The organism is Enterococcus crotali, assembly GCF_000633635.1.
In the GTDB taxonomy this organism is placed as follows: domain Bacteria; phylum Bacillota; class Bacilli; order Lactobacillales; family Enterococcaceae; genus Enterococcus_L; species Enterococcus_L crotali.
Genome location: NZ_AYPQ01000006.1, coordinates 230,687 through 312,043, shown reverse-complemented (window position 1 = coordinate 312,043; position 81,357 = coordinate 230,687). Strand labels below are relative to the sequence as shown.

75 protein-coding genes, 7 pseudogenes and 1 riboswitch (1 of these 83 running past the window's edge) are annotated in these 81,357 nt (G+C 36.5%); of the genes and pseudogenes, 67 read left to right on the top strand and 15 right to left on the bottom strand.

From position 1 onward, the window contains the following. The 13 genes and pseudogenes from V192_RS0114925 to V192_RS20355 all read left to right on the top strand — a co-directional run. Window positions 1-698 (top strand): ISL3 family transposase (locus V192_RS0114925; RefSeq protein ID WP_025873144.1); only part of this gene is annotated, 698 nt, incomplete at its 5' end. Between the two features lie 354 nt (window positions 699-1,052). Then, window positions 1,053-1,493 (top strand): fatty acid biosynthesis transcriptional regulator FabT, encoded by a 441-nt coding sequence (gene fabT / locus V192_RS0114920; protein WP_025873143.1) that lies wholly within the window; start codon window positions 1,053-1,055, stop codon window positions 1,491-1,493. A 15-nt stretch (window positions 1,494-1,508) separates the two neighbouring features. Further along, window positions 1,509-2,467 (top strand): annotated as a pseudogene (locus tag V192_RS20365) (beta-ketoacyl-ACP synthase III). 50 nt (window positions 2,468-2,517) lie between these two features. Further along, on the top strand, window positions 2,518-2,745 hold the full coding sequence (locus V192_RS0114910; protein WP_025873142.1) for an acyl carrier protein: 228 nt from the start codon (window positions 2,518-2,520) through the stop codon (window positions 2,743-2,745). A gap of 183 nt (window positions 2,746-2,928) precedes the next feature. Continuing rightward, entirely contained in the window at window positions 2,929-3,885 is a 957-nt protein-coding gene (gene fabK / locus V192_RS0114905) for an enoyl-[acyl-carrier-protein] reductase FabK (RefSeq protein WP_025873141.1), read from the top strand. Between the two features lie 185 nt (window positions 3,886-4,070). Further along, window positions 4,071-5,000 (top strand): ACP S-malonyltransferase, encoded by a 930-nt coding sequence (gene fabD, locus V192_RS0114900; protein WP_025873140.1) that lies wholly within the window; start codon window positions 4,071-4,073, stop codon window positions 4,998-5,000. Between the two features lie 3 nt (window positions 5,001-5,003). Then, the gene (gene fabG / locus V192_RS0114895) at window positions 5,004-5,741 is read left to right on the top strand and encodes a 3-oxoacyl-[acyl-carrier-protein] reductase (protein ID WP_025873139.1); all 738 of its coding nucleotides are present in this window, start codon (window positions 5,004-5,006) and stop codon (window positions 5,739-5,741) included. 26 nt (window positions 5,742-5,767) lie between these two features. Further along, window positions 5,768-7,003 (top strand): beta-ketoacyl-ACP synthase II, encoded by a 1,236-nt coding sequence (fabF, locus tag V192_RS0114890; RefSeq protein WP_025873138.1) that lies wholly within the window; start codon window positions 5,768-5,770, stop codon window positions 7,001-7,003. A 1-nt stretch (window position 7,004) separates the two neighbouring features. Next, entirely contained in the window at window positions 7,005-7,502 is a 498-nt protein-coding gene (gene accB / locus V192_RS0114885) for an acetyl-CoA carboxylase biotin carboxyl carrier protein (protein WP_025873137.1), read from the top strand. 2 nt (window positions 7,503-7,504) lie between these two features. Continuing rightward, the gene (fabZ, locus tag V192_RS0114880; protein ID WP_025873136.1) at window positions 7,505-7,924 is read left to right on the top strand and encodes a 3-hydroxyacyl-ACP dehydratase FabZ; all 420 of its coding nucleotides are present in this window, start codon (window positions 7,505-7,507) and stop codon (window positions 7,922-7,924) included. Between the two features lie 7 nt (window positions 7,925-7,931). Next, window positions 7,932-9,302, top strand: a complete 1,371-nt coding sequence (locus V192_RS0114875) for an acetyl-CoA carboxylase biotin carboxylase subunit (protein WP_025873135.1) — start codon at window positions 7,932-7,934, stop codon at window positions 9,300-9,302. A gap of 14 nt (window positions 9,303-9,316) precedes the next feature. After that, window positions 9,317-10,182: pseudogene (gene accD / locus V192_RS20360) on the top strand (acetyl-CoA carboxylase, carboxyltransferase subunit beta). 2 nt (window positions 10,183-10,184) lie between these two features. Next, a pseudogene (locus V192_RS20355) lies at window positions 10,185-10,969 on the top strand (acetyl-CoA carboxylase carboxyl transferase subunit alpha). Window positions 10,970-11,008: 39 nt separating this feature from the next. Here V192_RS20355 and V192_RS0114860 read toward each other — a convergent pair. Continuing rightward, window positions 11,009-11,407: a VOC family protein gene (locus V192_RS0114860; RefSeq protein WP_025873134.1), complete on the bottom strand. Its 399-nt coding sequence runs from the start codon at window positions 11,405-11,407 to the stop codon at window positions 11,009-11,011. Window positions 11,408-11,634: 227 nt separating this feature from the next. Here V192_RS0114860 and V192_RS20350 point away from each other — a divergent pair. The 12 genes and pseudogenes from V192_RS20350 (at window position 11,635) to V192_RS0114800 (ending at window position 22,868) form a co-directional block, all read left to right on the top strand. Further along, a pseudogene (locus V192_RS20350) lies at window positions 11,635-12,161 on the top strand (YqeG family HAD IIIA-type phosphatase). After that, window positions 12,158-13,273, top strand: coding sequence for a ribosome biogenesis GTPase YqeH (gene yqeH, locus V192_RS0114850; protein ID WP_025873133.1), 1,116 nt, complete (start codon window positions 12,158-12,160; stop codon window positions 13,271-13,273). The pseudogene V192_RS20350 and the gene yqeH overlap by 4 nt, the downstream one beginning before the upstream one ends. Window positions 13,274-13,304: 31 nt before the next feature. Beyond that, window positions 13,305-13,616 carry a ribosome assembly RNA-binding protein YhbY gene (gene yhbY, locus V192_RS0114845; RefSeq protein ID WP_025873132.1) on the top strand — a complete coding sequence of 104 codons (312 nt, stop codon included), beginning with the start codon at window positions 13,305-13,307 and terminating at the stop codon, window positions 13,614-13,616. An 18-nt stretch (window positions 13,617-13,634) separates the two neighbouring features. Continuing rightward, on the top strand, window positions 13,635-14,279 hold the full coding sequence (locus V192_RS0114840) for a nicotinate-nucleotide adenylyltransferase (RefSeq protein ID WP_025873131.1): 645 nt from the start codon (window positions 13,635-13,637) through the stop codon (window positions 14,277-14,279). Next, entirely contained in the window at window positions 14,269-14,862 is a 594-nt protein-coding gene (yqeK, locus tag V192_RS0114835; protein ID WP_025873130.1) for a bis(5'-nucleosyl)-tetraphosphatase (symmetrical) YqeK, read from the top strand. Before V192_RS0114840 ends, yqeK begins: the two co-directional genes overlap by 11 nt. 75 nt (window positions 14,863-14,937) lie before the next feature. Continuing rightward, the gene (gene rsfS / locus V192_RS0114830; protein ID WP_025873129.1) at window positions 14,938-15,276 is read left to right on the top strand and encodes a ribosome silencing factor; all 339 of its coding nucleotides are present in this window, start codon (window positions 14,938-14,940) and stop codon (window positions 15,274-15,276) included. A 1-nt stretch (window position 15,277) separates the two neighbouring features. Beyond that, entirely contained in the window at window positions 15,278-16,015 is a 738-nt protein-coding gene (locus V192_RS0114825; protein WP_025873128.1) for a class I SAM-dependent DNA methyltransferase, read from the top strand. A 112-nt stretch (window positions 16,016-16,127) separates the two neighbouring features. Further along, a complete protein-coding gene (locus V192_RS0114820; RefSeq protein ID WP_029948285.1) occupies window positions 16,128-17,297 on the top strand; it encodes a nucleotidyltransferase in 1,170 nt (389 codons plus the stop codon). A 95-nt stretch (window positions 17,298-17,392) separates the two neighbouring features. Further along, a complete protein-coding gene (locus V192_RS0114815) occupies window positions 17,393-18,112 on the top strand; it encodes a YebC/PmpR family DNA-binding transcriptional regulator (RefSeq protein ID WP_025873126.1) in 720 nt (239 codons plus the stop codon). A gap of 533 nt (window positions 18,113-18,645) precedes the next feature. Continuing rightward, a complete protein-coding gene (locus V192_RS0114810; protein ID WP_025873125.1) occupies window positions 18,646-20,847 on the top strand; it encodes a hypothetical protein in 2,202 nt (733 codons plus the stop codon). Between the two features lie 67 nt (window positions 20,848-20,914). After that, the gene (locus V192_RS0114805) at window positions 20,915-21,652 is read left to right on the top strand and encodes a WxL domain-containing protein (RefSeq protein WP_025873124.1); all 738 of its coding nucleotides are present in this window, start codon (window positions 20,915-20,917) and stop codon (window positions 21,650-21,652) included. 133 nt (window positions 21,653-21,785) lie between these two features. Further along, a complete protein-coding gene (locus tag V192_RS0114800; protein ID WP_025873123.1) occupies window positions 21,786-22,868 on the top strand; it encodes a WxLIP family cell surface protein in 1,083 nt (360 codons plus the stop codon). 217 nt (window positions 22,869-23,085) lie between these two features. Here V192_RS0114800 and V192_RS0114795 read toward each other — a convergent pair whose 3' ends face one another. After that, a complete protein-coding gene (locus V192_RS0114795; RefSeq protein ID WP_025873122.1) occupies window positions 23,086-23,667 on the bottom strand; it encodes a YdcF family protein in 582 nt (193 codons plus the stop codon). Window positions 23,668-23,827: 160 nt separating this feature from the next. Between V192_RS0114795 and V192_RS0114790 the strand changes: the two genes are divergently transcribed. The 7 genes from V192_RS0114790 to rpmG all read left to right on the top strand — a co-directional run bounded on the left by V192_RS0114790 (window position 23,828) and on the right by rpmG (window position 32,348). Continuing rightward, window positions 23,828-24,685: an aminoglycoside 6-adenylyltransferase gene (locus tag V192_RS0114790; protein ID WP_025873121.1), complete on the top strand. Its 858-nt coding sequence runs from the start codon at window positions 23,828-23,830 to the stop codon at window positions 24,683-24,685. Between the two features lie 427 nt (window positions 24,686-25,112). Then, window positions 25,113-26,570: a L,D-transpeptidase family protein gene (locus V192_RS0114785; protein WP_025873120.1), complete on the top strand. Its 1,458-nt coding sequence runs from the start codon at window positions 25,113-25,115 to the stop codon at window positions 26,568-26,570. A 91-nt stretch (window positions 26,571-26,661) separates the two neighbouring features. Further along, a complete protein-coding gene (locus tag V192_RS0114780) occupies window positions 26,662-27,255 on the top strand; it encodes a class I SAM-dependent methyltransferase (RefSeq protein ID WP_025873119.1) in 594 nt (197 codons plus the stop codon). A gap of 58 nt (window positions 27,256-27,313) precedes the next feature. Continuing rightward, the gene (locus V192_RS0114775) at window positions 27,314-27,493 is read left to right on the top strand and encodes a 2-hydroxymuconate tautomerase (RefSeq protein WP_025873118.1); all 180 of its coding nucleotides are present in this window, start codon (window positions 27,314-27,316) and stop codon (window positions 27,491-27,493) included. A 363-nt stretch (window positions 27,494-27,856) separates the two neighbouring features. Next, window positions 27,857-29,797 carry a threonine--tRNA ligase gene (gene thrS, locus V192_RS0114770; RefSeq protein WP_025873117.1) on the top strand — a complete coding sequence of 647 codons (1,941 nt, stop codon included), beginning with the start codon at window positions 27,857-27,859 and terminating at the stop codon, window positions 29,795-29,797. Window positions 29,798-29,948: 151 nt separating this feature from the next. Next, window positions 29,949-32,072: a penicillin-binding transpeptidase domain-containing protein gene (locus V192_RS0114765; RefSeq protein ID WP_025873116.1), complete on the top strand. Its 2,124-nt coding sequence runs from the start codon at window positions 29,949-29,951 to the stop codon at window positions 32,070-32,072. A gap of 126 nt (window positions 32,073-32,198) precedes the next feature. Next, a complete protein-coding gene (rpmG, locus tag V192_RS0114760; RefSeq protein ID WP_002296119.1) occupies window positions 32,199-32,348 on the top strand; it encodes a 50S ribosomal protein L33 in 150 nt (49 codons plus the stop codon). Window positions 32,349-32,445: 97 nt separating this feature from the next. On the opposite strand, the gene V192_RS20345 is transcribed toward rpmG, so the two are convergent. The 4 genes and pseudogenes from V192_RS20345 to V192_RS20335 all read right to left on the bottom strand — a co-directional run bounded on the left by V192_RS20345 (window position 32,446) and on the right by V192_RS20335 (window position 35,751). Next, window positions 32,446-33,516, bottom strand: a complete 1,071-nt coding sequence (locus V192_RS20345) for a site-specific integrase (RefSeq protein ID WP_239644701.1) — start codon at window positions 33,514-33,516, stop codon at window positions 32,446-32,448. Window positions 33,517-33,685: 169 nt separating this feature from the next. After that, on the bottom strand, window positions 33,686-34,852 hold the full coding sequence (locus V192_RS21325) for a DUF4950 domain-containing protein (RefSeq protein ID WP_025873024.1): 1,167 nt from the start codon (window positions 34,850-34,852) through the stop codon (window positions 33,686-33,688). A 15-nt stretch (window positions 34,853-34,867) separates the two neighbouring features. Then, window positions 34,868-35,411: pseudogene (locus V192_RS20340) on the bottom strand (ImmA/IrrE family metallo-endopeptidase). Next, window positions 35,408-35,751: pseudogene (locus tag V192_RS20335) on the bottom strand (helix-turn-helix domain-containing protein). Before V192_RS20335 ends, V192_RS20340 begins: the two co-directional pseudogenes overlap by 4 nt. Window positions 35,752-36,051: 300 nt before the next feature. Between V192_RS20335 and V192_RS0114735 the strand changes: the two are divergent. The 9 genes from V192_RS0114735 to V192_RS0114695 all read left to right on the top strand — a co-directional run bounded on the left by V192_RS0114735 (window position 36,052) and on the right by V192_RS0114695 (window position 44,301). Further along, window positions 36,052-36,237 (top strand): helix-turn-helix domain-containing protein, encoded by a 186-nt coding sequence (locus V192_RS0114735; RefSeq protein ID WP_025873022.1) that lies wholly within the window; start codon window positions 36,052-36,054, stop codon window positions 36,235-36,237. 9 nt (window positions 36,238-36,246) lie between these two features. Continuing rightward, complete coding sequence (locus V192_RS0114730) at window positions 36,247-36,432, top strand: hypothetical protein (protein ID WP_025873020.1); 186 nt, start codon at window positions 36,247-36,249, stop codon at window positions 36,430-36,432. A gap of 473 nt (window positions 36,433-36,905) precedes the next feature. Then, window positions 36,906-37,823: a hypothetical protein gene (locus V192_RS0114725; protein WP_025873018.1), complete on the top strand. Its 918-nt coding sequence runs from the start codon at window positions 36,906-36,908 to the stop codon at window positions 37,821-37,823. Between the two features lie 111 nt (window positions 37,824-37,934). After that, window positions 37,935-38,705: an alpha/beta fold hydrolase gene (locus tag V192_RS0114720; RefSeq protein WP_025873016.1), complete on the top strand. Its 771-nt coding sequence runs from the start codon at window positions 37,935-37,937 to the stop codon at window positions 38,703-38,705. A gap of 226 nt (window positions 38,706-38,931) precedes the next feature. Beyond that, complete coding sequence (locus tag V192_RS0114715) at window positions 38,932-39,774, top strand: AraC family transcriptional regulator (RefSeq protein WP_025873014.1); 843 nt, start codon at window positions 38,932-38,934, stop codon at window positions 39,772-39,774. A 150-nt stretch (window positions 39,775-39,924) separates the two neighbouring features. Continuing rightward, on the top strand, window positions 39,925-41,235 hold the full coding sequence (melA, locus tag V192_RS0114710) for an alpha-glucosidase/alpha-galactosidase (protein WP_025873011.1): 1,311 nt from the start codon (window positions 39,925-39,927) through the stop codon (window positions 41,233-41,235). 24 nt (window positions 41,236-41,259) lie between these two features. Beyond that, the gene (locus V192_RS0114705) at window positions 41,260-42,522 is read left to right on the top strand and encodes an ABC transporter substrate-binding protein (RefSeq protein WP_025873010.1); all 1,263 of its coding nucleotides are present in this window, start codon (window positions 41,260-41,262) and stop codon (window positions 42,520-42,522) included. Window positions 42,523-42,558: 36 nt separating this feature from the next. Then, complete coding sequence (locus V192_RS0114700; protein ID WP_025873008.1) at window positions 42,559-43,458, top strand: carbohydrate ABC transporter permease; 900 nt, start codon at window positions 42,559-42,561, stop codon at window positions 43,456-43,458. A 15-nt stretch (window positions 43,459-43,473) separates the two neighbouring features. Next, window positions 43,474-44,301 carry a carbohydrate ABC transporter permease gene (locus V192_RS0114695; protein WP_025873006.1) on the top strand — a complete coding sequence of 276 codons (828 nt, stop codon included), beginning with the start codon at window positions 43,474-43,476 and terminating at the stop codon, window positions 44,299-44,301. Between the two features lie 153 nt (window positions 44,302-44,454). On the opposite strand, the gene V192_RS0114690 is transcribed toward V192_RS0114695, so the two are convergent. Next, on the bottom strand, window positions 44,455-45,135 hold the full coding sequence (locus tag V192_RS0114690; RefSeq protein WP_025873004.1) for a hypothetical protein: 681 nt from the start codon (window positions 45,133-45,135) through the stop codon (window positions 44,455-44,457). Between the two features lie 447 nt (window positions 45,136-45,582). On the opposite strand from V192_RS0114690, the gene V192_RS0114685 reads away from it, so the two are divergent. Next, window positions 45,583-46,008 carry a hypothetical protein gene (locus V192_RS0114685; protein ID WP_025873002.1) on the top strand — a complete coding sequence of 142 codons (426 nt, stop codon included), beginning with the start codon at window positions 45,583-45,585 and terminating at the stop codon, window positions 46,006-46,008. 55 nt (window positions 46,009-46,063) lie between these two features. Here V192_RS0114685 and V192_RS0114680 read toward each other — a convergent pair whose 3' ends face one another. Further along, window positions 46,064-46,603 (bottom strand): DUF924 family protein, encoded by a 540-nt coding sequence (locus tag V192_RS0114680; RefSeq protein ID WP_025873000.1) that lies wholly within the window; start codon window positions 46,601-46,603, stop codon window positions 46,064-46,066. A gap of 527 nt (window positions 46,604-47,130) precedes the next feature. On the opposite strand from V192_RS0114680, the gene V192_RS0114675 reads away from it, so the two are divergent. The 3 genes from V192_RS0114675 (at window position 47,131) to V192_RS0114665 (ending at window position 51,132) form a co-directional block, all read left to right on the top strand. Next, window positions 47,131-49,329 (top strand): adhesive domain-containing protein, encoded by a 2,199-nt coding sequence (locus tag V192_RS0114675; RefSeq protein ID WP_025872998.1) that lies wholly within the window; start codon window positions 47,131-47,133, stop codon window positions 49,327-49,329. A 33-nt stretch (window positions 49,330-49,362) separates the two neighbouring features. After that, a complete protein-coding gene (locus tag V192_RS0114670; RefSeq protein WP_025872995.1) occupies window positions 49,363-49,965 on the top strand; it encodes a WxL domain-containing protein in 603 nt (200 codons plus the stop codon). 123 nt (window positions 49,966-50,088) lie between these two features. Beyond that, on the top strand, window positions 50,089-51,132 hold the full coding sequence (locus tag V192_RS0114665; RefSeq protein WP_025872994.1) for a WxLIP family cell surface protein: 1,044 nt from the start codon (window positions 50,089-50,091) through the stop codon (window positions 51,130-51,132). A 264-nt stretch (window positions 51,133-51,396) separates the two neighbouring features. On the opposite strand, the gene V192_RS0114660 is transcribed toward V192_RS0114665, so the two are convergent. After that, window positions 51,397-52,248: a YusW family protein gene (locus V192_RS0114660; RefSeq protein WP_025872992.1), complete on the bottom strand. Its 852-nt coding sequence runs from the start codon at window positions 52,246-52,248 to the stop codon at window positions 51,397-51,399. Between the two features lie 225 nt (window positions 52,249-52,473). Between V192_RS0114660 and V192_RS0114655 the strand changes: the two genes are divergently transcribed. Next, a complete protein-coding gene (locus tag V192_RS0114655; RefSeq protein WP_025872991.1) occupies window positions 52,474-52,974 on the top strand; it encodes a DUF4809 family protein in 501 nt (166 codons plus the stop codon). Window positions 52,975-53,071: 97 nt separating this feature from the next. On the opposite strand, the gene V192_RS0114650 is transcribed toward V192_RS0114655, so the two are convergent. Further along, a complete protein-coding gene (locus V192_RS0114650; RefSeq protein WP_025872989.1) occupies window positions 53,072-53,581 on the bottom strand; it encodes a DUF4303 domain-containing protein in 510 nt (169 codons plus the stop codon). A gap of 255 nt (window positions 53,582-53,836) precedes the next feature. Then, window positions 53,837-54,005: riboswitch (M-box (ykoK) riboswitch) on the top strand. Window positions 54,006-54,175: 170 nt separating this feature from the next. Between V192_RS0114650 and V192_RS0114645 the strand changes: the two genes are divergently transcribed. The 7 genes from V192_RS0114645 (at window position 54,176) to V192_RS0114610 (ending at window position 64,655) form a co-directional block, all read left to right on the top strand. Next, window positions 54,176-55,090 carry an LCP family protein gene (locus V192_RS0114645; RefSeq protein WP_025872987.1) on the top strand — a complete coding sequence of 305 codons (915 nt, stop codon included), beginning with the start codon at window positions 54,176-54,178 and terminating at the stop codon, window positions 55,088-55,090. A 205-nt stretch (window positions 55,091-55,295) separates the two neighbouring features. After that, complete coding sequence (locus tag V192_RS0114640) at window positions 55,296-56,630, top strand: FAD-dependent oxidoreductase (protein ID WP_025872985.1); 1,335 nt, start codon at window positions 55,296-55,298, stop codon at window positions 56,628-56,630. Continuing rightward, window positions 56,620-58,092: an AcpB/EbpR/MafR family transcriptional regulator gene (locus tag V192_RS0114635; protein WP_025872982.1), complete on the top strand. Its 1,473-nt coding sequence runs from the start codon at window positions 56,620-56,622 to the stop codon at window positions 58,090-58,092. The genes V192_RS0114640 and V192_RS0114635 overlap by 11 nt, the downstream gene beginning before the upstream one ends. Before the next feature lie 195 nt (window positions 58,093-58,287). After that, the gene (gene glpK, locus V192_RS0114625; protein ID WP_025872980.1) at window positions 58,288-59,796 is read left to right on the top strand and encodes a glycerol kinase GlpK; all 1,509 of its coding nucleotides are present in this window, start codon (window positions 58,288-58,290) and stop codon (window positions 59,794-59,796) included. 17 nt (window positions 59,797-59,813) lie between these two features. Then, window positions 59,814-61,649, top strand: coding sequence for a type 1 glycerol-3-phosphate oxidase (gene glpO, locus V192_RS0114620; protein ID WP_025872978.1), 1,836 nt, complete (start codon window positions 59,814-59,816; stop codon window positions 61,647-61,649). Window position 61,650: 1 nt separating this feature from the next. After that, on the top strand, window positions 61,651-62,370 hold the full coding sequence (locus V192_RS0114615) for an MIP/aquaporin family protein (protein ID WP_025872976.1): 720 nt from the start codon (window positions 61,651-61,653) through the stop codon (window positions 62,368-62,370). Between the two features lie 557 nt (window positions 62,371-62,927). Next, window positions 62,928-64,655, top strand: coding sequence for a Na/Pi cotransporter family protein (locus V192_RS0114610; protein WP_025872974.1), 1,728 nt, complete (start codon window positions 62,928-62,930; stop codon window positions 64,653-64,655). A 36-nt stretch (window positions 64,656-64,691) separates the two neighbouring features. Here V192_RS0114610 and V192_RS0114605 read toward each other — a convergent pair whose 3' ends face one another. Beyond that, window positions 64,692-65,240 (bottom strand): AAA family ATPase, encoded by a 549-nt coding sequence (locus V192_RS0114605; protein ID WP_025872972.1) that lies wholly within the window; start codon window positions 65,238-65,240, stop codon window positions 64,692-64,694. Between the two features lie 115 nt (window positions 65,241-65,355). Here V192_RS0114605 and V192_RS0114600 point away from each other — a divergent pair, with 115 nt between their 5' ends. From V192_RS0114600 to V192_RS0114560, 9 genes and pseudogenes are all read left to right on the top strand, one after another. Next, window positions 65,356-66,288: an alpha/beta fold hydrolase gene (locus V192_RS0114600; protein WP_025872970.1), complete on the top strand. Its 933-nt coding sequence runs from the start codon at window positions 65,356-65,358 to the stop codon at window positions 66,286-66,288. 119 nt (window positions 66,289-66,407) lie between these two features. Continuing rightward, a complete protein-coding gene (locus V192_RS0114595; protein WP_025872968.1) occupies window positions 66,408-66,947 on the top strand; it encodes a 5-formyltetrahydrofolate cyclo-ligase in 540 nt (179 codons plus the stop codon). A 9-nt stretch (window positions 66,948-66,956) separates the two neighbouring features. Continuing rightward, on the top strand, window positions 66,957-67,667 hold the full coding sequence (locus V192_RS0114590; RefSeq protein ID WP_025872966.1) for a rhomboid family intramembrane serine protease: 711 nt from the start codon (window positions 66,957-66,959) through the stop codon (window positions 67,665-67,667). Window positions 67,668-67,683: 16 nt separating this feature from the next. Beyond that, the gene (locus V192_RS0114585) at window positions 67,684-67,902 is read left to right on the top strand and encodes a YqgQ family protein (protein ID WP_010760500.1); all 219 of its coding nucleotides are present in this window, start codon (window positions 67,684-67,686) and stop codon (window positions 67,900-67,902) included. Beyond that, the gene (locus V192_RS0114580) at window positions 67,903-68,874 is read left to right on the top strand and encodes an ROK family glucokinase (RefSeq protein ID WP_025872965.1); all 972 of its coding nucleotides are present in this window, start codon (window positions 67,903-67,905) and stop codon (window positions 68,872-68,874) included. It begins immediately after the preceding gene. A 15-nt stretch (window positions 68,875-68,889) separates the two neighbouring features. Next, a complete protein-coding gene (locus V192_RS0114575) occupies window positions 68,890-69,288 on the top strand; it encodes a rhodanese-like domain-containing protein (protein ID WP_025872964.1) in 399 nt (132 codons plus the stop codon). Between the two features lie 137 nt (window positions 69,289-69,425). Next, window positions 69,426-69,791 (top strand): DUF488 domain-containing protein, encoded by a 366-nt coding sequence (locus V192_RS0114570; RefSeq protein ID WP_025872963.1) that lies wholly within the window; start codon window positions 69,426-69,428, stop codon window positions 69,789-69,791. A 22-nt stretch (window positions 69,792-69,813) separates the two neighbouring features. Continuing rightward, a pseudogene (locus tag V192_RS20330) lies at window positions 69,814-71,648 on the top strand (FAD/NAD(P)-binding protein). A gap of 190 nt (window positions 71,649-71,838) precedes the next feature. Continuing rightward, window positions 71,839-72,483: a CPBP family intramembrane glutamic endopeptidase gene (locus V192_RS0114560; protein WP_025872961.1), complete on the top strand. Its 645-nt coding sequence runs from the start codon at window positions 71,839-71,841 to the stop codon at window positions 72,481-72,483. 93 nt (window positions 72,484-72,576) lie between these two features. Here V192_RS0114560 and V192_RS0114555 read toward each other — a convergent pair whose 3' ends face one another. The 3 genes from V192_RS0114555 to V192_RS21320 form a co-directional block, all read right to left on the bottom strand. Continuing rightward, window positions 72,577-73,449: a helix-turn-helix domain-containing protein gene (locus V192_RS0114555; RefSeq protein ID WP_275574551.1), complete on the bottom strand. Its 873-nt coding sequence runs from the start codon at window positions 73,447-73,449 to the stop codon at window positions 72,577-72,579. 229 nt (window positions 73,450-73,678) lie between these two features. Then, a complete protein-coding gene (locus V192_RS0114550; protein WP_025872957.1) occupies window positions 73,679-74,488 on the bottom strand; it encodes a hypothetical protein in 810 nt (269 codons plus the stop codon). Between the two features lie 241 nt (window positions 74,489-74,729). Continuing rightward, window positions 74,730-74,897: a DUF3042 family protein gene (locus V192_RS21320; protein WP_082266043.1), complete on the bottom strand. Its 168-nt coding sequence runs from the start codon at window positions 74,895-74,897 to the stop codon at window positions 74,730-74,732. A 225-nt stretch (window positions 74,898-75,122) separates the two neighbouring features. Here V192_RS21320 and V192_RS0114540 point away from each other — a divergent pair, with 225 nt between their 5' ends. The 4 genes from V192_RS0114540 (at window position 75,123) to V192_RS0114525 (ending at window position 79,956) form a co-directional block, all read left to right on the top strand. Further along, a complete protein-coding gene (locus V192_RS0114540) occupies window positions 75,123-76,283 on the top strand; it encodes a galactokinase (RefSeq protein WP_025872955.1) in 1,161 nt (386 codons plus the stop codon). A gap of 59 nt (window positions 76,284-76,342) precedes the next feature. Continuing rightward, window positions 76,343-77,335, top strand: coding sequence for a UDP-glucose 4-epimerase GalE (gene galE / locus V192_RS0114535; RefSeq protein WP_025872953.1), 993 nt, complete (start codon window positions 76,343-76,345; stop codon window positions 77,333-77,335). A 134-nt stretch (window positions 77,336-77,469) separates the two neighbouring features. After that, entirely contained in the window at window positions 77,470-78,951 is a 1,482-nt protein-coding gene (gene galT / locus V192_RS0114530; protein WP_025872952.1) for a UDP-glucose--hexose-1-phosphate uridylyltransferase, read from the top strand. 18 nt (window positions 78,952-78,969) lie between these two features. Next, window positions 78,970-79,956 carry a LacI family DNA-binding transcriptional regulator gene (locus V192_RS0114525; RefSeq protein ID WP_025872950.1) on the top strand — a complete coding sequence of 329 codons (987 nt, stop codon included), beginning with the start codon at window positions 78,970-78,972 and terminating at the stop codon, window positions 79,954-79,956. A 32-nt stretch (window positions 79,957-79,988) separates the two neighbouring features. Here the strand turns inward: V192_RS0114525 and V192_RS0114520 are convergent, their stop codons facing one another. Further along, window positions 79,989-81,008: an immunoglobulin-like domain-containing protein gene (locus V192_RS0114520; protein ID WP_025872949.1), complete on the bottom strand. Its 1,020-nt coding sequence runs from the start codon at window positions 81,006-81,008 to the stop codon at window positions 79,989-79,991. A gap of 241 nt (window positions 81,009-81,249) precedes the next feature. Between V192_RS0114520 and V192_RS0114515 the strand changes: the two genes are divergently transcribed. After that, window positions 81,250-81,357, top strand: the beginning of a protein-coding gene (locus V192_RS0114515) for an AcpB/EbpR/MafR family transcriptional regulator (RefSeq protein ID WP_025872947.1). 1,386 nt of this gene lie beyond the right edge of the window; only the first 108 of its 1,494 coding nucleotides appear in the window; the start codon lies at window positions 81,250-81,252; its stop codon lies beyond the right edge, outside the window.

Here is an 81,357-nt window from a genome sequence, read left to right as displayed (position 1 = left end):
CTAGAAAATTGAACCACTTGGTTTATTCCTTTCAGAAATGTCCAAATCGAGACAACGTAAAATTTCTAGTAACCGATATGAATGCCGCTTATTTCCAATTGATTCCACGTGTCTTCCCTCAAGCGAAGCTTGTCATTGACCGATTTCATGTTGTTCAACACCTTAATCGAGCCTTTAATACCTTTCGCATCAAAGAAGTTGCCCGATTAAGGCAAGAAAATAAGCACAATTTAGCGAATAAATTGAAAAGTAATTGGCGATTTTTATTGAAAGATCGAGCCAACATTAATCATTCCATGTACAAAACATGGCGCAGCTTTAGAGCACCTAAATTTCCTTATCTGACAGAAGCCATGATGATTGATCGACTCCTTGATTTTTCTCCAGCACTGCGTTTTACGTATCAAGTATTTCATGAATTAACAGAAGCTTTCCGAAGGAAAGATCATGAACAATTCTTTGAACAATTACAGACACTTCCAGATCAGTTGGAGGAAACATTTCGGACCACAATCAGCCATTTACTTTCTTATAAAGAGGGAATACGCAATGCCATGATCTATCCCTATTCAAATGGGAAGCTGGAAGCCATGAATACACATATAAAGACATTGAAACGTGTCTCTTATGGTTTTAAATCCTTTCAAAATATGAAAACACGAATTTTTCTTATGAATGATTTGATAAAAATGACATAACAAAGAAGTTGGTTATCGAAAGCCTTTCTCTTTCAATAACCAACCTCCTTATTTCTACTCATCAGTCCGATTTGACAAAGAGCCTAAAGACGGAATCGTGCCTTTTTTTCTTATAAATTGAAAGTAGTTTGAAAATCAAACTAAAATAAATTCAAACAGAATAAGTTAATATTTTTTAAACTCTGTTTGAATCCTTAATTAGTCACTATTTATTCAAGTTAAATAACTTAATAACCTCATTTTTGCTTAAGAAAAATTAAAAATTAATTATTTTACTTGCAATCTTTTTTCATATGCGATATAGTTTGAACATCAAATGATTTGATAATCAAAGTATATGGATGGTGCACACAAATGGAACCTAATTTAGAAACAGTCAACGATTATCTGGTCAGTGTCTTTAACGATATTTTGACAATTGAAGAATCTGAATTGAAAAAATCACAATTCAATGACTTATCCATTACTGAAATGCACACAATCGAAGCAATTGGAATGTATAAGAAAAAGACTTCTTCTGAGGTTGCCAAAGAATTGTCGATCACTGTAGGAACTCTGACCGTAGCGATCAATAATCTTGTAAAAAAAGGGTATGTTGAACGTATACGAAGTGAAGATGATCGTCGGGTAGTCAAGTTAGGTTTGACCAAAAAAGGAAAATTACTTTTTCGTGTTCATCAGCATTTCCATAGAGAGATGGTCAAGAGAATTTTAAACGGAATGGATAAAGCTGAAGAAAAAGCTTTATTGAAAGCATTGAAGAATCTTCATGATTTCTTAAGGGAATATAAATAAAAAGTGAGGACCAAGATGAACCAATATGCAAAAATAACTTGTACAGGCCGTTATGTTCCTGAAAATGCAGTATCAAATCATCAACTTTCCACGATGATGGACACATCAGATGAATGGATCTCAAACCGAACTGGCATACGATCAAGAAATGTTGTAACAAATGAAAATACTTCTGATTTGTGTAGTAAAGTTGCTGAAAAGCTATTAGATAAATCTGGGAAAAAAGCAGAAGAGTTAGATTTTATTATTGTAGCAACTATGACACCAGATTACGGTACGCCTTCTGTAGCATGTCTTGTTCAAGGAAATATCTCAGCCACTCATGCTTTTGCTTTTGATGTCAGTGCTGCTTGTACTGGTTTTGTTTATGCATTGAGTCTGGGAGAAAAATTAATTCGCTCAGGTCAAAAATTAGGCATGATTATTGGCGGAGAGACGCTTTCGAAGTTCTGGATTGGAACGATCGCAGTACTGCCGTATTGTTTGGCGATGGTGCAGCTGGTGTAATTCTTGAGGCCAGCAATGAAGAGCACTTCTTGAAAGAAAAACTTCAGTCCGATGGTAAAAGAGGTAAGTCGTTAACTTCTGGTTATGTAGAGAATAACAGTCCTTTTTACACAGGAACCTCTGAAGGCTCTGCTTATCTGCAAATGGTTGGCAGAGATATCTATGATTTTTCACTGAATGATGTGACAAACAATATTGGAGAAATTATAGAAGATGATGTGGATTATTTATTATTACACCAAGCAAATAAACGTATTATCGAAAAAATATCGAAAAAGCTCAAAATTCCAAGAGAAAAATTTCTCACGAATATGGAATATAATGGTAACACATCTGGTGCAAGTATTCCGTTGTTGTTAGATGAATCAGTTGAAAAGGGCATCATTCAATTAGGCTCCAACCAAAAAATTGTGTTAACAGGTTATGGCGGCGGTTTAACGTGGGGATCGATCCTCTTAACGCTGTAAAACTGTGACTATATAAACTAAAAAAAGAAAATTATTGGAGGAATATACACATGGTATTCGAAAAAATTCAAGCAATTATTGTAGAAGAATTAGGTAAAGAACCTGAGGAAGTAAAATTAACAACAAACATTCAAGAAGAATTAGATGCGGATAGCTTAGACTTATTCCAAATCATCAATGAAATCGAAGATGCTTTCGATATAAAAATCGAATCTGAAGATGGTATCACTACTGTTCAAGATTTAGTAACATATGTAGAAAAACAAAAAGCAGAATAATCAAAACAATCAAGTAACGATAAATAGTTGGATGAGCAAGGCTCTATGCGATTCTCAACAATTGCTGAAGAGTCTAGCTTTTTTCACACCGTTAGCTGGATTTAATAAGGCTGGTACTAAACTTATAGAGTTTTGTTCCAGCTCTTTTTTATTCATTATTCTATTATTTGAAGGATGTCAATTATGCGATCAAAGATATGTGAATTGTTAGGAATCGAATACCCGATTTTTCAAGGAGGAATGGCTTGGATCGCAGATGCTTCATTAGCTGGTGCAGTTTCTGAAGCTGGCGGGCTAGGAATCATTGCCGGTGGTAATGCACCGAAGGAAGTCGTTCAAGCTGAAATCAAGAAAATCAAAGAAATTACGGATAAACCGTTTGGTGTCAATATTATGCTACTTTCGCCGTTTGCACAAGACATCGTAGATTTAGTTTGTGCCGAAAATGTTCCCGTGGTTACAACAGGAGCAGGTAATCCAAGTAAATATATGACTCGCTTTAAAGAACATAACATCAAAGTAATTCCAGTGGTTCCTTCTGTTGCATTGGGCACCCGAATGGAAAAAATCGGAGCAGATGCAGTCGTTGTTGAGGGAATGGAAGCTGGGGGACATATCGGTAAGTTGACAACAATGAGTATGGTTCCTCAAGTTGTTGATGCCCTGACGATTCCAGTAATCGCAGCCGGTGGTATTGGTGACGGCAGAGGAATGGCAGCCGCATTGATGCTAGGGGCTCAAGCTGTTCAGGTCGGTACTCGTTTTTTAGTTGCAAAAGAATGTACAGTACATGAAAATTATAAAGCTAGAATCATCAAAGCAAGAGATATTGATACGACTGTCACTTGTCAGCATTTTGGGCACCCAGTAAGAGCAATCAAGAATAAATTGACGAATGAATACGATCGATTAGAGAAAATTGAATTGCGAGTTGACGAGCCCGACCTTGTAAAATTTGATGAATTAGGACAAGGAGCGCTGCGTAAAGCTGTAGTTGAAGGGGATGTCGATCACGGATCGATTATGGCTGGACAAATTGCGGGACTTATTAAGAAAGAAGAAACAGCAAAAGAAATTATTGAAACATACATTAAAGAAACACAAGAAATTATAACTGAACAATATAGTCAATGGTGTTAAAAAATGCACATTGATTCATAAATATAATAAACTATTCAGAACTGAATAGTACCCCCAGTTTCGCAGGCTAGCTCTTCGGAAAAAGATAAAATATAAATGAGATAAAAAGCATTTCAGTTCTATTTTCCTATTTTTCAGTCAGAGCTGAATGAGCCTGTGTAGCTTTTAAAGTAAGGAGTAAGGTAATGAAAACAGCTTTTGTATTTAGTGGGCAAGGTGCTCAATATATCGGTATGGGAAAAGAATTGTTTGATCAAGAGGAAATTGTTCAAGAAACGTTTCAAGAGGCAAGTGATATTTTAGGTTATGATATGGCGGAGCTTTGTTTTACTGAAAATGACAAACTAAATGAAACGATATATACACAACCAGCTATATTAACCGTTAGTATTGCTTTTTATCGTCTTTTGAAGGCTAAAGGATATCAACCCGATGTCGTAGCTGGATTAAGCCTTGGAGAATATAGTGCACTTGTAGCAAGTGGTGCGATTTCATTTAAAGAAGCCGTTCAACTAGTTGCCAAAAGAGGGAAGTTCATGTCAGAAGCTGCGCCAACTGGAACAGGCAAAATGGTAGCCGTAATGAATGCTGAACGATCATTGATCGAAGAATGTTGCCAAGAAGCAAGTAGACTTGGGATCGTTTCACCTGCAAATTATAATACACCTCAACAAATTGTGATTGGTGGAGAAACACCAGCTGTGGATAAAGCTGTAGAATTATTAACAGAAGCTGGCGTGAAGCGGATGATTCCATTAAAAGTCAGTGGACCTTTTCATACAGCTTTATTAAAACCCGCAGCTGAGAAGTTAGCAATAGAATTAGAAAAAATAGATTTTACAGAAATGACGATTCCTGTAATCAGTAACACGACAGCACAAGTAATGGAACAAGCAGAAATAAAAGAATTATTAGAAAAACAAGTTATGTCAGCCGTTCGTTTTGCTGATAGTATCGAAACAATTAAAAAAATGAATGTTGATGTAATTATAGAAGTTGGACCAGGTAAAACATTGACTGGTTTTATCAAGAAAATCGATAAAGAAATCAAGACAGCTCGCGTAGAGGATGAAAAAACATTGTCTGAAGCACAAGTACTGTTGGACGGGAGGTAACGAATGGATTTAAAAGGAAAGAACATTTTTGTTACAGGTAGTACACGAGGTATTGGGAAAGCAGTTGCTTTTGCTTTTGCAAAAGAAGGAGCGAATATTGCTTTGAACGGACGTGGCGAAATCAGCGTGGATTTAATTGCTGAAGTGGAAGCTTTTGGCGTGAAATGTATTGGCGTCTCTGGAGATATCGCTGATTTTGAGTCTGCTGGAAAAATGATTCAGGCAGTTGTTGATGGTTTAGGATCGATTGATGTCTTAGTAAATAATGCTGGGATCACAAATGACAAATTGCTATTGAGAATGTCAGAAGAAGATTTTACTCGTTGTATCCAAATCAATTTAACAGGGACCTTCAATATGACGCAACATACTGTCAAAAAAATGATGAAGCAGCGTAGTGGCAGTATCATCAATATGTCTAGTGTGGTCGGGTTGATGGGAAATATCGGTCAAGCGAACTATGCAGCTAGTAAAGCTGGAGTCATTGGCTTAACAAAATCTGTTGCAAGAGAAGTTGCTGCACGAGGAATTACTTGTAATGCGATTGCACCAGGATTTATCGAAACTGAAATGACAGAAGTGTTATCCGATAAAGTAAAAGAACAAATGAGCCAACAAATTCCATTGCAATCATTTGGACAAGTAGAAGATGTAGCGAACACAGCTATCTTCTTAGCAAAAAGTCCGTATATTACAGGACAAGTCTTAAATGTAGATGGTGGTCTAGTCATGCACGGCTAGGGAACAAACTTGAAAGGAGCGATTGAATGAATCGTGTAGTTATTACAGGTTACGGTGTAGCTTCCCCAATCGGGAACGACGCAGAAACCTTTTTAGAAAGTTTGCAAAAAGGAAAAAATGGCATTGGTCCAATCAAAAAATTTGATGCAAGCGAAACAGGGATTACCTTAGCGGCAGAAGTAAAAGACTTTCCTTTTGATAAATATTTTGCTAAAAAAGATGCCAAGCGAATGGATTTATTTTCTCTTTATGGTATTTATGCGGCGTTAGAAGCAATGGAAATGAGTAAACTTGATACTGAACAAATCGATGTGGACCGTTTCGGCGTCATGGTAGGTTCTGGTATCGGCGGCCTTCAAACGATCCAAGATCAAGTGACTCGAATGCGTGAAAAAGGCCCTAAACGAGTAGCGCCTTTATTTATACCAATGGCAATCGGCAATATGGCGGCAGGTAATATCGCTTTACGTGTAGGTGCAAGAGGGACTTGTACGGCGACAGTCACGGCCTGTGCTACAGCAAATAATTCGATCGGTGAAGCTTTTAGAAATATCAAGCATGGCTATTCTGATGTTTTACTCGCAGGAGGAACAGAAGCATCTATCACTGAAATTGGGATTGCAGGTTTTGCTTCACTAACAGCTGTAACTTCTGAAGAAAATCCGAATAGAGCATCGATTCCTTTTGACAAAGACCGTAGTGGTTTTGTGATGGGTGAAGGAGCTGGAATTTTGGTTCTAGAATCGTTGGAACATGCTCAAAACAGAGGGGCCAAGATTTTGGGAGAGATCGTTGGTTATGGTTCTAATTGTGATGCCTATCATATGACATCTCCTAGACCTGATGGAAGCGGTGCTGCTAAAGCGATGAAGCTAGCGATCGAAGAAGCAGCGATCGAGACTTCTAAAGTCGGCTATATCAATGCTCATGGCACAAGTACGCCATCAAATGATGTGGCAGAAACCAAAGCAATTCAAACTGCGCTAGGAGATGCTTCTAAAAACGTTCGTGTTAGTAGTACGAAAAGTATGACGGGACACTCGTTAGGTGCAACGGGTGGTATCGAAGCGATTGCTACTTTGAATGCGTTACAGCATCAATTTATTCCACCAACGATCAATATCGAGCAAGTGGACGAAGCCATTGAAATCAATATTGTCACAAACGAAAGCCAAAAACATGATTTTGATTATGCGTTAACAAATTCTTTCGGCTTTGGTGGTCATAATGCAGTACTTTGTTTAAAACGTTGGGAGGATTAAGATGAATATCAATGAAGTAAAAGACTTATTAACACAATTTGACCAATCAACATTAACTGAATTTGACCTTAGAGAAGGTTCATTTGGTCTTTATATGAATAAAAATAAGGTAACACAAAAAACATTGTCAGGTGAAGTAAAACAAGCAGCTGACAACCATACAACAAATCAGGAAGTAACAGAAGTTACCAGTCAAACGACAGAAGTAAAAGAGACTGCTAAAGAGGCTGTAAAAACAGAAACAAAACCAGAAAACACAGAAGAAATCATTTCGCCGATCGTGGGTGTGGTGTATTTAAAACCAGCACCTGATAAAGAAAACTTCAAACAAGTTGGTGATTCGGTGAAAAAAGGGGATGTCGTTTGTATCGTTGAAGCGATGAAGCTTATGAATGAGATCACTGCAACAGTTGATGGCGTGATCACGGAAGTTTTGGTGCAAAATGAAGATGTTGTTGAATTTAATCAACCACTTTTCCGTGTAGCTAAAGGAGTGTAAGGATGAATATTGAAGAGATCAAAGCAATAATCCCTCATCGATACCCTTTCCTACTGTTGGACACAGTGGAAGAAATTGTTGTGGGTGAAAAAGTTATCGCAAAGAAAAATGTTACGATCAATGAACCTTTTTTTCAAGGTCATTTTCCAGGAGAGCCTGTGATGCCAGGTGTTTTGATTCTTGAAGCATTAGCACAAGCAGGAGCTGTAGCATTATTGTCTATGCCTGATTTTAAAGGCAAGACAGCCTATTTTGGCGGTATCGATAAAGCTAAATTTAGACAAAAAGTTGTTCCAGGTGATACGTTGATGTTAGAAGTAGAAATTATGAAAGTAAAATCAATAGCCGGCATCGGCAAAGGAACTGCGACTGTGAACGGGAAAAAAGTAGCGGAAGCAGAATTGACCTTTATGATTGGATAGGTGAGCTATGTTTTCAAAAGTTTTAATTGCAAATAGAGGAGAGATCGCAGTTCGGATCATTCGAGCATGTCGTGAATTAGGTGTGCAGACCGTTGCGGTGTATTCTGAAGCAGATAAAGAAGCGTTACACACACAGCTTGCAGATGAGGCGATTTGTATTGGGCCGGCGAAAGCGGCCGATTCATATTTAAATGTACAAAGCGTATTGAGTGCAGCGATCGTGACCAATGCAGAAGCTATTCATCCTGGTTTCGGTTTCTTATCAGAAAACAGTCAATTTGCGGCAATGTGTGAGGAATGCAATATTACATTTATTGGTCCAAAAGCGGCAACCATTGATGCGATGGGAAATAAAATCAATGCCCGTGAATTGATGCAAAAAGCCAATGTTCCTGTTATTCCTGGAAGTACGGGTGTGATCAATTCGGTTGAAGAAGCTTTAAAGATTGCGGATGATATTGGTTATCCAGTTATGTTGAAAGCAGCCGCTGGTGGTGGCGGTAAAGGGATTCGTAAAGTAATGAGCAAAGAAGAACTCCCTCAGCATTTTACCTCAGCTCAACAAGAAGCAAAAGCAGCTTTTGGCAATGATGATATGTACTTAGAAAAAATTATTTATCCAGCTCGTCATATCGAAGTGCAAATTTTAGGTGATCAGTATGGACACGTGATTCATTTAGGTGAACGTGATTGTTCTTTACAAAGAAATAATCAAAAAGTTCTTGAGGAATCGCCGTCAATCGCAATTTCTCCTGAGAAACGTCAATTAATTGGTGAAACGGCCGTACGTGCAGCTGAAGCTGTTCATTATGAAAATGCCGGAACGATCGAATTTTTGATGGATAAATCGGGTGAATTTTATTTTATGGAAATGAATACTCGAATCCAAGTTGAGCATCCTGTTACAGAAATGGTTACGGGGATCGATTTGGTTAAAGCGCAATTGAAAGTGGCTTCTGGTGAAGAATTACCGTACAAACAAGAAGATATTACGATCACAGGCCATGCTATTGAGTGCCGGATCAATGCTGAAAATCCTGCATTTAATTTTGCTCCTTCTCCTGGGAAAATCAAAAACTTGTTGCTTCCAAGTGGAGGAATGGGCTTAAGAGTGGATAGTGCGATGTATTCAGGCTATACGATTCCGCCTTTCTATGATTCAATGATCGCTAAAGTGATTGTTCATGGGAATGATCGGATGGATGCATTGATGAAGATGCAACGAGCTTTATATGAGATCGTAACAGAAGGAATCATCACGAATGCAGAATTTCAGCTAGATTTGATTACCCATGAAAATGTATTAGCTGGTGAATATGATACTAGTTTTTTACAGGAAACATTTTTACCGAATTGGGCACCAGAAAGCGATAATTAAAAAGGAGCAGGTGTATGGCTTTATTTAAAAAGAAAAACTACATTCGAATCAATCCGAATCGCACAGGCGACCAATCTTCTGTAAAAAACCGGCAGTTCCAGATAACATGTGGGCGAAATGTCCTTGTTGTAAACGTACGTTATATACAAAAGATATGGGGGCAGAAAAGGTCTGCCCTTATTGCGGTTATAGCTTTAGAATCGGTGCTTGGGAACGACTTGCATTGACGGTAGATGAGAAGAGTTTTGAAGAATGGGACACAGATTTAGTCACAAAAGATCCATTAGATTTTCCTGATTATTTAGATAAAATTGCCCTCATGCAGGAAAAAACAGAGCTGCATGAAGCCGTTTTGACAGGGAAAGCTAAAATTGATGGTCAAGAAATTGGTATTGGAGTAATGGATGCTAATTTTATTATGGGGAGTATGGGAACCGTTGTCGGAGAGAAAATCACTCGTTTATTTGAACGTGCAACAGAACAACGCTTGCCAGTGATCATCTTTACTGCTTCAGGAGGAGCACGGATGCAAGAAGGGATTTTCTCTCTGATGCAGATGGCAAAAATCTCTGGTGCACTTAAACGTCATAGCAATGCAGGACTACTTTACATTACTGTATTGACGGATCCAACAACTGGCGGCGTTACTGCTAGTTTTGCGATGGATGGCGACGTTATAATAGCCGAGCCTCAAAGTTTGATCGGATTTGCTGGACGTCGAGTGATCGAACAAACGATCCGTCAAGAATTGCCAGATGATTTCCAAAAAGCCGAGTTTTTATTAGATCACGGTTTTGTTGACAGAATCGTCCCTAGAAATCAGCTGCAAGAAGAACTTAGTAAATTAATCAAGATTCATACGATGAAAGGGTGGAAATAACGATGGAAAAAACTGCCAATGATATTGTCACCTTAGCTCGGGCACAGGATCGTTATACTACTTTAGAGTATATTGCAGCAATTTTTGATAATTTTATGGAATTTCATGGAGATCGCTACTTTGGCGATGATTTAGCTGTTGTCGGTGGTATCGCAACGTTAGAAGATAAACCAGTGACAGTCGTTGGTATCCAAAAAGGGCGCAACTTACCTGAAAATATTGAACGAAATTTTGGTGCACCACATCCAGAAGGATATCGTAAAGCCTTGCGTTTAATGAAGCAAGCAGAAAAATTTGGACGTCCAGTCGTTACGTTTATCAATACCGCAGGAGCATATTGTGGTATTGAGGCAGAAGAACGTGGTGAAGGGGAAGCAATCGCTAAAAATTTGATAGAAATGGCTGATTTAAGTGTGCCGATCATTGCGATCATCATTGGTGAAGGTGGCAGTGGGGGAGCTTGGCATTAGCTGTGGCTGATGAAGTCTGGATGTTGGAACATACCATCTATGCGGTATTGTCCCCTGAAGGATTTGCCTCGATTCTTTGGAAAGATGGTAGCCGTGCGAAAGAAGCAGCAGAATTAATGAAAATTACTGCTACTGAATTAAAAGAATTAACAATCATTGATCGAGTGATTCCAGAAGAAATGAATGGTGAATCCTTGGAGCAACCTAAGATCAATCGAATGATCCAAAAGGCACTTATTAGTAAGTTTTCAGAGTTATCACAGCTTGAAACAGATAGACTATTGGAAAATCGCTATCAGCGTTTCCGTAAATATTGATAAAAAATGGAATGAGCCCAAATGTGCTTGTTCCATTTTTTACCATTCATTCGTATAAACCTCTGAAATCGACCAAACAAAACCAAATGGATCTTTAATATTAGCCACTTTAAATTTGTTCGGTACAACGGTGATCGGCATCGCTAAAGTGCAGCCTGCGGCCAACGTTCTTTCAAGCAGTTCTTCTACATTATCACAAATCAATTGGATACAAAGTGGTGTCCCTTTCAAGGTCAATGGTGATTTCCCACCATTTTCAGGTTGTTCGTCAGCTAAAGCAAAAAGACTTTCACCGATACTAAAACGACCAGATGCCATGTTCTCTGTAATCGATAGTTCTATTTTTTTCGCCTCGAATATTTTTTCGTAAAATTTCATTGCTTTTTCCGTATCAGGGACAAAAAGATTGATAGATGCTTTTTTTATTGTAACGGACATTCGATTTCCTCTTTTCCTTTAGTTTGAAGAAAGTTTATCATAGAAAATAGCAAAGGAACAAAACAATGATTTCTTTGTCACAACATTGTCATCAAATCTTATGAAAACTTATGATGAGCATTTATAGAATTTTTCAGTAAAATGCAGTATAATACAAATTGGAGGAGTGCTAGCTTAGTACTCCTTTCACTATGAAAAAGTTCATCGTGGAGATGAGAGGAGTTACTATGTTTTCAAAATTTAAACCAACTTGGATGGTAGATGCGATTTATAAAGTCACACCGAACCAATTAAAAAAATTAGGGATCAAAGCTGTGTTAACAGATTTAGATAATACATTGATTGCTTGGGATAATCCAGACGGAACTGAAGAATTATTGAATTGGATTTTAGAAATGAAAAATGCTGGAATTCCTGTAGTGGTTGTTTCTAATAATAAATCGAGCCGTATTAAGCGGCAGTCGAGAAATTTGATTTAGAGTATGTGTCTAGAGCACTTAAACCGTCAACTAGAGGATTTAGAGAAGCTGAAAGAAAACTAAACATGAAACCAGAAGAATTAGTGATGGTAGGAGATCAAATCATGACTGATATTCGAGGGGCTAATGCTGCAGGAATCAGAAATATTTTAGTTCGTCCGATTGTTGACACAGATGGATGGAATACAAGGATCAATCGATTTTTTGAACGAAAAATCATGAAACATTTAGCGAAGAAACATCCAGATATGATATGGAAAGGCGGACTAGAATGAGCGAGCAAGAAGCAATTCATTGCATCGGTTGTGGTGCAATCATTCAAACAAATCAGCCAGATGAACTAGGCTATACGCCAAAGGCTGCTTTTGAGAAGGGCATGGAGACAGGGGAAGTTTATTGCCAACGCTGTTTTCGTTTAAGACATTACAACGACATTCAAGATGTTCATTTGACAGATGATGATTTTTTACGTTTATTAAATGAACTGGGTAAAGAAGACGCTTTGATCGTGAACGTTGTCGATATTTTTGATTTTAACGGTTCATTGATTCCAGGATTACATCGTTTTATCGGAGACAATCCTGTTTTGATGGTAGGAAATAAAGTCGATATTTTACCAAAATCACTGAAAAAACCCAAAATGATCCAATGGATGAGAGAACGTGCCCATGAAGAAGGGTTGCGTCCGGTTGACGTTTTGCTGACAAGTGCTAAAAAGCCTCAGGAAATGGAAAACTTACTTGATACGATCGAAAAATATCGTGACGGTAAGGATGTTTATGTGGTTGGTGTGACAAATGTTGGGAAATCAACGTTGATCAATCAAATCATTAAGCAGACTGCTGGTGTTCAAGATGTTATCACAACGTCACAATTTCCAGGAACAACATTAGATAAAATCGAAATTCCTTTGGATGACGGACATTTTCTGATCGACACACCAGGAATCATTCATCGTCACCAAATGGCACATTACCTAGGTAAAAAAGATTTGAAAATCATTGCGCCACAAAAAGAAATCAAACCAAAAGTATATCAGTTGAATGCTGAACAAACGCTATTTTTAGGCGGCTTAGCTCGTTTTGATTTTGTTCAAGGAGAGCGTAGTTCGTTTATTGCCTATGTATCAAACGATTTATCGATTCACCGAACTAAATCAGCGACAGCAGATGCCTTTTATGAAAAACATGTTGGTGGATTATTACAACCACCACGCCCTGATGAAGTAGGAGAATTTCCAGAGTTGGTTCGTTTTGAATTTTCGATCAAAGAAAAAACAGATATCGTATTTGCTGGACTTGGCTGGATCACAGTAACGGACCCATGTGTAGTTGCTGGCTGGGCACCTAAAGGCGTGGATGTTTTAAGAAGAAAAGCGTTGATTTAATTATAAGTGATAACAGAGAGAAGGAAAATTAGTGGATTTAAGAGGAAAACAAAAGCGTTTTTTACGTAGTCAAGCGCACCATTTGCAACCGATTTTTCAAATTGGCAAAGGTGGTTTGAATTCTGCGATGGTGGTACAAATCAATGAAGCCTTAGAAAAGCGTGAATTGATCAAAGTTACTCTACTACAAAATACTGATGAGATCGCTGAAGATGTCGCAGCTGCCTTGAAAGCAGATATTCATTGTGATATCGTTCAGATCATCGGTCGTGTTTTAGTGTTATTCAAACCATCATCCAACGAAAAATATCAAAAGATCTCTAAAGAAGTTAAAGCAATTTAAAACTTGGAGGTAAGAAAAATGGGGACAAATACGAATGCAGCATTAAAAGCAGAAGTACTTGTAGAAGAAGCAGAGCTTTTTCAAAAGCGTAAACAGGTAGGAATTTTAGGCGGGAATTTTAATCCGGTTCATTTGGCACATTTAGTAATGGCTGACCAAGTGCAACAGCAACTTGGGTTGGACAAAGTCTATTTGATGCCTACTTATTTACCGCCTCATGTAGATGAAAAAAAGACGATCGATAGTAAACATCGATTAGCCATGTTGGAACTTGCCGTTTCGGACAATCGTAATTTAGCGGTTGAGCCTATCGAGTTGTTCCGAAAAGGAAAAAGTTACACCTATGACACGATGAAAGCTTTAACACAAAATAATCCTGACACAGATTATTATTTTATCATTGGCGGAGACATGGTAGAATACTTACCAAAGTGGTATAAAATCGATGAGTTGTTGACGTTGATCAATTTTGTCGGTATCCGTCGCCCGCATTATGGTACGATTACGCCGTATCCAATCATGTGGGTAGATGTTCCTCAAATGGATATTAGTTCAACTCTGATCAGAGAAAAAATTAAAAATGGTTGTTCTACACGCTACTTACTACCGGATAGTGTGATACACTATATAGAAGAGAAGGGGCTGTATGTAGATGGATTTTAGCGGAAAATATACAACGCTTAAACGCGAAGCATTGATGCAAGAAGTTCAAATGCATATGAGTGAACGCCGTTTTCAACATGTTTTAGGTGTGGAAGAAATGGCTGTAGCCTTAGCAGCTAAATATGGAGCTTCTGAGGAAAAGGCGAGTATTGCAGCATTGACCCACGATTATGCCAAAGAACGTCCAGATGAAGAATTTAAAATGATCATCCAGCGTGATGGGTATGATCAGGATCTACTAAATTATGGCAATGCGATTTGGCACGGACTTGTTGGGGCCAGCATGGTTCAAAGAGAACTAGGAATCGATGATGAAGAGATTTTAGAGGCAATTCGACTCCATACCACAGGTGCTGCTAAGATGAGTTTGCTGGATAAAATTATTTATGTTGCAGACTATATTGAACCAGGACGTAACTTTCCAGGAGTAAAAGAGGCCCGTGAAATTGCTTTAGTAGATTTAGACGGAGCCGTCGCCTATGAAACAAAACATACATTGCTGCACCTTATTGAACAAGAACAAAAAATCTATCCCAAAACAATTGAGACATATAATTATTGGGTAGTAGGAAAAACTGATTAAGCTCGTTTGGCACAGACAGAAAAACAAAAAATTTTTATTAAATAATGGGAGGAAACCATCATAGATAGTCAACAGATTTTAGAAATCGCTGTAAAAGCAGCTGATTCAAAAAGAGCAGAGGAAATTGTCGCTTTAGATGTGCATGAAATCTCACTTTTAGCAGATTACTTTATGATTTGTCAAGCAACAAGTGAACGTCAAATCAATGCCATTGTGGAAGAAATTATCGAAAAAGAAGAAGAAGCAGATGTAGAAGTGAAACGAATTGAAGGAAAAGATGGCGGTAAATGGGTATTGATCGATTTAGGCGATCTTATTGTTCATGTCTTCCAATCAGCAGAACGTGGCTTTTACAACTTAGAGAAGCTTTGGTCAGATGCGCCAATGGTCGATCTTCACGCTTGGGTCGAATAGTATGGCTTATGAAACATTTGCTTTTGTATATGACGAAGTAATGGATGATAGCCTGTACGATCAGTGGTTGGCATTTTCTAAACGTCACTTACCTGAAGGCAAAAAAGATGTCTTAGAAATGGCTTGTGGAACAGGTGCTTTAGCTGTGAATTTTGCTAAAGCTGGTTTTACAGTAACGGCTTTGGATTTATCCGAAGAAATGTTGATGATGGCTAGCAAACGAGCCGCGGAAGAAGAGGTTCATGTTCAGTTTGTTCAAGGGAATATGATGGACTTATCTGAAATGGGTCAATATCACGCCATTACTTGCTTTTCTGATTCACTTTGTTATATGGCAAATCGTCAAGAGGTCCAACAAGTGTTTGATGATGTTTATCTGGCTTTGGAAGAGGAAGGTGTCTTTATCTTTGATGTTCACTCTATTTATCAAGTAGACAAGGTATTTCCAGAGTATAGTTATCATTACCAAACAGAAGAATTTGCCTTTTTGTGGGATAGCTATCCTGGAGAAAAAGAACACAGTATTGAACATTTTCTAACTTTTTTTGTGAAGGAACATGGAAATGATGAAGCATTTATTCGACAGGATGAACTGCATCAAGAACGTACCTATACAATGGAAAACTATTTGATGATGCTGGAAAGCGCTGGTTTTATGGACGTTACAGCCTATGCTGATTTTACAGATGAAGCACCAACAGAAGAAAGCAAACGCTGGTTTTTTGTTTGTAAAAAATAATCAAGGAAATGAGTGGCGCAAAATTGGCCGCTCATTTTTATTTTGTTCCAGTACCAAATTAAACGTGGTATGATGGAACCCAAAAGAAATGTTCTAGATGAAGGAGATAAAGATGAAGAGCTGCGGCATTATTGTTGAATATAATCCATTTCATAACGGACACCAGTACCATGCAAAAATGGCGCGAGAAATGAGTGGAGCAGAGGTTGTGATTGCTGTAATGAGCGGGAATTTCTTACAAAGAGGAGAACCTGCTATTATCGACAAGTGGACACGAGCAAGTGAAGCATTGGCTCATGGGGTCGATTTAGTGATCGAGTTACCTTTTGCTTATGCTGTACAATCTGCTGATTATTTTGCTGCAGGTGGTGTTAAATTGCTACATGCTTTGCATTGTGAAGCTTTATGTTTCGGTACGGATAATCAATCAGGGATGGATTATGAACTATTTGGAGATTTCGTGAAAAAACATCAGACTGAAATCAATCAACAGTATCAAACAATCAAAAATAACGGTATGAGTTATCCACAGCAAATGACAGAAGTTTTTCGCGCACTTTATCCAAGTAGTGGGTTAGATTTTTCTTCGCCTAATCATATATTGGGATTAAGCTATGCGAAAGAGAATGCGAATTATGAAGAGCCGATGAAGTTATATCCTTTAAAGCGAGAGCAAGCTGGATTTCACGATACTAACATATATCAAGATTTTGCCAGTGCTACTGCAATTAGAAAAGCTGTTTTCTCTGATGAATTAGCTCAAATCAAGCAAGTATTGCCAGAAAAAGTAGCAACGGATTTGACGACCTCGCCGACTGTTTCATGGGAAGACTATTGGCCGTTATTAAAATATAAATTAATCAGCAGTTCGATTACAGAATTACAAGGGATTTACCAAATGAAAGAAGGAATCGAATATCGGTTACAAGAAGCAGCCAGAGCTTCAGATTCTTTTCAAAAGTTTATAGAGCAAGCAAAAACAAAACGTTATACTTGGACACGGCTGCAAAGATTAGCAACGTACATTTTAAATAATGTCAAACAAGAAGAAATAATAAATTCTTGGAAGGACACTCATTTACAAGTATTGGGTTTTACAGAACAAGGACAAGGCTTTTTACGAGCTGAAAAAAAGAATCTAGAGTTGCCTCTGATTACAAAAGTATCCAAAAATCTAAATGCTCAGTTGGCTTTAGATATCCGCAGTAACCAACTCTATCAGTTAGGTCATCCTAGTATTTTAGAACAAAGTTTTGGTCGTTTTCCAATTCGTAGCTCGTAAAAGCAAAAAACACTTAACAAAAGTGGGTTTGCCAAGTATAATGGATAAGGTGTTAGAAACAAAAAAATAATAATGAATGAAAGCGAAGTGAGAATATGGGTCGTAAGTGGGCAAATATTAAAGAGAAAAAAGCTGCCAAAGACGCAAATAACAGCCGAGTTTATGCAAAGTTCGGAATTGAAATTTACGTAGCAGCGAAATCGGGTGATCCTGACCCTCAAGCAAATCAGAAATTACGGTTTGTTATCGAGCGCGCAAAAACATATAATGTACCAAAACATATCATTGACCGAGCAATCGAAAAAGCTAAGGGTTCAGGCGATGAACAATACTCTGAATTACGTTATGAAGGATTCGGACCAAATGGCTCAATGGTCATTGTTGATGCTTTGACAAATAACGTAAATCGTACAGCGTCAGATGTCCGTGCTGCTTTTGGTAAAAATGGTGGAAATATGGGTGTCAGTGGCGCTGTAGCGTATATGTTCGATCATACAGGTGTGATTGGATTTGCAGGCGATGATGCTGATGAAATTCTCGAATATTTGATGGAAAAAGACATCGATGTACGTGATGTTACAGAAGAAGAAGGCCAAATTATTGTCTACACAGAACCAGAAGATTTACATGCAGTGCAAGAAGCGCTAAAAGCAAAAGGAATTGAAGAATTTTCAGTAGCGGAATTAGAAATGATTGCACAAAATGATGTAGAATTAACTGGAGAAGATTTGGAAAAATTTGAACAGATGATTGATGTTTTAGAAGATCTTGATGACGTTCAAAAGGTTTATCATAACGTTGATTTAGGTGAATAATAAAGTCTAAGAATCCTTATAGCTAAGGGTTCTTTTTTTATCTAAGTACAAAAATAAACCCTTCATACACACACTATATGAAGGGAAACACAATATGAAAAAACTAAGAACAATAGTATAATAGCACTTTTCTCTTTAATTCTCAAATATTTAGCATTTTAATGAAATTTTTGAGAAAATGGAGTTGGCTAAGGCTGAACTCTTTAAGTTTAATTGATTTACGAGAAGACAGTTTTTTATGGTTAGTAAGGAAACGAACATAATTTTACAAAGAGAATAATTCAAAATGATATCTTTAAGCGAGAACTGTTGTGGGTTTCATTTTTAAACTAGTTTTTTCGAGTTAATAATATAAAAATAGTGATCTCAAATATTTTACTTTATTATAGTAGCAGTATAAAATCAGGGTAACGAAGCAAGACTTTTATTCTTTTTTTACATAAAATATTTTTTAAATTATATTTTTGCATTATTTCAAGCGATCGAAAATCAAATATATTGCTATAATCACTTGTTAATGGGGAGGCGTTCGTGTGAAACGTAAATGGTTATTTCTATCTTTAGTAGGATTGATGTTGTGCGTTCTACAAATCGGTATGCAACAGTCTTTTGCAGAAGACGAAGTAGTGAGTGAACCACCCGAAGAAAATGAACAATCTGAAATGACAAAGGATATCCAAGAACGTTTGGTTACGGTAGGTTCAGGATCACTTGGTGGAACGTATGTAACTGGCAGTACTGGACAATCGATTATCACAATGACCTACACTTATACGCCTACACTAGATTTATCCCTTGGCGGACAACCTGTAATTATGCTCCAATTGCCGCCTGAAATAGCTAATCAAATTAATGGTAGTACGACAAAACAACAGAGCTTTTTATCACTACTTGGAGGTACAGTAACGTTTCCTGCCCCGTTGATTGGAAATGCTTCTTACAATATTCATGATACAAATCGTGGATTTACATTGGCTTATAGTAGTACTTATAATTCAGTTTACGTTACATTCCCGACTAATCTTGTCAGTTTATTAGGACTTAGTCGTTGGGCCGTTAGTTTCAATTTTGACGTTGCAGCTTTATATCAAAATGGCATCACGATCCCACCAGCAAGTAATGGTGTAAATTACCCTATTAAAGGGGTTTTTGGTTCATCAACAGATGGGTTGAATATTATAAACTTAACTATAGGAAATATTTCACAGTCAGGTGTAATCGCTTTACCTTCTATGTCGATTGGGACAAGTGTTCCAAATGTTACAGCACCGGTCTTAAATAGTCCACTGTTGAATTTACAAACATCCGTGAGTGGAAAGATTCAACAGGTACAAAATAGTGGGTATAATTATACTGTTCAGTTGACGATTACCCGTTCAGATGGGACTTCGGCACCAATAATTATTAGTAGTATACCAGTCGATGCTTCTGGAAATTTCAACACAGCTTTAGCTTCAGCTTTACAGTATGGAGATAGTGTTACAGCACTTATCATTGCCCAATCAAAAACAACAAGCAATTATATTCAAAGTCCAGTTTCCGCTCCGCAAGCTGTCAGTTGGCCAATTCAGCCTGTGACTACCAGTTCGGTAACACCAGGAACTACACAGCTTTTAGGAACTGCCGTGCAAACAAATGCAGGGACTTATCAAGTGGCTTTGCAAATAAATGGAGGAACCGTATATACAGCTCCGCTAAATGGAAATGGCAGTTTTCAATTTTCTAATTTGCCCATGTTTAATGGTGGAGAAACAATTAGTTTGTCGGTCCAAGGATTAAGTAACAGAACGGGTGCTGTTTTAGTAACGAGTGCAGGGTATACACAAACAGTCCCTTATTTAGCACCAGCTATTTCAGTTGTACAAAAAATTGAAAGGCTGAATGCGCAGGGAAACTGGGAAGCTGCACCGTCTATTGTGACAGGACAAACTGTTCGTTATACATTGACGACAACTTTGACAAATCAACCGGCAACATGGGGACAGCAAATGTTAAAAGCTTATGTGCCAAATGGGCTAACACAGGTAAGCCCAGTAACGTTGATTCGAACGTCTAGCACAGGCGTACAAACACCTGTATCAGGCACACAGCTTCTAACAGATTCAACTTTAAATATGCAGTACTGGTATTATCAAAATCCACTGGCAGTAAATAATTTTACACAAGCAAATACAAGTTATACCTTGCAATATACGGGTGTCGTAGCTCAAAATATGACAGGACAAACGTTGCCTTTTTCAAGTATTGTGGGAGGGGCTGATGGTGGTGGAACAGCAATACCTCTCAAAAATAATGCAAATTCAATTCAAGTAGCAGACGGAACGTTACGATTTGTTCAATCTCCTACTCAAATCTCTTTTAAAAGTATACCTGTACCAACGAAAACAACAACCTATAGTCCAAGTATAGTGAATACTTCTTTGATCGTGGCAGATGGTCGAGTGACGAAGAGTCAGTGGCATTTGTTTGTTAGAGAAAATCAGCCAATGAAATCTACAACGACCAATAAAACGATCGATCAAGCATTTGTTTATCGAAAAAATGGTCAAGATAATACCATAACTGCGATTGCCTCGGAGGCGTATGCTTATACTTCGCCGGATAATAATAATGTTGTCATTTCGTGGAATCAGCAAAATGGTGTGTTCCTAAATCTTACTCCTAGTGCAAATATCAATGTCAATGAGTCCTACACAGCACAATTGCAATGGATTTTATCAGATGCTCCTTTATAATTTTGACTTAGCTTCTTAAAAAAAATAGGAAGTTAAAATAAATTGAAAAAGAAAGAAGGAAGTAAAAATGAAAAAGATTCTAGGCTCGTTATCACTGCTTGCTGTATTTACTTCGTTTAGCTTTGTTGGAGGAATAATTGGAGAAGCAGTAGCTGTAGGTTCGTTAACATCAAATGCAGATATTAGCTTTTCTCAAGATACAACGATAACACCACCTGTTAATCCAACGGACCCAACGTCACCTGTTACTCCGAATCCAGGCGATCCACATCAACCAGGAACCGGTGGGCCACTAAGTTTGGATTATGTCTCTAATTTTCATTTTGGAACTAAGGTGATTCAAACAGTAAATGCAACGTATTATGCTCAATTGGACCAAGTTCAAAACTCACTTTCTACATTGATCAGTGTCCCTAACTACGCTCAAGTAACCGATAAACGCGGCTTGAATCTTGGCTGGAAATTAACTGTAAAGCAAAATGGTCAATTCCAAACATCCGATAGCACACCAGCTGTGTTGACAAATGCTCAGATGAGTTTGGTAGCCGCAACGCCTAATTCTACCGAACTACTCGCATTAGCACCTGTAACAGTACCTGTCACCTTAGATCCTACGGGTGCATCATCTTCTCCAGTAGCAACTGCAGCATTGTCTACCGGAATGGGGACTTGGACACTTGCATTTGGATCAGGAGCTGGAGCTGCCCAAGGAGTCAAATTAACTGTACCTAATACGACGACAAAAGTTACCAATGATCAGTATAAAACTACACTTACCTGGACATTGAATGACAGCCCATTATAATAGCTAGCTAAAGTTTTTGATTTTCCAACTATAAATAACGGGAGCAGATGTCTACTATACTGAAAAGAACCTATCGTTACTAAATAGTGTTCTTTTCAGTATCATTATAAGGAGTGAAAAAGGAGTTTTAGTGATGAGAGAAAAGCTATCTACATGTTTATATGCTATTATTTTTATATTATTCTCAACGACTATCGGCACGATCAGTCATGCTAGTGAAATCGATTTTAGTGTTAAAGCGATCTTACCAGAAAATCAACGGAGTAAGGAAATTAGTTATTTTGATTTAAGAGTAGAACCTGGAAAGTCACAGACGATTAGCGTAGCGCTGACCAATGAAACGGAAGACGCGGTTACTGTTTTTGCTTCGGCAAATTCGGCAATAACGAATGATAATGGGATTGTTGATTATTCTTATAAGAATACGAAAAAAGATTCATCAGCTGTTATTACATTTAGCGAAATTGCAAAGGTACCTAAAGAAATTGTTTTACCAAAAAAATCAAATAAGATAGTTGAATGTGTGATAGATGTCCCTAAAGATTCTTTTGATGGGTATGTTTTAGGAGGTCTTTATTTTGAACAGAAAGAGGATAAAAAAGAAAAAAGTCAGGGGGCTTTAGCAGTTGGTAATCGTTTTTCATATGTTGTTGGTGTTTTATTAAGTGAGACAGATAAAGAAGTCAAACCCGAATTGGCCTTGAACAAGGTCGAGACTACACAAATAAACGGAAATAACGCAGTCATTATGAACATTCAAAATAAAGAATCAGCAATGATTAAAACGTTGCTGATGGATGCAAAACTTTACTATGAAGATGAAGCAAAACCACGTTATGAGAATTATCAAGAATCATTAACAATGGCCCCAAATACGAATTTTAATTATAAAATCGATTTAAAAGATCAGCCTTTTGTTGCAGGTCATTATACGCTTAAAATCAAAGCCAATGATGGCTACAAAGATTGGACTTGGGAAGAAACATTTAAAATAAAGGAAAAAGAGGCTAAAAAATACAATGCAACGGCAATCAATCTACCACCAGATCAGAAAGCGCAGCTTCCATGGATGCTTATTGTAGGGATAAGTGCAGGGATTTTAGCTGTGATCTTAGGAATTATTTATTATTTCAATCAAAAAATGAAAAAAGAACAAAAGAGGCAACAAGAAAAATACGAGGAACTACAAAAGAGCATGGATAAACCTAAAGAGTAGCTAGTTTATCCATACTGAATTATTTTGATTAGATAGTGAAAAATATCGATGATTTTAAATAGAAAATTAATAAAATAAAAGAATTTACATCATATTTTCTTCACAATTTTCTACTATTATATAAATATACCAACAACAACCCTAACAAAACACTTTTTCATTTTTAACTCCTTTCCCGCCCTTCCCCAAAGGGCGGGTCTTTTTTTGAAGAAATCGATCAATGGTCAAAAAGTAAACCGTAGCCCAACGCACAGATCTCTCTGACATAGGTTTTAAATACAGCAGAAGATTTAGAAACAGAAGGTAATCCACTGACTTCAGAAATCCCTAATCGTTTTGCTAATAATTTCGAACGATACATATGAAAATCACTTGTAACGAGAACTGTATTGCCTAATTTTTGTTTCTTTTGAGCATTTAGAATATTTTCTTTTGTACGGGTAGATGTATCTTCGATCAGAATTTGTTTTTGTGAAATACCATTGACTCTTAAATATTCTGCCATCACATTAGCTTCGCTATCTGGTTCATCATTCCCTTGTCCCCCGCAAACGATGACCGTTGTATTTGGATATTTTTTTAAATAAGGAATTGCTGCATCCAAACGTTCTTTTAAAACAGTACTTGGATATGCATTATCTTTTGAAGAACCTCTAACTTGAGCCCCTAAAATAAGGACCGTATCAGGTGTCGTAGTTGGCTGTTCTTTGGTTCCGCTTAAAATCAAGAAAAGAACAAGCGCCGCATACATAAAAGCTAACCCTATAATGATAAACATGATTCGTTTCACCCATTTCATAACTCCACAACCTTTCTTATCTAGTGTAGTAGATAATTAAAAGATATGGGGGCAGTATTTTCTTTTTTAAAGTTTTTTTAACGATTTTAAGAGAAAGTATAACAAAGTGTAGTAGCTTGTACTATACTCTATGTACAAGAGGAAGAAATGAGGGAAGGGTATGAGAAGTGAGCAAGAGATGTTTCGTTTGATTTTAGATTCAGCAGTAAATGATCCTAGAGTTTTGGCTGTTGGGATGAATGGCTCGCGGGCAAATAAAAAGGCTCCTAAAGATTTATTTCAGGATTATGATATTGTCTATATTGTGGAGTCTGTTGAATCTTTTCTTTGTGATCCATCGTGGATCGATCAATTTGGAGCGCGTTTAATTATGCAGACACCAGAAGCAATGGAATTATTTCCACCAACGAACAATGGACGCTTTACTTATTTAATGTTATTTGAAGATGGTAACCGAATTGATTTGACTCTTTGTCCTAAAGAGCAGGCGGATTGTTGGCATGAAGGAGATCGTTTAGCCAAGGTTTTATTGGATAAAGAACAATTATTACCTGATCAGGCAGAAGCAACGGATCAGGAATATTGGATCAAACGTCCTAGTCAAGCTGAATTTTCAGATTGCTGTAATGAATTTTGGTGGGTCAGTACGTATGTAGTGAAAGGTTTATGGCGTAATGAATTGTTTTATGCAGCAGATCATCTGAATGAGCATTGTCAAAAAGAACTTTTACGTTTGCTCTCCTGGCGAGCAGGTGCTGATAATGGGTACGATTTTAGTGTTGGGAAAAACTATAAGTACTTACCGAATTATTTGACGAACGTAGAGTATGAAGTACTGTTAAAAACCATGGACGTTTCTAGTATTGCCGCAGGTTGGTCTGCACTACTTTCTTTACAAAAGCAGTTTGATTATTATGCTCAGCAGTTTTCAGAAAAAAACAATTTAGTATATGACCAAAAAACAGCTGAGAAGGTTATAGGCTATTCGACAGCATTTTATTTTAAATCGTCAAAATAAGTGTATTTTTAGCTCTTTTTTTTGACAGCAAGTGAAAATTAGGTTGTGTAATAGCTTTTATTGTAAATAAATAAGAATTTAATAAAATATATTGCTAAATGGGCTTTTTTCCTCTTATGCATGTATGATAGAATAGTAGGTACACTGTATTAAATTTTGATCACGCTTGATGCCTGTTTATCGGAAAAAATAGAATTCCAGCATTTATACATACAAAACATGATTTTTTTCTCATATGTAAGCAAATTAATTGAACAATAAAGCGAATTTGACTAAACTAACCTTAAATTGTCGATTCTATGTAGGAATAAGTAGACAAAGTCAAAACAATTGTAGGAAGAGTTGCTTCCATTATTTAATTTCTATAGACAGAAAAAAGTGTTGCATCAAAAGAAACATATAAATCATAAAAAAGGAAGATAGCTCAATGGAAAATGAAGAATCAGTTAGTCGCTCGGCAAAAAATACGAAGGCGCCTCTAAATAAGAAGAAAAAGAAATGGTTAGTTCCTGTAGTTGGTCTGTTGATTTGCTTAGCATTGGTATTTACTGGTGGGCTTGTCTATTTCCAATCACATTTTTTCATCACAGCAAAAGCCAATGGTATTGATATCAGTTTATTAAACGCAAAAGATGCCAAAAAGAAGCTAGAAGAGCTGAATAAAGCTGAAGCTGTTGTTATTAAAGTAAATGACAAAGAAGAAAAAATAGAGTTACCTGAAAAATACCAAATCACAGAAGAATATTTGAAACAAAATATTGGGGACCGTTCTATTAAATTACCGATCAATGAAGATTACAAAACTGAGTTGAAAAATAAATTGAATGAGCTGACCTTTGAAGAAGGAACGCCAAGTCAAGACGCTCGAATCGAAAAAGTTGATGGTAAGTATCAAATCCTAGCAGAACAAACTGGGACTGCAGTGGATAAAGAGGCTTTGATGAATCAAGTCTTGAAAGATGTTGACGAAAATAAAGGAAATTATGTCTATGACGTAAAAGAGTTTTACCAAAAACCAGCAGTTACTAAAGATGATAAGGGATTGCAGGAAAAACTAACAAAATTGTCTAAAAAAGAAAATAAAACAATCACATTAAATATCAATGGCGAAAAACTAACTCTTACAAGAGAAGAATTACAGTCATTTATGGATGCAAATGGAGATGTTGACTCAAATAAAGTCTATGCTTGGGTAGAGCAAACCAATCAAGCGTATGGTTCGATTTTTAAACCAATCATTTTTAAAAATGTTCATGGTGTGACAACTAAGTATAAAAACAATGGTAGCTACGGTTGGGATATCAATATGCCTCAAACAAGAGATTTGCTTGTTCAAGCACTGAATAGTGATAAGGATACAGAAGAGATCACAGTACCGATTGATGGTGACGTAACTCAATCTTCCACAGTTGACAAAGACTATGTAGAAATCGATTTAAATGATCAAAAAATGTATTTCTTTAAAGATGGTGCCAAAGTAGTTGAAACGGATGTAATTACAGGTCGCTATAATAAAGGAACTGCAACTGTTCCAGGCTTCCATACTATTCTATATAAAGACACAGATACAAAACTGGAAGGCGAAATGCTAGATGGTTCAAGTTATAGCGTACCAGTAAAATATTGGATGCCATTGAAGAGTTTTGGCGGCGTGGTAACACAAATCGGAATTCATGATGCTGATTACAAAGCGGAGTATTTCGGAAACAAAGAAGCCTATAAAACAAACTTTGGTAGTAACGGCTGTATCAATACACCAGGTGCCGCAGTTGCGCAAATTTTCAATGGGGCTTATGCAGGAATGCCTGTTATTATCTACGGACATATCTACGATGATGCACCGGGAGAATTTGACAAACCAGTGGATTACGGTGAACCAGCTTAAAACGTAACGAAAGAAGTCCCGAGGGGCTTCTTTTTTAATAATGCAAAATAAATAATAGGAATGAAACAATGCTGCAAGGAGGAAACAAACGATGAATGTTTTTGATCAAATCGCGCAACGTTATGATTCACCAAAACAACTAGAGCTAGCAAATATTATTACAAAAGAAATCAAGACAGAGCTAGGCGATACAACAGGTAAAACTGCCCTAGATTATGGTTGTGGCACAGGATTGATTGGTTTACAAATTTCAGATGAATTTAAGGAAATGCTATTTGTCGATCCATCTAAAGAAATGATCCACGTTGTTGACCAAAAAATTGCGCAAATGAATCGAACAAATGTAAAAACAGTAGTGGGGAGTTTTGCTAACGAAGAGACGCTGAATATAAAAGCTGACCTGATCATTGTCTCTTTAGTGCTCTTACATGTTCCTGATACACTTGATAGTTTGAAGTCATTATATCGAGCATTAAATTCCAAAGGACATATTTTAGTTGTCGATTTTGATAAAAATGAAAACATCAATCATGAGAAAGTTCATAATGGTTTTTCTCAGCTTGAGTTAAAAAAACAACTTGAAAAAATCGGATTTAAATCAGTCTCTAGTAGAACTTTTTATCACGGTCAGAATATATTTATGAATCAAGATGCGTCAATGTTTATTTTGAATGCTGAAAAATAAATAGATCGTTAAAAAAAGTGGTATTATTGAAGTATAAAAAATGAACGGAGGAACTATTATGCCATTTATTCATGTTGAACTTGTTGAAGGACGCAGTGAGGAGCAGCTAACAACTATGGTCAAAGAAATCACAGAAGTAGTCTCAAAAAATACTGGAGCCCCACAAGAGAACATCCACGTTATTGTAAATGAGATGAAAAAAGATCGTTATGCTCAAGGTGGTCAATGGAAAAAGTAATCATTTTTAAGAAATGCTTGCTTTTTATTTGAAGAAGTGTTTAAATTAACACATAAATGATTGATGAGAAAGACAACTGAACTTGCAAGCAGTCTTTTAGAGAGGAAAATCTTGGCTGAAAATTTTCCAGACCTGCACAAGGAATGACCACTTTTTCCAACCTTTGTCGAAACAAAGGCGGCCGTACCGTTAACACGCTTGAGGAACATAGCTGTTTGCTGTGTTTAAAAATAGGTGGAACCACGAACTTTTCGTCCTAGTATCTGATTTAATATCGGATGCTGGGACTTTTTGTTGTGAATCGCCATCTACAAGCAAGTAGAAGGTTTTTTCAATCATAATATACTAAAGGAGGAAACAAAAATGTCAATCAAGATTACTTTTCCAGATGGCGCAGTCAAAGAATTTGAGGCTGGTTCGTCAACATTAGACATCGCTAAAAGTATCAGTAACAGTTTAGCTAAAAAAGCATTAGCAGGGAAATTCAATGGCACGTTAATAGATTTAGATCGTCCGATCGAAGAAGATGGAACGATCGAAATCGTGACACCAGACCACGAGGATGCACTAAGTATTTTACGTCATTCATCGGCTCACTTAATGGCTAATGCCTTACGTCGTTTATTCCCAAAAATCAAATTCGGTGTTGGTCCAGCTATTGATTCTGGTTTTTACTATGATACTGATAATGGTGAAAATCCAATAACAGCAGAAGATTTACCAGCGATTGAAGCAGAAATGATGAAAATCGTTAAAGAAAACAACCCAATCGTTCGTAAAGTTGTTTCTAAGAGCGAAGCGCTAGAATTATTTGCAGATGATCCTTACAAAGTTGAATTGATTTCAGAACTTCCAGAAGATGAAGTGATCACCGTTTATGATCAAGGCGATTTCGTTGATTTGTGTCGTGGTGTTCATGTTCCTTCAACTGGTCGTATTCAAGTATTCCAATTATTATCAGTAGCTGGTGCGTATTGGAGAGGAAATTCTAACAACCAAATGATGCAACGTATTTACGGAACGGCCTTTTTCGATAAAAAAGATTTAAAAGAATTTATCAAAATGCGCGAAGAAGCCAAAGAACGTGATCACCGTAAATTAGGGAAAGAGCTTGATTTATTTATGCTTAACCCAGATGTTGGTTCAGGATTACCATTCTGGTTACCTAAAGGTGCAACAATTCGTCGTACAATCGAGCGTTATATCACAGATAAAGAAATCAGCTTAGGGTATCAACATGTGTATACACCAATCATGGCCAACGTTGAGTTTTATAAGAGATCTGGTCACTGGGACCACTATCATGAAGACATGTTCCCACCAATGGATATGGGAGATGGCGAAATGTTAGTCCTTCGTCCAATGAACTGTCCACATCATATGATGGTATATAAAAATGATATCCACAGCTACCGTGAATTACCGATTAGAATCGCTGAACTTGGTATGATGCACCGTTATGAAAAATCTGGCGCTTTATCTGGATTACAACGTGTGCGGGAAATGACATTGAATGATGGACATACATTTGTTCGTCCAGATCAAATCAAAGAAGAATTCTTACGTACACTGAAATTAATGGTTGAAGTTTACGCTGATTTTGATGTGACGGATTATCGTTTCCGTTTAAGCTTAAGAGATCCGAACAACAAAGAGAAATACTTTGACGATGATGCAATGTGGGAAAGATCTCAAACAATGATCAAAGAAGCGGCAGATGAAGCAGGCATTGATTATTTTGAAGCAGAAGGTGAAGCAGCCTTTTACGGACCTAAGCTTGATGTTCAAGTAAAAACAGCTTTAGGAATGGAAGAAACACTCTCTACAATTCAAATCGACGCACTATTACCTGAACGTTTTGATCTGACTTACGTCGGTGAAGATGGGGAAAATACACACCGTCCGTTGGTTATCCACAGAGGAATCGTTTCGACTATGGAACGTTTTGTTGCTTACTTAACTGAAGTATACAAAGGCGCTTTCCCAACTTGGTTGGCACCGATCCAAGCGACAATTATTCCAGTATCAGTTGACGCTCATTCAGATTATGCATATGAAGTGAAAAAACGTCTGCAAGAACAAGGTTTACGCATAGAGGTAGACGATCGTAATGAGAAGATGGGTTACAAGATCCGTGCGTCTCAAACACAAAAAATCCCGTATCAAATCGTGGTTGGGGATAAAGAGATGGATGACGCAACTGTTAATATCCGCCGTTATGGCAGCAAAGAAACAGAAGTCATCGATTTAAATATCTTTGTCGACAGTATGGTCGCTGATGTAGCGAACTATAGTAGAAGATAATAGCAAAATAGACAGAGCATTCGTGCTTTGTCTATTTTTTAGAATAAAAATTAAATATTTTCTTAGTAAGAGGATTCCCTCTATTTTTTTTTGCATTTTTTCGTTACAATAGAGAAGCGAGAATTTTCTCATATGGAGGATTAATAATCAAATGAAAAAAATGAGCTTTTTAGATAAATTAAAAAATGACAGTGAAGAACCAATGACACAAAAAAGTAAGAAATCACATATTCCATTTCGATTGAATTTGTTGTTTTTTGTAATTTTTGGTTTATTCGTGGCTTTGATCGTTCGCTTAGGCTATTTACAGATTGCCGAAGGACAGCAGTATGCGCAAAAGGTTGAGGAAAACTCAACGTTAAAGATCAAAAACAGTGCACCAAGGGGCCAGATTTATGATGCAAAAGGTAATTTACTTGTTGGCAACAAAGCGAATTTAGCGATTACTTACACACGTGGCAAAAAGGTTCAGACTAAAGATATGATATCGATCGCAAATAAAGTCAATGACCTGATCCATGTACCAGCAGATGAATTAACCGAACGTGATAAAAAGGATTTCTGGTTAGCGGACTCGGAAAATTTAAAATCAGCACAAAAACGGTTAACAGATGCAGATAAAGTAGATGAAAAAGGCAATAAAATCACCGATGAAGGAACCTTATATGCTAAAACGGTGGAAAAAGTCACGCCAGAGGAAATCAACTTTGATGAGCACACCTTACAGGCAGCCACTATTTTTAAACGAATGAACTCTGTTGGGGAATTGAATACTGCTTTTATCAAAAATGAAGGAGTTACTCAGGATGAAATTGCGATAATTGGAGAGCATACTTCAGAAATCGCTGGCGTTTCAACTGGGATGGATTGGGATCGAGAATACCCTAATGAGACGGATCTTAAGGGGATTTTAGGGAAAGTATCTTCACAAAAAGCTGGATTACCAGCAGAAGAAGCGGATGAGTATATCGCTAAAGGATATGAACTAAACGATCGTGTTGGGACGAGCTATTTGGAAAAACAATATGAAGACGTACTACAGGGAAAAAAAGCAATCTCAGAAGTAACTTTGGATAGCAACGGAAAAATTGTGACTAAAACACCTGTATCAGAAGGTAAAAAAGGTGAAAATCTAAAATTAACGATCGACATGGCTTTTCAAGCGAAAATCGAAGAAGTTGTTCGAGCACAGTATCAACAATTATTGGCAACAGGAAATGCTGCTTATTCAGATGGTGCCTATGTTGTTGTCATGAATCCTAAAACAGGTGCAGTGATGGCAATGGTTGCGTTAGATCGTGATCCAGCTACAAATGAGTTGACATCTAACCCACTAGCTACGATCAATAAAGCTTTTGAACCTGGTTCGGTAGTAAAAGGAGCCACGATTTCAGCAGGTTATGAACAAGGCGTTATTACGGGGAACGATGTGTTGATTGATGAGCCGATTCAAATTTATGGAAGTGAAAAGAAAGCATCTGTTTTTAATAATCAAATTATAGGAAATCAAATGCCTCTTAGCGCAGAACAAGCGTTAGAATATTCATCTAATGCTTACATGATGAAATTAGTATTAAAAATGATGAAAACAGATTATCAATATAATATGCAACTGCCTTACAACACGGGGGATCCAACCTTATTTAATGTTTTGCGTAAAACTTTTGGTGAGTATGGTATGGGTGTTTCAACAGGAATCGATTTACCAGGTGAAGAAACAGGCTTTACAAATAAAGCTTTTGATGATCCTGATAGAGCACCGATGCCAGGTCATTTACTGGATTTATCCTTTGGTCAGTACGATACGTATACAGCGATGCAACTTGCTCAATACGTTTCGACTGTAGCAAATGGAGGTACTCGTTTTGCCCCACATGTTGTTGAAGGAATTTATGATAACAAGTCAGATGGCTCACTTGGTGAGTTAAAAGAAGAAAAGAAACCAGAAGCATTGAATAAAGTTGACATCACACCAGAGCAGATGCAAATCATTCAAAATGGATTCTACAATGTTGTACACGGAAATGGCGTCTTTACGACAGGGAAATATATGCAAGGCGCAGCACTTGATATTGCGGCTAAAACCGGTACAGCTGAAACCAATGTAGGGGAGCACGTTACGGTTAACAGTAACGTAGTAGCTTATGCACCTTATAATGACCCTGAGATCGCTGTGAGTGTCGTGTTGCCTCACTTAACCAGTGAAAGTACTAGACCAAACCAATCAATGGTTACAGCGATCGTCAATGCCTATGCTGAATATAAGGCCCAATAAATTTGTAAAGTAGTTTTCCTTTACGAATTTCGCTAAAAGGGTAGAAATTCCTGAATAAACATGATATGATATTTGAGGCTAAGAAATATCTTAGAAATATGAATTTAGATATAGGAGGGAAATCACATGCGCGTAAACATTACTTTAGAATGTACTTCTTGTAAAGAACGTAACTACCTAACAAGCAAAAATAAACGTAACAATCCTGATCGTTTGGAAAAGCAAAAATATTGCCCACGTGAAAGAAAAGTTACTTTACATCGTGAAACAAAATAAGAAATTTATTTTTAAGCTCAACCCCTTGTTGCGTAAGGGATTGAGCTTTTTTTATTTGTCTAAAAATTTCATTGATTTATATTTTGATGTAGATTGGTTAATTTTCCATGTACTTCATTAACTTATCAACCGTTGACTGCTCCATTTTCTTACTTAAATGAGTGTAGATATCTAAGGTCATGGATATATCAGAGTGACCAAGTCTATTCTGGATTTCTTTAGGACTTATCCCAGCTTCAAATAAGATAGTAGCATGAGTGTGCCGGAATCCATGACAACCAATATTATGGAGACCAGCTTTATCTGCTAAACGTTTTGATTGCTGATAAACATCTGTACGATAAACCATTTCACCTACATAACCTGTAAATATAAAATTTATCTGAGTTACATCATTAGCTAATAGTAATTCACGTTGTCTCAAACGCCATTTTTTTAACGTATACAGTGTCTTGTTATCTAATGTGATAATTCTATTGGAGCTTCTTGTTTTGGTCGTAGAAACGACGTAAGAGCCTTTGGTTTGAGATAGATTTTTATTGATATCAACTGTTTTATCTTCAAAACTAATATCATCCCAATTTAAAGCTAAAGCTTCACCAATCCTCATACCAGTATAGGCTAGTAATCGGAATATGGCTGCATCAAATTCAGCATAGTATTTTTGAATCAATGCTTGATCACTTACTAGTGAAACCCTTCGATCAACAATCCTCATGAATAACTCTAATTGTTCTTTTGAATAATATTTAAGAGAGTGTTTCTTAAAAGTAATCTGTTTGGGTTTAGTTACTTTCTTAAAGGGATTAGAATCAATTATATCTAACATGATAGCATGGTCACAAACCTTACTAACATATAATAAAAGCTTAGTATACATCCCGAATTTTATAGACCGATCATTCACCATCTTTTGTGCTGTCTTCAAATCTAATCTTTCAAGTTTGATAGCACCAAAAGTAGGTAATACATATTTTTTCATTCTATTATCAGTTTGCATATAGGTTGTTTCTTTGACTGTTGTTTTATAGACTTCAAACCATAAATAATAAACTTCCTCAAGCGTTGTAACGCTTTGTTGAATAGTACCATCTGGATTAAGTAATAATTGATTTAAAGCAGCCTGAGCTTCTTTTTTAGTTTTAAATCCTCCACGAGTAGCATTGATTTATTTTCCTGTGACATAGTCCGTTTTCAGATAAGTTGAAAACATCCATAATTTGTTTCCATTTTTCTTTGTATATTGTTTAAAAGTTGCCATTTTGTTCTCCTTTTACTTGGGCAAGCAATGAGATTAATGACTTTGGCATCACTCCTTTCAATGGTGAATTGTTGCATTATTTTTGTATCATAGTGTCGTAAGCTTGTTGGAACTGATCATCTATAGAATTTTTAATATCTTGGATTGTTAGTTCATTAACTTTTTGAGTAAATTCATATGGATATCCTAAATACGTAGTGAAATTATACATACTGGTGTCAATTGTTTCATCTGTCCAATCAATTTCACCATTTGCTTTCCACTGAGCAATTTGATTTCTCTTTTTAGAAATGATAGCCTCTTTTTGTTGTTTAAAGTAACCTTCTATTTCTTCGATTTTGATTCTAGTTTCCGAAGTACCAGAGGATTGAGGTTGTTGATTTTCAACAGAATATTGTTCTTGGCTTGTTTGTGATGGGGTAGACTCATGAGGTGATGAATCTACAACAGACTTCTGTGCTAAAAACTGATCCATGGTTAAATTACCAAGATATTGATAGTTTTGACTATTTACAGAAAGTGAACCATCCAATTCTTTAACTAACTCGCCAAGATTAGTATTCATCACAAGTCGTCCGTCAGGATAAGACGAAAATGAAATATCACCCAAAGATGAGTTTGTTGCAGTACTACTAGAATATGTTCCATCCGAATTTATAAAAAATAGGTTACCAGAATTAGGTACACCCCAACCTCCTATGAAATTTGAAAGAGAGACCTTGTGTAATTCTGTAGTGCTGGTTGTGGTAATCTCTTTGTTTTTTGATGAAGCTGATGTTTTAGTTTTTTCCTTTTTCGTTTTTTTCTTGGGTTTAGAAATATTTTTTTTGTTATAAGGTTTAAGAATTAATTTTTCTTTGTTGTCATTGCTATTTGATTTATCAGGAATTAGTATTAAATCTTTCTTATCTTTTTTTATGGTGTACTTTGTTTTATCAGAATTTTTTTCCCATGTCATTACATTATTTTTTAATGTGTAATCAGCATCAAAATTTATTTGATTGATTATATCTTTTCCGATTTCCTCACCATATTGTTCCCATTCATTAGATGCACTTGATTTAATAGAACTAGTATCTAATTTAAAGCTAACTTTTTTATCAGTAAAGTTTAAAATCATAGCTGGATCATCATTTTTCGCTTCAATTCTCCAGTCATTCGCTTTTAAATCTTTTGTAGACACCTGATCTTTGCAACCCGATATAACAAATAACATGATTATAACTGCTAGTACTTTTTTCATAAAATCCCTCCTAATTTATAAACTCATCTTAATATAAAAATAAATCTTATCAATAGATCCAGAATAACGATATTGGTTGACTACTTGTCTAGCTAGACTAGAATTTAACATGAATAACTTTGTCAAGAAATCATATAGCCGAACATATAAAGCAGAATGACTAATTTCGAATTCCTCACAGATTTGAACAAAGCTCATTTTATTACGGAAACAATCCTTTAAAGCTTCATCATTAATTAGTGTTAACGATGCAAAAACATTAGCACGATTTTCTTTAGGTCAATCTTCTTCTGAATATCCATTACCATCTAATAAATCAGAAAAACCTTGAGTAGATTTAGATTTATCCATATCAAAATAATAGTGTCCCAATTCATGTAATATAGAAAATCGTTGTCTTCCTTCTACCATCAATGGCATAATCTCTAAAATGTTTCCATCGTAAATCTTTTAATTCCATCCCATAGTAGTATGCAATTTTTTCAATAATGATGTAACTTTGGTCGTGATATTCAAAATAAGTATCATAGTCTATATCCACAAGCAGTCTTCCAATCATTTATTCTTTAATCTATTTTTCATGAATTCAAAATACTCTTTAAGCTCTTCTTGCAACTTTGCTTTATCATCATCTGAAAGTCCTTCTGTATTGATTCGGAAGAACGTAGCAAACTCATCTTCTGGTTCACTGTTATCAATATTAGGATTGTCAGTTCTTCCCAAAAGATAATCAGTTGAAACATTGAAATAATCAGCAACTTTTTGTAATTTGTCAGAAGCAGGGTAGCTTGTTTTCCATCTATACAAAGAATTTTTTCCAAAACCTAAACGAGATTCTAATTCTAAAATAGAAATTCGTTGACCATCAGCCAATTTTTTACGCGTTCAAATGTTGTCATATCAACCATCCCGAATGCTTAAAAAAGGATTCTATATAATTATGGCAGAAAAATGTTTGGAATCTATATAATTATATAATATACTCTTCTCGTAAGCTAATTTATTAGCTAATTATTTGACAAACAAAACCTTAAAACAAATACATTAAATCGTTGGGAACGTGTGAAATGTTAATTTGTAGGCTTTTAAAAGTCTTATTTAGCTATGGATATATTCTATATTATTATATAGAAACTGTCAACGAATTTTATGAAATTAGCTAATTTATTAGCTTACAAATAATTATAGGAGGGTAGAAGATGAGTGAAAACTTAGATTTACAGATTAGAAACGAATTGAGAAAACGGAAAATGAAACATTATCAACTAGCTGAAATGGTAGGTATCACACCAGTTTATCTTTCAGATATTTTGAATGGTAAACGAGATGGTGAGAAAGCTCAGGAACATATCCGAACGATTAAAGAAATCTTGAACATTAAGTAGGTGTAAACAATGAAAGTAATTTTGACGGAGGAAGACGAGAAGTCTCTTAGAAGTTTCATTTATGAAATTGCAGTGGAGGAATTTAAAGCTGCTTGGATCAGTTACGTTGCTGATAGTGGCAAACGTCGCTATGTTGCTGTTGCTCCTGATGATGGACAGGTCGATACAACGTGGGGTAGAGGGTTCTTTAATTAAATAAAAATAGCTCTCCTTTTTAGTGGAGAGCACATACATGTATTACAATCTCATTACACTTACCCAAGATTTGATTTATATTTTGATGTAGTTTTGAATCCGTTGAGGAATTCTATAGAACTATAATTGTATTATTTTGGTTACTATTTCCAATTAGAAAGTATTGTTATACCTTAGTTTCCCCACACGGCACCTATATTTGAATTTACATCGTGAAACAAAATAAGCAACACATTAAAGCTTTGAATCCTTCTTGTAAAGGTTCAAAGCTTTTTTTATTTGACTGGAAGCAAAGTTACTGCAAAAGCAAAAAAATAATCTTTTCTTTATGCAATAATTAATTTATACTTTATAAAGCATCGATAGTTATTTTATGTTTAAATATTAAGAAATTTTAAAATGTTTTATTAAGATGTCCAAAAGATGTCATTTATGTTACTATTTTGTTACAAGGTTGTTAAAGGAGTTTTACTATGAAAAAGCTTATATGGTTCATGGGTCTGTTGTTTTTATGTTCACCTATTATTTGTTATGGAGAAGATGCCAGTGGTGAATCCAATTTTGATGCGGCAAATGATTTGACAAGCCGCTATGCTCGTAAGGAAATCTTGGATGGGAAAACCACAAGTCTTAAAAAGAAAAAAAATGAGATTCATTTAGCGTTCCCTTTTGATGAACGTCCTTATATGAGTTTTTCAGGATTTGTGTTGAATGGACCAACGAATGTCTATAGTGGTTTTATCGAAACGATTTTCTATCGAGATAAGATCAAAATCAAAGATATGTACTATGAAAAAAATCCAGTAAAAACAGATAAAATTGGGATTTATTCAACGGATTTATGCTTTACATCTGAAGAGGACGTTGTGTATCATTACAAAAATGTTCCTTATTTAGTTAGCAGTGATAAGCCAACGATCTTCTTTTCAAAGGTTCATTATAATAAAGAAAATGCAACGGTATCTGGCGAGATAAAAATGCCGTCCTCTAAGAATACTTATCAAATTGAGCTGTTCTATACTGATAACGATGAATATCATTATCAAGAAGGGACCGCAGATAAAAATGGTTCGTTCATTATTGAGTTAAACCGAGAGGGTATTGAAGGGAAAATGTATCTTAGAGCCAGTGATGGTTTAGGGAATTATGCCGATGCATGTGATATTGATAATCAGGAAAATACAACGTATTCTGTTCCGTCAGAAGCTTTAAAAACAATTAAAAAAGATCACAAAGTAGTTAAGAAGGAAGCAAAACGGCCAAATTGGTTTGTAATAATTCTAGCTCTAATTTTAGGGATATTCATATTTGTTTTGGTATTATTACGTGTAAGAGTGATTATAAAAAGGCATAAAAGAGGTAATATAGTAAAAAAAACGAAAAATAATTGATTGTTTTTGTTATTAATCGCATTTTTTTGGATGGAATCAAAAAATAATGATAATTTTGAGTTAAGGTGTATACTTGAGTAAATAAGCGTTGTTTTTTTAGGAGTGAATCGAATGAAGGTCAGCATCAGACATCGATATATAAAAAAGATTCCAGTACTGGAAGTTGTTCCAGAAGAAGCCAAAAATAATCCATTACCATTAGTTGTTTATTACCATGGCTGGCAGTCAGCTAAAGAGTTGTCATTGACTCAAGCTAGAAAATTAGCGAAACAAGGGATACGTGTTCTGTTGCCAGATGCAATGAATCATGGTGAACGAAAGACAGGTCCCATTTCACCAATACCTTCTGTAACATTTTGGGCAAGTATTCAATACAATATTATTGAGTTTGCTCAACTAGTACGTCATTTTGAAAAACTAGCTTTGATCGAATCAGGTAAAATCGGAGTTGGCGGTGTCTCGATGGGTGGGATCACGACTTGTGCGTTATTATCACAACATCCAGAAATCAAAGCGGCAGCTTGTATGATGGGGACTCCCGCACCGCTACGTTATATCGATCGTGTAATGGAACGTGCTGCTGAGATGGATTTTTTTGTGCCAGCGGATCTACCTTTATTGCTTAGCTGGGTGGCGAATTACGATCTTTCAAAAATGCCTGAGAAGTTGGCAGGGCGTCCAGTTCTTTTTTGGCATGGCACTGAAGACCCGAAAATACCTTATGAAGACATGAGCAATTTTTATCAAATGATTGAAGGAAAACCTTATGCTAAACATAGTCAGTTTATTACAGGTAAAGGTGAAGGTCATCTAGTTAAAGGGGAGATGATGGATGTTGTTGCTGATTTTTTTGAAAAGGAATTAAAAAAAGAGAGCGACTAGCTACACTATTGATAAACTTTGCAATAACACAATAGAAAATTTTTCCACTAGTCAAATTTCAAGTGTCAGAGAGAGAACATGAAACGTTATCTCTCTGACACTTTTTTGATTTGAATCATGGATATTGAAATTTTTCACAAAGAATGATTAATTTTTTTTATGAGTGGGCTATAATGGAAATGACTACAGGAAAAATAGTTGAACAACTTAATTGGAGATGAAAGCTATGGTAGGAGAACCGAGAAAATACAGAGATATTTTTGTGAAGGAGCAATTTTTTAGTGATTTCTATTTTTTTAATGTTGGGCATGAACTTTGTGAAAGTAGCCATCATCATGGCCCCACAATGAGAGAAGAGCATGTCGTTCATTATATTGTTTCTGGTCATGGAACGTATGATGTTAATGGAATCAAATATCGTTTGGGTGAGGGGAATTTTTTTATTATAAAACCAAATGAAATGACTTTCTATCAAGCTGATGCGGAGGAACCTTGGGAATATTACTGGTTTGGTTTTTCTGGAGCGATGGTCAAAGAACTACTTTATAGTAACGGGATCGGTTTAACCGATTATGTGGGAAAAGTTGAAAAAACCGATGGGATCAAAGAATTATTCGAACAGATTATCGTCTCCAATATGTTTGATGACCGGGAAAAATTAGCGAATCAGGCACGATTTTTGACTTTATTTTCACGCTTCAAATTACAAGAAAAAACGGTTCATTCATCGATTTTGGAGAGTCGAAAACAAAAATATAGTGAATCATTTTTGCTTTATATCAAAAACAACTATTATCGTGAAGAGCTTTCTATTCGCGAGATCAGTCATTCGATGAGTTTGAACAGTTCTTATTTAAGTCAAGTAATCAAGGATGAAATTGGCTGTTCACCAATGGGTTATTTAAAGGAATTTCGTTTGCAAAAAGCCTCGATTTTATTAGAAACGACCGATTTACCCATTACAGAAGTTGCTTTAGCGGTGGGGTATAAGAGTAGTCAAACCTTTTCAAGGGCTTTTAAAGATCAATTTGGTTGTTCACCGTCAAATTTTTCTGGTCAAAGAAGCTAAAAAAATGCCTTATTTTTCTAAAATAATGTTATGTATAAATGAAAGCGCTTCACATATAATGATTTTATTGAACGGCTAATAATTTCTACAGTTTTTCACTTAAGACCGTGGGTGCCTATTCAATTTTTTAATATGAGGAGGAGAACAGACATGACAAAAATTTCTTTTATTGGTGCTGGAAGTACGATTTTTGCTAAGAATGTTTTGGGAGATGCCATGTTGACACCGAGTTTACAAGATTCGGTGATTGCGTTGTATGATATTGACGAGGTGCGTTTGAAAGAGTCAGAATTGATGTTAAAAACCATCAACAAAAATTCTAATGCAGGGCGAGCAACGATTCAGACTTATACCGATCGTAAAGAAGCGTTGCGTGATTCTGATTTTGTAATCAATGCGATCCAAGTGGGCGGATATGAACCAAGTACTGTTATTGATTTTGAAATTCCCAAAAAATATGGGTTAAAACAAACAATTGCCGATACAACTGGTATTGGTGGGATTTTTAGAGGGTTACGAACCTTACCGGTCATGTTTGAATTTGCTAAAGAGATCGAAGAAGTTTGTCCTAATGCTTGGCTGTTGAATTATACAAATCCAATGTGTATTTTAACGATGGGAATGCTAAAGGCGACCAAAGTCAAAACAGTTGGCTTATGTCATAGTGTGCAAGTTTGTGTACCAGAATTATTTAAACATTTAGGAATAGATCAGAAATATGATTTGAACGATTTCCAGTGGAAGATCGCCGGAATCAATCATATGGCTTGGTTATTGGAAATTACAAAAGAAGGTAAAGATTTTTATCCAGAAATCAAACGCTTGGCAAAACTTAAAACTGAACCTCATGATGATGCAGTCCGTTTTGAGCTGATGAAACATTTTGGATATTATGTGACCGAGTCCAGTGAGCATAATGCGGAATATCATCCTTATTTTATCAAAAAAAATTACCCGGAATTAATTGAAACATTGAATATTCCTATCGATGAATATTTAAGACGTTGCGTGAAGCAAATCGAAGATTGGGAAAAACAAAGGGATGATATCGTCCATAATGGCTCATTGGAACATACGCGAAGTCGAGAATATGCTTCCTATATTATGGACGCCATTACGACAGGAAATCCAGCTGTGATTGCAGGCAATGTGTTGAATAAAGGATTGATCACCAACCTTCCAGAAGATGCTTGTGTAGAAGTTCCTTGTTTAGTCGATAAAAATGGTGTGCAGCCAACCTATGTTGGTGATTTGCCAACTCAACTTGCAGCTTTAAATCGAACAAACATCAATGTTCAGGAATTAACTGTTGAGGCGGCGATGACATTGGAAAAAGATAAAATCTATCAAGCAGCGCTATTAGATCCTCATGCAAATTCAGAATTATCGATCGACGAAATCAAAGCAATGGTGGATGAATTAATTGAGGCTCACGGCGATTATTTACCAGAATACCACTAATCGATAAGAAAAGGAGAAGCTATTATGAAGAAAATCATTGCATCGTGTTTGTTAGTTGTTAGCGGCTTGTTGATTGTTGGCTGTGGAGGAAATAAGAGTGGTGAGGATGGTTCAAAAGAAGACAAACAAACAATTACTTATGCAATTTGGGATACCAATCAGGAAAAAGGGATGAAAGAGATGGCCGCGGCTTTTGAAAAAGAAAATCCTACTATCAAGGTCAATGTCGAGGTAACGCCATGGGATCAATATTGGACAAAATTAGATGCGGCGGCGACAGGTGAAAGTTTGCCAGATGTTTTCTGGATGCATTCTAATGAGTCTTATCGCTATATGTCAAATGGAATATTGATGGACCTAACAGAGACGTTGAAGAAGAGTGAAAAAGCAAGTTTAGATAATTTCCCAAAGAATATTTCCGAACTTTATGCTTTAGATGGCAAACAATATGCGCTGCCTAAAGATATCGATACGATTGGGCTTTGGTATAATAAAAAACTCTTTGATGAAGCGGGTGTAAGTTATCCAGATGAGTCATGGACGTGGGATACATTTTTAGAAGCGGCTAAAAAGTTGACCAATGAAGAAAAAGGTGTTTATGGTTTTACAGCCGTTAACAATGGTCATGAAGGATACTGGAATTTCATTTTTCAAAATGAAGGGAAAATCATGTCAGAAAATCATAAAACATCAGAATTTGCTGACAGCAAAACAGTTGAAGCCATTCAATTTTATGCAGATTTGATCAATAAATACAAAGTATCGCCAAGCGCTGATCAATTAGCTGAAAATAAACCTGTTTCTTTTATTCAGTCAGGGCGTTCTGCTATGGGATTTTTCGGTTCATGGATGTTGGCGGATTTTAAAGAAAATGACTATATGAAGGAAAACACAGATGTTACGGTTTTACCACAAGGGGCCAAGCGAGCTTCTGTTTATAATGGCTTAGGCAATGCAGTGGCTGCAACAACGAAACATAAGGAAGCTGCGCTAAAATTTGTTGATTATCTAGGTTCAAAAGAAGCAAATTTGATCTCTGCTAAAACAGGTGCGGCAATTCCGGCATATAAAGGAACAGCGGATGAATGGGTTAAAAGTACTGAGGATTACAATGTGAAAGCTTATGTAGATATGCTTGATTACGCAGTGATTCGTCCATTTTCAAATGAAACCATCAAGGTCGAAACTGTGGAAACAGAAAAAATGTCTGATTTGTTAAGTGGGGAAAAATCAGCCGAAGATGTAGCAAAAATGATTCAAACAGAGGTTGATGATATTTTAAAATAAGTGTTTGATTACTTGTTTGAGAAGGCGGGGACGAGTATGGAAAAAAAGAGAAACAGGCGTAAATATAATAAAGAGGAAGTCATATGGGGAGCAATGTTGATTGCTCCTACCTTGTTAGGATTAATTATTTTAAATATCAAGCCAGCAATCGAAACACTCGTTTTAAGCTTTCAAAAATCATCGGGTTTTGGTAAAACAATTTGGGCAGGCTTGGAGAATTATAAAAAGTTGATTGCTGATCCAGAAGTCATTCAAGCAGTCATCAACACACTAGTTTATACACTGATTGCGGTGCCGTTCATCATTGTTTTGTCGTTATTAGCTGCGGTCTTGATGAACCAAAAAGTCAAAGGGATTTCTTTTTACCGAACGCTTTATTTTTTACCAGTAGTAGCTACACCCGCAGCTGTGGCAATGGTCTGGCGTTGGTTATATAATTCCGATTATGGAATCATCAATTACTTATTTTCATTGATCGGGTTAAAAGGGCCTAACTGGCTGACAGATCCTCATACGTCTATTTTAGCTATCGCAATAGTCGGAATTTGGAGCACAGTGGGCTATAATATGGTGCTACTTTTATCAGGGTTACAAGAAATCCCAAGAGATTATTATGAATCAGCGGAAATTGATGGGGCAGGTACAATCAAGCAATTTTTCTCGATTACTTTACCCTTAGTTTCACCAACATTATTTTTTGTGATGGTTACAACGATCATCAATTCGCTGCAGGTTTTTGATTTGATTTTCATGATGATCGACAAAACGAATGCAGCCTTGCCCAAAACGCAATCACTGGTTTATTTGTTTTATAAGCAGTCGTTTATTATGAATGACAAAGGCTATGGTTCGGCAATCGTGATGGTTTTATTAGTGATCATCATGCTCGTTACAGTGCTTCAGGTCAAAGTTCAGAAAAAATGGGTCAATTATTAGGAAAGAGGGATACAGATGAAATCACAAAAATTGAAAAGCAAGCTGGTGATCCACTTACTTTTGATTATAGGGGCTTGTGTAATGGTGTTGCCATTTTTATGGATGATCGTAACTTCTGGGAAGACACTGGCTGAATCTGTTAAAATTCCTCCTAGTATTTTTCCAGAGAATTTTCAATGGCATAATTTTACGGTTGTTTTGGAGAAATTGCCATTTGTTCAATTTTATTTCAACACGGCATTGATGATTGTTTTTCGAGTGATAGGTTCTGTTTTATTTAGTGCTATGGCAGCTTATGCTTGTGCCAGATTGCATTTTCCAGGGCGAAATTTGTTCTTTGGTTTAGTCTTGATGCAGATGATGATCCCAACACAGATTTTCATTATTCCTCAATATCTACTCGTTCAAAAGATGGGGCTGTTAAATTCTATTCCAGCATTGGTATTGCCGGGCATTGTGAGTGCTTTTGGGACGTTTTTATTACGACAATTTTTCTTAGGATTGCCTGATGAACTGGAGGAAGCGGCAAAGTTAGATGGTTGTAATGTTTGGCAGACTTTCTTTAAAGTGATGCTGCCGCTCGCAAAATCAGGATTAGTGGCTCTTGCAATTTTTACGGCATTATTTGCCTTTAAGGATTTAATGTGGCCGCTGATTGTAAATATGTCCTTAGATAAGATGACCTTATCTTCTGGTTTAGCGAATCTGCAAGGACAATACACCACGAATTATCCACAGTTGATGGCAGGATCATTGCTTGCTATTTGGCCTATGTTGCTCTTGTTTGTGATATTTCAGAAGAAATTTATCGAAGGAATCGCTACTTCTGGCGGTAAGTTGTAGCATTTTTGAATCAATAAGGTGTCTAGGACAACGCTATGAGTTGTGTCTTAGACACCTTATAGTTGACTAAAGCATGAGAATAGATCGAACACATTAACTTCCGTGTCCACCAACATTCTAGCGAGGCATCACAATTTAAGCCTAACTTTTTGCTTATTTGTGTTGGTCAATGATTTTATCTGATTTAGCGGTCACTGAAGCAGTGTCATTTTTGGCTTTTTCTAATTTTTTTACATAATCTTGTAGGCTAGTGATTTGAGTGGTTGCATCGACTAATTTACGCTGAGAATCCTCGTATTGGGCTTGAAGCGTATTTTTCTCGTTAGCTATCTCACTGATTTTTTGGTTCAATGTTGTGATTTCTTTGTTTTTTGCATCAACTTCTAATTGTTTGACTGCCTCTTTTTGTTTTCCTTCTTCTATTTTTTGCTGAATCTGGCTGTCTTTTTGTTGCAATTCGACAATTTTTTGTTGGATTTCACCGTTTTTATTAGTTAACTGGGATTGCAGTGAGTTGATTGTTCCTTGTGTTTGATTTTTTTCATTTGTTAGAGTCGTTACCTGGCTTTTTAAGCTTATTAGCTCAACCTCATTTTGACTCAGTTGAGTACTTCTTTGATTGAGTTGTGTTTCCAGTTCAGTAATCTTTTTTTCTTTTGAGCTTAGCATAGTGTCTAATTGGTCAAGGTTATTGTTGATTTTTTCAACATTTTCCTCACCGCCCCACAAGATAACTTTATCTGCAACTGATTTTAAACCAAAAAGCGTAACTGTACCGATCAATAAAAGGATCGCCAGCGCTAAGAATGGTTTATTATTTAATTTTTTTCTCAAAATTTTATCTTCTTTCTGTCTTTATTATTTGAATTTCTTATAAATAATAGGGTTTATTTATAGTGTAGTCAAGAGTTTTTTTACTTAAAGGGACAAGGATTTATTATTTGAATAGTATTAATAACAATGGTGGGATGAATGAGGAGGAATCACTGAGTTGATTGTATTTAGTAATGATACTTGTTTTATGAATTATTTGTATATATATGTAAGATGCTTGACTATCAATTAGTAAGATTACAATTGATATTTTTAAATAGATGGCTTGTTAAGTGAATGATTTAGAGTCAGAATGATCTAAATAAAATAACTTTCAAATAAAAGTAATGGATTTATCTGAGTAGTTCTAAAATCTGATTAAGTATTTATAAGCTAATTTTTTTTCATATTGACTGGACTATTTTTTATATGATAGGCTAAAAATCAAAGAAAGAGGTTGTTCATCTAATGATAAAAAGAGCAGTGGGGACTACAATTGTGTTGGTTTTGATAATTGGCTTAGCTATAGTTTTTTTTCGTAGCGAAACGTATCAACTACTTTTTCCAAAAAATAATATCGAAAATGGAGCAACAAGTACTGGACATACGATAGTGCTGGCAGATGGTGTCACTCTTTCAAGAACCTCTGCTAAGAAAGATAGTTTAATTATTGAGCAAGAGCATGAACAAGTCTTCGTTCAAGGTTTTTTTGATCGCTTAGATTTTGATAAAGAATATGCCTTACTGTTCGAAGAAGAGCATCAGCTCTACTATTTTATTCATTTAAAAACAATGGAATTAGAGATATTTACTGAAGATGACCGTCCGAAAAGTATTGAAAAAAACACAAAAAATCTTAAGCTTAAGAAACATTATTACTTTGATTGGACATAATAAAAGAGGAAGATTGGAACAAAAGAGTTGTGTCCCAATCTGCCTCTTTTATCCATTAAAACGAAGAACCAGGTTCTTTTAAAAAAGCAATTTCTTCCACTGTTGATTGTCTACCTAAAATGTCATTCCGATGTGGATAGCGACCAAAACGCACTAAAATATCGCGATGCTTTATTTCAAAGGCAAGATTGTGTTCTAGTCCTTTTTCTGCAAAATATTTTAATGCTTCATCATGAATCACTAAGGATTCAGAGTGCATCAATGGCATATATATAAATGCTCGTTGTTCAGTAGTTAAAAGTGCTATTTCCCCGGTTGCGATCGCCTCTTGTGCTAAAACTAAAGCCATGCCGTCGTATGCAAAAGATTGTACCTGACCTCTAAATAAATTCCGTGAAAACTGATCTAAGACAATAATTTCAGCTAAACGTCCGTCAATGCTTTTTCGCCAAGCGAATGTCTCTCCTTGAGCCACTTGCTTATGGACGGTTGAAAACCTCTCCTTGATAAGATCATCAAAAGCTAAATCCTTTTTAAACCACTGACTGGCTTCAGTTTCCTCAAACCAAAATGCTAGTATTTCTTGATAGTTCATTGTCTGACCTCCAATTTATAAGTAATTCATCTTAGCTTAATTCTATCACAGGCATTGCTTTGGTGGGGAAATACAGATTGGAAACTTTTTTAGAAAATAAGTGTTATTTTATTTGCCTTAAAAGCAGCGTTTACTGTTTATAAATAAAGCGATTGTTACTGATTTTAGTTTGTTTGTGTGGAAGAAATACAGGCATATCAAAACAAAATGTAATAGAGTGATGCTTGATTTTTTATAAAAAAACGGGCTTTCTAAATTAGCTTTTGTGCAAAGAGAGGAGTCGTGTGATTTTAATTCTCTAAAAGCATTTTTTAGTAAAAAATACAATCCAATTGTTTGAAATAAAATTATTTAGATAGTATTCTTTACAATGCAATCATGTATTACTTAATTGTCTGTATGGGTCGACCTAGAAATAAACAGATAAATAAGTTTAAAGACTGAACTAGCTATTCAGTCTTTATGTTACCTAGTTATACGAAGCAAAGCATAAGCTTTGTTATGCTTTTAAAATGAAGGAGGCAATCATGAAAAAGAATTATCGCACGTCGATTACGTTAGTGGGGGCAATGGTTTTACTAGCAACGGCTATAACACCTAGTTCGCTCGTTGTTTTTGGGAATAGGAATCAGTATAGGGTAGAGGCGGCAGAGGGAACAAATCCAGCCGATTTAGCAGATATCAGTATTTTAAAGGGGACACAACTTTCTTCAAATAATGGAACGATCATCAATGATGGTGTCCAATTAGAAAAAAACGCCGATTCTACATATGATTTAAATCTAACCTTCAAAGGTACTGGTGTTGCTGATGTAGGGTTAGCATCGCCAAAAGTTATTGTATTTGCAATTCCAGAAGAGTTACGCGGCAAGATTGAGGGACCCATTTTGATCAATGCAAGCGCTAAACTACTTCCAATTGTGCCAGGGGATGTTCCAGGCGTGAAAGATTTGGTTTTAAAAGTAGGTGGTTTGGTGACTAGGCTATTGGGTTTGGCAAAACCGTTAGGATTACAACTTGATTCCTTAGAAAAAGCGTTTGAAGGACTTAATTCACTTCAGGATTTAGGGAGTTATCAAGCTTCGGTTGAGGGAAAATTATCACCAGATGGCAAGTATGTAATGGTCGATTTCACAGATGGCTTAGGACAATACGTCCGTACAACGTATGCGAATCTGTTTAATCCGTTGAAAGAAGCCGTTAATGGCTTAAAATTTACTGGAATTTTAGCGATTTTAAATCCGGTTCTTGATTTACTAAAACCAGCTGTGAATGGTTTGTTGGATCTAGTAGGTAAAATTGCGAATGGTACGTCTGATGTATTGACAGATGCATTACAAGCGAATGTACTAGGTGCTGTCAATTTTGATTTTTCTACTAAAGTTTCTGATGTAACGGCTGAAAAAGCTAAGGTAACAGCAATGGCTGTTAATAACCCAGTCATCGATTTAGAAATTTTAAATACGATCCATGCAAATGGGGATTCAATCAATCTTTATTTTGATCAAGTAGCAGAAGATCCGTTAGCAAACTATCCAGTTACAAGTCCAGTTGTGGACGATATTGTTGAAGGTATGACAGGCCTTAAAGGAAATGTAGCTCTGGTACAGCCGATCCCGACAGGTGCGACATTTGAAGCAAAAGTTGAACTGCCAACTGGGAATACTCTATCTGGTGTAGTCAATGAAGACGGCTCTTTTAGCATTCCTTTTGGTGATTACCAGCCTCAAGGGAATGATCAACTAAAAGTAGTGATTGAAGCTCGTGTAGAGAATTATTCCAAGGTCAGTGATCCTACAATAAAACAAGTGATAGCAGATCCTTTTGTTCACTACGTTGTTGCGAAGCCTGTCATTGGTGACATTTTAGAAGGGATGCCAAATCTGAAGGGGAGTGTCGCTCTAACTCAGCCAATTCCAAAAGGGATCACGTTTACAGCCAAGCTAGACTTACCTGATGGCACCAGCTTAACTGCACTGCTCAATGAAGATGGTCGCTTTACGCTTCCGTTTGGTAAATATCAACCACAAGGGAATGATCAATTAAAAGTAGTGATTGAAGCAAGCGATGGTGAACGAACAAAGGCTAGCGAACCAGAAACTAAACGAGTACTCATAGATCCTTTGAAAAATTATCAAGTTCCTAAGCCACAATTTAAAACTGTCAACGAAGGAAGTAAGGTCATCACAGGAAGAGTTGAGGCAAGCGATGTTCCAATTGGGACTAAATTATTTGTGGAAGTTCAATTTCCAGATGGTTCATTGAGAAGAGTCGCAATTGAAGAGGACGGGACATTTGAGATTAGTACAGCAGATAAAAATTTAAAAGAAGGCAATCCGCTACGATTAGTAACAATTGCAGAACATCCTCAGTCTTTCAAAGGAAAAGTCAGTGAAAGCGTGGTTTTTGCGGTTGGCAAAGTACCATCTTTAGAAGGATATGTTGTTCCAACACCAGTGGTTACTCCTATCTTTGTGGGAGACACAGTGATCAAGGGAACAGTTAAACTTACAAACGCTCCGGAAGGTACTCAATTTAAAGTTAGAGCAAGGTTTCCGGGAAATGTTTATGAAGAAGTTGTGGTTAATACAGACGGAAGTTTTGTACTAGATATTTCTGGTCGTCAATTACAAGCAGGGACTTCGATCACCTTTAATACAACGGCAACACTTGGTACTGAAACAGCTGCAAGTGGTAGAATCATTGTTTCTGTTGGTACCAAATAAAATAGATTTACCAATAAAGAAAGGGTGTATAAAATGAAAAGTTCAACGTTCATTACTACTAGTTCAAAAGTTCTATTATTGTCAGTTGTGTTTGGTACATTATTTGTCGGACAAGCAGCAAGTGCCGCCGATATCAATAAAGCCACTGATGTAGATGTTACGTTTACCCCAGGTGCTTTGACTTTAGAGGCTGTTTCAACAATCAGTTACGCATCACAAACGATTTCGGTCAATGATGCGGCATACATCCCAACAAATCCAGATGCAATCAAGGTTGTCGTTTCAGATGCTCGAGGAACAAATGCAGGTTGGAAACTTAGTGGCAAATTAAATGGGTTTAAAGATAGTGCAGCGGCAGCATCGTTACCAAATGCCAGTTTGAATTTTAAAAATACCCAAGCGGTAACAAATAGTGATGCAGATGCACCTACACCTGTAAATGCGGTTAAATTAACAAGTGGTGCTTCAACAGCAACACCATTTGCAAGTGCGGCAACAGGTGCAGGAGCTGGAACGTGGACATTTACTTGGCCGGATACTGAAAATGCAGGGGTGACGCTAAATGTGCCAGCAGCAATGGCAACGCTTGGTAAGCACACCTCAACGATTGACTGGACTTTGGCTGATGCCCCATAAAAGCAATATATGATGGAAAGAGAGGCTGAGATAGAAGCGTCTAACTCCGAGAAAAAGCAACTCTTTCGGAAATAAGCTCTTTCGCAGCTTCTTTTTTCTGATTCTATCAAAGGAGTGATTCAAGTGAAAGGTTGTTTTAGGTTAACTATTTATCAGATATTATGCTTTGTCGGACTTATTTTTTTCTTTTGTTTATTGAAAGTGGAGACTGTTTTAGCACAAGAGGCTGAAACGAATAGTTTTTATGTACAAGCAATTATTCCACAGAACCAAGTCGATCTAAATAAATCATATTTTGATTTGAAAATGCAGCAGCAAGAGGAGCAAGAACTTCAAGTGAAGTTAGTTAATCCGGAAGATGCGCCGATCTCTGTTTCAGTTAATGCAATAAATGCTACGACCACAGAAGAAGGAATGATCGATTACACGTTAAAAGGAATCAAGGATAAGACCTTAGACTATCCTTTTGAGTCTTTGGTCAAGGTTTTAGAGACGAATATTTCTTTACAGCCGTATGAAACTAAAATTGCCCGATTTCACTTGGAAATGCCAAAAGAAAGATATGATGGTGTGATTGTAGGTGGACTGCGTTTTACCAAAAATGCACCTGAAAGCCAAGAGAAAAAGAAAGATGTGACGATTCAGCAACGATTTCATTATGTTGTCGGTGTTGTTTTGAATGAGACAGATGAATCGATCTTACCGGATTATGAAATGGATTCAGTAAAAGTAGCTAAATCTAAACAAGGAAAGAAGCTGTCTGTCATTCATTCGATCCGCAATAAAAATGCTGCGATTTCAAAGAAAATGGATGTAAAGATTACGATCCAAAAAAAAGGAGAAAAGACGCCTTTAATCAAGTTAGAAAAAGACGCATTGGAAATGGCACCTGACTCAGTGATGAACTTTCCTGTACCGATCAAAAGGCAATTACAACCGGGGAAATATATTAGTAAAACCCAAATCAGTCAAGCTGGCAAAGAATGGGCATTTGAAAATGAGTTTGACATTACAAGGGAGCAAGCCAAGCAGATCAATGAAGAAAATAAGACAGCTAAGGTTGAAAGTAAGGTTCCTTTGTGGCTGATTTTAGTGGTTATTTTATTAGCGTTACTGGTACTGATTCAAACGTATATTTTATGGCGAAAAAGAAAAAAAGTTGAATAAATAATAAGAAGATAAGAAACACGGAATTTTTAATTTCGATGTTGAACGATTCCTACTTGGTACTCTACAAATTTTTGTGAGCAAGTAGGTACTGTTCTGCATCAGCTCATGTCTGGCAGTGTTTTACAGTAATTTTAGCTAAAGGCGTTCTTATTTTGTAAAAAAAATAATCCAGATGCCGATCAACTTGATTGGTATCTGGATTTTTCTTTAGGGCTTATGTGCTAAGCACCTATTATTTATGATGATTGATGATTTTACTGCTTATTTTAGTTTGAATTTAACTTGTGTATTATCGTTAAATTGACCTTGGTATTGGAATTGTTTGTAGCTTGTGCCACGGCCTAATTTGTTTAAAATGTGTGAAGTGATTGTTTTTTCGCTACCATTTTTTAAATCTAAGCCAGCGATGATTCCTTCGATTTTAGTTTCAGCAGCGCTACCTTGTAATTGAACTTTGTTTGATTTGTCTTGGTATTGTGCTTTAACAGTTCCATTAGAATTTACTTGATATTGTAATTGGATTTGTTGACCAGTTTTGTATGTTACTTGGATTTCTAATTTTTTCAAATCAGATTTTGCAGCAGGAACTTCAACTTCTGGTGTTTCAGTTTCAGGAACCTCAACTTCAGGAACGTCAACTTCCGGTACATCAACTTCCGGAACATCGATTTCTGGTACTTCAGTTTCTGGTACTTCAGTTTCTGGTACATAGTATGATTGTAAACCAAATTCTGCTTTTACATATCCTTTTGTAATCAAGATAACTTTAAGGTGTAAATCTTTTTGATACGTCATTTTTTGTAACAAGTTTACTGATTTGTAGTAGTTTCTACCGAAATCTCTTGCAATCACAGTTGCTTCTGATGAACTATAACCAGCCGCTTCCCATGTACTTGCTTTAACTAATTCGTTGTAAACAGATGATACATTTGAACTAGTTAATGATAACCCTGTGTACTCTAAGATATCTGCTTTATTGAATAAAGTGATAGTCTTATTGTAATTTGATTCCACGACTGTTGCTGCGTCTGCTGGGCTTGCCACCGCTGACAAACTAGCAGAACATAAACTGATTGCTAAACCTGCAACCATCATACCTTTAAAAAATTTCATAAAAAATACCTCCTCTTTTTTACTACTGTTTTATAAACAATAGCTTGCTTATATTATTATCCAAAGCAAATATAAAGTAAATATATATGAGTGATTTCTCATAATGTTTAAAATATATTAATAATTCGATTTTTTTGTATTTAAAAAAACTATTTTTTATAAGGTGTAGCTTTTGGTATAATTAAGAGGAGAAATGAAGGACGTTTCAGAAAGGATCTGTTAGCAATGAAAAAAGCGACAATCACGAAAACAGTTAACTTGCTAGATGGAGGCTGCAATGCTTGCGGAATTATTGAGGATGAAAATTATACATTGACGATCGAGGATCAACTAATCCCACTAGAAACACTGACCGTCAATTCTTTGATAACGGCGATTGTGTTAAAAAATGGTTATAAACGAGCATATAAGATGGATGTTATTGATGATTACACTTTATACAAAAAAGAAAATTATCAAGTCACACTTAAAGAAGAATATGATTTTTTAACATATTCAAATGATACAGTAAAAATAGAAACAAAAGATCAGTTCATGGACCAAAATAAATTAGTAGAAAAAGTGAATGAACTATTAGTTACTCTTTTTAAGTTAGAAGAATTAGCATTTAGTTTTAAATTTAAAAAAAGGTGTGGGACAAAAAAGTTACTTTTGTTTCACACCTTAGATACGGATAAATGGTGGAAGCAAAAGCAACAACTAATCAGATTAAATTGTAAACGCTAACGTGTTAAGCGTTGGAGGCTTTGGAAATTCCTTTTATTTTGACGCCTTTCAAAAGCAAAAATGATTTATTTCATACGAGTGTCAAAATTCATAAGGCTCATTTTTCTTCTTCGCTTATTTGAAAATAGTCTGAGGTAGATAGTTTTTCAAACCGTTCTTGTGAATCAAAAATGCTTTCGTTATGATCATAAACGAGCAACTTAAAGTCCTCTGCTTTTTTGATTCGTTCAAATGTTTCACTTTCAGAGAAGAGGATCATTTGCTGGCAAAGCCATTCAAGGATAGTCTCGATATCATGCTCATCTTCCACCCAATCATCAAATAAATGAAGGGAAGCAATCCGTTGATTTTCATCCCAGTCACGAGCATTATATTTCATTTCTGTTAGTTGGGATTTGTTAGAGCCTTTATTTGTATAATAACTCGCTGTTTCTTGCCAAAGATCGACAGAGTTGATGCAAAGGTTTATTTCGCCTTCTTCATAAATACTACAGTCTAGAGCAAAGGCATAGAAGGTTTCATCGGTTTGCTCCAATAAAAAGTTATCAATACTATCCGTTAAAAAGTTGAAAAAGAAAGCTTGTTGTTTTTCTAAAAAATGTTCCATGAGTGGCCTCCAGTTATGTTGTCTTTTAAACATTGAAACAGATAATGCTAGGAATGTCTATCTAAACATGACAATTAACAGAATATAGATGTTTTAAGAAACTATAAAGATTTTTTTGTTTTAAAAGTCATGTTATTATATACTGTTTCCTCAACAGTGCTAAACGCAAAGTAGTTTACATCGTTATAAAAGCAGATTGTTTCGATAAAATTTAATTTGACTTTGTGATTGGATACGCTTATAGTTTAAAATGAATTAAATACTTGTTAGGTGAGGCTCCTATATAAACACAGGCTACTGCTCAGAAATGTCGAAAGACAGGTACGGGTAGGACAAAATTCGTCGAATTAAGGCGTTTTTCAAAGTAGCTAAAGGCAATGCTTTTTACGTTATATAGTGCTAAAACTCAACGAAGAGAAGATCAAGGTAAGTTGAAAATAAATGGCGAGTGTCATAAATTTAACCCTGTAATCTAATCCCTTCGCTGAGTGTTCTTGGTGAGGGATTTTTCTTTTATCCAAGTAAAGATTGAAACGATTTCGTTTCATGAGTGAGATTACCTTACCAACTTTTATGTGTAGAAAGGAATAAACAATGAAAAAATCTGTAAAAATAATGATTATTACCTTATTATCGATTCTCCTTATCGTTGTCAGTGCAGGCTGCTATGCGGCTATTTCATTTCAAACGGCTAAAGAAGAGAGCGAATCAAAACTTCCTAATAAGAATCAAAATTTTACTGGTGATGAACAAGCGAGTGATAAGGAATTGACCGTCATGGTCGTAGGGAATGACTCTAGAGATGATGATGAAGATCAAGGTCGTTCAGATACACTGATGGTTGCTCACTATGATGGGAAAACCAAACAGCCTAAATTGGTTTCGATCATGAGGGACAGCTATGTGACTTTCCCTGATGGCGGACAAGATAAAATAAATGCAGCTTACGCATATGGTGGCGCACAAATGACCAAAGATGTGATCAAAACGAATTTTGGTTTACCGATCAATTATTATGTTGTCATGGATTTCAAAGAGTTCAGTGATATTATCGATGAGCTTTATCCAAAAGGAGTCACGATCGATTCTGAAAAAGATATCAATTTAGATGGTGTAGATATTTTAAAAGGAAAACAAACCTTACATGGTAATAGCTTACTGCAGTATGCACGCTTTAGAATGGATGAAGAAGGCGATTTTGGCCGGATCAGACGCCAACAGCAAGTGATGGATGCTTTGGTTGAGCAATCTAAAGATTTGATTCCAGTTTGGGAACTACCTCAAGTAGCTGGGAAAATGGTTGGGAAAATCGACACAAATGTACCAACGAGTTTATTGATTGATTTGGCGAAAGATTTTCTTTCTGGCAAAGTGAAGCCATTAAAATCGTTATCTGTCCCAGTAGAAGGATCATGGAACTTTAATGATTATACAGAATCTGGAAGCGTGATCGAGCTTGATGAACAAAAGAATGCTGAAGCAATTCAGGATTTTATGAAAGATCAATAAAATAGAAGGATAAAAATGAGGTTGCTTCTGATCTCACTCTTTATTCGAATTTAGAACCTGAAACAAAACTGATTTTTAGTTTTTGTTCCGGGTTCGTTTTTTTTGCAAGAAACGCAAACAAATCAGCCTATTTATATGCGTTCAGAGCAGGCTTGTGCTATTCTTTAAGAAAACGGTTCACTTTGTTAGAAAGAAGGATTCTACTATGAAAGTTGTAATCATTGGGGCTTCATTTGCCGGAGTATCCGCTGCTTTAGCGATTAGAAAAAAACACCCCACAGCCGAAATCCATTTGATCGACAAACAACGAATGATCGGCTATTTACCTGGCGGTATCAATCTTTATTTTAATGAAACGATCGATCCGATTGAAAAGGCTCAGTTTATTTCAGAACGAGAACTAATAGACAATGAAATTTCGTTACTACTAAATGCTAAAGTGGTGAGCATGGATTCAAAACAACACATCATTAAATATGAAAAAGAAGAGACGGATTTTTTTATGTCGTTTGATAAATTGATTTTAGCGACAGGCTCTAGTCAATGGTCACAAAAAATTATTGGTAGTGATTCACAGAAGGTTTTAAAATATAAGTTTTTACCAGGTGTACAGCAAGCGATCGAATACTTGGAAAAAAGTGCTAAAGTAGCTCTGATCGGCGGTGGTCAAATTGGTGGGGAAGCAGCAGATACACTGTTAAAAAAAAGCAAAGAGGTACATCTTTTTGAGCGTATGGATTATTTGCTATTCAAGTATTTTGATGAGGAGATGATCCAGCCTGTACAAGATGAAATGAGCGCTCGAGGCGTGGTGTTTCATTTTAATGAAACGGTGGAAGCAATCACTGATATAGATGAAGGTCTTTTGATTAAAACGAAAAAGTCTGAAATAAATTGTGATAGTGCGATTTTTGCAATGAATGTGCGTCCAGATTTACGCTATTTAGACGAACATATAAAAAGACACACGGATCAAACCATTTTTGTGAATGACTATTTACAAACCTCTCAAGCCGATATTTTTGCAATCGGTGATTGTATTCAAGTGCCTTATAGTTTAACTAAGGAATCCTTTTATATTCCTTTAGTGAATAACGCAGTCAGAACAGGATTGGTTGTGGCTCAAAATCTTATTGAAGCGACCACCCCGTTTGTCGGCTCGATTCGCACGATTGGGACCAAACTTGTTGATTATTATGTAGCGAGCACAGGACTGACAGAAGCAGAAGGAGCATTTTATGAGCAGCCGATTTCTGTTGTTCATGTTCAGCAAAAAAGTTCCTTATTTTCCGGTAGCGAAATAATTTTGGGTAAAATCATTTTTGAAAAAGAGAGCCACAAACTACTAGGAGCTCAATTGGTTTCAAAAGCGAATATCTTAGAAAAAATCAACACACTAGCACTTGGAATCCAAACTGGCCAAACGTTAGAAGCATTTTATCAGAAAGATTTTTTATATCATCCTTATTATTCTAGTGTGATCGATATCACGAATCAGTTAGGTTTTGAAGGTTTGTGGAGTGAAACAGATGAAAATTGAAGCGTTATTAGATAGAAAAGAAGCCAGAGAAATTGGCATTTTAAAAAAAGTGATCTTAGCTGGCGGTCGAATCAAAGATAGTGAGTTATTGGATTATTTAGGCGTGTCAAAAGCTTCTTTTGAAAGTGACTTAAAGGAGTTAGGTTATTATTTGAAGCCATATGAAAATGATTGCTCCTTGTTTTATGATGGGCAATGGGTAGCGATCCATATGTCCGATCAATTTTCGGTTAGTAAGGTTGTAGATGATTACGTCCGAGCATCGATAAAGTTTCAGCTGATCGATCATTTATTTCACTATCGGGAATTTACGATTGCTCAGCTGACAACAAAATTTATGATCAGCGAGTCTTCATTATTTCGAAAAATCAAAGAGCTGAATTTGTTGTTAAAAGAGTTCGATCTTAAAATCCGCAATGGCCAGCTAAAAGGCGAAGAGTTACAAGTCCGTTATTTTTATTTTCAAATTTATTGGTTTTTGACCCCTTATGAAGTGCACCGGGAAAAGACGCTGACTGTTCAAAATTCTAGGATCATTGAAGCGTTGGAAAAAGCGATGTCCCTTTCTTTTGAGGAACACGGGAAATTGAAAATTAGTTTATGGCTGACGATCAGTAAGAAAAGAATCGTCGTACAATCGAAACAATTTAAAGGGTTATACAGTAAGAGCCAAGTATACGAACAAGATCCTTTTTTTAAAACATTGCGTTCCTTTGTGTTACGTTTTTTTAGCCGCTATCCTATTGAAATTGATGAAGAAGAAAGTTTACTGCATTTTATTTTTTTAACAAGTATGTCCGTTTTGGCTGCGTCAGATTTTGCTGATTATAGTTTGATTCGAGGTAGGCGTACACCGACATCATTAGCTGATACATTTGTGTTGGAACATGTGATTTTATATTATCGTCCGAAAAAGTTTTTTCCAGAGTTAGAGAAAAAAATCTTCTATTACTTTTCTCAAATTCACAGTCGGCTCTATTTTTTCAAAGGTGAATTGGAATTGTTTGATCGTGAGAATATTTGGCAAAAGGAACAAAACCTTTCCAGTCATCAGCTAGCTGATTTCTCTCGTATTCTTTTAGATAAAAGTTTAGAATGTTTTGATGCGTGCTATGAAAAAAACAATAGCCTACATGAATGGTCATTAGTGAAATATCTTAGCGTGTTGGCAATCATTGATTTTGAAATTGTTGGTGAAACTCGAATTGGTATTGATTTGAAGATGGATTATTTGTACAAAGAAGTTATGACACAAGTCTTAGTTTTGAGTCTGAAGAATTTAAATGGCTTAACGATCGAAACGTATGATTCAAAAAAAACGTATGATTTACTGATCACAAATGTTATGAAGCCGAATATCTATCGTTCAGCAAAAGAGGTTTATGTGTTATCGGAACTTGGCTCAACGTATGATATCAATCAAATCAGGACGAAAATCAGAGCGCTGCATAATAGAAGATGAATCAAATAAAAAGGTTGAAAGTAAAATGATTTCCTATTTTGTTTTTGGCCTTTTTTTACTGTCAAAACAAGGTTATTTTGAAAAACTTTCATTTATTTTTGAAATTAAAAAAAAGATGACGTTTTTATGAAAGGCTTTCCGATTATTATAAATACATAAAATATAAAGCGTTTTCAAGAAAGGGAGTAAATTCTAATGACAGAACAAAAGTACATCATGGCGATCGATCAAGGAACAACAAGTTCAAGAGCAATTATTTTTGATAAAAAAGGGAACAACATCGGTAGTTCTCAAAAGGAATTTACCCAAATTTTTCCAAAAGCAGGTTGGGTAGAGCATAATGCAAATGAAATTTGGAATTCTGTTCAATCGGTCATTGCAGGTGCTTTGATCGAGTCAGGTGTTAAACCTTCTGATATCGCGGGAATAGGTATTACCAATCAACGTGAAACAACGGTTGTATGGGACAAGGAAACAGGGTTACCGATTTATAATGCGATCGTTTGGCAGTCTCGTCAATCTTCACCAATTGCTGATCAATTAAAAGAAGATGGACATGGTGACATGATTCACGAAAAAACAGGCTTGATCATAGATGCTTATTTTTCAGCAACCAAAATTCGCTGGATCTTAGATCATGTTGAAGGGGCACAAGAACGTGCTGAAAAAGGAGAGCTATTATTTGGAACGATCGATTCTTGGTTAGTTTGGAAATTAACGGGTGGAGAAACCCATGTAACAGACTATTCAAATGCAAGTCGCACGATGTTATTCAATATTCACGATTTAGATTGGGATCAAGATATTTTAGATATTTTAAACATTCCTCGGGTGATGCTGCCAAAAGCAACATCAAATTCTGAAGTGTATGGACTAACGAAAAACTATCATTTCTATGGAAGCGAAATTCCGATTTCAGGCATGGCAGGTGACCAACAAGCTGCATTATTTGGGCAAATGGCCTTTGAACCTGGAATGGTTAAAAATACGTATGGTACAGGTTCATTTATCGTCATGAATACAGGTGAAAAACCGCAGCTTTCTGACAATAATCTACTTACAACAATCGGTTATGGGATCAATGGTAAAGTGTATTACGCACTAGAAGGAAGTATCTTTGTAGCAGGTTCTGCCATTCAATGGCTGCGTGATGGCTTGAAGATGATCCAAACAGCTGCAGAATCTGAAGCCGTAGCAAATGAATCACACAACAAAAATGAAGTCTATGTTGTACCTGCCTTTACAGGTCTTGGTGCACCATATTGGGACTCAGATGCAAGAGGTGCTGTGTTTGGTTTAACAAGAGGAACGACGAGAGAAGATTTTGTAAAAGCAACCTTGCAATCGGTCGCTTATCAAGTGAGGGATATCATTGATACGATGCAAAAAGATACAGGTATCGATATTCCCATCTTAAAAGTCGATGGAGGCGCTGCTAATAATGATTTATTGATGCAATTCCAAGCAGATATTTTGAATACGTCTGTTCAAAAAGCACAAAACTTAGAAACAACAGCGTTAGGTGCCGCATTTTTAGCAGGTTTAGCGGTTGGTTTTTGGAAAGATCTAGATGAATTAAAAGAATTTTACGAAGATGGACAAGTGTTTGAAGCGAAAATGTCCGCTGAAGAACGAGATGATTTATACGAAGGCTGGCAACAAGCTGTCGCTGCCACACAAATGTTCAAACATAAATCAAAATAAAGGAAGAAGTGAGTGGTATGTCATTTTCAATTAAAACAAGACAAGCATCGATTGAAAAGATGAAGTCTGAAGAATTAGATTTATTGATCATTGGCGGTGGGATTACAGGCGCAGGTGTTGCCTTACAAGCAAGTGCTGCTGGTATGAAAACGGGTTTGATCGAAATGCAGGACTTTGCGGAAGGAACCTCTTCTCGTTCAACAAAATTAGTCCATGGCGGGATTCGTTATTTGAAAAATTTTGATGTAGAAGTTGTAGCGGACACAGTTCAAGAGCGCGCAGTTGTCCAAGCCATTGCGCCTCATATTCCAAAGCCAGATCCAATGCTTTTACCGATTTATGATGAACCCAAGGCAACATTTAATATGTTTTCGGTCAAAGTGGCAATGGATCTTTATGACCGCTTAGCTAATGTGATCGGAACAAAATATGAAAATTATACACTGACCAAAGATGAAGTGTTAGAAAGAGAACCTCAACTGAAAAGTGAGGGTTTACAAGGTGGCGGCGTCTATCTAGATTTTAGAAATAATGATGCGCGTTTGGTCATAGAAAATATCAAACGTGCTGCAACAGATGGTGGTTTGATGGTCAGCAAAGTCAAAGCAGTGGGCTTTATTCAAAACGACCAAGGCAAAATCATTGGTGTCAAAGCAGAAGATGTATTGACAGGCGAATCATTTGAAATCAAAGCCAAAGTCGTCATCAATACGACAGGGCCTTGGTCAGATAAAGTTCGTGGTTTGAATACAAAAGAAAAGTTGATTCCACAAATGCGTCCCACAAAAGGGGTTCATCTTGTCGTGGATAGCAGCAAATTATACGTACCTCAACCAACTTATTTCGATACAGGCAAACATGATGGGCGGATGGTTTTCGTTGTTCCTAGAGAAAAGAAAACTTATTTTGGAACAACTGATACAGATTATACAGGTGATTATGAACATCCAACTGTTACCCAAGAGGATGTCGATTACTTGCTGGAAATCGTCAATAGTCATTATCCTAAAGCAAATGTGACGATCGATGACATCGAAGCAAGCTGGGCTGGTCTTAGACCCTTGATTTCAGAAAATGGTGGATCAGATTATAATGGCGGCAATAATGGCAAAGTTTCTGATGAAAGCTTCGATCAAGTCATCGAGATTGTTGATAAGTATAAAAATCAGCAAGCCACGCGTTTTGATGTCGAAAATGTTTTGAATCACCTAGAAGATTCATTAGCTGAAAGCAAAGAAAATCCTTCAGCTGTTTCACGTGGTAGTTTACTAGAACGTTCGGATGATGGTTTATTGACATTGTCAGGAGGCAAAATCACAGATTATCGTAAGATGGCCGAAGGAGCTTTAAAAGAGATTCAACGTATTTTGAAAGCAGAATTTAATTGTGCGTTTGAGTTGATTGATTCTAAAACCTATCCTGTTTCTGGCGGAAATCTTGATGCGGCAAATGTGGAGACGGAATTAAATACTCTTGCAAAAATCGGTGTGGAAAAAGGGTTGAGCCAAGAAGAGGCAGAATATCTAGCTCACTTATATGGTTCAAACGTAACAGAACTTTTTGAAAACATCGCTACAACTGAACCGGTAGCAGGTTTAAGTTTAGCTGAAACATTGGCACTTCATTATGCTTTAGATAATGAGATGGTACTAACGCCGGCCGACTATCTTGTACGTCGAACGAATCACTTACTTTTCATGAGAGATACACTGGATGAAGTGAAACAAGGTGTGATTTCTGAAATGAGCCATTACTATCATTGGTCTGAAAACCAAGTAGAACGTTATACAAACGAGCTAAATCAATTGATCGCAGAATCTGACTTGAGTATATTGAAAGAAGGGACGAAGTAAAATGGATACTTCAAATATGACACAGATTTTCAGTGAGTTTTTAGGGACAATGATTTTGATTCTTTTAGGAGACGGTGTATGTGCTGGAGTTAATCTAAAGAAAAGTAAGGCGGCTGCCTCTGGTTGGATCGTGATCGCTTTTGGTTGGGCGATGGCTGTAACGATTGCTGTTTATGTTGCAGGGTATATGGGACCAGCCCATTTGAATCCAGCAGTAACGATCGCAATGGCGATGACCGGAAGTTTTGAATGGAGCTTAGTTGTGCCTTTTATTATCGCTCAAGTGCTAGGAGCAATTGTAGGAGCGGTTTTAGTTTGGCTAGCATATTTACCTCACTGGCAAGTAACAGAAGATCAAGGCGCGATTTTAGGGACGTTTGCTACAGGTCCTGCGATTCGTAATTATCCAGCGAATATGGTTACTGAAGTTATTGGGACATTTGTTTTAGTATTAGGTTTACTTTCATTTTCACAACACAGTTTTACAGATGGATTGAATCCATTAGTTGTTGGGGCATTGATTTTATCGATCGGTTTGTCTTTAGGTGGACCTACAGGGTATGCAATCAATCCTGCTCGGGATTTTGGCCCACGTTTAGCTCACCAATTATTGCCGATTTCAACAAAAGGGGATTCTGATTGGAGTTATTCATGGGTTCCTATCGTTGGACCTGTGATTGGAGCTGCTATTGCTTCAGGAGTTTATATGTTAATGGGTTGATTTTTATCGCAAGTTTACAGAGGATGAGACAAAAGCATATTTCCTAAGAAGTAGCTTTTTCTCACAGTTTATTCAGAACTAGAACCTGAAACAAAACTGATTTTTAGTTTTGCTTCGGGTTTTCATTTTTGTTTTTTTATAGTGAGTTGACTAAGACCTAACTAATTTTCTTATGAAAAAAATAGATATTTTATTTACAAGAGGGATATTTTTCTGTACTCTTAAATAGATTGATGGAATCGAGAACATCATAGTTGATTCTCAGTTAAAGCTGTACGAATCTGCCCAGCATTTAAATCTATCTAGCTACACAGGCTAGCCTTTCGGAAAAAAGATAAAAATAGAATGTGATAGAGAGCATCACAGTCGATTTTTCCTATTTTTCAGTCAAGGCAGAAGAGTCTGTTCAGCATTTAAGTCTATCTAGCTTTACAGGCTAGCCTTTCGGAAAAAAGATAAAAATAGAATGTGATAAAGAGCATCACAGTCGATTTTTCCTATTTTTCAGTCAAGGCAGAAAGAGCCTGTTCAGCTTTTAAAATAAAGGAGGAACAGGTGTGTCCTATCAAGAAATATTATTTCCTTTTCTCGGAGGATTAGGGATTTTTCTATTTGGTATGAAGTATATGGGAGATGGTTTACAGAAATCTGCTGGAGATTCGTTAAGGGAGATTTTGAATACCTTTACATCTACACCTTTAAGATCAGTTTTGGCAGGATTGATTGTTACGGCTATTATTCAAAGTAGTTCGGGGACGACTGTTTTGACAGTTGGATTGGTCAGTGTTGGGTTCATGTCTTTACGCCAAGCAATCGGTGTCATCATGGGAGCGAATGTCGGAACGACGGTAACAGCTTTTATCATTGGGTTTAATTTGAGTTCGTACTCATTACCGATCATTGGTGTTGGCTCGATTTTGCTGTTTTTCTCAAAAAGAGAGCGAATCAATAATGTGGGGCAAATTTTATTTGGCTTTGGTTGCTTATTCTATGGATTAAAATTAATGGGTGAAGGAATGGCGCCTTTGAGCACGTTGCCTCAGTTTGCGGATCTAATGGTAGACGTTTCTCATCATCCTATTCTCGGTGTAGGAATTGGAACCTTACTTACGATGGTTTTGCAAAGTTCTAGTGCAACGATCGGTATTTTACAACAATTGTATAGTCAAGGGAGCTTGGCAATTGAATCAGTTCTACCAATTTTGTTTGGGGATAATATAGGAACGACCATCACTGCTGTGATTGCAGCATTAGGTGTTAGCGTTGCTGCCAAGCGGACTGCAGCGTCACATGTTATTTTTAATCTAGTGGGTGCCATTATTTTTACAGCGCTGCTGACCCCCTTTACAGCGGTCGTAGTGCGCATTTCTAGCGCGTTAGATTTAAAACCAGCAATGCAGATTGCGGTAGCTCATGGTTTATTCAATATTTCTAATTTATTGATCCAGTTTTGGTTTATCAGAAAAATCGAATGGCTGGTGCGAAAAATCATCCCAGGAAAAGATAAAAGCATTGATTTTAAACCATCAAATCTAAATGAATCAATTATTCAAAATTCAGCTACATTAGCATTAAATCAAGCGAAAATCGAATTGTTGCAAATGGGTGAGTATGTTTTAGGGGCCTTTGAAGCAACAAAATCTTATTATGAGAAACAAGACAGTATCGACAAGGAGAATGCACGCCAGTATGAGACTGCGATCAATGATACGGATAATCGCTTGACGGAGTACTTGGTACAACTTTCAGCGACAGAGCTAACGATTTCTGAAAGTCATGAACAAACGATGATGTTAGAATTAACAAAAGATTTAGAACGAATTGGTGATCATTGCCGCAATATTATTCAAAATCTCAATGAAGCGATTCATCTAGAAAAGAAACAAAAAGCCAAAGAGAAAAAAGCAGGTAAAGTGTCTGATCGTGATACATTGATTTTATATGATGAAGATGTGGTAGACTTATTTGAAAAAGTATTAAAAAATATTCGTGATTCTCTGATTGTTTTTGAAAATGATGATAAAGAAATGGCCGCTCATATGCTGAGTCGGGAAGAACAAATCGACCAAATGGTCAAAATGCTTCGTAAAAAGTATATTTCCATCATGAATAGCGGAAAAGGTCGAGCAGCTGATGGGGTGCTATTTATCGATACAGCATCTAACTTAGAGCGAATGAGTGATCGTACGATCCACATGGCTAAGTATGTTTTAGGTGAACGCTATGGAACCGAAGAAATTGCAGTAGAACAATCAGTAAACCCAGTGATCACCCTGCAACCGTAGGAATAAAAAAGAAACCTTTATGACGTATTTTAAGCTTCAGTCATAAAGGTTTCTTTTTAGATTCTGTAGGATCAGCTGATACAAAATTTCTAATGGTTGATTGCTATCGAGTTTCAAAATAGGACTTTTAGAATACTTCATCTGGTAACTGTGTTCAGCAAATGTTCCAATATCAGAAGGATTTTTGGCCGTGTAATAAGTTTTACACCAATCTAAAAAGTCATTCGTTTGATTTCGTTTTGTATCTAACCATAAACAAGCTTCTCCTCCTCTAGTTATTTCTCTTTTGATCAGGCGTTGAAAGCGTTGCTCATCATCTAATGTGAGAAAAACTAAAAGATCTCGATCGGTAAAACCAGTAGGGTTCCATGAAAATACTGAGCCAGAAACAACAAAATGCTGGAATGTATCACGATCATCATGGTACATTTTTAAGCGTTGCTCGATCGGATAATTTTCGGAAAAATGTTTGTCCTTCCAAAGATAGTCATCTGTATCAATCCACTTAATTTGTTCTTTTTCAGCGATATAACTCCCTAAGGTACTTTTGCCTGTGCCTGATGCGCCGATAAGTTGAAGTTTCATCCTTATCCCTCCTGCTTTCAAAGAAATAATCTTAAAAAAGAAAATACACATTTGACTATTTCATTTACTAAGAATACTTTATAATAAATACTATCAATTGAGAAGAGGTAAGAATATGAAACATAATACTTTTTTGTCATCCGATCAAGTAACAACAAGTCATTTTATCTGCTGGGAACCTGAAAACGAGGCAATCGGAACGGTTCAAATCATTCATGGGATGGCAGAATATATTGAGCGTTATCATGATTTTGCGAAGTATTTAAATAATTTAGGTTTTATTGTGGTCGGTCATGATCATTTAGGGCACGGAGAATCTGTAGCAAATGATCAGCCGAAACATGGGTACTTTGGTCAGCGTGAACCAGTAACTTTTGTGTTGGAAGATATTGATCAAATCAAGGAATGGATCGAGGAAAATTACCCCAATCTACCGCATTTTATGATAGGACACAGTATGGGTTCTTTTGCTTTACGTAATTATTTACAATTATATAAATCTGAAATTAGCGGGGCTATTTTTATGGGAACTGGTAAAAGTGCAGCGATGCTGCCATTAGCTCTTTCTCTGACAAAAGGATTAAATCTAAGTGCCCCGCAAAAGCAAAATAAATGGCTGGACCATATGGCTTTTGGTTCTTTTAGCAAGCAATTTCCAGAAGCGGGGAGTTTTAATTGGTTAAGTAAAAATCAAGAAAATGTAAGACGTTATGAAGAAGATCCGTTAACAGGTTTTACTTTTACGAATAATGGTTTTTATACTTTGTTTCGTTTGGTAGATGGAGCAAACTGTAATGGTTGGGCGCAAAATATTGATCAAGACTTACCCATTTTAGTTATTAGTGGTGAGCAAGATCCGGTAGGGGATTTTGGTAAAGGACCTAGAAAAGTTGCCAAAGAACTAGACGAGGCAGGAATTAGAGACGTGTCACTTGTTTTGTTTGCCGATTTGCGCCATGAGATTTTACTGGAAGAAGAAAAAAATGAGGTCTATAAAGCAATTGGTAATTGGTTGCAAAAAAGACTAGATCTTGTCGTGAAAAAATAGAAATCTGTTTGCTATTTAATGGGTTTTTCTATAAACTACAAAGTAAGGTTAAAAAGTGCAAGGAGTAAAAAAATGAAGTGATTTATTGTGGGGAATTTTTCTGATCAGGAGGGTTGATTGTGGAAAAAATACGGTTAAGAAAACTAGGATTAGCAAACTTAAAATGGCTTCAAAAACATCCAGAATTAAAAGCGCAAAAAGAACAGGAAATCAGTCAAGCACTGTTTAACGATCCTTGTTGGAAAAATGCGCAAACGATCGCAATCACTAAACCACTTGCTTTTGAATTTGATACGCATATGTTACTTAATGAAGGTTGGCAAGAAGGAAAACAAATGTTGATGCCGATCACTGGCAAGAATCGAGTGTTGACGTTTCATAAGGTTACACCTGAAACTATTTTTGAACAGACGGAGTTTGGTGTGGAAGAGCCGCTAGATGCTTTGGCAGTTTCTAATGAACGGATCGATTTACTTGTTGTTCCAGGGATCGTGTTTACACATGAGGGGTTTCGGATTGGCTTTGGCGGTGGATTTTATGATCGTTTCCTACAACACTATCAAGGAGATACATGTAGTTTGGTATTCAGTGAACAGATTCAAGAAAATTGGCAGGTAGAATCTTTTGATTTGCCTGTAAAACGATTATTTATTAGCTAGGAGGAACACATGAATTATCAAACACAGATGAAAATAAAAAGAATTTTGAAGCAACCGTTAGTGACCTACTTGTTACTTGGAATCACGACGCTTGTTTTTCTGGGAATGGAACTGACAGGCGGGTCAGAAAATGGACAGGTTTTGGTCAACTGGGGAGCAATGTCGCGAGGTGAGATTCTTTATTTACATCAATATTGGCGCTTTTTTACCCCGATGTTTTTACATATCGGCTGGTTGCATTTTGTGGTAAATATGGTGACCTTGTATTATGTGGGGTCTCAGGTAGAAAGTATTTACGGCCATTGGCGCTATCTCGTGATTTATTTATTGAGTGGTGTGGCTGGAAATATTGTTAGCTTTACCTTTGGTTCACCGAATAGTATTTCGGCAGGTGCAAGTACGGCTCTATTTGGGTTGTTTGGTGCATTTGTTATCTTAGGTCGTCATTTTAGAAATAATCCAGCGATTTCATTTATGGTTCAACGTTATGCGACGTTTATTGGAATCAACTTGATTTTCAATTTATTTAGCAGTTCTGTGGATATCATGGGACATATCGGTGGTTTGATCGGTGGACTTTTAGTAGCTTCTGCTTTAGCTGTACCAGACCGTTCTGATGAGTTCAATATCCATGAACGAATCATTTCTGGCATCATCTTTGTATTTTTATTAGTCGTTTGTCTAGTCTTGGGTTTTAAAAAATTCGGTTTACTTGTATAATGAGGAAGTGCATTTAATGGAAACGCTATATGATGTACAACAGTTATTTAAACAATTCGGCATTTACATTTATGTAGGTGCTAGAATTTATGATATCGAGTTGATGATGATTGAATTGAAAAATATTTATGAAGGTCACTTGATTGATAGAGACACGTATCTCCATGCGAGAAGTGTTTTGCAACGAGAACATCGAATTGAAGAAAGCAGAGCGACTGAGAAAGGAACCGAGTAAATGGATAAGAAATTGATTGGGATTGATTTAGGCGGAACAACGATTAAGTTTGCGATTTTAACGACTGATGGAGATGTTCAGCAAAAGTGGAGTATTGAAACCAATATTCTGGATGAGGGCCGTCATATCGTGCCGGATATCATTGAATCAATCAATCACCGAATTTCTCTTTATGAGATGAAACATGAGGACTTTATTGGGATCGGTATGGGGACACCAGGTAGTGTAGATATAAAAAAAGGCACAGTAGTTGGTGCGTATAATCTTAACTGGACGAAAATCCAAAATGTAAAAGCACAAATCGAAGAAGCAACGGGGATTCCTTTTGTTTTAGATAATGATGCAAATGTAGCTGCCTTAGGTGAACGCTGGAAAGGTGCTGGTGAAAACAATCCAGATGTTGTGTTCATCACGCTTGGTACAGGTGTTGGCGGCGGTATTATCGCAGAAGGCAATCTATTACATGGGATCAATGGCTGTGCTGGCGAAATTGGTCATGTAACTGTTGATCCTGGAGGCTTTGAATGTACATGTGGTAAACGTGGGTGTCTGGAAACTGTTTCTAGCGCTACAGGTGTAGTTAGAGTTGCTCGCCATATGTCAGAAGAATATGCGGGGGATTCTCAGTTAAAACAAGCGATCGATGATGGTCAAGATGTTTCAAGTAAAGATGTTTTTGACTATGCACAAGCAGATGACCCATTTGCTTTGATGGTAGTTGATCGTGTATGCTATTTCTTAGGACTTGCAATCGGCAATGTAGGAAATACGTTAAATCCATCTAGTGTGGTGATTGGCGGCGGGGTTTCTGCAGCTGGTGAATTTTTACGAAGTCGTGTTCAAACCTATTTTGAAGAATTTACTTTCCCAGAAGTTCGTAACAGCACACAAGTCAAATTGGCTCAATTAGGAAATGAAGCTGGCGTCATCGGTGCTGCTTCACTTGCGTTACAATTTATGGAGAAAGAGTAAGAAAGGGATTTTAGAATGAATGTTTTATGGATTATTAATGGAATTTTATTAACAATTTTACTAGCAATGGGAATCAATGAATTATATCTTAGAATCATGGCGAAACGCTCTGCCAAAACAATCACAGAAGAAGAATTTAAAGAAGGCATGAGAAAAGCGCAAATTATTGATGTCCGTGAAAAAGATTCATTCGATGCGGGTCATATTCTTGGCGCACGCAGCATGCCTTACACAACGATCAAAACAACGTTGAATTCGATTCGTAAAGATCAGCCTGTTTATATTTATGATCAAAAAAAATCATTAAGTATTCGTACAGCAAATCAATTACGTAAAAATGGTTATAAAGATCTTTATATTTTAAAAGGCGGCTATGAAGGCTGGAAGGGTAAAACCAAAAAGAAAAATGCTTAATTAATCAAGTACAGAGATGGAAACGAGGGTCCGTAATGGGACAACGTTTACTTCTCTGTGCTTTTTGTTTCCTAGAGAAAATCATAAATCGTTTCTTTTTTGATCAATTGCGCTAAAATAAAAATGAGGTGACAGACATGATTCAATTAAAAAGAGCTTATGCAAAACCTGCTGCTTCTGATGGCTACCGAATATTGGTCGATCGTTTATGGCCTAGAGGAATGTCAAAAGAAAAAGAACATTTAGATTTGTGGCTGAAAGAAATCGCTCCAAGTGCCGAGCTTAGAAAATGGTTTAATCATGAGGCGGCTAAATATCCTGAATTTAAAGCAAAATATATAAGGGAACTACAAACAGGTAAGGCGCAAGCTGCATTTGAAGAGCTTGTGGGAATCGTAGAAACACATCAGATGCTTACCTTGATCTATAGTGCAAAAGACGAAAAGAATAATAATGCTGTTGTTTTAAAAGAATTGTTAGATAAGCGTTTTCCAAAGAAATAAAAAAACTGAAAGGAGGAAGAAAATGAAAATTGCGATCGTTGGTGGTGGTCCTCGAGGCCTTTCAGTTTTGGAGCGAATTGTGGAGTGGTCAAGAGAAGAGCAGGTAGTTCAGATCACCATGTTTGATCCTTATGGTCCAGGAGGCAAAGTTTGGCGGGAAGATCAGCCTTATCATTGTTGATGAATTCAGTGGCTTCCCACGTCACTTTATTTACCGATGAAACGCTGAGTACCAAAGGGCCTATAGCTAAAGGACCAAACTTATATGAGTGGGCACAACATGAAGCGGCTGTTTTTATCAAGCAAAACAATATTGAAAATAAAATAAAGCTTCTAGAAGAATGTGAACGTTTAGGACCAAATGATCACTGTTCACGGGTTGTTTATGGCTTATATCAAAAATGGTTTTATGAATACGTGCAAACGAGAATGACCGCACAAACCTCAGTAAAATTTTTTAAAGACACTGTAAGAGCGGTGAAAAGGCAAGATGAGCAGTTCTTGGTTTATACTAAAGCGGTAGAAACTACAGCGGATACTGTCATCTTAGCGTTAGGGCACCAAGAAATAGAATTGACCGGCAGTGAAAAGAATTTAGCGGCGTTTGCTAGCGAGCATCGTTTATTTTATTCTTCACCGAAAAATGCCGCAGATGCTTATCTTGAAGCAATCACAGAACACGCAACAGTTATGATTAGAGGATTGGGCTTGGTCTTTTTTGATTATCTCACTTTATTGACGAGTGATCGTGGTGGTTTTTTTGAAGAGAAGGAAGGAAAATTAGTTTATCATTGTTCCGGAAAAGAGCCTAAAATCATCGCAGGTTCTAGGCGTGGGCTCCCTTATCATGCTAGGGGAGTCAATCAAAAGGGCTATGGGGAAGAATATCAGCCGCGTTTTCTGAAGGTAAAGAGCTTGAATAAGTTTAAAAGAAAAGAACGATTTTCAGCTGAACAGTTTTTTGAACTTTTAAAAAAAGAAGTCGAGTTTGCCTATTATGCAGCGTTGCTCAAAGAACGCTATCCTCAAGTTAATCAAGTGCGGTTTTGTGAAGAATTTGTACGAACCAAAGGAGCCGTTTCGATTTTAGAAAAATATAATATTGCTGAAACTGACTTTTGGGATTGGTCGATCATTCAACAACCGGCTCAAGAGATAACTGAATCAGAATCGTTTCGGTCTTTCATTAGTAGATATTTAGAATGGGATTTTAAGGAAGCAAAAAAAGGCAATTTGTCTGGACCATTCAGTACAGCATTAGATAGTCTCAAGGATTTACGAGACGAAGTGCGTTTTGCCTTGGATCAAAAGCTATTTTCTGACGATGAATGTAAAAAATGGTTGTGGGATTGGTTCACGCCATTGAATGCGTTTTTATCGATCGGACCACCACCGGAACGTGTGGCGGAATTAAAGGCGTTGATTGAGGCAGGAGTGGTCACAATCCTAGAACCAGAAATGAAGGTTGAGACAGAAAACGGCGAGTTTGTTACATATTCTGCAAAAAATCCAGTTAAAAAATATCAGGCCCATTTTCTATTAGAAGCAAGATTGCCGAAAACGGCGAATCAAATCAGTTTAAATCCTCTAGTTCAGCAGCTTCTAAGAGAGGAAATGGTAGGACTGCATCAACTGGAGTTAGCCTCTGGAAAGAGGTATCAAACCGGAGCACTTTTAGTAGATAAGCAAACAAATCAAGTACAATCTCAAGCTGGAAAAACGATCGCTGGACTGTTTTGTTATGGCGTTCCAACTGAAGGAATTCATTGGCTGACTACAGCGACATCGAGACCTGGAACTGATCCATGGAATTTACGTGAGGCAGATATGATTGCTGGAACGATCTTTAAAAATTAGAAGTCTAAAAGTGATGTATAACGAGGATTTATTATTTGGTCTGTTTGTTCCAACTCCCCCTTTTTTTAAAGAGCTTCAAAAGTGTCGTTTATTTGGTCTCAAATAAGCGACTTTCTTTTAAAGTTTAGGATTTTCTTATAAAATAAGGGAGATTCATAGTAATGACTATATGAAAAAGGAGTGTTTCCCCATGATAAAATCAAATGATCAATCTACAAAATCGACAAGTCGTCCAGAGTTATTATTCTTATTTACCCTGTTGATTGGGATCAGCTATCAATTTATTCCCGTTTTATTCCCAGAAAATAGTATCCAATTTTTAGGGACTGTCTGGAATGTGGTATTTAGTTTTTTAGTGGGTTTTTTTCTTTTAAGAGGTCCTTTTTTAGAGCAGTTTAAGCATTTTAAATTTACTGTCTTGCTGTATGGTATTCCGTTAGTACTCGTAGTTGGTATAGCTTCTAGCTTGATTTTTAGCACTTTTATTGGGCAAACAACGACAAATTCGATCAGTGAAGTATTGACGAAACAGATGATTTTTACACAAATCCCGCTCATGTTGCTAGGTGAAGAACTACTGAGTACCAATTTAATCTTAGCACTTGAAGCGAAAGGTATGTCATTTAAATGGGCCAGTTTGATTTGTGGGGTGCTGTTTGCACTTTGGCATATTCCTGCATATGGTTTTCATATCGCTCAGCTTTTGATTACGCTGATGCCTGTCCGTCTAGCTCTAAATTATGTATGGAAGAAATCCTCTAGTGTTTGGGTCAGTTGGATCTGTCATTTTCTGTATGACGGTTTGAGTTTTATTGGAATGTTAGTTGGAAAGTAAAGATCATGTAGAGAAAGAACAAGCTAAAATTGCTTTGAAATTTTAGCTTGTTTTTTCATTTAGCAAGGTGATGAAAAAATAGGATTTCAAGGATTAGTCGTTAGCCTGCGTATTCTTTAAATTTGTGTGGAAATCTTCTGAAATGGTTGTTAGTAATTTTGCAAGATGCTGATGACCTAACACATCAAGAGTTTTGATTGCCTGTTGCACCATTGTTTCACCTTGTTGGTTATCTTCTTTTGCGATAAGAAGGAGTCCTTTATAGTAATGATAAAAATTACGGAAAAAAAGTTCTCCAGCTTCTTCAGTGAAGATCCAAAGTTTTTGCATTAAAATTTCTGCATAGCTTAATTCCATAGAAAGTAGCAGTTCATAAATTTCGTTGACTAGTAATGTGCAGATAACATTTTTTCCGCGATTAAAGCTTGCATATCGATCAATTGATTGCAGCAAAATATTAAAATAGAGAACTTTTTCTTCATAGTCGACATAATCAAGTGTGTTTGCAAAAAAACGTAGTTCTTCCAATGTCCAAGTTTGAATCGTTGCAAGGTAATTTGTAATAGTGGTCAAAGATTCGTTATTGATTGCTTTTTTTGAATAACGACCCGTTTGCTCATAACTTTCCAACTGATCGATCCTGGCTGATATCTCTGCTATTTTAAGCTGATCGATCGGAGTAAGTATTTGTTTCTTTTCAATTTCTTTTCTTAAATGAATCAAGCCTTGAATATTATTTGAATTACTATATTTCCCATAAATGGTATAAAATTGCTCTGTTTCAGATTCTTGAAAATCATTATAGATATACAGAAATTCATCGATTGCCATGGGTAAACGATCTAAAATTTGTTTTAATAGAAAAAATGAAATTTCATGTTTTCCTTGTTCGAATCTGATAGCATAAGATTTTGAGATGATTCCTTGGTATAGTTCTTTCTGCGAGATATTCTTTTTTATACGCAGATCTCGAATTTGTTCGCCATAGGTTTTTATTAAAAGCCCTCCTAAATGTATTAAGTTAGCCTTAGTTTACCATGTTAAAAAAAACGTCCCGAATATTTTGTTTTAAATAAGGCAGTTTTTTTGAAGAAGAGATGAGCAATTTAAAATCCCTCAATTTCTAAACATTAATGTCGAGAAATTGAGGGATTTGCTTGATTAATTGAATTGGTCAAATAAATAGTTGTCAAAGTTAGCTTTTTTTTCGATAATAAATCTTGTTGTAAACAATTCCGCATAAAGCTGCAATAGTCATAAAAAGACCGAGTTTCCAGTTGAATGAGTTTGGCGTTTCCCCCATTTTTGGTAGTATTGTTAATGATTTATTTTGATTAGTAGTGGGCGATACTTGCTTAGTTGCTTTAAGTAAATTGATTTCTTGTGTCTTATTAGCTGTTGGAGCATACTGGTTTAATTCAGTCTGCTCTTTTTTTTGTGAAATTGGTTTGACCACTTGTTCTTGTTCTTTTTTAGAAGAGGATGGATTTGATTTTGGGGTGTTATCTTGCATGACTATTGGTTTTTCTATAACTGTTTGTGTTGATTTTGGATCAGGGATTTCTTGTTTCGGTGTTTCTTTTATTGGAATAAGAGGTTTTTCGGTCGTGTTTGGAACGGGTGTTTCTATGCTAGGTGTCTCATTAATTGGTGTTTTTGGCCCATTAGAATCTATTTGTATAACTTTGGGATCCGGTGTTTCTTGTTTTGGTGTTTCTTTAGGAGGATCAGAAGGTATCTCAGTTGCTTCTTCATTAGGTACTGTGGGTTTATCGGGTCCTTGTGCAGAAGCCATGCCTAAGATGTCTGCTTTCAAGCCATCACTAATGATAGTATCACTTTTTTCTGCTTTAATCTCTCCGTTTTCGAAAACAGTAAAAATATCTGTACCAATATGAACCGTAGTGATGGTATTTTCATCTGCCAAGGCAGATCGTGATCCTGCAAAGAATAGTAATGCAGTAAATAAGCTAATTATTACAGCAAATTGATTGATTTTTTTCATAAATATTCTCTTCTTTCAGTAGCTATTTTTGATTCGTTATAGTTTATTGTTAAGAAACTTAGCTAACTATACGCCCAAATTTAAATAAAATACCAGATGGTCTAGTATTTGCTACCTAGGAAATTGGGTAAAAAAAATAATTCAGATTTAATTAAAAATAGACACCCCTGTTGGTGATAAAGAACATCACAACAGGGGTATCTATTTTTAAAGAGAGTTAAGTCTTTGTTCCGTTTTACTATTATCGAGAAATGCGTTTACGCATTGCCTTTTTACGGTTTTCCTCGATCATATCTTCTTTTTCTTCAATTGGGTCAAGAACAGTTTTTTTGATAGTAGCTACAAAACCGACCACAGCTGCACAAGTTACAGCTGTCCCTACAAGCATACCTGAAATAAATTTTTTCATATAAATTTCTCCTTTCAGTTAGTTACACATCTCTATTATGAACCAAAGTCAGAAAAAAATCCAATAGATAGTAACAAAAGCGGTTCAGCTTCGATCCATTCCTATTTTTTGAATGGGTCTTTTGTTGTATGTGTTTGAAGAATGTAATCGTTTTACGAAATAACTTGTAAAAATTAGTAAATGTTTTACAATTAATTTACTAAAAAGAACGAAGAGGTGACAATTGTGGAAAATGAGTTGAAAAAACTGTTTCATACTGTTTTTGGGGTAACATCTGAAGAGGTATATTTTGCCCCTGGTAGAATTAATTTGATTGGTGAACACACGGACTATAATGGCGGACATGTTTTTCCAGCGGCGATTACAATCGGAACATATGGGATTGCCCGTAAACGAGAAGATCGAGTTATCCGCTTTTATTCAGAAAATTTTTCAGATTTAGGAATTATTGAGCTTTCCTTAACAGATTTAGCTTACAAAGAAGAACATGATTGGACGAATTACCCTAAAGGAATGCTTCATTATTTGATAGAAGATGGCTATATTATCGATCATGGGTTGGATATTCTCTTTTATGGCACCATCCCAAATGGTGCTGGCCTTTCTTCGTCAGCTTCGATTGAGCTGTTGACTGGAGTTATTTTAAAGGATCTTTTTGATTTAGATATTAAAATGCTGGATTTAGTTATTACTGGAAAGCGCGTAGAAAATCATTTTATCGGTGTAAATTCTGGTATCATGGATCAATTTGCGATCGGTATGGGGAAAAGAAATCAAGCTATTTTATTAGATACTAATACACTGGATTATGAATTGGTCCCAGCAGATTTTGGGGAATATGTGATTGCGATTATGAATACAAACAAGCGCAGAGAATTGGCTGACTCAAAGTACAATGAACGCCGGGCGGAATGTGAATTGGCTTTGAGTCGACTGCAAACAATTTTGCCAATCAAATCATTGGGTGAGTTGACAGAAGAAAGCTTCGAACAAAATCAAGCGATTATTGCTGATGAAAAACTAATTCGTCGTGCAAAACATGCAGTGACTGAAAACCAGCGGACGATCAAGGCAAAAAATGCACTCGTGAAAAATGACCTGAAACTCTTTGGAGAATTACTGAATGCCTCTCACGCTTCTTTAAAAGACGACTATGAAGTGACAGGAATCGAACTGGATACATTGGTAGGCACTGCACAAAAGCTTCCTAGTGTGTTAGGAGCTAGAATGACAGGAGCGGGCTTTGGCGGTTGTGCAATTGCGTTGGTGAAAGAGAGTGAATTAACAGATTTTATCGAACAGGTAGGGCAAGTCTATCAAGAAAAAATTGGATATTCAGCAGATTTTTATATGGCCAATGTTGATGATGGAGCTAGAAAGCTGTAAAATAGAGAAGGCGTAAAAAGACGTTGATTTCTGGTGGATTTAAATAAGGAGGCAATAGTATGTCAATTTTAGTTTTAGGTGGAGCAGGGTATATTGGCTCTCATGCAGTGGATCAGTTGATCAATAAGGGATATGAAGTGGCGGTTGTTGATAATCTTCTGACTGGACATAAAGAAGCAATTCATACAAAAGCAACGTTTTATCAAGGGGATATTAGAGATAAGTCATTTATGCAAAAAGTATTTCAAAATGAAACAATTGATGGTGTAATACATTTTGCCGCAAGCTCACTTGTTGGCGAATCGGTAGAAAAACCATTAGTGTACTTTAATAACAATGTTTACGGGACGCAAATCGTGCTAGAAGTAATGGAAGAGTTTGGCGTTAAGAATATTGTATTTTCTTCAACAGCTGCTACCTATGGAGAACCAAAAGAGATGCCGATCGTAGAAACAATGGCGACCAATCCAGAAAATCCATATGGTGAAAGTAAGTTAATGATGGAAAAAATGATGAAATGGTGTGACCAAGCATATGGTATACGTTATGTAGCATTACGGTATTTCAATGTAGCTGGTGCTAAATCAGATGCTTCGATCGGTGAAGATCACGATCCAGAGACGCATTTGATTCCGATCATTTTACAAACGGCTTTAGGACAAAGAGAGTATTTAGGCATTTATGGGGATGATTACGATACACCTGATGGTACCTGTATTCGTGACTATGTCTATATTGAAGATTTGATTGCCGCTCATATTGCAGCTTTAGATTATTTACAAAAAGGCAATGAGAGCAATATCTTCAATTTAGGAAGTAATACTGGTTATTCAGTCAAAGAAATGTTGGAAGCAGCACGAACTGTAACAGGTAAAGAAATTCCAGCTAAAGTGTTGCCACGTCGTCTAGGGGATCCAAGCAGACTTGTTGCTTCAAGTGAAAAAGCAAAAGCTATCTTAGCTTGGCAACCTCAAGTCACAGATATCAGTGAGATTATCAAAACAGCTTGGGATTGGCATGTTAGTCATCCAAAAGGATATGATTCTATTTAGAATTACACGATAATATCCGCTTTATATTGCTCTTGATCGTTCATATGAGCTATTTGTTTTGTAGGCTAGTTCCTTGAAAAAGAGAATAATAGGCTGAACGAGTCTGTTCAGCTTTTAATTTAGGAGGAAACGTTGTGTCAATTAGTCAAACTATTACCGATTTTGTTACGTTGGCGATTCAAGCTGGTGGCTGGATGGAGTTGGATCGTCTTTATTTACAAAATCGTGTACTTGCAGCAATTGGTGAAGAGTCGTTAGAATCTATTTCTCCCACAGTAGTGAAAAAGTCATCTTTGGAACTTATGGATGAATTAGTCGCTCAAGGGATAAAAAATGGCATAGTAAAAGAAGAGCCGGCTGCCTTAGAAATTTTTGAAGCACAATTGATGGATTTTCTTACACCACCGCCGTCAGTCGTTAATGCTCTTTTTGCTCAATATTATGAGAAAGACCCAGTAGATGCCACTGATTACTTCTATAAACTAAGTCAAGAGAATGATTATATCAAAACACGGGCAATTGCAAAAAATATTGTTTTTCCAGCAGAAACAGAATATGGACAGCTAGAGATCACAATCAATTTATCAAAGCCGGAAAAAGATCCAAAACAAATCGCAGCACAACGTCAACTAACTCAAGTGGAGTATCCAAAGTGTGTTTTGTGTATGGAAAATGAAGGCTATAAGGGTCGATCAAATTATCCAGCAAGAACGAATCATCGAATCATCCGAATGAATTTGGACGGAGAAAGCTGGGGGTTTCAATACTCACCATATGCCTATTATAATGAACATTCGATCATTCTATCAGAAGAACATCGTCCCATGGTGATTTCAAAAGAAACATTTCGCCGATTAGTTCGAATCACAGAAATATTGCCGCACTATTTCGTAGGCTCTAACGCGGACTTACCAATTGTTGGCGGATCGATTTTAAGCCATGATCATTATCAAGCAGGACGTCATATTTTTCCAATGGAGAAGGCAGAAATAGAACAGTATTTTGAGTTGAGTGATTATCCTTTGATGAACGCAGGAATTGTCAAATGGCCGATGTCTGTGATTCGGCTACAAAGTCCTAACGCAGAGGATTTAATTGAAGCAGCTGCTTTGATATTGGAAAAATGGCGAAACTATTCTGATGAAAAAGTATCAGTTCGAGCATTTTCTGTTGATGGAACTCCTCATCATACGATTACGCCGATCGCTCGCCGGAAGGGCTCGTTATTTGAGCTAGATCTAGTTTTGCGTGATAATAATAGTTCTTCAGAGTATCCTGATGGTATTTTCCATCCTCATCAAGAAGTTCAACATATTAAAAAAGAAAATATTGGTTTGATCGAAGTAATGGGGCTAGCTGTGTTACCACCTCGTTTAAATGAAGAACTAAAAGAAGTGGCAAATTATGTGTTAGCGAAAGAAAATCAATTAGCAGATTACCATAAGCCGTGGGCCGATCAAATGAAAAATACGTATTCATTCAATGAAGAAAATGTAGAAGAAATCATCCAAAAAGAAGTTGGTCAAATCTTTGCTCAAGTCTTGGCAGATGCTGGTGTCTATAAACGGACTTCGGAAGGTCAAGCTGCGTTTAAACGATTTATTGACAGTTTGTAAAAAAAGGCGGGTGAAAAGATGGCAACAATCAAAGATATTGCAAAGTTAGCGGGTGTTTCTCCAGCAACAGTTTCTAGAGTTCTAAATTATGACCCGGAGCTTTCTGCTGGAATTGAGACCAAGCAAAAAGTATTTGAAGCCGCCGAAGAATTAAATTATACAAAACATAAAAAGAATGTCAAAGCGACTAAAGCTAAAATCGTATTGGTTCAATGGTATGATGAAGCGGAAGAGTTAGAAGATATCTACTATCTTTCTATCCGTTTAGGAATCGAAAAAAAAGCAGAAGAGCTCGGACTTGAATTAGTTAAGCGCTCGTTAGAAGAATTGAGTGAAGAAGCTTCCGATGGACTGATTGCGTTAGGAAAATTTACTAAAGAGCAAGCTGATTTTTTGTTTGAAATGAATGCTAATCTTTTGTTTGTAGACTTTGATGCGCTGGCTTTGGGCTACAATTCTTTAGTTATTGATTTTCACCAAAGTATGTCTACTGTTTTAAACTATCTTATTGAACATGGACATCAACAAATCGGTATGATTGCGGGTCAAGAGTATACTCGGGAAAGTCATGAATTGCTTGAAGACAAACGACTGACGATTTTTAAAGAGATTTTGACACCTAAAGATATGCTAAATGATGCTTATATTTTAACAGGACCATTTACTGTCGCCAGTGGATATGACATGATGAAGCAATTTTTAAAGCAGCATCCGAATGAATTTCCTAGTGCTTTTTTTGCCTCTAGTGATGCTCTAGCTGTTGGGGCCTTAAAAGCGATCCAAGAAGCAGGCTATAAGGTGCCAGAGGATATTTCAGTGATTGGGTTTAATGATATCAGTGTGGCAAAATACGTTAGTCCACCGCTAACAACGATTAAAATCCACACTGAGTGGATGGGGGAATTGGCTATTGAAACGATTCTTTCTGTGATCCAAGCGCAAGCGCCTGTAGCAAGAAAAATAACGATTGCCACTGAGCTGATAGAAAGAGCATCAACGAGATAAATTTTCGTTGATGCTCTTGTTTATTTAGTTGATTATTTATATGCAATCACAAATAGATTGATATCGTCATTAACACAACTTTGTAAGGTGATTCGTTCACCGCCACCCGTACCGACAGCTAGATCCCAGTAATTGGTGCCAGTACCAACCTCTGTTCCATAGTCATCCAGCTGAAGGAGGGTACGTACAGTATAAGTAGAAGGAGTACCAGTTGCATCCGTAACAACGATTTGACTACCTACTCCTAGTGAGAAAACGGTTGAAAAGGCACCGGGATTATGACCGATAAAATGTGTGTTTTGTCCGTCATTCCCTGATTGAACTGCTGCGCCACCCCAAGTGGAAGCAATGCCGCCAGGATTTGAGTCGATCACGCTTTGGCCACTGCCTTGCCCACCATTTTGATAAGGAATTGTTTGCCCGTTCATTGTAATGGTCATCGCTCCAAAGCTAGGTTCTGCTGGGATTTCAGGTATAGTTGCAGGTTCGACTTGAGCTGGTTCAGGCGATGGTGCAGCTTGCTCCGTAGTTGGTTGTGCTGCTTGTACGATTGGTTCTGGTTCACTTTTTGGTACAATCTGAAATGTTCTATCAGCAACGCCAGTATTGCCATTTGCATCAGTAGCAGAAAAATGGATAGTCTGTGTACCGACGATCGAAGTATCTAATGTTTCAGTAGAAGCTATTTTTTCGGTAATGTCTCCGTCCTTATTGTCAAGAGCAGTGACACCGTCAAAAATATTGACTTGTTGATTTTGTTCAACAATTTCTTCAGGAGCTGTAATAGTTGGCGCAATGGTATCCTTAGAAGTGTTTACAGCAACGACTTTTTCTTTATTTTGTTTTTTCTCAGGTTTAACTGTGAGTTGCTGCAGCTCTTTGCTTGTTGGAACATTTTTTATTAATGTAACTTTTGCTTTTTGTGGTTTGCTATTCAAGTGATTCGCTCGACTAGCAGCATCCGTAAAAATAAATCCGCCAATCAATAGAGCAATGCTTAAAATACTAACGAAACCAAGGATGATTGTGTGTTTAATTGTGTTTTTTTTCATGTAGAATCCCTCCAAAAATGTGGTGAGATTTTCCATTTATCGATAAATTTTAAATCCGCGTTTTTATATATTTATAATAAGAGCAGTTTTTAAATAAACCAATTGAGTTGCGCTTTAGATTAATTCAAAAAAGGGGAATAAGATGCTATAATTATTGTTAAATAGGGATTTCTTCAAAAAAATCTTAACTAGTGGAAAATTTTGAAGATAAACCTGTATCAATGAGAAATGAGGAGAGAAAATGGAGAGATTGTTGTCGCCGTCTATGCATCGAAGAGTGTTGTTGTTGAATTTATTGAATGGACCTAATAGCTGGATTACCTCTGATTATTTAGCTGAGAGTATTGAC

Bases quoted from the DNA above. Each gene is read 5' to 3' on its own strand.
- fabT (WP_025873143.1), top strand. From the start codon at position 1,053: ATGGAACCTAATTTAGAAACAGTCAACGATTATCTGGTCAGTGTCTTT.
- V192_RS0114910 (WP_025873142.1), top strand. From the start codon at position 2,518: ATGGTATTCGAAAAAATTCAAGCAATTATTGTAGAAGAATTAGGTAAA.
- fabK (WP_025873141.1), top strand. From the start codon at position 2,929: ATGCGATCAAAGATATGTGAATTGTTAGGAATCGAATACCCGATTTTT.
- fabD (WP_025873140.1), top strand. From the start codon at position 4,071: ATGAAAACAGCTTTTGTATTTAGTGGGCAAGGTGCTCAATATATCGGT.
- fabG (WP_025873139.1), top strand. From the start codon at position 5,004: ATGGATTTAAAAGGAAAGAACATTTTTGTTACAGGTAGTACACGAGGT.
- fabF (WP_025873138.1), top strand. From the start codon at position 5,768: ATGAATCGTGTAGTTATTACAGGTTACGGTGTAGCTTCCCCAATCGGG.
- accB (WP_025873137.1), top strand. From the start codon at position 7,005: ATGAATATCAATGAAGTAAAAGACTTATTAACACAATTTGACCAATCA.
- fabZ (WP_025873136.1), top strand. From the start codon at position 7,505: ATGAATATTGAAGAGATCAAAGCAATAATCCCTCATCGATACCCTTTC.
- V192_RS0114875 (WP_025873135.1), top strand. From the start codon at position 7,932: ATGTTTTCAAAAGTTTTAATTGCAAATAGAGGAGAGATCGCAGTTCGG.
- V192_RS0114860 (WP_025873134.1), bottom strand. From the start codon at position 11,407: ATGTCCGTTACAATAAAAAAAGCATCTATCAATCTTTTTGTCCCTGAT.
- yqeH (WP_025873133.1), top strand. From the start codon at position 12,158: ATGAGCGAGCAAGAAGCAATTCATTGCATCGGTTGTGGTGCAATCATT.
- V192_RS0114840 (WP_025873131.1), top strand. From the start codon at position 13,635: ATGGGGACAAATACGAATGCAGCATTAAAAGCAGAAGTACTTGTAGAA.
- yqeK (WP_025873130.1), top strand. From the start codon at position 14,269: ATGGATTTTAGCGGAAAATATACAACGCTTAAACGCGAAGCATTGATG.
- V192_RS0114825 (WP_025873128.1), top strand. From the start codon at position 15,278: ATGGCTTATGAAACATTTGCTTTTGTATATGACGAAGTAATGGATGAT.
- V192_RS0114820 (WP_029948285.1), top strand. From the start codon at position 16,128: ATGAAGAGCTGCGGCATTATTGTTGAATATAATCCATTTCATAACGGA.
- V192_RS0114815 (WP_025873126.1), top strand. From the start codon at position 17,393: ATGGGTCGTAAGTGGGCAAATATTAAAGAGAAAAAAGCTGCCAAAGAC.
- V192_RS0114805 (WP_025873124.1), top strand. From the start codon at position 20,915: ATGAAAAAGATTCTAGGCTCGTTATCACTGCTTGCTGTATTTACTTCG.
- V192_RS0114800 (WP_025873123.1), top strand. From the start codon at position 21,786: ATGAGAGAAAAGCTATCTACATGTTTATATGCTATTATTTTTATATTA.
- V192_RS0114795 (WP_025873122.1), bottom strand. From the start codon at position 23,667: ATGAAATGGGTGAAACGAATCATGTTTATCATTATAGGGTTAGCTTTT.
- V192_RS0114790 (WP_025873121.1), top strand. From the start codon at position 23,828: ATGAGAAGTGAGCAAGAGATGTTTCGTTTGATTTTAGATTCAGCAGTA.
- V192_RS0114785 (WP_025873120.1), top strand. From the start codon at position 25,113: ATGGAAAATGAAGAATCAGTTAGTCGCTCGGCAAAAAATACGAAGGCG.
- V192_RS0114780 (WP_025873119.1), top strand. From the start codon at position 26,662: ATGAATGTTTTTGATCAAATCGCGCAACGTTATGATTCACCAAAACAA.
- V192_RS0114775 (WP_025873118.1), top strand. From the start codon at position 27,314: ATGCCATTTATTCATGTTGAACTTGTTGAAGGACGCAGTGAGGAGCAG.
- thrS (WP_025873117.1), top strand. From the start codon at position 27,857: ATGTCAATCAAGATTACTTTTCCAGATGGCGCAGTCAAAGAATTTGAG.
- V192_RS0114765 (WP_025873116.1), top strand. From the start codon at position 29,949: ATGAAAAAAATGAGCTTTTTAGATAAATTAAAAAATGACAGTGAAGAA.
- rpmG (WP_002296119.1), top strand. From the start codon at position 32,199: ATGCGCGTAAACATTACTTTAGAATGTACTTCTTGTAAAGAACGTAAC.
- V192_RS21325 (WP_025873024.1), bottom strand. From the start codon at position 34,852: ATGAAAAAAGTACTAGCAGTTATAATCATGTTATTTGTTATATCGGGT.
- V192_RS0114735 (WP_025873022.1), top strand. From the start codon at position 36,052: ATGAGTGAAAACTTAGATTTACAGATTAGAAACGAATTGAGAAAACGG.
- V192_RS0114730 (WP_025873020.1), top strand. From the start codon at position 36,247: ATGAAAGTAATTTTGACGGAGGAAGACGAGAAGTCTCTTAGAAGTTTC.
- V192_RS0114725 (WP_025873018.1), top strand. From the start codon at position 36,906: ATGAAAAAGCTTATATGGTTCATGGGTCTGTTGTTTTTATGTTCACCT.
- V192_RS0114720 (WP_025873016.1), top strand. From the start codon at position 37,935: ATGAAGGTCAGCATCAGACATCGATATATAAAAAAGATTCCAGTACTG.
- V192_RS0114715 (WP_025873014.1), top strand. From the start codon at position 38,932: ATGGTAGGAGAACCGAGAAAATACAGAGATATTTTTGTGAAGGAGCAA.
- melA (WP_025873011.1), top strand. From the start codon at position 39,925: ATGACAAAAATTTCTTTTATTGGTGCTGGAAGTACGATTTTTGCTAAG.
- V192_RS0114705 (WP_025873010.1), top strand. From the start codon at position 41,260: ATGAAGAAAATCATTGCATCGTGTTTGTTAGTTGTTAGCGGCTTGTTG.
- V192_RS0114700 (WP_025873008.1), top strand. From the start codon at position 42,559: ATGGAAAAAAAGAGAAACAGGCGTAAATATAATAAAGAGGAAGTCATA.
- V192_RS0114695 (WP_025873006.1), top strand. From the start codon at position 43,474: ATGAAATCACAAAAATTGAAAAGCAAGCTGGTGATCCACTTACTTTTG.
- V192_RS0114685 (WP_025873002.1), top strand. From the start codon at position 45,583: ATGATAAAAAGAGCAGTGGGGACTACAATTGTGTTGGTTTTGATAATT.
- V192_RS0114680 (WP_025873000.1), bottom strand. From the start codon at position 46,603: ATGAACTATCAAGAAATACTAGCATTTTGGTTTGAGGAAACTGAAGCC.
- V192_RS0114675 (WP_025872998.1), top strand. From the start codon at position 47,131: ATGAAAAAGAATTATCGCACGTCGATTACGTTAGTGGGGGCAATGGTT.
- V192_RS0114670 (WP_025872995.1), top strand. From the start codon at position 49,363: ATGAAAAGTTCAACGTTCATTACTACTAGTTCAAAAGTTCTATTATTG.
- V192_RS0114660 (WP_025872992.1), bottom strand. From the start codon at position 52,248: ATGAAATTTTTTAAAGGTATGATGGTTGCAGGTTTAGCAATCAGTTTA.
- V192_RS0114655 (WP_025872991.1), top strand. From the start codon at position 52,474: ATGAAAAAAGCGACAATCACGAAAACAGTTAACTTGCTAGATGGAGGC.
- V192_RS0114650 (WP_025872989.1), bottom strand. From the start codon at position 53,581: ATGGAACATTTTTTAGAAAAACAACAAGCTTTCTTTTTCAACTTTTTA.
- V192_RS0114645 (WP_025872987.1), top strand. From the start codon at position 54,176: ATGAAAAAATCTGTAAAAATAATGATTATTACCTTATTATCGATTCTC.
- V192_RS0114640 (WP_025872985.1), top strand. From the start codon at position 55,296: ATGAAAGTTGTAATCATTGGGGCTTCATTTGCCGGAGTATCCGCTGCT.
- V192_RS0114635 (WP_025872982.1), top strand. From the start codon at position 56,620: ATGAAAATTGAAGCGTTATTAGATAGAAAAGAAGCCAGAGAAATTGGC.
- glpK (WP_025872980.1), top strand. From the start codon at position 58,288: ATGACAGAACAAAAGTACATCATGGCGATCGATCAAGGAACAACAAGT.
- glpO (WP_025872978.1), top strand. From the start codon at position 59,814: ATGTCATTTTCAATTAAAACAAGACAAGCATCGATTGAAAAGATGAAG.
- V192_RS0114615 (WP_025872976.1), top strand. From the start codon at position 61,651: ATGGATACTTCAAATATGACACAGATTTTCAGTGAGTTTTTAGGGACA.
- V192_RS0114605 (WP_025872972.1), bottom strand. From the start codon at position 65,240: ATGAAACTTCAACTTATCGGCGCATCAGGCACAGGCAAAAGTACCTTA.
- V192_RS0114600 (WP_025872970.1), top strand. From the start codon at position 65,356: ATGAAACATAATACTTTTTTGTCATCCGATCAAGTAACAACAAGTCAT.
- V192_RS0114590 (WP_025872966.1), top strand. From the start codon at position 66,957: ATGAATTATCAAACACAGATGAAAATAAAAAGAATTTTGAAGCAACCG.
- V192_RS0114585 (WP_010760500.1), top strand. From the start codon at position 67,684: ATGGAAACGCTATATGATGTACAACAGTTATTTAAACAATTCGGCATT.
- V192_RS0114580 (WP_025872965.1), top strand. From the start codon at position 67,903: ATGGATAAGAAATTGATTGGGATTGATTTAGGCGGAACAACGATTAAG.
- V192_RS0114575 (WP_025872964.1), top strand. From the start codon at position 68,890: ATGAATGTTTTATGGATTATTAATGGAATTTTATTAACAATTTTACTA.
- V192_RS0114570 (WP_025872963.1), top strand. From the start codon at position 69,426: ATGATTCAATTAAAAAGAGCTTATGCAAAACCTGCTGCTTCTGATGGC.
- V192_RS0114560 (WP_025872961.1), top strand. From the start codon at position 71,839: ATGATAAAATCAAATGATCAATCTACAAAATCGACAAGTCGTCCAGAG.
- V192_RS0114550 (WP_025872957.1), bottom strand. From the start codon at position 74,488: ATGAAAAAAATCAATCAATTTGCTGTAATAATTAGCTTATTTACTGCA.
- V192_RS21320 (WP_082266043.1), bottom strand. From the start codon at position 74,897: ATGAAAAAATTTATTTCAGGTATGCTTGTAGGGACAGCTGTAACTTGT.
- galE (WP_025872953.1), top strand. From the start codon at position 76,343: ATGTCAATTTTAGTTTTAGGTGGAGCAGGGTATATTGGCTCTCATGCA.
- V192_RS0114525 (WP_025872950.1), top strand. From the start codon at position 78,970: ATGGCAACAATCAAAGATATTGCAAAGTTAGCGGGTGTTTCTCCAGCA.
- V192_RS0114520 (WP_025872949.1), bottom strand. From the start codon at position 81,008: ATGAAAAAAAACACAATTAAACACACAATCATCCTTGGTTTCGTTAGT.